The organism is Halogeometricum pallidum JCM 14848 (assembly GCF_000337095.1).
GTDB lineage: Archaea > Halobacteriota > Halobacteria > Halobacteriales > Haloferacaceae > Halogeometricum > Halogeometricum pallidum.
Genome location: NZ_AOIV01000038.1, coordinates 57,672 through 173,014, shown reverse-complemented (window position 1 = coordinate 173,014; position 115,343 = coordinate 57,672). Strand labels below are relative to the sequence as shown.

97 protein-coding genes and 4 pseudogenes (2 of these 101 cut by a window edge) are annotated in these 115,343 nt (G+C 65.6%); 44 read left to right on the top strand and 57 right to left on the bottom strand.

Translation table 11 applies throughout. The features are described from left to right. Positions 1-876 carry the 5' end (the start) of an LUD domain-containing protein gene (locus C474_RS15935; RefSeq protein ID WP_008388635.1) on the bottom strand. 1,362 nt of this gene lie to the left of the window's left edge, so only the first 876 of its 2,238 coding nucleotides appear in the window; the start codon lies at positions 874-876; its stop codon lies beyond the left edge, outside the window. A gap of 1 nt (position 877) precedes the next feature. Continuing rightward, complete coding sequence (locus C474_RS15930) at positions 878-1,417, bottom strand: LUD domain-containing protein (protein WP_008388632.1); 540 nt, start codon at positions 1,415-1,417, stop codon at positions 878-880. Between the two features lie 181 nt (positions 1,418-1,598). Between C474_RS15930 and rhcE the strand changes: the two genes are divergently transcribed. The 4 genes from rhcE (at position 1,599) to C474_RS15910 (ending at position 8,552) form a co-directional block, all read left to right on the top strand. Beyond that, positions 1,599-2,633 carry a 2-keto-3-deoxy-L-rhamnonate dehydrogenase gene (gene rhcE / locus C474_RS15925; protein ID WP_008388629.1) on the top strand — a complete coding sequence of 345 codons (1,035 nt, stop codon included), beginning with the start codon at positions 1,599-1,601 and terminating at the stop codon, positions 2,631-2,633. A gap of 138 nt (positions 2,634-2,771) precedes the next feature. Next, a complete protein-coding gene (rhcD, locus tag C474_RS15920; protein WP_008388627.1) occupies positions 2,772-3,977 on the top strand; it encodes an L-rhamnonate dehydratase in 1,206 nt (401 codons plus the stop codon). Between the two features lie 10 nt (positions 3,978-3,987). Beyond that, entirely contained in the window at positions 3,988-5,016 is a 1,029-nt protein-coding gene (locus C474_RS15915) for an LLM class flavin-dependent oxidoreductase (protein WP_008388625.1), read from the top strand. Between the two features lie 260 nt (positions 5,017-5,276). After that, complete coding sequence (locus C474_RS15910; RefSeq protein ID WP_008388623.1) at positions 5,277-8,552, top strand: family 78 glycoside hydrolase catalytic domain; 3,276 nt, start codon at positions 5,277-5,279, stop codon at positions 8,550-8,552. A 42-nt stretch (positions 8,553-8,594) separates the two neighbouring features. Here the strand turns inward: C474_RS15910 and C474_RS15905 are convergent, their stop codons facing one another. Further along, complete coding sequence (locus tag C474_RS15905) at positions 8,595-10,700, bottom strand: beta-glucosidase family protein (protein WP_008388622.1); 2,106 nt, start codon at positions 10,698-10,700, stop codon at positions 8,595-8,597. Between the two features lie 107 nt (positions 10,701-10,807). Here C474_RS15905 and C474_RS15900 point away from each other — a divergent pair, with 107 nt between their 5' ends. From C474_RS15900 to C474_RS15890, 3 genes and pseudogenes are all read left to right on the top strand, one after another. Beyond that, entirely contained in the window at positions 10,808-11,566 is a 759-nt protein-coding gene (locus C474_RS15900) for an IclR family transcriptional regulator (protein WP_008388620.1), read from the top strand. A gap of 64 nt (positions 11,567-11,630) precedes the next feature. Beyond that, positions 11,631-12,479 carry a 2,4-diketo-3-deoxy-L-rhamnonate hydrolase gene (gene rhcF / locus C474_RS15895; protein ID WP_008388619.1) on the top strand — a complete coding sequence of 283 codons (849 nt, stop codon included), beginning with the start codon at positions 11,631-11,633 and terminating at the stop codon, positions 12,477-12,479. 51 nt (positions 12,480-12,530) lie between these two features. Further along, positions 12,531-13,148: pseudogene (locus C474_RS15890) on the top strand (SDR family NAD(P)-dependent oxidoreductase); the annotation flags it as partial. Here C474_RS15890 and C474_RS21750 read toward each other — a convergent pair. From C474_RS21750 to C474_RS15880, 3 genes are all read right to left on the bottom strand, one after another. Continuing rightward, the gene (locus tag C474_RS21750) at positions 13,145-13,267 is read right to left on the bottom strand and encodes an SDR family oxidoreductase (protein WP_008388613.1); all 123 of its coding nucleotides are present in this window, start codon (positions 13,265-13,267) and stop codon (positions 13,145-13,147) included. The pseudogene C474_RS15890 and the gene C474_RS21750 overlap by 4 nt on opposite strands. 433 nt (positions 13,268-13,700) lie before the next feature. Then, positions 13,701-14,063 (bottom strand): DUF7344 domain-containing protein, encoded by a 363-nt coding sequence (locus C474_RS15885; protein WP_008388612.1) that lies wholly within the window; start codon positions 14,061-14,063, stop codon positions 13,701-13,703. A 444-nt stretch (positions 14,064-14,507) separates the two neighbouring features. Continuing rightward, a complete protein-coding gene (locus C474_RS15880) occupies positions 14,508-15,854 on the bottom strand; it encodes a cytochrome P450 (RefSeq protein ID WP_008388610.1) in 1,347 nt (448 codons plus the stop codon). 126 nt (positions 15,855-15,980) lie between these two features. On the opposite strand from C474_RS15880, the gene C474_RS15875 reads away from it, so the two are divergent. After that, the gene (locus tag C474_RS15875) at positions 15,981-16,631 is read left to right on the top strand and encodes a helix-turn-helix domain-containing protein (protein WP_008388608.1); all 651 of its coding nucleotides are present in this window, start codon (positions 15,981-15,983) and stop codon (positions 16,629-16,631) included. A 405-nt stretch (positions 16,632-17,036) separates the two neighbouring features. Here C474_RS15875 and C474_RS15870 read toward each other — a convergent pair whose 3' ends face one another. The 8 genes from C474_RS15870 to C474_RS15835 form a co-directional block, all read right to left on the bottom strand. Further along, the gene (locus tag C474_RS15870) at positions 17,037-17,456 is read right to left on the bottom strand and encodes a GlcG/HbpS family heme-binding protein (RefSeq protein WP_008388606.1); all 420 of its coding nucleotides are present in this window, start codon (positions 17,454-17,456) and stop codon (positions 17,037-17,039) included. An 848-nt stretch (positions 17,457-18,304) separates the two neighbouring features. Then, the gene (locus C474_RS15865; protein ID WP_008388604.1) at positions 18,305-18,535 is read right to left on the bottom strand and encodes an ATP synthase subunit B family protein; all 231 of its coding nucleotides are present in this window, start codon (positions 18,533-18,535) and stop codon (positions 18,305-18,307) included. A 95-nt stretch (positions 18,536-18,630) separates the two neighbouring features. Next, complete coding sequence (locus C474_RS15860) at positions 18,631-19,701, bottom strand: ABC transporter ATP-binding protein (RefSeq protein ID WP_008388603.1); 1,071 nt, start codon at positions 19,699-19,701, stop codon at positions 18,631-18,633. After that, positions 19,694-20,731: an ABC transporter ATP-binding protein gene (locus tag C474_RS15855; RefSeq protein ID WP_008388602.1), complete on the bottom strand. Its 1,038-nt coding sequence runs from the start codon at positions 20,729-20,731 to the stop codon at positions 19,694-19,696. Before C474_RS15855 ends, C474_RS15860 begins: the two co-directional genes overlap by 8 nt. Positions 20,732-20,787: 56 nt before the next feature. After that, positions 20,788-21,810 (bottom strand): ABC transporter permease, encoded by a 1,023-nt coding sequence (locus tag C474_RS15850; protein ID WP_008388600.1) that lies wholly within the window; start codon positions 21,808-21,810, stop codon positions 20,788-20,790. Continuing rightward, on the bottom strand, positions 21,803-22,825 hold the full coding sequence (locus tag C474_RS15845; RefSeq protein ID WP_008388598.1) for an ABC transporter permease: 1,023 nt from the start codon (positions 22,823-22,825) through the stop codon (positions 21,803-21,805). Before C474_RS15845 ends, C474_RS15850 begins: the two co-directional genes overlap by 8 nt. 59 nt (positions 22,826-22,884) lie before the next feature. Further along, the gene (locus C474_RS15840; RefSeq protein ID WP_008388596.1) at positions 22,885-24,639 is read right to left on the bottom strand and encodes an ABC transporter substrate-binding protein; all 1,755 of its coding nucleotides are present in this window, start codon (positions 24,637-24,639) and stop codon (positions 22,885-22,887) included. A gap of 262 nt (positions 24,640-24,901) precedes the next feature. Next, on the bottom strand, positions 24,902-25,126 hold the full coding sequence (locus C474_RS15835; protein ID WP_008388594.1) for a hypothetical protein: 225 nt from the start codon (positions 25,124-25,126) through the stop codon (positions 24,902-24,904). A 98-nt stretch (positions 25,127-25,224) separates the two neighbouring features. Between C474_RS15835 and C474_RS15830 the strand changes: the two genes are divergently transcribed. Beyond that, positions 25,225-26,418, top strand: coding sequence for an oligogalacturonate lyase family protein (locus C474_RS15830; protein WP_008388592.1), 1,194 nt, complete (start codon positions 25,225-25,227; stop codon positions 26,416-26,418). Positions 26,419-26,445: 27 nt separating this feature from the next. Here C474_RS15830 and C474_RS15825 read toward each other — a convergent pair whose 3' ends face one another. Continuing rightward, the gene (locus tag C474_RS15825) at positions 26,446-28,155 is read right to left on the bottom strand and encodes a right-handed parallel beta-helix repeat-containing protein (protein WP_008388590.1); all 1,710 of its coding nucleotides are present in this window, start codon (positions 28,153-28,155) and stop codon (positions 26,446-26,448) included. Positions 28,156-28,213: 58 nt separating this feature from the next. After that, positions 28,214-29,821, bottom strand: a complete 1,608-nt coding sequence (locus C474_RS15820; RefSeq protein ID WP_008388588.1) for a glycoside hydrolase family 28 protein — start codon at positions 29,819-29,821, stop codon at positions 28,214-28,216. Positions 29,822-29,949: 128 nt separating this feature from the next. On the opposite strand from C474_RS15820, the gene C474_RS15815 reads away from it, so the two are divergent. Then, on the top strand, positions 29,950-32,670 hold the full coding sequence (locus C474_RS15815; protein WP_008388586.1) for a family 78 glycoside hydrolase catalytic domain: 2,721 nt from the start codon (positions 29,950-29,952) through the stop codon (positions 32,668-32,670). 467 nt (positions 32,671-33,137) lie between these two features. Here the strand turns inward: C474_RS15815 and C474_RS15810 are convergent, their stop codons facing one another. From C474_RS15810 to C474_RS15795, 4 genes are all read right to left on the bottom strand, one after another. Continuing rightward, the gene (locus tag C474_RS15810; RefSeq protein ID WP_008388585.1) at positions 33,138-33,587 is read right to left on the bottom strand and encodes a universal stress protein; all 450 of its coding nucleotides are present in this window, start codon (positions 33,585-33,587) and stop codon (positions 33,138-33,140) included. A gap of 124 nt (positions 33,588-33,711) precedes the next feature. Continuing rightward, positions 33,712-35,532 (bottom strand): ABC transporter substrate-binding protein, encoded by a 1,821-nt coding sequence (locus C474_RS15805; RefSeq protein WP_239640440.1) that lies wholly within the window; start codon positions 35,530-35,532, stop codon positions 33,712-33,714. Between the two features lie 174 nt (positions 35,533-35,706). Then, complete coding sequence (locus C474_RS15800; RefSeq protein WP_008388582.1) at positions 35,707-36,495, bottom strand: hydroxypyruvate isomerase family protein; 789 nt, start codon at positions 36,493-36,495, stop codon at positions 35,707-35,709. Continuing rightward, the gene (locus C474_RS15795; RefSeq protein ID WP_008388580.1) at positions 36,492-37,463 is read right to left on the bottom strand and encodes a Gfo/Idh/MocA family protein; all 972 of its coding nucleotides are present in this window, start codon (positions 37,461-37,463) and stop codon (positions 36,492-36,494) included. The genes C474_RS15800 and C474_RS15795 overlap by 4 nt, the downstream gene beginning before the upstream one ends. Before the next feature lie 272 nt (positions 37,464-37,735). On the opposite strand from C474_RS15795, the gene C474_RS15790 reads away from it, so the two are divergent. After that, entirely contained in the window at positions 37,736-38,734 is a 999-nt protein-coding gene (locus C474_RS15790) for a Gfo/Idh/MocA family protein (protein ID WP_049917089.1), read from the top strand. Between the two features lie 26 nt (positions 38,735-38,760). Here C474_RS15790 and C474_RS15785 read toward each other — a convergent pair whose 3' ends face one another. The 3 genes from C474_RS15785 to C474_RS15775 all read right to left on the bottom strand — a co-directional run bounded on the left by C474_RS15785 (position 38,761) and on the right by C474_RS15775 (position 44,219). Further along, on the bottom strand, positions 38,761-39,753 hold the full coding sequence (locus tag C474_RS15785; RefSeq protein WP_008388576.1) for an SGNH/GDSL hydrolase family protein: 993 nt from the start codon (positions 39,751-39,753) through the stop codon (positions 38,761-38,763). A 69-nt stretch (positions 39,754-39,822) separates the two neighbouring features. Continuing rightward, positions 39,823-42,699: a glycosyl hydrolase 115 family protein gene (locus C474_RS15780; RefSeq protein WP_049917106.1), complete on the bottom strand. Its 2,877-nt coding sequence runs from the start codon at positions 42,697-42,699 to the stop codon at positions 39,823-39,825. Positions 42,700-42,782: 83 nt separating this feature from the next. After that, entirely contained in the window at positions 42,783-44,219 is a 1,437-nt protein-coding gene (locus C474_RS15775) for a sulfatase family protein (protein WP_152421691.1), read from the bottom strand. 780 nt (positions 44,220-44,999) lie between these two features. On the opposite strand from C474_RS15775, the gene C474_RS15770 reads away from it, so the two are divergent. Continuing rightward, positions 45,000-46,190, top strand: a complete 1,191-nt coding sequence (locus C474_RS15770; RefSeq protein ID WP_008388570.1) for an amidohydrolase family protein — start codon at positions 45,000-45,002, stop codon at positions 46,188-46,190. 16 nt (positions 46,191-46,206) lie between these two features. Here the strand turns inward: C474_RS15770 and bglX are convergent, their stop codons facing one another. Then, a complete protein-coding gene (gene bglX, locus C474_RS15765) occupies positions 46,207-48,435 on the bottom strand; it encodes a beta-glucosidase BglX (protein ID WP_008388568.1) in 2,229 nt (742 codons plus the stop codon). Between the two features lie 357 nt (positions 48,436-48,792). Between bglX and C474_RS15760 the strand changes: the two genes are divergently transcribed. The 6 genes from C474_RS15760 (at position 48,793) to C474_RS22410 (ending at position 54,206) form a co-directional block, all read left to right on the top strand. Beyond that, complete coding sequence (locus tag C474_RS15760; RefSeq protein WP_008388567.1) at positions 48,793-51,483, top strand: heavy metal translocating P-type ATPase; 2,691 nt, start codon at positions 48,793-48,795, stop codon at positions 51,481-51,483. A 308-nt stretch (positions 51,484-51,791) separates the two neighbouring features. Continuing rightward, positions 51,792-52,391: a winged helix-turn-helix transcriptional regulator gene (locus tag C474_RS15755; RefSeq protein WP_008388565.1), complete on the top strand. Its 600-nt coding sequence runs from the start codon at positions 51,792-51,794 to the stop codon at positions 52,389-52,391. Positions 52,392-52,664: 273 nt separating this feature from the next. Further along, the gene (locus C474_RS15750) at positions 52,665-53,015 is read left to right on the top strand and encodes a four-helix bundle copper-binding protein (RefSeq protein WP_008388564.1); all 351 of its coding nucleotides are present in this window, start codon (positions 52,665-52,667) and stop codon (positions 53,013-53,015) included. A gap of 171 nt (positions 53,016-53,186) precedes the next feature. Continuing rightward, positions 53,187-53,600, top strand: a complete 414-nt coding sequence (locus C474_RS15745) for a winged helix-turn-helix domain-containing protein (RefSeq protein WP_008388562.1) — start codon at positions 53,187-53,189, stop codon at positions 53,598-53,600. Positions 53,601-53,717: 117 nt separating this feature from the next. Beyond that, the gene (locus C474_RS21745; protein ID WP_083862077.1) at positions 53,718-53,855 is read left to right on the top strand and encodes a DUF7560 family zinc ribbon protein; all 138 of its coding nucleotides are present in this window, start codon (positions 53,718-53,720) and stop codon (positions 53,853-53,855) included. Positions 53,856-54,032: 177 nt separating this feature from the next. Next, entirely contained in the window at positions 54,033-54,206 is a 174-nt protein-coding gene (locus C474_RS22410) for a hypothetical protein (RefSeq protein ID WP_160166846.1), read from the top strand. A 246-nt stretch (positions 54,207-54,452) separates the two neighbouring features. Here C474_RS22410 and C474_RS15740 read toward each other — a convergent pair whose 3' ends face one another. Beyond that, entirely contained in the window at positions 54,453-54,923 is a 471-nt protein-coding gene (locus tag C474_RS15740) for a pyridoxamine 5'-phosphate oxidase family protein (RefSeq protein ID WP_008388558.1), read from the bottom strand. A gap of 95 nt (positions 54,924-55,018) precedes the next feature. Next, on the bottom strand, positions 55,019-55,657 hold the full coding sequence (locus C474_RS15735) for a DNA-binding protein (RefSeq protein ID WP_008388557.1): 639 nt from the start codon (positions 55,655-55,657) through the stop codon (positions 55,019-55,021). A gap of 371 nt (positions 55,658-56,028) precedes the next feature. Here C474_RS15735 and C474_RS15730 point away from each other — a divergent pair, with 371 nt between their 5' ends. Continuing rightward, entirely contained in the window at positions 56,029-57,489 is a 1,461-nt protein-coding gene (locus C474_RS15730; RefSeq protein ID WP_152421690.1) for a PH domain-containing protein, read from the top strand. Beyond that, on the top strand, positions 57,486-58,412 hold the full coding sequence (locus C474_RS15725; protein WP_008388552.1) for a PH domain-containing protein: 927 nt from the start codon (positions 57,486-57,488) through the stop codon (positions 58,410-58,412). Before C474_RS15730 ends, C474_RS15725 begins: the two co-directional genes overlap by 4 nt. 248 nt (positions 58,413-58,660) lie before the next feature. Here C474_RS15725 and C474_RS15720 read toward each other — a convergent pair whose 3' ends face one another. Both C474_RS15720 and C474_RS15715 read right to left on the bottom strand, forming a co-directional pair. Then, entirely contained in the window at positions 58,661-59,677 is a 1,017-nt protein-coding gene (locus tag C474_RS15720) for a DHH family phosphoesterase (RefSeq protein ID WP_008388550.1), read from the bottom strand. Between the two features lie 338 nt (positions 59,678-60,015). After that, positions 60,016-60,399: a hypothetical protein gene (locus C474_RS15715; protein ID WP_008388548.1), complete on the bottom strand. Its 384-nt coding sequence runs from the start codon at positions 60,397-60,399 to the stop codon at positions 60,016-60,018. Positions 60,400-60,526: 127 nt separating this feature from the next. Here C474_RS15715 and C474_RS21740 point away from each other — a divergent pair. After that, positions 60,527-61,198 (top strand): annotated as a pseudogene (locus C474_RS21740) (potassium channel family protein); the annotation flags it as partial. 47 nt (positions 61,199-61,245) lie between these two features. Here C474_RS21740 and C474_RS15705 read toward each other — a convergent pair. Both C474_RS15705 and tbsP read right to left on the bottom strand, forming a co-directional pair. Then, entirely contained in the window at positions 61,246-61,989 is a 744-nt protein-coding gene (locus tag C474_RS15705; RefSeq protein WP_008388544.1) for a TrkA C-terminal domain-containing protein, read from the bottom strand. Between the two features lie 99 nt (positions 61,990-62,088). After that, complete coding sequence (gene tbsP / locus C474_RS15700) at positions 62,089-62,919, bottom strand: transcriptional regulator TbsP (RefSeq protein ID WP_008388542.1); 831 nt, start codon at positions 62,917-62,919, stop codon at positions 62,089-62,091. Positions 62,920-63,079: 160 nt separating this feature from the next. Here tbsP and C474_RS15695 point away from each other — a divergent pair. Beyond that, positions 63,080-63,518: pseudogene (locus C474_RS15695) on the top strand (ABC transporter substrate-binding protein); the annotation flags it as partial. Here C474_RS15695 and C474_RS22940 read toward each other — a convergent pair. Beyond that, positions 63,502-63,750 (bottom strand): hypothetical protein, encoded by a 249-nt coding sequence (locus C474_RS22940; protein WP_049917087.1) that lies wholly within the window; start codon positions 63,748-63,750, stop codon positions 63,502-63,504. The pseudogene C474_RS15695 and the gene C474_RS22940 sit on opposite strands and share 17 nt — an antisense overlap. A 91-nt stretch (positions 63,751-63,841) precedes the next feature. On the opposite strand from C474_RS22940, the pseudogene C474_RS23615 reads away from it, so the two are divergent. Further along, a pseudogene (locus C474_RS23615) lies at positions 63,842-63,925 on the top strand (3-keto-5-aminohexanoate cleavage protein); the annotation flags it as partial. Positions 63,926-64,123: 198 nt separating this feature from the next. Here C474_RS23615 and C474_RS15685 read toward each other — a convergent pair. The 5 genes from C474_RS15685 to C474_RS15665 all read right to left on the bottom strand — a co-directional run bounded on the left by C474_RS15685 (position 64,124) and on the right by C474_RS15665 (position 69,031). Next, on the bottom strand, positions 64,124-65,032 hold the full coding sequence (locus C474_RS15685; RefSeq protein ID WP_008388538.1) for an AEC family transporter: 909 nt from the start codon (positions 65,030-65,032) through the stop codon (positions 64,124-64,126). Positions 65,033-65,252: 220 nt separating this feature from the next. Next, on the bottom strand, positions 65,253-66,449 hold the full coding sequence (locus C474_RS15680) for an iron-containing alcohol dehydrogenase family protein (protein WP_008388535.1): 1,197 nt from the start codon (positions 66,447-66,449) through the stop codon (positions 65,253-65,255). Positions 66,450-67,018: 569 nt separating this feature from the next. Next, on the bottom strand, positions 67,019-68,101 hold the full coding sequence (locus tag C474_RS15675) for a cupin domain-containing protein (protein WP_008388533.1): 1,083 nt from the start codon (positions 68,099-68,101) through the stop codon (positions 67,019-67,021). A 59-nt stretch (positions 68,102-68,160) separates the two neighbouring features. Further along, positions 68,161-68,349, bottom strand: a complete 189-nt coding sequence (locus C474_RS15670; RefSeq protein WP_008388530.1) for a hypothetical protein — start codon at positions 68,347-68,349, stop codon at positions 68,161-68,163. Between the two features lie 58 nt (positions 68,350-68,407). Further along, positions 68,408-69,031 carry an MBL fold metallo-hydrolase gene (locus C474_RS15665; protein WP_008388527.1) on the bottom strand — a complete coding sequence of 208 codons (624 nt, stop codon included), beginning with the start codon at positions 69,029-69,031 and terminating at the stop codon, positions 68,408-68,410. A gap of 83 nt (positions 69,032-69,114) precedes the next feature. Here C474_RS15665 and C474_RS15660 point away from each other — a divergent pair, with 83 nt between their 5' ends. Further along, positions 69,115-70,569: an SLC13 family permease gene (locus tag C474_RS15660; protein WP_008388526.1), complete on the top strand. Its 1,455-nt coding sequence runs from the start codon at positions 69,115-69,117 to the stop codon at positions 70,567-70,569. A 42-nt stretch (positions 70,570-70,611) separates the two neighbouring features. Here C474_RS15660 and C474_RS15655 read toward each other — a convergent pair whose 3' ends face one another. Next, positions 70,612-72,186, bottom strand: coding sequence for a class I adenylate-forming enzyme family protein (locus tag C474_RS15655; RefSeq protein WP_008388525.1), 1,575 nt, complete (start codon positions 72,184-72,186; stop codon positions 70,612-70,614). Between the two features lie 118 nt (positions 72,187-72,304). On the opposite strand from C474_RS15655, the gene C474_RS15650 reads away from it, so the two are divergent. After that, on the top strand, positions 72,305-72,634 hold the full coding sequence (locus tag C474_RS15650; protein WP_008388524.1) for a UbiA prenyltransferase family protein: 330 nt from the start codon (positions 72,305-72,307) through the stop codon (positions 72,632-72,634). Here the strand turns inward: C474_RS15650 and C474_RS15645 are convergent. From C474_RS15645 to C474_RS15620, 6 genes are all read right to left on the bottom strand, one after another. After that, a complete protein-coding gene (locus C474_RS15645) occupies positions 72,621-73,388 on the bottom strand; it encodes an IclR family transcriptional regulator (protein WP_008388523.1) in 768 nt (255 codons plus the stop codon). The two genes, C474_RS15650 and C474_RS15645, sit on opposite strands and share 14 nt — an antisense overlap. Positions 73,389-73,805: 417 nt before the next feature. After that, positions 73,806-74,903 (bottom strand): Gfo/Idh/MocA family protein, encoded by a 1,098-nt coding sequence (locus tag C474_RS15640; protein ID WP_049917086.1) that lies wholly within the window; start codon positions 74,901-74,903, stop codon positions 73,806-73,808. Between the two features lie 95 nt (positions 74,904-74,998). Beyond that, a complete protein-coding gene (locus tag C474_RS15635) occupies positions 74,999-75,733 on the bottom strand; it encodes a sugar phosphate isomerase/epimerase family protein (RefSeq protein WP_049917085.1) in 735 nt (244 codons plus the stop codon). Between the two features lie 123 nt (positions 75,734-75,856). Beyond that, entirely contained in the window at positions 75,857-76,840 is a 984-nt protein-coding gene (locus C474_RS15630) for an aldo/keto reductase (protein WP_049917084.1), read from the bottom strand. 99 nt (positions 76,841-76,939) lie between these two features. Beyond that, positions 76,940-78,151, bottom strand: coding sequence for an AGE family epimerase/isomerase (locus C474_RS15625; protein ID WP_008388518.1), 1,212 nt, complete (start codon positions 78,149-78,151; stop codon positions 76,940-76,942). A 426-nt stretch (positions 78,152-78,577) separates the two neighbouring features. Further along, positions 78,578-80,074 carry a glycosyltransferase gene (locus tag C474_RS15620; protein WP_008388517.1) on the bottom strand — a complete coding sequence of 499 codons (1,497 nt, stop codon included), beginning with the start codon at positions 80,072-80,074 and terminating at the stop codon, positions 78,578-78,580. Positions 80,075-80,217: 143 nt separating this feature from the next. Here C474_RS15620 and C474_RS15615 point away from each other — a divergent pair, with 143 nt between their 5' ends. After that, on the top strand, positions 80,218-80,526 hold the full coding sequence (locus tag C474_RS15615) for a DUF5789 family protein (protein ID WP_008388516.1): 309 nt from the start codon (positions 80,218-80,220) through the stop codon (positions 80,524-80,526). A 60-nt stretch (positions 80,527-80,586) separates the two neighbouring features. On the opposite strand, the gene C474_RS15610 is transcribed toward C474_RS15615, so the two are convergent. After that, positions 80,587-80,850 carry a hypothetical protein gene (locus tag C474_RS15610; RefSeq protein ID WP_008388515.1) on the bottom strand — a complete coding sequence of 88 codons (264 nt, stop codon included), beginning with the start codon at positions 80,848-80,850 and terminating at the stop codon, positions 80,587-80,589. Between the two features lie 260 nt (positions 80,851-81,110). On the opposite strand from C474_RS15610, the gene C474_RS15605 reads away from it, so the two are divergent. The 3 genes from C474_RS15605 (at position 81,111) to C474_RS15595 (ending at position 83,222) form a co-directional block, all read left to right on the top strand. After that, complete coding sequence (locus tag C474_RS15605) at positions 81,111-82,283, top strand: lycopene cyclase domain-containing protein (RefSeq protein WP_008388514.1); 1,173 nt, start codon at positions 81,111-81,113, stop codon at positions 82,281-82,283. A 90-nt stretch (positions 82,284-82,373) separates the two neighbouring features. Beyond that, a complete protein-coding gene (locus C474_RS15600; protein ID WP_008388513.1) occupies positions 82,374-82,724 on the top strand; it encodes a hypothetical protein in 351 nt (116 codons plus the stop codon). 87 nt (positions 82,725-82,811) lie between these two features. Then, positions 82,812-83,222: a hypothetical protein gene (locus C474_RS15595; protein ID WP_008388510.1), complete on the top strand. Its 411-nt coding sequence runs from the start codon at positions 82,812-82,814 to the stop codon at positions 83,220-83,222. A 347-nt stretch (positions 83,223-83,569) separates the two neighbouring features. Here C474_RS15595 and C474_RS15590 read toward each other — a convergent pair whose 3' ends face one another. Together C474_RS15590 and C474_RS15585 are read right to left on the bottom strand one after the other, a co-directional pair. After that, positions 83,570-84,838: an RNA-guided endonuclease InsQ/TnpB family protein gene (locus C474_RS15590; protein WP_049917083.1), complete on the bottom strand. Its 1,269-nt coding sequence runs from the start codon at positions 84,836-84,838 to the stop codon at positions 83,570-83,572. 176 nt (positions 84,839-85,014) lie between these two features. Then, positions 85,015-85,410, bottom strand: a complete 396-nt coding sequence (locus tag C474_RS15585; protein ID WP_008388506.1) for a DUF7383 domain-containing protein — start codon at positions 85,408-85,410, stop codon at positions 85,015-85,017. 313 nt (positions 85,411-85,723) lie between these two features. On the opposite strand from C474_RS15585, the gene C474_RS15575 reads away from it, so the two are divergent. Then, positions 85,724-87,034 carry a phosphoribosylglycinamide synthetase C domain-containing protein gene (locus C474_RS15575; RefSeq protein WP_008388503.1) on the top strand — a complete coding sequence of 437 codons (1,311 nt, stop codon included), beginning with the start codon at positions 85,724-85,726 and terminating at the stop codon, positions 87,032-87,034. A gap of 42 nt (positions 87,035-87,076) precedes the next feature. Further along, a complete protein-coding gene (locus C474_RS15570; protein WP_008388501.1) occupies positions 87,077-87,838 on the top strand; it encodes a proteasome assembly chaperone family protein in 762 nt (253 codons plus the stop codon). Positions 87,839-88,052: 214 nt separating this feature from the next. Here the strand turns inward: C474_RS15570 and C474_RS15565 are convergent, their stop codons facing one another. The 3 genes from C474_RS15565 to C474_RS15555 form a co-directional block, all read right to left on the bottom strand. Continuing rightward, positions 88,053-90,338, bottom strand: coding sequence for an NADP-dependent malic enzyme (locus tag C474_RS15565; protein ID WP_239640442.1), 2,286 nt, complete (start codon positions 90,336-90,338; stop codon positions 88,053-88,055). Between the two features lie 239 nt (positions 90,339-90,577). Next, a complete protein-coding gene (locus C474_RS15560) occupies positions 90,578-91,366 on the bottom strand; it encodes a GNAT family N-acetyltransferase (RefSeq protein WP_008388495.1) in 789 nt (262 codons plus the stop codon). A 4-nt stretch (positions 91,367-91,370) separates the two neighbouring features. Next, the gene (locus tag C474_RS15555; protein ID WP_083862078.1) at positions 91,371-91,760 is read right to left on the bottom strand and encodes a DUF7130 family rubredoxin-like protein; all 390 of its coding nucleotides are present in this window, start codon (positions 91,758-91,760) and stop codon (positions 91,371-91,373) included. A 468-nt stretch (positions 91,761-92,228) separates the two neighbouring features. On the opposite strand from C474_RS15555, the gene lpdA reads away from it, so the two are divergent. The 5 genes from lpdA (at position 92,229) to C474_RS15525 (ending at position 99,048) form a co-directional block, all read left to right on the top strand. Next, positions 92,229-93,650, top strand: coding sequence for a dihydrolipoyl dehydrogenase (gene lpdA / locus C474_RS15550; protein ID WP_008388491.1), 1,422 nt, complete (start codon positions 92,229-92,231; stop codon positions 93,648-93,650). A gap of 93 nt (positions 93,651-93,743) precedes the next feature. Next, complete coding sequence (locus C474_RS23610) at positions 93,744-95,939, top strand: thiamine pyrophosphate-dependent enzyme (protein WP_008388490.1); 2,196 nt, start codon at positions 93,744-93,746, stop codon at positions 95,937-95,939. A gap of 78 nt (positions 95,940-96,017) precedes the next feature. Beyond that, positions 96,018-97,664, top strand: a complete 1,647-nt coding sequence (locus C474_RS15535; RefSeq protein WP_008388487.1) for a dihydrolipoamide acetyltransferase family protein — start codon at positions 96,018-96,020, stop codon at positions 97,662-97,664. A 150-nt stretch (positions 97,665-97,814) separates the two neighbouring features. Beyond that, the gene (locus tag C474_RS15530; protein WP_008388485.1) at positions 97,815-98,708 is read left to right on the top strand and encodes a sulfurtransferase; all 894 of its coding nucleotides are present in this window, start codon (positions 97,815-97,817) and stop codon (positions 98,706-98,708) included. A 58-nt stretch (positions 98,709-98,766) separates the two neighbouring features. Then, positions 98,767-99,048, top strand: coding sequence for a DUF6684 family protein (locus C474_RS15525; RefSeq protein WP_008388483.1), 282 nt, complete (start codon positions 98,767-98,769; stop codon positions 99,046-99,048). A gap of 80 nt (positions 99,049-99,128) precedes the next feature. Here the strand turns inward: C474_RS15525 and C474_RS15520 are convergent, their stop codons facing one another. Together C474_RS15520 and C474_RS15515 are read right to left on the bottom strand one after the other, a co-directional pair. Then, on the bottom strand, positions 99,129-99,488 hold the full coding sequence (locus tag C474_RS15520; protein WP_008388481.1) for a DUF7837 family putative zinc-binding protein: 360 nt from the start codon (positions 99,486-99,488) through the stop codon (positions 99,129-99,131). Positions 99,489-99,630: 142 nt separating this feature from the next. Beyond that, positions 99,631-100,119: a hypothetical protein gene (locus C474_RS15515; protein WP_204366098.1), complete on the bottom strand. Its 489-nt coding sequence runs from the start codon at positions 100,117-100,119 to the stop codon at positions 99,631-99,633. 191 nt (positions 100,120-100,310) lie between these two features. Between C474_RS15515 and C474_RS15510 the strand changes: the two genes are divergently transcribed. Together C474_RS15510 and C474_RS15505 are read left to right on the top strand one after the other, a co-directional pair. After that, a complete protein-coding gene (locus C474_RS15510) occupies positions 100,311-101,024 on the top strand; it encodes a helix-turn-helix domain-containing protein (RefSeq protein WP_008388477.1) in 714 nt (237 codons plus the stop codon). A gap of 109 nt (positions 101,025-101,133) precedes the next feature. After that, positions 101,134-101,424: a DUF7553 family protein gene (locus C474_RS15505; RefSeq protein ID WP_008388474.1), complete on the top strand. Its 291-nt coding sequence runs from the start codon at positions 101,134-101,136 to the stop codon at positions 101,422-101,424. Positions 101,425-101,456: 32 nt separating this feature from the next. On the opposite strand, the gene C474_RS15500 is transcribed toward C474_RS15505, so the two are convergent. The 3 genes from C474_RS15500 to C474_RS15490 all read right to left on the bottom strand — a co-directional run bounded on the left by C474_RS15500 (position 101,457) and on the right by C474_RS15490 (position 104,201). Continuing rightward, positions 101,457-102,326, bottom strand: coding sequence for a winged helix-turn-helix domain-containing protein (locus C474_RS15500; protein ID WP_008388473.1), 870 nt, complete (start codon positions 102,324-102,326; stop codon positions 101,457-101,459). 99 nt (positions 102,327-102,425) lie between these two features. Further along, entirely contained in the window at positions 102,426-102,986 is a 561-nt protein-coding gene (locus tag C474_RS15495; protein WP_008388471.1) for a type 1 glutamine amidotransferase domain-containing protein, read from the bottom strand. Positions 102,987-103,436: 450 nt separating this feature from the next. Further along, positions 103,437-104,201, bottom strand: coding sequence for an IclR family transcriptional regulator (locus C474_RS15490; protein ID WP_008388470.1), 765 nt, complete (start codon positions 104,199-104,201; stop codon positions 103,437-103,439). A gap of 288 nt (positions 104,202-104,489) precedes the next feature. On the opposite strand from C474_RS15490, the gene C474_RS15485 reads away from it, so the two are divergent. Both C474_RS15485 and C474_RS15480 read left to right on the top strand, forming a co-directional pair. Then, positions 104,490-105,467, top strand: a complete 978-nt coding sequence (locus tag C474_RS15485) for a TIGR03557 family F420-dependent LLM class oxidoreductase (protein WP_008388467.1) — start codon at positions 104,490-104,492, stop codon at positions 105,465-105,467. Between the two features lie 69 nt (positions 105,468-105,536). Further along, the gene (locus tag C474_RS15480; RefSeq protein WP_049917100.1) at positions 105,537-107,276 is read left to right on the top strand and encodes a thiamine pyrophosphate-binding protein; all 1,740 of its coding nucleotides are present in this window, start codon (positions 105,537-105,539) and stop codon (positions 107,274-107,276) included. A gap of 121 nt (positions 107,277-107,397) precedes the next feature. Here the strand turns inward: C474_RS15480 and iolM are convergent, their stop codons facing one another. The 3 genes from iolM to C474_RS15465 form a co-directional block, all read right to left on the bottom strand. After that, positions 107,398-108,552 carry a scyllo-inosose 3-dehydrogenase gene (iolM, locus tag C474_RS15475; RefSeq protein ID WP_008388463.1) on the bottom strand — a complete coding sequence of 385 codons (1,155 nt, stop codon included), beginning with the start codon at positions 108,550-108,552 and terminating at the stop codon, positions 107,398-107,400. Between the two features lie 107 nt (positions 108,553-108,659). Next, positions 108,660-109,460 (bottom strand): aldo/keto reductase, encoded by an 801-nt coding sequence (locus tag C474_RS15470; RefSeq protein ID WP_008388462.1) that lies wholly within the window; start codon positions 109,458-109,460, stop codon positions 108,660-108,662. A 78-nt stretch (positions 109,461-109,538) separates the two neighbouring features. Beyond that, complete coding sequence (locus tag C474_RS15465) at positions 109,539-110,324, bottom strand: SDR family NAD(P)-dependent oxidoreductase (RefSeq protein ID WP_008388460.1); 786 nt, start codon at positions 110,322-110,324, stop codon at positions 109,539-109,541. A 110-nt stretch (positions 110,325-110,434) separates the two neighbouring features. Here C474_RS15465 and C474_RS15460 point away from each other — a divergent pair, with 110 nt between their 5' ends. From C474_RS15460 to C474_RS15445, 4 genes are all read left to right on the top strand, one after another. After that, positions 110,435-111,934, top strand: coding sequence for a CoA-acylating methylmalonate-semialdehyde dehydrogenase (locus C474_RS15460; protein ID WP_049917080.1), 1,500 nt, complete (start codon positions 110,435-110,437; stop codon positions 111,932-111,934). A 222-nt stretch (positions 111,935-112,156) separates the two neighbouring features. Further along, positions 112,157-113,392: a mandelate racemase/muconate lactonizing enzyme family protein gene (locus tag C474_RS15455; protein WP_008388457.1), complete on the top strand. Its 1,236-nt coding sequence runs from the start codon at positions 112,157-112,159 to the stop codon at positions 113,390-113,392. 114 nt (positions 113,393-113,506) lie between these two features. Beyond that, positions 113,507-114,946: an extracellular solute-binding protein gene (locus C474_RS15450; protein ID WP_083862076.1), complete on the top strand. Its 1,440-nt coding sequence runs from the start codon at positions 113,507-113,509 to the stop codon at positions 114,944-114,946. Between the two features lie 90 nt (positions 114,947-115,036). Beyond that, on the top strand, positions 115,037-115,343 hold the beginning of the coding sequence (locus tag C474_RS15445; protein ID WP_008388451.1) for a carbohydrate ABC transporter permease. Its footprint extends 638 nt past the window's final position; 307 of the gene's 945 nt are visible here — the first part of the coding sequence; the start codon lies at positions 115,037-115,039; its stop codon lies off the right edge, out of view.

Sequence of the window (115,343 nt, the reverse complement as noted above, 5' to 3'; positions counted from 1 at the left end):
CGCCCGGTCGGCGTCGAACTCGGAGAGCGGTGTCGTCTCGTCGCCGAAGTCGACGACGGGCGTGTCGACGGGCGGCGTCAAGAGCGAGACGTACGAGGTGATGTCCTGCCCGGTGCCCGAGCGACCGATGAGTTCGATGAAGGGACGGAGGTCCTCGACGGTCGGAATCACCTTCTCGACGCCGGCGACGGTTATCTGCGTGTCCGTCGCGGCGACGGTCTTGCGGGCGTTCCCCTCGCTGGTCACGAGCGCCATCGTCCCCGTGTCGGCCGTGAGGAAGTTCGCGCCGGTGATTCCCACCTCCGCGTCGGTTATCTGCTCGCCCAACTTCTCGCGCGCGAAGTAGGTGAGGTCCTCCGCCGTCTCCAGCGGTTCCTCGGGGTCGAACCGCGCCTCGAACAGTTCCGCGATGGCCTCGCGCGATTTGTGGATGGCGGGCGCGACGATGTGCGAGGGGGCCTCCTCGGCGAGTTGGAGCACCCACTCGCCCAGATCCGTCTCGACCACGTCGACGCCGTCGGCTTCGAGCGCGTCGTTCAGGTCCAGTTCCTCGGTCGTCATCGACTTCGATTTGACCGCACGCTCGGCCCCGCGGTCGGCGACGACCGACCTGACGTACTCGTTTGCGTCCGCGGCGTCGTCGGCGACGTACACCGTCCCGCCGTTCGCCTCGACCGCCTCGCGCAACTGGTCTACCAGTTCGGGGAGGCGCGCGATGGCGTCCTCCTTGATGGCCCGGGCTTCGTCTTTCAGTTCCTCGTAGTTCTCCAGGTCGGCGACCGACCGGTACCGCCCCTCGTTGAACGCGCGGGTGTTCTCCGCCACCGCGGCGCCCTCGGTCCGCATCAGTCTGCGCAGGTCGTCGGCCTTCGACATCTCACTCCCCCTCCGCGGATTCGCCTTCCGTGAGGACGACCACGTGTACCTCGCGCGGACCGTGCGCGCCCTTCACCAACGCGCCCATGTCGGCCGTGGAACTGGGCCCCGTCGCGATGACCGCGCTCCCGCCCGTCTCGCGGAACTCGGCCCCGAATGCGTCGACGGCGGATTCCATGTCCGCCTCGACGTCTTCGGCGCGCACGACGACGACGTGGCGTTCGACGAACAGGCTCACCAGTTCGCTCGCGCGGTCGGTGACGGTCAGCACGAGCGATCCGTAGTCGGCGATGCCGAGGCTCGCGCCCGTCACGCCGGTCTTCGCCGTTCGGAGCGTCGCGGGCGCCGGGTCGACCTCGACCGAGGTTTCGGTCAGGGACAACGCGGGGTCGTCGAACGTTTCTTCGAGGGCGACGCCGACGGCGTGGGGTTGGACGACCCCTTCGAGGTGGTCTCGGAATCCGTCTCCGTCGACGTAGCTCACCGTCGCGTCCAATTCGTTCAGCGCGGATTCGAACCGTGAGAGCGTGGCTGCGGACATCGGTACGCCAACGCAGGCGCCACGCGACTATTTAGTTTGGGTTGCGGCATCCGCCGTCGTCGCCGGCCGACGACGCGCAGAAGAGGCGAGTTTCCCGACGGTATCCGACCTACCCAAAATTATTAGCCTACGTACCTGTATGGCTTTACTGAGTCGAGTAAGCCGAACTCTACCAGCAACTATGAAAGCAATCGTTCAGACCGGGCCCCGTTCCGTGGAGACACAGGAGCGAGAGGCCCCCTCCCCGGCGGCAGACGAACTGCTCGTGAAAGTACACACGGCCGGCCTCTGCGGCAGCGACGCCCACGCCTACAAGTACGACGGCGGCTACGAGTGGATTCCCATCCCGCGCGTGATGGGTCACGAGTACTCCGGCGAAGTCGTCGAAATCGGGACCAACGTCGAGGGTTTCGCCGAGGGACAGAAGGTCGTCGAGGAACCGATACACGACTGCGGCCACTGCTTCCAGTGTAAGAACGGACAGCCGAACGTCTGTCAGAACTTCTCTATCACGGGGATGCACCGCGACGGCGCCTACACCGAGTACGTCACCGTCGAACCTCAGCACGTCCACGCGGTGCCCGATGCCGTCCCGCTCAACCACGCGGCTATCACCGAACCGACCAGCATCGCCACCCGCGCCGTCCTCAGTCGGTCGAACGTGACGCCCGGTGACAGCGTCCTCGTGGAGGGCCCGGGACCCATCGGCGTCCTCGTCGCCGCCGTCGCGGACTCCCTCGGCGCGAACGTCGTCGTTTCGGGACTCGAACAGGACACGATGTATCGGCTTCCGCTCGTCGAGCAGTTGGGCATCGAGACGGTGAACGTGCAGTCGGAGACGGGCCTCGACGACTACGTCGACTCGCTCACCGATGGCGTCGGCTTCGACGTGGTGTTCGACGCGACGGGGCACCACACGGGCGTCGGGACGGCGACGGAAGTCACGCGGAAGGGCGGACAGGTCGTCGTCGTCGGCATCCCCAACGACACCAGCGAGGTCAACCTCACTCCCGTCGTCCGCGGCGAGATATCCGTTGACACCTCCTACGGGTCGACGTGGACGAACTTCGAGCAGGCGCTCCGTCTGATGGAACGCGGCGAGATAGCCGTCGACCAGATACTCGACACCTCCTACAGCGTCGACGACCCGGCGTCCGCCTTCGAGGCGTTCCTCGGCTCCGAGACCTGTAAGCCGGTGTTCCAGTTCGACTACTGAGCGTCCGTCTCGTCGTTCAACCTCGCCGCCACCGACTCTCTCCGCCCGACCAGACGCTTCTCCGCCGCGCCGTCGTTCGGTCTCCGACGGAAAACACTATACGTTCCCCAGTGGACGTGCGAGTACACCGAACGAACCATGGAGATAACAGACGTTTCAGCGACGAAAGTCAGCAACGAGTCGTGGGGAGAGTTCATCGAGTTTCCCCTCGTCACGATCATGTCGAAGTACGACGAGTACCGCAACGTCGACGGCGAAAACCCGCAGGCTCGGCGGAAGTGGATGGGTCCGGTGGGGGACGTCGTCGTCGAAATTGAGACCGACGCGGGCATCACCGGCATCGGCGTCGGAAACTGGGGCACCGGCGCCATCGCCACCGTCGTCGAGGAGACGCTCTCGAAGATCGTACTTGGGGAGGACCCGATGCGGCGCGAACACCTCTGGGAGCAGATGTACCGCGCGACCCTGCCCTTCGGACGGAAAGGCGTCGCCGTCATGGCGATCAGCGCCGTCGATCAGGCGCTGTGGGATATCGCCGGGAAAGAGGCCGGCAAACCCGTCTACGAACTGCTCGGCGGTCCGACCGAGACGGAGATTCCCGCCTACGCGTCGAACCTCCATCCCGTCGACATGGAGACGTTGGAGCGCGAGGCCATCGAGTACGCCGAGGCGGGCTTCGACACCATGAAGCTGCGCTTCCTGCACGGCCCCGAGGACGGCCGCTCCGGGATGGAGAAGAACGAGGAGATAGTCAGAACCGTCCGGGACGCCGTCGGGGACGACATCGACATCGCGGGCGACGCGTACATGGGGTGGTCGGTCAAGTACGCCAAGAAGATGACCCAACGCCTCGCGAAGTACGACATGGCGTGGGTCGAAGAGCCGGTCATCGCCGACGACATCAGGGGCTACGCCGAGGTCCGAGAGGCCGCGCCGATGCCGATATCCGGCGGCGAACACGAGTTCACGCGCTGGGGACACGAGGAACTGCTCGAACGAGAGGCCGTGGATATCCTCCAACCCGACGTTGGCCGCGTCGGCGGGATAACGGAGCTTCAGAAGGTCGCGGACATGGCGGAAGTCCACGACGTACCGGTGATTCCTCACGCCGGGACGAATCCGACGCTGCACGCCATCGCGGGGCACACGAACATGCCGATGGCCGAGTACTTCCCGACGCCCGAGTGGTTCCAAGAGCAACAGGAGGAGAAAGAGTCGACGTACGCCGACGCCATCTTCCAGAACCCGCCTTCTCCCGAGGGCGGCTCTATTCCGCTGCCCGACGAACCCGGCCTCAGCACGCAGTTGAACCGCGAAGCGCTCGAACACTTCGCCGTGGAGTGATTACCTCACCATGACCGACATCAGCTTCGAGTACAACGTCCCCGTGTTCGCGGGCGCGCCCGAGTCGGGCACCGACCCGGTCCACCGCGACACGCCGCAGTACGAGTCGCTCGACTGGGAGACGACGAAGATGGGCGTCGAGACGGCCGAAGAACTCGGATTCGACGCCGTGTGGGCGCCCGACCACCTCATGCTCGGCCGCGACAGCGCCGAGTACGAGGTGTGGACGCTCCTCTCTGCCATCGCGGGCTTCACCGAGGACGTGAACCTCGGGTCGCTCGTGCTCTGTAACGACTACCGCAACCCCGCCCTCGTCGCCAAGATGGCCGCCACCCTGGACGTGATTTCGGGGGGCAGGCTCGAACTCGGCCTCGGCGCCGGGTGGCACGAACCCGAGTACGACGCCTACGGCTGGGAGTACCGCGGCGGCTTCGAGCGCCTGATGCGCCTCGACGAGTCCATCCGCCTGATGAAGCGCATGTGGGACGCCGGGAGCGACGGCGCGAGTTTCGACGGCGACCACTACCGAATAGACGGCGCCACCTGCGCGCCGCCGCCCGTACAGGACCCCCATCCGCCCGTCCTCGTCGGCGGGCAGGGGGAGGAGGTGACGCTGAAACTCGTCGCCAAACACGCCGACGTGTGGAACACGGACGTCTTCAACGGCGACGTGGAGACGTTGGAGCACAAAATCGGCGTCATCGAGGACCACTGCGAGACGGTGGGCCGTGACCCCGACGACATCGAGTACTCGTGGGACGGCCACGTCGTCTGCACGCGCGACGAGGACAAGCGCGACGAACTGCTCGACCTGATGCTCCCCATCCAGTTCGAAGAAGAGTACCAGGACCAAGCGCCCATCGAGACCATCGAGGACGCCCGCGAGTACTTCGTCGTGGGGACGCCCGAGGAGTGCGCCGAGGCCATCGAGCGCCGCATCGACGTCGGCGTGACGAAGTTCCAGGGCTGGTTCGTCGACTTCCCGGAGACGGACGGGATGGAACTGTTCGCAGACGAAGTGATGCCGCAGTTCCAGTAAGTCCCGGCTGCCAAACTCGGTCGCTTTTCCTTCGATGTTGTTTTCAGTTACTCCGCGACTCTCTTTCTCGATAGTGCGTTCGCGACGGACAGTATCGGGTACGCCGCACGCGGCGGAGCGCTCGGTCGTTGGTCCGAACCCCCTCGTAGCCCCCAGAATCGGTTCAAGAGTCCGTAGTGCGCTATCTCTCGGTGACCTTCTCGTCATCCGCCACCACGGATGGCGGAAGCTTTAGTTCAGCCGCCGCGGAGGTATCTCACGTGGTCCTACACGACAGAACGGAGCGGCGGTACCTCCCGACTGACCTTCGCGTCGAGTACGAGGAATCGCCGGAGAACGTCGACCCGACCGAGACGCCGCGATTCTCCTGGCGGGGTGAGACCGACCGACGAGGAGAAAGACAGCGCGCCTACCGGATGGTCGTCGGTCGCGACCGCTCGGCCGTCGAAGCGGGCCGAGGCGACACGTGGGACTCCGGCCGCGTCGACGACGGGCGGGCGACGAACGTCGCCTACGAGGGGCCGCAGTTGGACTCCGATCGGACGTACCACTGGTCGGTGAAGCTCTGGACGGAGACGGGTGAGACCGGGTGGGCGGAACCCGCTCAGTTCTCGACGGCCCTCGAACCCGAGGACTGGCGCGGCGCGTGGATCAGTCACCAACCCGAAGGGGGAGACTCGAACGGGTGGCGGAGCCGGTGGCGCGACGGAGCGTGGGACGGCGAAGAGTGGGTACAGGTCGACCTCGGAGAACGCCGTTCAATAGATACCGTCGACCTTCACCCCGCCGAGCCCGTCGATATCGTGCGAACGCCGGACGACACCGTCGTGACGATGTCGTGGCGGGAGAATCCGCTCGCCGGGTTCGGGTTCCCCGACGGCTACCGCATCGAGGTGAGTGACTCGCCCGACTTCGAGAACGTAACGGTCGCCAGCGACCCGGCGGACTCGAAAAGCGTGGTCACCCAAGGCGAGGGGAGAAACGCGGGGAACGAGACGGTGTCCTCGGCGACGCACGACCACCTCGACATCGAAGGTCGATACGTCCGGGTAACCGCGACGGACCTCTTCAGCCTCAGCCCGCTGACCGAGTCCCCGTTTCGGGACGCTCCCCCGGAGCGCAAGGTCCAGTCCGAGAACGCCTGGCAGTGCTTCGCACTCGCGGGACTCACAGTTCGGGACGCGAACGGGAGCGACGTCGCGCGCGACGGCACCGTCGAGACGTCGTCGACCGTCGAATCCGACACGTGGGGCCGAAGACACCTCGTGAACGGCCACACGCGTTCGAAAACCGCGTCTTCGTCCCCGCTCCTCCGAACGGAGTTCACGTTCGACAAACCGGTTCGGTCCGCGCGCATCCACGTCGCGGCGGTCGGTTACGTCGAACTCCGCGTGAACGGCGAGAAGGTCAGCGACGGCGTGCTCGACCCCGCCTGGACCGACTACGAACGGCGGGTGCTCTACTCCAGCCACGACGTCACCGACCGACTCACCGAGGGCGAGAACGCCCTCGGTCTGTGGCTCGGACGCGGGTGGTTCTCGAAGACGCACGCCTACTGGGTGAACGACGGTTCCCCGCGCGGTCGCGCAACGCTCTCAGTCAAATTCGAAGACGGGACCGAGCGACGTCTCGCCACCGACGGCAGTTGGCGGGCCACCGCGAGCCCGGTCCGGGAAAACGACATCTACGACGGCGAGCGCTACGACGCGCGGCACGAACCCAACGGATGGGCCGCGCCCGGGTTCGACGACGCCTCTTGGGACGGCGCGGCGGTGGTCGACGCGCCCGGCGGGACGCTGCGTCCGGAGCGCATCCAATCGATGGGGGTCGTCGGCACGTTCGAGGTGGAGGAGGTTCACGACCACCCGGAGGGTCCGATTCTCGACTTCGGGCAGAACCTCACAGGCTGGCTCGAACTCACCGTTCGCGATCCTGACGCGGGCGACGAGGTGAGGGTCAGGCACGCCGAGGCGCTCACCGAGGACGGCGACCTCTCGACGACGGACCTCCGTACCGCCGACGCGACGGACACCTACGTCGCCCGCGGCGACGACGCGGAGACGTACGAACTGCGGTTCACCTATCACGGCTTCCGATACGCGCAGGTGAGCGGCTACCCCGGCGACCTCGACTCCGCGGACGTGACGGCGAAAGCCGTCCACACGGCGATGGACCGCCGCGGGGAGTTCGCCTGTTCGAACGACGACCTGAACCAGCTACAACACAACTCGGTGTGGGGCCTCCGGAGCAACACGCACTCGATTCCGGAGGACTGCCCGCAACGGGACGAGCGGTTCGGGTGGACCGGCGACGCGCACATCTCGACGCGGTCGCTCCTGTTCAACTTCGACGCCGTCCGCTTCGACGAGAAGTGGGCGCGCGACCACGACGATGCGGCGTCGCCGATGGGCTACGTCCCCGACGTCATCCCGAACAAGAACCAGGAGGACCCCGCCGACCCCACGTGGTCGATAACGCGCGTGATGATTCCGTGGTATCTCTACCTTCACGACGGGAACGATCGACTCCTCCGGGAGCAGTACGAGGGGATGCGCGACTACCTCGACTACTGGTACGACGTGAGCGAGGACGGCATCGTCCCGACCGACTACGGGAAGTTCGGCGACTGGCTCACGTTCGAGAACGCCGACGGCCGGCGCGGCCTCCCGCACGACCTGTACAACACGGCGTTCTGCTACCAAGTCACGGATACGTTCGCCAAGGTCGCCGAGGCGGTCGGCAACGGGGCGGACGCGGAGAACTACCGCGAACGCGCCGAGCACATCAGAGACCGGTTCAACGACCGCTTCTTCGACGCGGAGAAGAACGTCTACGGCCCGGGGACGCAGTCGTCGTACGCCGTTCCGCTGTTCCTCGGGATGGTCCCCGAGTCGGCCGTCGACGCCGTCGCGTCGAACCTCGCGGAGAAGGTGCGCTCGGACGGGCGAAAGCTGAAGACCGGCTTCCTCGGAACGCGGCCGCTGATACACACGCTCGCGGAGCACGGATACGAGAACCTGGCCTACGACGTGGTGAGCCAACCCGAACAGCCCGGGTGGGTGTACATGGCGCGCAACGGCGCGACGACGATGTGGGAGCGGTGGAACTCCGACGAGAGCGTCGGGTCGGGGATGAACTCGCTGAACCACTCGCCGTACACGCACGTCTCGGAGTTCTTCTACGAGGTGCTGGCGGGTATCAAACTGGGCGACGAACCCGTCACCGACCACGTGACCGTCGACCCGGCGCTGATCGACGACTTAGAGTGGGTCTCCGCGAGCGTCGACACGTCGGCCGGCGAGTTGGCCGTCGAATGGGGGCGCGAGGAGGACGGAAGCTACGAACTCGACGTGAAGGTGCCGTGGAACGGCCGCGCGACGGTTCGGCTACCGGACGCCGCGGGCGCGTCGGTGACGGAGTCCGGTACCGACATCGCGGACGCCACCCCTGAGGGCGTCTCCGCTGTCGAACGGGACGGCGACGACGTGGTTCTCGACGTCGGCGCCGGATCGTACGCGTTCTCGATCACCCGATAGTCGGGCGGCCGACGACCGATTCGTCGGCTTTCCCGTTTCGCCCTACTGCGAGACGTTCGTCTCCGTCCGAACGTCCCGCGAGGAGCGACCGAGTTCCACGGTGTACTCGCCCTCGTCGGTCGTCCAGCCCCCGTCCTCGTCGTACCGCTGGAACGCGAGTTCGTTCAGCGAGACGCTCACCGTCGTCGACTCCCCCGCGGCGAGTTCGACGGCGGCGTAGCCCGCGAGTTCGCGCCGCGGTCGGTCGATGCCGTCGACGGCCGGCGCCGCGACGTACGCCTGCACGACTTCGCGGCCGTCCCGTTCGGAGACGTTCTCCACCCCGACTTCGACCGTCGACTCGTCGGCCATCGACGCGTCGCCGTACGCGAACTCAGCGTAGGAGCGGCCGTGACCGAACGGGTACGTCGGGTCGGACTCCGCGGCGTCGAAGTGGCGGTAGCCGACGAAGACGTCCTCGTCGTAGCGCGCCTCGTAGTCGACGCCGGGGAACCGCTCTTCGGTGTTCGCCGGGTACGACCCTTCGGGTGCGAACGTCACCGGGAGACGGCCCGCGGCGTCGACGTCGCCGTACAGCACCGACGCGACGGCGTCCCCGTCGGCCTGTCCGGGATACCAGGCGACCGCGACGGCGGCGACGTCCTCCCGCCACGGCATCTCGACGGGGCCGCCGGACTGCACGAGGACGACCGTCCGGTCGTTCGCCTCGGCGACGGCCGCGACCAGTTCGTCCTGCTCGCCGGGTAGACGGAGGCTCTCGCGGTCCTCGGCCTCGGAGTTCGCGTCCCGGACGACGACGACGGCGACGTCCGCCTCGGCGGCGCGTTCGACGGCCTCGTCGAGACTCGGTTCGTCGTCTCCGGTCTCGGGTTCCTCCTCCGACTCGTGGTCGAAGAACGACGGCGTCCGAATCTTCGCCACCCCCTGCGCGTACTCGACGGTGCCCTCCGAGCGCGCTCGAATCCCGTCGAGCGTCGGCGTCTCGTGCGCCGATTCGACTTCCGAGGACCCGCCGCCGCCGAGCATCGCGTCTTCGGCGCCTGGACCGAGGATGGCCACGTCCGCGTTGGCGTCGAGCGGGAGGACGCCGTCGTTCTCCAAGAGGACGGTCGCCCGCGCGGCGATGGTCTCCGCGAGCGAACGGTGCTCCGGCGTGTCGACGGCGCCTTCGTCCCGTTCACCGTCGAACAGTCCGATGCGCTCCATCTGCCGCAGGATTCTCGCCACCATGTCGTCGAGCCGCGATTCCGGTACGTCTCCCGATTCGACGGCCTCTTCGAGCGACGCGGCGAACAGTCCGGCCTTCGCGTCGGGGCCCGGAAGCGCCTCCCCGTCGGCGTCCTCGAACAGGTCGGTGTCGGGGTCCATCTGGAAGGCGTCTTTCAACTCCTCGAACGTGATACCCGGCATCTCCAAATCGAGACCGGCGTTCGCCGACCCGGCGACGCTGTTCGTCCCGAACCAATCGGAGACGACGTAGCCGTCGAAGCCCCACTCGCCTTTGAGCACGTCGGTGAGCAGGCGGCGGTGGTCGCTCATGTATGTTCCGTTGACGCGGTTGTACGAGGTCATCACCGACCCGGCGCCGGCCTCGACGGCCGCCCGGAAGCCGGGGAGGTAGAGTTCTCGGAGCGCTCGTTCGCTCGTCTCGGCGCTGACGCGCAGTCGCTTCGTCTCCTGATTGTTGGCGACGTAGTGCTTCGGCGTCGCGATGACGTCCTCAGACTGGACGCCCTTGACGACGGCCGCGGCCAAATCCGCCGTCAGAACGGGGTCTTCGGAGTAGTACTCGAAGTTTCGCCCGCAGTGGGGGACGCGAATCAGGTTCAGGCCGGGACCGAGTATCGAGTGCTGACCCCGCGCCTTCGCCTCCCGACCCATCGCGACGCCCTGTCGCTCGGCGAGTTCGAGGTTGAACGTTGCGGCGAGGGCGATAGACGCCGGAAACGCCGTCGCGGACTGCCCGGGAACGCGGACTCCGAGCGGTCCGTCGACCAGTTTCAACTCGGGGATGTCTAGTCGCTCGACGCCCGGCAGATATCCCGTCGCGGTCCGTTCGGGGTCCACGGCGCCGTGAACCAGACTCACTTTCTCCTCGCGCGTGAGCGCGTCGGCCAACTCTTCCACGCGTCCGCCGGGATCTGTCATGGTTACTTCGATTTCGAGTACCTTCCCGATTAATATTCTGGTAACGCTCGGGCTTCAGCGTCCGACGATGGCGGAAAGCTTTTACCGAAACGATAGCGATAGAGAGTATGGCAGGCACGGCACCAATCAAGGCGGTCAAAGTTTCCTTCGAGCTCATCGAACTCCTGCGGGAGCTCGACGGTGCGGGCGTCTCGGAGGTCGCACAGCGACTCGACAAGCCGACGAGCACCGTGCACGACCACCTCCGGACGCTCGAACAGGAGGAGTATCTCATCAAGGAGGGCGATACCTACCACGTGAGCACGCGCTTTCTCGAGTTGGGCGACCAGGCGCGCTCCCGCAAGAAGGTGTTCAAGATAGCCCGTCCCGAGATAAACCAACTCGCGCAGACCTCCGGCGAGCACGCGAACCTGATGATCGAAGAGCACGGGATGGGGGTCTTCCTCTATCGCTCCCGCGGTCCGGACGCCGTCCAGTTAGACACGCACGCGGGGATGCGCGTCCCCCTCCAGACGACGGCGCTCGGCAAGACCATCATGGCCAACCGACCGCGCGACGAGGTGGAGGCGATACTCGACCGGCACGGCCTGCCACCAGTGACCGACAGCACGATAACCGACAGGGACGAACTGTTCGACGTTCTCGAGGAAGTCCGAGCACGCGGCTACGCCTACGACGACGAAGAGCGCGTCAAGGGGATGCGCTGCGTCGCCGCGCCGATAACCGACGAGAACGGATACGCCATCGCGGCCCTCAGCGTCTCCGGACCCAAGAGCCGGATGCGCGAACAGCGCTTCACCGAGGAGGTGCCCGAACAGATTCTCCGGAGCGCCAACGTCGTCGAGGTGAACCTCACCTACTCCTGACGTGGCGACGCGCACCGAATCGGGAGCACAACAGTTAGGTACCGTCCCGTGTCACTCACGCACGATGCAACTCGTCCGATACACGAACGGCGGCGCGCCGCAGTGGGGCGTCCGCCGCGACGACGACATCGTACCGCTGACCGGACTCCGCGAGGACGTCTCCTACGAGCAACTCACCAGCCCCGGCTTCCTCCGAGTCGTCGAGGACGCGGTCGACGCCGCGGAAGACCAGGCGATTCCCGCGTCGGACGCGAAACTACTCGCCCCCGTTCCGCGACCGGGGAAAATCGTCTGCGTCGGTCTCAACTACCACGACCACGCTGAAGAGCAGAACGAGGAGGTACCCGAGCGACCGCTCCTGTTCGGAAAGTCGGACACGTCGGTGACGAACCCGGGCGACCCCATCGTCCACCCCGCCGACGTCGAACAGGTGGACTACGAGGTGGAACTCGGCGTCGTCATCGGCCGGACGGCCAAGGACGTCTCCGCCGAGGAGGCTTCGGAGTACATCGCCGGCTACACCGCCGTCAACGACGTGAGCGGACGCGACGCCCAGTTCGAAGACGAGCAGTTCTTCCGCGGGAAGAGCTACGACACGTTCGCCCCCATGGGGCCGACGCTCGTTCCCGAAAGCGACGTGAACCCCAACGAACTCGACGTCGCCTGCCGGGTCAACGGCGAGACGAAACAGGAGTCGAACACGGAGGAGTTCATCTTCGACGTGGGAGAGGTCGTCGAGTACATCAGCGGTATTACCACGCTGCGGCCGGGCGACGTCATCTCGACGGGGACGCCGGGCGGCGTCGGCATCTTCCGCGACCCGCCGGAACTGCTCGAACCCGGCGACACCGTCGAAATCGAAATCGAGGGCATCGGAACGCTGCGAAACCCCGTCGTCGCGGACCGGGAGTAACGGGACGAGTGGTCCACTCATCTATTTGTAGCCGCTCCCGACAGTAGTGGTATGACGACGCGGACAGACGACCGTCTGAGTGACAGGCACGTCGCCGTGACCGGCGGCGCTCGGGGTGTCGGACGCGGCATCGCAGTCCGCTGTGCCCGCGCCGGCGCGGACGTGACCGTCTTCGATACGAAACCGGACGTCGCCGAGGAGACCGCCTCACTCGTCCGCGAAACGGGGTCCCAAGCCGCGGTATACGAGGTGGACGTGACCGACGAGTCGGCCGTCGAAGCCGCGGTCCGGTCGGCGACGGACGAGCGCGGGCCGATACACGGCCTCGTGAACAACGCGGGTATCCAGCGAGCGGTTCCCCTGTTGGAGACGAGCGAGGTGGTGTGGGATGGGCACTTCGAGGTGAACGCCAAGGGGACCTTCCTCGTCTCAAAGGTCGTCGCCGCTTCGATGGTCGACGCCGGAACCGCCGACACCGTCGTCAATATCTCGTCGGTGGGCGCCGAGCGTCCGTTCCGCAGGCAGGGAGCCTACGGTGCCTCGAAGGCCGTCGTGTTGGCGTTCACGACTGTGTTGGCGAAAGATCTGAGCGATCACGACATCACCGTCAACGCCGTCAAACCGGGGACCGTCGAGACGCCGATGGTCGAACAGTGGCTCGAGTTTCACCCACTGAGATAGCCGCCGTCCACGGCGATGGACTCGCCCGTCATCCACTCGCCCTCCTCGGAGAGGAGGAGAACGATGACGTGTCCGATCTCTCTGGGTCGGCCCATCCGGTCGAGCACGTGGTCGTTGAGGGCGCCGGCGAGGACGTCCTCGCGAGTCGTTCGCGACTGCGCGGCGTGTTCGCGGGTTCACCTCGGAATAGCCTATCCGATATTGTCGGACACGCCCGGACGAACATTCTGGCGAAGAAGTCGTCTCGAAGGCGAAGCGCGAGTTCATTACATATCTATACCTGTAACCTTACTCCAATTCTGCGCTCCGCCGGGCCGGTCTTGCCGGATGTCTTCGGATGCAGTCAGACGCGAGGTCCGCGGATTTGCGGGAAAACGGGGCCCCTCTCTACGAACAGAGCCTCGCTCGGCGTAGTTTCTACAACGGGTGCAGGTATCTCTCTCGCCGTCACACCTATATTTTCCGTTTGAAATCACAAAAACAGAAATATAGATGTGAAGTCTCGATTACCAGACTCAACTCGGAACGACCTCTACTATTTCACTCTGCTCTCCCCGACTGCCGAAGGTAGTCTACGGCTTCCGCGAACCGTTCCCCCGGGACGACGACAGACTCCCGCGAGCGGACCTTGAGGACGGCCTGCGCGCAGAGGGCGGGCAGATGGTTGTTGTAGAGCGATAGACAGACTTCCCGCGCCGTCTCTTCGCAGACCACGGAGGCGGGCACGCCGGTCTCGACCGCCGTGACCCGTCGAGCGAGCGCACTCAATTCCAGCGACTCGCTGGCCGCGTCGACGGCGGAAACGACGAGGCGACGCCGTCGATTCCGGAGGTACGGCGCCAGAGAGCGGTTCCGGCCGTCCCCGGAGAGGGGCGCGACTGCCGTCCGTCGCTGGTTAGTCATACTCCCTCCTGTCATCGCCCGCTCGTCGACCCGAATATCCACCCGAACGGCGGAAGGCTACTGTCGAATGGCCGCGGTTCGGAGTTCGATTGAAACGGACGTCTTTCCGGATCGATTCCCGGAACTGCCGTCTCGTGTCGTCGTCGAACATATGCCGAAAGCGTCACCCTGGTTCCGCTAAAGTGGTCTGCTTTCATTGTAAACGTCTTCCGAGAAAACACCGTAGCGAAGCATCTGTAGCGCTATTCGAGAGGCGGGTTCGAGCAGTTGGAACGGTACGGTGAACTCTGTCATCCGAACCGGAGAGGCGTGTCACCTCCATGACGTTCGGAGCAGACATCTCATCTTTACATTCGAACCGAACGAGATAGATTTAGACTGCCCCGATTCTCCCTCAACGGCTGCTCACTCTCGCGACGTTCGTTCGACCGGAACCGCGTTCCTTCAGCGTCGACGAACCGTCATCGGAATCTCCTCTTTCGGGCGGGCGGTGACCGTCGCCATCAGGTCCAGCGTCGCTCCCGGCGTGAGTTCGAGGTGGTAGCGCTGGTAGATCGTCGCGAGGAGGAGGCGCGCTTCGAGCATGGCGAATCGGTCCCCGATACAGCGGCGCGGTCCCGCGGCGAACGGGAAGTACGCCAGTCGCGGGAGCGACTGCTCGAAGTCGTCGGTCCAGCGTTCGGGTTCGAAGGCGAGGGGGTCGTCGTACCACCGGGCGTCGCGGTGGACGACCCACTGGTGCATCCGCACCGTCGCGCCCGGCGGAATCTCGTAGCCGCCGACGACGTCCGGCTTCACGGGTTCGCGCACGATTCCCGGCACCGGCGGGTACAGGCGCATCGACTCTTTGACCACCTGCTCCGTGTACGTCAACTCCGGGAGGTCCGTCATCTCCGGCGTCCGGCCGTCCAGTACCTCGTCCAACTCCGCGATCAGTTTGGCCTCGGCCCCGGGGTGGCGGGCGAGGGCGTAGGCGGTGAACGTCAGCGACAGGGCGGTCGTTTCGTGCCCGGCCAGGAGGAGCGTCACCACCTCATCGCGTATCTGCTCCGTCGAGAGCCTCTCTCCTTCGTCGTCCGTCACGTCGATGAGCATCGAGATGACGTCCCGCTCTCCGGGGTTCGCGCGCCGTTCCTCGATGAGTTCGTAGACCACCTCGTCGAGTCGCGCTCTGGCCTCGCGAATCCGTCGTCGCGAGGGCGTCGGAACCGCCTGCGGCAGGACGTAGTTCGAGAGGCTCTCGGAGGCCGCCATGAACTCCTCCAACGCCGACCCGATGTCGTCGACGTGATCGTTGATGTCGACGCCGAACAGGGCTCTCGCGACTATCTTCAGCGTCACCGTCATCATATCCTCGTGAACGGGGCGCGTCTGCCCGTCCTCCCACGTCGCCAGCATCTCCTCGGTGGCGTCCGTCATCATCTCCGCGTACTCTTGAATGCGGTCCGGGTGGAACGCGGGTTGGATGAGGTGTCGGTTGCGGCGCCAGACGGCGCCCTCGCTGTTCAGGATGCCGTTGCCCGTGATGGGTCCGAGCGTCCGCTGGAAGGCGTCGCCCTTGACGTAGTTTTGGTTGTTCTGCACGAGGACGTGCTCGATATCGTCGGGATGATTGAGCTGATAGACCGGACCGTCCAGTTCCTTCCACCCGACCACGTCGCCGTACTCCGCGGCGTTGTCGGTCATGAACTCGAACGGGCGGCGGACGGACGCGAGGTAGTTGCCCACGATGGGGAGTCCGTCGGGTCCCGGTGGCATCTCGTCGGTCATCGGCGGAACGTCACTGCTCATAGCCTCTCCTTCGGTCCCGCTCCGCCTGCTTCTGACGCCGAGCATGCTAGGTGTATTTATCACCTCCCGGTTAATCCCCGACGCGGCGGGCGGAGGGCGGTTCGACCTCGCGTCCCGCCGATTCCCATGAGATACGCGACGGTGAAACTGACGTGGCCCGCGGGACTGCTTCGTCCCCTCGAAGCGAACTTTGCGCGAGAAGAGGCCGTACGGGTTGAAGCGATACTGTACGTGAACCCCGGGCCCGAGGGGGAGTACGTCGAACTCCTGGAACTCCGCGGCGACTTGGAACGGGCGTCCGCGGTACTGGCGTCGTCGCCCGACGTTCTGGAGTACGACGTGACCGGGTCGGACGGTCACGGCGTCGCCTACGTGCAGTGCCGAACGTCGACGCTGGTTGGCGACCTGCTGGCGGTCCTCCACGACAACGAAATCGTCGTCGACTGGCCGATGCATCTCACCGACGAGGGGGGACGGGGACTCGAAGTGACGGTACTCGGGACCAATCGGGCGATTCAGCGCGCGGTAGCCGACCTACCCGCTGGTGTCGAATTCACGCTCGAACGCCTCGGAGAGTACGACGCCGGCGGACTCGGTGACGTCCTGACCGACCGCCAATCGGAGGTACTCGAACTCGCCGTCGCGGAGGGGTACTACGACGTTCCCCGCCGGACAACGCACCGCGAACTCGCCGAGACCCTCGGCGTCGCGGCGGGAACCGTCAGCGAACACCTCCAACGAATCGAGTCAAAAATAATCAAATCGAGGATCAGATAATCCGAATATATTCTCGAAATTCCGTAATGAAGGTGTATTATCCCAAATAGAAGTATAGAGTAGGTAGATGGGTTATAAATAATGCGTCAACCGGTGGATAAAAAATCGAATCCGAGCCCTGACCTACCGCCTGATAACTCTCGCACGATATGAGCCACTGCCCGTTGTTCGCATCCGGAGCTCCTGCCGAGCGTTCACCTGTCTTCGGTTAGTTCCGTTCGGCACGGCGTTTCTCTGCCCCTCCAATTGCGTCACAAGTCTATACCTGTAATGCGTATCCTTCCGGTCGGTGTCGAACCGTACCCGAAGATAGTTCCCCGCTCTGCATCTTCGGGTCCCACAAACGAACGGCGCGGACTCGACGGCCCGACGAAGCCGCCGCATCCGCTACTTACCGCTCGATTCTCAGCCCTGAATACGCTCGAACTCGTCGACGCCGGCTTGCGCGACTTCCATGTCCTGTTCGACCTCGCCGCCGCTGACGCCGATGGTACCGATAATCTCACCGTCGACGGTGAGCGGGTAGCCGCCGCCGAAGATCACGATACGGTTCTCGTCGGTCGTTTGCAGACCGTACAGTGAGTTGCCGGGTTCGCTGGGTTCGGCGAGTTGGTCCGTGCTCGTCTCCAGTGCCGCGGCCGTGTACGCCTTGTTGCGCGAGATGCTCACCGAAGCGAGCCACGCCCCGTCCATTCGGTGCTGGGCGATGAGATTGCCCTCATCGGTCGCGACGGTGACGACCATCGGTTGTTCGATCTCTTCGGCTTTTTGCTCCGCGGCGTCGATTATCTTCGTTGCGGTTTCGAGGCTAAGTTCTTCTGCCATCAACGGTCTCCGCTTCGAAGACGGGCCACAAATAGATTACCCCGATGACCCGCCTCTCGATTCAGGTGGGGTGACGAAACTCCGCCGACTGTCTTTCAGTTTCGAAATTGATAGCACTATACGGAACCGTAACCGCCGCTTCGGCGTCTGGTGTAGCGCCTCGCTTCCGGTGCGTCTTCGCTTCGGACGGAATCGTCGCCTTTCGAACTTGGTCGGGGCAGTTACGTCCCCGCCGTGTTCTCTCGTCGCTCGAAGCGAATCTTCCGACACTACCGGAAATACCGCGGTAGTTTCCCTGTTTTCGTAGGCGGATGTGAGCTTTCCTGTCTGAGAGTCGCGTGAGTGAGGGCACTCTATCGCAGTATCACGTACGCTGACGACTCGTATCGACCGTACTCGTGCTCTCTCTGTCGGTGGCTGTCCCACCGTTCGAGTTCTCATTCGGCCGCAGTCGACAGCCTCGAGATTTCCCTCTTGAACCTCCCTTCGGATTGCACTGGGACCGATTCGAATCGGAGTAGCGAGCGCACAGACTGACACCTGATTCCGACGATACCGGAAATACGGCTATCGCGCCCGATGTGACCCGACTACCTGCACGATGGCCCCCTCTTGTGACGGTGGGTCGGTAACGTACTCTGTGACTGTACCGGCGTCCCGAACAGACGACGAGTCCTCTCCCACGTCTTCGAATCGGAACGTCGGCGAACGGTCGTCGTCAACGTCGGTTCCGAGGCATTCGCACCTGAACCAACCGACGTGGGGTGAGGGGAGTTGGCTGGACGAGTCCCTGAAATCACCGTGCTCGGTGCCTGCTTTGAGTAACGCGTCGCCGTACCGAAATTGGTTCAGACGCCGAAGCGGTACCAGACGAGGTAGCCGACGTATCCGACGAGGACGCCGACGAACAGGCTCGCCCCCCAGACGCCCGCGATTCCGGCGATGGGGCCGGTGAAGACGAACATCCCGAGGACGAACAGGACGACTGCGAGGGCGATGCAGGTCCAAAACAGCGTGCTCTTCGGAACGGATAACCCCGTCTGATCGGACTCCGCGTGTGACGATGTCGCGTTCGACATGTTATGACGTGTGCTCTCCCACTACATACGTGTTGCGCCATTCGGCGAGCAGTAGATAGGGACAGCCGAAGAGACGGCCGAACGACCAGCCGAAGTCAGTCGTGCAGTTCCGGGCTGTTCCAGTACTCGTGGGTCTCGTCGGCGCGGAAGCACCGACAGAGGTGTCCGTCGGAACCGGTCGTTATCTCGTTCGGGTGTTCCCGCTGGCAGACCTCTCGGGCCTCCGGACACCGCGGGTGGAAGTTACAGCCGTCCGGGAGGTCCGTCGGGTCGGGAACGTCTATCTTCCGGATGGGGAACTCCCCATCGTCGCGGTCGTCGAAGAGATTGGGCGTCGCCCAGCGGAGCGCCTTCGTGTAGGGGTGTTTCGGGTTCTCGATGATCTCCTCGACCCCTCCGATTTCGACGATTTCGCCGAGGTACATCACGGCGATGCGGCCGCCGGACTTCTCGGCGATGTAGCGGGCGTTCGAGAGGTCGTGGCTGATGAACAGATACGAGGTGTCGAAGATATCCTGCAGTTCCAACATCAGATCCATCATCTCGACGCGCAGCGATACGTCGAGTGCGCTTATCGCCTCGTCCGCGAGGATGAGGTCGGGGTTGAGAAGCATCGCGCGGACCAGGACCGCCCGCTGTTTCTCTCCGCCGGAGAGTTGGTGCGGGTAGCGGTTGAGGAAGTCGCCGGGCGGGGTCATTCCCACACGCTCGAACATCGCGTAAATCCGCTCTTCGCGGCGTTCGCGGCTCATATCGGGGTTCCACTTCTTTAGCGGCAGCGACAGCGACGTGATGATGCGCTGGTTCGGGTTGAGCGCACTCCCGGGGTCTTGGTGGATGATCTGGAGGGCGTGTCTGATCTCCGAGAACGGTATCGAGGCGTTATTGCCGCTGCTCTTCGCCTCCCACACGTCCTGACCGCGGTACTTCACGGACCCGCTGGTCGGTTTCTGCACGCCGATTGCGGTCTTTCCGAGCGTCGACTTCCCGCATCCGCTCTCGCCGATGAGCGTCACTATCTCGCGTTCGGCGATATCCAAGGAGACGCCGTCGACGGCTCTGACCGGGTTCGAGTCGTCGAGGAAGCTCAACATCCCGTTGCTGTTGTTGAACTCGACAGAGACGTCCTCCATCGAGACGACCGGACCGGATCCGGAACTACTCATGGACCGCTCCCTCCTGCTTCGAGTCGCCCCGGAGCGGAACGGCTTCTCTCGCCTTCTCGTGGTAGAAGCACGCCGACTCGTGCGTTCCGTTGACCGTCGCCATCGGCGGTTCGGAACTCCGACAGTGTTCGTCGGCGATGGGACACCGGGGGTGATACGAGCAGCCCTCGATTCGGTCGACGGGGTCGGGTTTCGACCCCGCGATGGCGTGCATCTCGTCGACGGGGACGTTCAGATCCGGTGTCGCGGCGAGCAACGCACGCGTGTACGGGTGCGAGGAGTTGTAGAGCAACTCGTCGACCGTCCCGTTCTCGATGATTCCGAAGGCGTACATGACGGTGAGACGGTCCGCGAGTTTCGTCAGCAGGGGGAGGTCGTGCGTGATGAACACGATGGTGAGGTCGTGCTCCTCCTGTAAATCGTCGAGCAGAGCGACGATGGAACGCTGCATCAGCAGGTCCAGCGCGGCGGTCGGTTCGTCCATCACGAGCACCTCCGGTTCGAGGATAAGGCTGAGCGCGATGAGCGCGCGCTGTTTCATTCCTCCGCTCAGTTCGTGAGGGTAGGCGTCCATGACTCTGTCGGGGTCGAGATAGACGCTTTCGAGCAGTTCGCGGGCGCGTTCGAGACCGGCCGGGATGTCGCGGTTGTGGTCCTGAAGCGTCTCCCTGAAGTGCGCTCGGACTCGCATCACGGGGTTGAGCGAACTCATCGCCCCTTGGAACACCATCGCGACCTCCTCCCAGCGGAACCGTTTGAGCTCCGACTCCGAGAGCTCCAGCACCGAGATGGGGTCGCCATCCTGCGGGTAGTACGTCACCTCACCCGAACAGACGCCGGGTTCGACGACGGCGTTGAGAAGCGAGGAGGAGAGCATGGATTTGCCGCTCCCGCTCTCGCCGACGATACCGAGCGTCTCTTCCCGGTGGATGTTCAGATCCACGTCTCTGACGACGCGAGACGCGCCGCGGTTCAACTCGAACGACACGTCCAGATTCCGGATCTCGAATATTTCGTCTCGAACGCTCATTGTTCACCTACTGCGTGCATTCGGATGCTCGTTGATAGTAGTATCGTCATCTGTTCTCACACGTCTCCGTCGCCTTGGCCTTGATCCATCGCGCTGTTATCGCTGGTCGTCGACGCGTGCCGCGCGCGCAACCGCACGTTGAACACGCTGTCCATGCCCTGCGAGAACAGCACGAGTCCGAACGACATCAGGAAGATGGTCACCATCGGGAAGATGAGCCAGTGCAGCATCTGCGGGCGGTTCAGCGCGCCGCCCTTGTACGCGAGGTTCATCAGCACGCCCCAGTTGAACGTCGTGAAGGGGAGGATGCCCAGGAAGTACAACCCGACCGACTCGAAGATGATGCGCCGGGAGGCGAGTGCGGAGTTGATGGTGATGTATGGCATCAACTGACCCAAGAGGTCGCGTCGCAGGATGGTCCCCGTCGAGAGCCCCATTATTCGAGAGGCCTCGACGTAGGATTCTTGCCGGATACTGAGAACCTGCGAACGGACCGTCCGCGCGAGCCCCGGCCAGTTGTCGAGGCCGAGGAGAACGCCGACGACGTAGGGGTTCTTCGGCGCAAAGATGGCCATGAGGACGATGACGAGCGGCAGACCGGGGATTGTGATGACGATGTCGGTGACGGACATGAGCACCGTGTCGACGACCGTCCCGCGCATGAAGCCCGAGAGGAGGCCGACCAGCGCCGCGACGCCGATACTGACGACGGCGCCGGCGAATATCATCTTGAACATCGCGGGCGTCGCGTGGATGAGTTGGGCGCCGATTGGCTGTCCGAACGTATCGGTCCCGAGGATGTAGTTCAGGTTCTGGAACGGTGGTGCGAGTATCGGCGCGTCGCCGCTGGTCGGGCGGTCGACGAGGACGACGCCCGCCGTCCCCGCGAGGAAGAACCCGAACAGAATCAGCGTCCCGACGACGGCGCGCCAGTCGGTCAGCGCGACGCGGGCGGGAGCAACGAGCGTGAGGTCGGCGGTACGTCGGACCCGTTCTCCCATCGGCGTGGGTTCGTGCTCTACGGACGAGTCGAACAGCTCTTCGAGGTCGACTTTGTCATCGGATTCTTGATCATTCATTGTCTGCTCCTGCGGAGATACGCGGGTCGATGAACCCGTACGTGAGGTCGGCGATGAATATCGCCACGACGGTGACGGTAGTGAAGATTATCAGCGACCCCATCAACAGCGGGTAGTCTTGCGTCTGAATGGCGTTGTACATCAGCAGTCCGACGCCGGGATAGGAGAATATCTGCTCGACGATGACGGCGCTGCTGAAGACGCCGGCGATACCGATCATGAACTGCGTGTACATGGGAAGAATGGCGTTGCGGCCGACGTACTGGGTCGCGATTCGAGAGCCGCGGAGGCCCCGCAGTTTGGCGACCCGAAGGTAGTCCTCGCCGAGCACTCGAACCGAGTTACCGCGCATCGTGAGCGCGCCGCCGAGTCCGAGCATGCTCATCGAGAATATCGGCAGCACGGCGTGCATGACGATGCTGCGCATGAACGGGACGTTGAAGCCGGCGGTCACGCTTGAGGAGACGCGACCCCCGTAGGGGAACCACGACATCTGGATGGCGAAGAAGTAGATAAGAAGAATGCCGACGATGTAGTACGGCACGGAGTTGAGACCGATGAGGACGACGGAACTCACGGAGTCGAAGCGGGACTTCTCCTTGAACGCCATCACCGCCCCGATGAGGACGCTGAGCGAGTAACCGACGACCATCGCGTAGACGCTGATGAACATCGACCACGGAATCCGCTCGAAGATGAGCGTGGTGACGGGTTTGTTCTCGTAGATGGACGTGCCGAGGTCTTGTTCGAGGATGATACTGCTGAAGTACTGGTAGAACTGGACGTACAGCGGTTGGTCGGGTTGAACGTTCGTGTACAACGCGACGAGTCGGTTCAGCCGTTCGATGTTGACCGTGCTCCCGCCGGCCGCCGCCTGTTGGGAGAGGATGACGTTCTTGAGCGATTCGGTCGGACTTCCGGGCATCGCGTGGTAGAGCACGAACGAGAGTGCTATCGTCGCGACGAGAGTCAGAATCGCCTGCCCGAATCGCTTTGCTAGGTAGTTTGTGGCCATGTTTTGAATTATCTTCTGTGTGGTGCCCTAAAACTGTTTCTGGAGTGGTTCGTGACTCGCTACTTCTGCGTTACCCACCCGCGCATCCAGGCGTGCTGTCCCGGGTTGTTGGCGTCTATCTTGTGCTCGCCCGTCCCGTCGGGGAAGCTGAAGTTCGCCTCGTCGCCCCAGTAGCCGCTGTTCTCCTGCATGTAGACGATGGCCGGCAGGTCGTAGTTGAACCACTGGACGAGCGTCTTGGTCCGGTCTTTGACCTGTTCTTTCGACGTCGACGCCGGGAGGTCGTTCATCAGCTTCGCCGGCTGAATCGACTGTCCGTTCCCGGACACCGACTTCGCGCCGACTTGGTTCGGAATCGTCGTCTCGAACGGGACTCCAGTGGGCCCCGTTTCCCCGCCGCTGGATGGGTCGCCCGCGAGGACGCCGTAGAAGTCGTTCGAGTAGTACGCGGTGGGGTGCCACAGCGCTTTCGCGACGTGCCAGACCCACCCGAGGTCGAAGTTCCACTCCTGGAGCTTCGTGTAGTAGTTGTCACCGACGGCGTTCAGGTTCGTCTCGATGCCGAACTGGTTCAGTTGGTCGCTGAGGTACTTGCTCGGTTGCGCCTGCCCGATGTTGTCGCGCGTGAGGATGTCGAGACTGACCGCGCTTCCCTCGGAACTCGTCCACGTGCCGCCCTGCTTCGAGTAGCCGGCCTGTTCCATGTACTGCGCCGCCGCCTCGGTGTCCGCGTTGACGGGGTATTTGATGAGTTGGTCCACGAACTCCTGTCCGAGGTACTCCTCGTGGATGGACGAGCGCAGTCCCGTCTGCACCTGCGTCGGTTCGGCGACGTACGCCGCCTGTACGGCGGCCGCCGTGATTGCTTCGAGGTCGATGGCGCTGATGAGCGCGCGGCGGACGCTCCGGTTCGCGAGGTGCTCGTTCTTCCAGTTGAGGATGAACTTTTGCGTTCTGAACCAGTTCAGCTTGAACTGGTTCTTGATGTTCTCGGGATAGCGCTGCGGTTCGGTGATGTACCCGAACACGGCCATATCGAGTTTGTCGCTCGTGGCCAGCGAGTCCGTGTTGTCGCCGACCGGGACGATGCGCGTCTGTTCGATGTCGGTTCGGTCGGCGTACGGGTGGTCCTCGTACTTCTGTGTGATCGTCTCCGCGGAGTTGAACTGCGTTATCTCGTACAGACCGTTCCCGAGACCCTCGTCGACGAACTGCTGTGTCGAGATGGTCATCTTCAGGAGCTCCTGCGTCACCGCGTCTCGCTCGTCGGAGCCCGAGGCCTCCTCGTACCGAGTGAGATACTCCTCGAAGATCCATCGCGGCGTATTGACCGCCGTGCCGACGAGGCTCGCTTTCATCAGCGACGGCGTCACCGCGTTCTTGAACGTCCGCTTGATCGTCCGCTCGTCGACCAGTTCGTGACCCGCGTAGTTCGACGACTCGGGGTCCTGCAGTCGGTCTATCTCGCTCCCGATGTAGTAGTCCTTCGCCTTGACCGCCTTACCGTTCCAGTACGTCCATCCGGTCGGAAACGTCAGCGTCATCTCCTTGCCCTCTATCGAGATGTCCTCTAGGAAGTCCGAGGCGATGGTCCCGTCGGAGTACGCCGTCGCCACCGGCGTCCAGAAGTACGTGCTGAAGGTGTGACCGAAGTTCGCCAGGTTCCACTTGTTGAACTGGATCTGCGTCGGCTGTCGCCCGCCGACGAAGTCCAGGCGCTCTTCGGATCCGCCGCCTCCTGAATCCCCGGAGGTGCCGGAACCGGAGCCGGTGCCGCCTCCGGACTGCCCGCCGCCGGAGCCGTCGCCACCCATACACCCTGCCAGTCCTGCTGATACGACGCCGGCACCGGCACCCAAGAAGGCGCGCCGGTCCCAACGTTCACTGTCGTTGCTCATGGCCTCTATGCGTGAGTGTGTTACTGATTGTATATATATCTATTGTTCACCGCGGGTGGTCGCACGACGAAAAGCGCCGTCCGCGGCCGCCGAACGGAGCAGGAACGCACCGAAACGCGGGAGAGACCGTCCGTCTCCGTCGGCCGTTCTTCGAGAACGGTACCCGCTGTCCCTTCGCTCAGGTTTGGCGTCGCGTACAGACGACTAACAGCGTGCTGGAAACCGCGAATATGAACAGGAACGTCACTATCTGGACGACCGAAATGACGTACGTCGCGGTGCCGGACTCGACGTACTGGAGTGCGACCGCCAGCACGACCAGCGCCAGCACCGAGACCATCGCGAGAAGGCGAAACTGGTTCCGGAAATCGCACAGGACGTCGACGAATCGAGCGTCGGTCATAGCGACCTTTCGCAACCGGTGCTTATCAAACGTACGACGGGTCGCGTCTCTCGGTCGACGGAGCGGATTTATTACGCGCTGTCGGGTACGGATACTCGATGCACGACGACGACCTCGTTCAGGGACCCGACGCCGGTCGAGAACTCCCCACCGAGTGGCGGACGTACGACGACCCCGACACGGGCGCGCGGGTCCGTCAGCTCACCGACTGCGAGGAGGGCGACAGCTGGCACCTCTACTTCACGGAACCGAGTTGGTACGACGACGGTCGACGGCTCCTGTTCCGGTCGACGCGCGGCGGGAACGGCATCGACCTCTACTCGGTCGACCTCGAAACCGGCGGAATACGCCAGTTGACCGACCTCCCGTCCCCCCTCTCGGGCATCACGTGTCACCCCGGGGCCGGCGTCGCCGCTTTCTGGGTCGAGAACCGCCTCGTCGCGTTCGACCTCGACCGGGAGACGCTCGCACCGCTGTACCGCCTTCCGGACGGCTACGGCGGGAGTCACGCGGCGATAACTGCCGACGGCGAGCGTGTCGTCGCGGCCATCTCCGAGCGCGTCGACCTCGAACGCGACGACGAGGACCGAGAGCGGTGGATGGAGGCCCGCATGAACGCGGAGGCCAACTCGAAGGTGATCTCGGTTCCCATCTCGGGCGGCGATCCGACCGTCCACGTCGACGAGAATCGATGGCTCAACCACGTCAACGCCTCCCCGACGCGCCCCGAACTGGTCACTTACTGCGAGGAGGGTATCTGGGAGCGGGTCGACCGGGTGTGGGGTCTCGATCTGGAGTCGGGCGACACGTGGCGAATCCGGCCCACCGAGGAGGGCGAAGCGGTCGGTCACGAGTACTGGTTGGCCGACGGCGAGTACGTGGGCTACCACGGGTGGCGCGGCGACCGGGACGACCCCGACGCGTTCTTCGGGCAGGTGCGGTACGACAACGAGGACCGACGAGAGGCGCCCGCGCCCGACGTCTACACGCACTTTCACAGCAACACACGCGACCTCGTCGTCGGCGACGGGACCCACCGCGGCGTCCCGTACGACCTCCTCTGGCGCTGGGACGAGGAGGCGGGAACCTACGAGACGCCGCGCATGCTGGCTACCCACGGGTGGCAGAGCGACGCCGACGCCCACCCGCACTCGCGGCTCAGTCCGGACGGCGACAGCGTCGTCTTCGACAGCACCCGCGGAGGTGCCGGGTCGGAGATATACCTCGCGGCGATTCCGGACAACTTCTCCGACCTCCCGCGGTACGACGGGCCCGGTCTACGAGTGGACTGACGGCCCGTCGTTCGCGTTGGCGGTACTTCACTCCATCTGGAAATCCTCCCAGTCGTCCTCGAACTGCCGACGGTCGAGGTTCGCCTGCGGTCGGTCGACGACGTAATCGAGCGTCAGTTCCGCGCCGGGGTCGGTCCGCCACTCGACCACGAGATCCCACTGGTCCCCGGTCCACTCGAAGTACGACTCCCACGCGAACGCCGCGTCGGGGCCCTCGTACGCCTTCGCCCGAAGTTCCAGGGTCGCGTCCTTGTGTGGACTGACACCTTCGACGCGGGCCGCCGGCGACGCTCCGGGTGAGAGCGTCGTCGTACCGCTGGCCTCGCCGTCGCCGACGTTGCCGGCGACGACCGAACTCGACGAGGAGACGGCGATGGGCGAGACGGTGCCGCCCTTCCGCACGTCGTTGTCGACGTACTGGTTGCCGAACGCCGTCGGCCCCGTCTCCCGTATCCCGTGCGTCTGCGTTCGCTCCCCCTCGGGACGGTCGTCGAGCATCCGGACGTTCGAGACGGTGATGCCCTCGGTGGGGAGCGTGTAGTCGAATTGGCCCTCGGGGTAGCCGTGCACCCGTATCGCCTCGCCCTCACAGTTCTTGATGACGCCGCCGGAGATGCTGACGTTGAACGACGCGGACGCGAAGATACCGGAGTCCTTCGCGCCGACGATGTTCACCTCACCGATGGAGGCGTTGCGCGCCGTGAGAAGCATGATTCCCTTCATTCCGCCGCGGCTGACGACCTGCCCCACGGAGACGTTGTTGCAGAAGTTCGCTAAGCGGAACGTCGGGTAGCCCGCCGGACCGCCGGGACTTCGCCCGATGACGCTGTTTATCGTTGCGTCTGTCGTCTGGTTGAGCAACACCGCACACCCTCCGATATCCGTGGCGAGGACGCGGTCCACCTGCAACCGGTCGACGCCGTACGTCTCGACGGCGTGGTGACCGCCGTTTTCGAGGTAGACCGACTCGATGCGAACGTCCTCGCAGCGCTTCGGCGTGCCGATGTCGTAGCCGTTGTCGATTCGGACGCCGTCGTTGGTGTCCGCGTCCTCGTCGTACAGGACGGTCACGTCGCCGATTCGAACGTTCGAACAGCGCTGGAACCGCAGCGCCATCCACGGCCCCCCCTCGACGGTCAACTGCGGCACCTCGACGTGCTCGGCGTCGGTGGCAGTCACCGCGATGGCGTTCGAGTATTCCCCGGACTCGTACTCGAAGGAGAGGGGAGCGGCCACGTCCAGCACCGTGTGACTCGGGAGTTCGATGCTACGGAACTCGCCGTCGTTGTACGGGACCGACCCCGGGGAGACGATTGAGACGGTCTCTTTCCAGTCGCGGTCGTCGGTGAGGCCGTCGACTGCGGCCTGCGCGGCGGTCAACACGTCCTCGCCGCTGGCGATCCGGTCGTCCGGCCCGTCGGCGTGGAAGACGCCCTCTTCGTCCTTCCAGACGACCACGTCTGCTGCTCGCGCGGGCGTGTGGACGTGGTCGACGTCGATGGAGCCGAGGTTGTCGAGGCTGTGACCGCCGGCGTCCACGTCGCGGTTCCACGGCCGACCGGACGGCCCGTCGTCCATCTGCTTCGGTTCCGTCCCCGCCGTCGCATCGGCGCGTCCGGTCGCCGCCGCACCGGTTCCGGCCGCCCCGAACAGTGCGAGCGCCGTCCGTCGCGTGAGGCTCAGTTCGTCGTCGTCGCTTCCGCTGTCTGTCTCGGTATCGCGCTGTCTCGTCGTCACAGATCGTAATCATATTCATCGAACATATAATTTCCTCCCGAACGTCGTCCCCGGTGATTCAGCGCGGCGGGAGGTTTCCGCTCGTCCGGAAATCGGCGTCCCCCTCGACGGTGGACGTCGCGTCGGCGAGGTCGTTGCCGGCGAACAGGCGGGCGTCGGTGACGCCCGTCGCGGCGAGGAACGTCCCGGTTCCGTCCCGTGCGCGGCAGTCCCGAACGCTCACCGACGCCGCGTCGTGCAGGTCGACCGCCGCCGCCTTCGACTCGCGGTGAGCCTGTCGCCCCGCGAAGCCGTCGACGCGCAGGCCCTCGACGCCGACGCACCGGAGGCCGTTCTCGTAGTAGTCGGGCACGTCGCCCTCCCACTCGACCGAGATGTCCCGGAGGTCGACGTCTCGGGCGTTCTCGACGTGGACCCCCGCGATATCCCGTTTCTGTATCGGCGGGACGGCCGACGTGGGTTGGAGGTCGAAGTTCCCGCCGACGGCGCCGGCGTGTTCTCCGCCCCGGACGCTGATGTCGACGCCGTCGAACGTCATCCCCCGCACGTCGGCGCTCTCGTGGGCGTAGACGAGCGCTCCGTTCTCGCTCCGCGCGAGGATGTTCGAGAAGCGGACGTTCCGGACGGGGCCGACGCTCGTCGACTCGTCTCTCGGGACTGAGGTCACGTAGATGGGCTCTCCCTTCCCCCACCACGGACCGGGGAGGAGGTGCGTCTCCACGACGATGTTCGAGAACAGCACGTCCTCCAACGCGCCGCCGTCGCGGTGCTGGATTCCGAGTCCGCGGTTCGACTCGGTGACGACGCAGTTCTCGAACGTGCAGTTCCGCACGTCCCGTGCGGTCTCGGAGCCGAACTTGATGGCGCAAGCGCTGGACGTGAGCGTGCAGTTCGTCACGGTCACGCCCTCCGTCGGCCGGTCGCTTTCCGCGCGCGTCCCGACCGTGATGGCGTCGTCGCAGGCCCGTATCGTGCAGTCGGAGACGTGCACGTTCCGTGAGTTCATCACCGACACGCCGTCGCAGTTCGGTATCCTGAGGTGGTTGTCGATGTCCACGCCGACGATATCTACCTCGTCGGTATCGTGGACGCTCACCGTCCAAGCCGGCATATCTCGGAGCGTGACTCCTCGGACGAGGACGTTCTCACAGTCCTCGAACAGGAACATCGGGCCGGGGCGGAAGTCGGGCTTCGCCACCGGCCACTCGTCGGTGCCCGCCGAACGGTCGAGGTACGACTCGCCCTGCCGCGCGCGGTGCGCGCCGTTCGAGACCAGCGGGTGCGTCCCGCTCTCGTCGGAGTGGCCGCGGATGGGCGTGTCCATCAGCATGAACTCGGTCCCCCGTCCGTCGAACGTCCCCCGCCCCTCGATGGCGACGTTCTCGACGCCGTCGGCGACGAGGAACGGCCGTTCGCCGTCCGGTCCGATTCGGTCGTCGTCGTACGCCTCCTCGCCGAACGCGGCGAACACCGTCGCCCCGGCGACGAGTTCGAGCGTGACGTGGCTTCTGAGGTGTATCGTCCCGACGACGAACTCCCCGGCGGGGACCGAGACCGTCCCTCCTCCCCCGTCGGCGCAGGCGTCTATCGCGCGCTGAAACGCGTCCGTGTCCGTCTCGGCGCCGTCGTCGTACTCCCGAACCGAGACGGTCGAGTGAGCGTCCATAGCGCGTGTCTCGGAAGCGTTTCGGATAGCTATTGCGGTGCTTTTCTCCGTCCGAACGTCCGATCGATATCCACCCTTCCCGCGCGGATGACGTACGTTTATCACGCGGACTGTCCAATCGACGACGTATGACGGCAGACGACAGTCCGACCGGTCTGAGGACCGAGTACGCGTCGGACCCGCTCGGTATCGACGAGACCAACCCGTGCCTCCGGTGGCGAGTCGAGACGGACAGGCGGGAAGCGAGACAGACGGCGTTTCGCGTCCTCGTCGCGTCGACGAGAGAGCGACTCGACGCCGACGAGGGAGACGTGTGGGACACCGGGAAGCGAACGACGACTCGGCCGGCCGTCGAGTACGACGGCGCTCCCCTGACGTCCGAGGAGCGATACCACTGGAAGGTTCGCGTGTGGGACGAGACGGGGGCCGCGAGCGAGTGGAGCGACCCGGCGACCTGGGAGATGGGTCCTCTCGGTACGGACGACTGGGAGGCGTCGTGGATTCGACGGCCCGAAGACGGGGAATTCGAGCGAGGACGCTTCTCCTACTTCCGCAGGGAGATAGCGCTCGACGCCGCCGTCGAACGCGCCCGCGTCCACGTCTCCGCCAGTCACCAGTGCGCGCTCTCGGTCAACGGGAGCGTGGTCGACCGCGGGCAGTCGTTCGCGTACCCCGATTACCAGTACTACAAGACCGTCGACGTGACGGAGGCGTTGAACGCGGGCGGGAACGCTCTCGGCGTCCTGCACACGTGGAACGGCGAGGGACAGGGCCGACCCGAGGCCGAACCCGGACTGATACTCCGACTCGTCGCCGAACTCGCCGACGGAAGCCGACGGGTCGTCGTGACGGACGGGTCGTGGCGGGCGCGCGAAGGTCCGTGGGTCGACGCCCCCCTCCGCAACGGCGAGATAGCGGAACCGGTCGAGGTCGTCGACCAGCGCCGCCGACCCGACGGGTGGAGTCGACCGGAGTTCGACGACGCCTCGTGGGACGCCGTCGAAGTCCTCGGCGAGCACCCGACCGACCCCTGGGAGCGACTGGTCGCGCAGAACCGACGAATCGAGCGGCACGCCGTCGTTCCCGACTCCGTGGAGCGTCTCGACACCGACGCGTTGGTGTTCGACTTCGGGCGCGTCTACGCCGGCGTCCCCGTCGTCCGCTTCGAGTCGGGCGTCGACGGCCGGCGCGTCGAGATGCGGGCCGGTTATCGCCGCGAATCCGACGGGTCGGTCTCGGAGGACGACGGAACGCAGTGGACGGATATGCGCTATGCGTGCGTTCAGCGCGACGGCGAACAGACGTTCCGCCCGTTCCACTACCTCGGATTCCGATACCTCCAAGTGGACGACCCGGGCGAGGACCTCTCGCTCGACCAGGTGAAAGTGGTCGCCCGCCACAACGAGGTTCCCGACCCGCAGGCGGCGACGTTCGAGTCCTCGGACGAGACGGTGGACGAGGTGTTCGAACTGGCGCGGCACTCGGCGCTGTACGGCTCACAGGAGCAGTTCGTCGACACGCCCACGCGGGAGAAGGGGCAGTTCCTGATGGACGCGCTCAACATCTCCCGGGTGACGACGCGCGCCTTCGGCGAACGTCGGTTGAGCAGGCAGGCCATCGAGGAGTTCGTCCAATCGCACTACCGCTACTGGGCGGAGAGCGGGCGGCTGAACGCGGTGTACCCGAACGGCGACGGGAAACGAGACATCCCCGATTTCACCGAGTCGTTTCCGGAGTGGGTGTGGCGGTACTACCTCGTCTCGGACGACCGAACCGTACTGGAGACCGCGTACCCCGTCGTCCGCGCCGTCGCCGACTACGTCGTCCGTCACGTCGACGCCGAGACGGGCCTCGTGACGAACCTGAGCGGCGGCGAGGGGGGACCGTACGAGGAGGGTATCGTGGACTGGCCCGCAGAGATGCGCTACGGCTACGACCGCGAGTGGCCCGCCCGAACGACGGTCAACCTGCTCGGCGTGAACACCCTCCGGCGGGCCGAGCGCATCGGCGCGGAACTCGGCCGCCCGGACCCGGAACTGGCGTACTTCCGCCGCCGGCGCGAGGAGTTGGAATCGGCCGTCGTCGACCGCCTCTACGACGGAGACCTGTTCGTCGACGGCTGCGACGCCGAGGGCACGAGCGAGCACGCCTCCCAGCACGCGAACGCTCTCGCTCTCGCGTTCGGAGTCGTGCCCGAGAAAGCAGTCGGCCGCGTGGCGGACTACGTCGCCGACGTCGGGATGCGTATGGGACCGATGATGGTACCGTGGCTCCTGCAGGCGTTCGAGGCGAGCGACCGGCCCGCGGCGATGGTCGACCTCCTCACGAACGCCGAGGACGACGGGTGGGCGAACATCCTCGCGCGGGGTGGAACGTTCACGTGGGAGACGTGGCACTGTCGCGACGGGGACCTGCCGGACCGCGAACGGCGGAACCGGAGCGAATCGCACGCGATGGGCGCGACCGTCCTCGCGTACGTCCAGCGCGTTCTGCTCGGCGTCGAGTTCGACGACGCGGCCGTCGGGCAGTTTCGGATCCGACCGCCGACCGACGGCCTTCGATCGGCGACCGGTCGCGTGCCGACGGAGTACGGTCCGCTGGAGGTGGCGTGGGAACGCACCGACGGAGCGTTCTCGATCTCGTTGACGGTTCCGTGGAACGCTGAGGCGACCGTCTCGCTGCCCGTTCCCGCTGAAACGACCGCCTCCGTCGACGGCGAACTCCTCGTGACCGCCGACGGGTGCACCGACGCGGACGTCGCCGGCGTCGCCGGCGTCGATTTCGACCGCACTGACGGCGAACTCGCGGTCGACGTGACGGCGGGGACGTTCCGGTTCTCCGTCGAGTGAGGGGCAACGTCCGCCGGCACGCTTCCGGTATCGTCGGACGGCAATCGAACTCGAATATCGCGTCCGGAAACCGTCTATCTCGTTCCGCTCACCTCCGTTTTCGACTGAACGACTTCGCCGATGTGTCCGATGATGCCGGATGCGCTCCCCGACCTTCGACGTTCGATCCGACGTAACAATTACGAAACTAACTTTGTAACGGTCGAGTCGCGAAGCGCTGAACCCCCGTCCGTCCGGATTCGACAAAGTGGGCGACTGACGCCGCAAAAATGCTGGAATAGCTCTCGCGACGAAGCATACGCCGAAAGTCGATCAGCCGACGAAACGACTACTCGAACGGGCGATTCCGACTATATCGGACGGGGCGTCCGACGAAGCCGGATGCGTAGTGCCGAAGCGCGGTACCTCGGTGCGTGGCTTCGACAGCGGAGGTGACGCCGTGCGCCAATCGACGCGCGACGGACGTATCAAGCGGTGGCTATCGTCACGAACCCGTCGAAGTTGAGGATAACTCTCTGCGCGAAGTCGCCGAACAGCGCCTTCCCCGTGGGCGAGCGCTGTCGGCCGAGGATGAACGCGTGGTCGCAACCCTCCTCGTCTCCCACGTCGACGACCGCCTGAGCCCGTTTGTCGTCGCTGACGACCCTGACTCGGATGTCGTACTCCACGTCGTACTCCGAGAGCACGTCGTCCACCGCGTCGCGAACGCTCTTCTCCGCCGTGGCGAACACGTCGTAGCTCACGTCCTCCACCGACTTGATGGATTCGAGCGTCTCGACGTCGGCCTCGTACTCCTCGTCGGTGAGCGTCACCAGAAAGAGGAGGTCGGCGTCCGCCCCGGACGCGTGCTCGCCGGCCTCGTGCAGGAGTTCGCGGTACTCTTCGGACTCCTCGACGACGACTAATCCTCGCTTCATATACGAGTAGCACACCCCTCGAGCCGACATAAATCCACCGACGGAACGCGAGGGGGACGGCGTGCGCGCGGCTATCACGGCCGCTTGAGGCGGCTTTCGGTCGTCGCCGGTTCGTATCTGCGCGTTACTTCTGTCCGACCCACCCGTGGAGCCACGCCACGCGCCCGGGTTTCGTGCGCGACATCAGCGATTTGTCCTCGGGCATCTGGAAGGTGAAGTCGCGCGAGTCCCCCCAGTAACCGCTGTTCTCCTGCACGTAGACGAGTGCCGGCAGGTCGTAGTTGAACCACTGCACCAGCGTTCGGGTCATCTCTTGCATCTCGTCTCCCGTCTGAGCGACGGGGAGGTCGTCCATCAGCTTCGCCGGCTGAATCGACTGCCCGTTCCCGGACACCGTCTCGGCGCCGACCCGGTTCGGAATCGTCGTCTCGAACGGGATACCGGTCGGTCCGGTGTCGCCGCCGTTCGAGGGGTCGCCGACCTCGACGCCGTAGAAGTTGTTCGAGTAGTACGCGGTGGGATGCCACAGCGCCCTCGCGACGTGCCATATCCACGCGATGTCGAACTCGTACTCCTGGAGTTTGGCGTAGTAGTCCAGTCCGATGGACTGCACCTCGGTGCCGATGCCGAAGGCGCTCAGTTGGTCGGAGAACACCTTCGTCGCCTGCGTCTGCGCGCTCTTGGAGTCGGCGATGATCGTGAAGCTGAACGACGAACCGCCCTCGTCGACCCACTCGCCGCCGGACTTCGAGTATCCCGCCGCCCGCATGTACTCCGCCGCCGCCTCCGCGTCGCCCTCGACGGGATACTGGATGAGTTTGTCCGTGAATCCCTCCCCGAGATACCGCTCGTGGATCGACGAGCGCAACCCGGTCTGCACCTGCGTCGGCGACCCGACGATTCCCGCTTGGTTGGCGGCGGCGACGATGGACGGCAGGTCGACCGCGCAGGCCACCGCGCGTCGGACGTTCCGTTTCGACAGGTGTTCGTTCTTATAGTTGAACGTGAATTTTTGCGTCCGGAACCACTCCAGTTCGTACTGGTTCTGGAGGTTGTCGGGGTATCGCTGCCGTTTCTCCTCCGTGATGTAGTCGCCGAACGCCAGGTCCACCTCGTTTTGCACGATGAACGACTCGGGGTCGGCGGTGTCCCACGGAATGACCCGCGTCTGTTCGACGTCGGTTCGGTCGGCGTACGGGTGGTCCTCGAACTTCTCGAGGATGCCCTCCGAGGAATTGAACCGGACGAGCCGATACAGGGAGTTCCCGAGACCCTCCTCGACGAGTTGCTTCGCCGAGATTGTCATCCCGAGGAGGTCCTCAGTGACCGCATCTCGCTCTTCCGCTGTCGAGGCCTCTCGGTACCGTTCGAGGTAGTCGTTGTATATCCACCGCGGCGTGTTGACGACGAACCCGGCGATGCTGGCGCGCATCAGTTCGGGCGTCGTCGACTTCTTGAACCTCCGTTCGAGCGTATAGTCGTCGACCAACTCGTGGCTCTCGTACGCCGAGGCTTCGGGGTCCTGAAGCCGAGTGATCTCCAGTTGCACGAGCAGGTCCTCCGCGGTCACGTCGTCCCCACTCCACCACGTGCGGTCCTCGGGGAACGTGATGGTCAGCGTCTTACCGTCCGTCGTCAACTCCTCGGCGAGGTCCGGTCTGACGGCGCCGTCGGAGTGTCCGGACGCGACGATATCGTGCGTCATGACGCCCCACGAGTTGGCGTAGTTGGCCGCGTTGAAGCTGTTGAACTGAATCTGCGTCAACTGGCGGGCGTCCATGATCGTCAGCGTCTTCTCTCCCTCGGAACCCCCGGCGGTACCGCCGCCTGCCGTCGCGTCGCCGTTCGTTCCCTCGCCGGAACATCCGGCGAGTCCGGTGGCGAGCGCTCCACCCGCCGCTCCGATCATTCGACGACGTGTAAGACGATTGCTATCACTGGTCATACGAGTGGACGTTGCGCAACATCAGATATAATTCTTATGTATGTGCTCCGGACTCTTCGCGCGCCGAATCATGCTTCGTCGGCCGGCCGTTCTGATGAAGTCTCCCTGGCGGTTGGCGGACTCGCGCGCTGACTCCCCTTTGTACTCGAAGTCCGCTCTCCCCGAAAGGTCGGATCAGGGAACGAGATCGAGTACGCTCTCGACCGTCTCCGCGGCGTCGGTCGACGGCGAATACTCGAGGCCGACGTAGCCGTCGTATCCCGCCTCGTCCAGTGCCTCGAAGATCCGTGCGTAGTTGAGTTCACCCGTTCCGGGTTCGTGTCGTCCCGGTACGTCGGCGACGTGAACGTAGCCGACGAACTCGGCGTGGTCGGTGAGGTTTTCGATGACGTTGCCTTCGGTTATCTGCTGGTGATAGACGTCGAAGAGAACCGAAACGGCGGGGCTGTCCACCGCGTCGACTATCTCGTAGGCCTCATAGGAGGAGTCGAGGTAGTACCCGGGGTGGTCGACCGGGTTGTTGAGCGGTTCGACGACGAGGTCGATGCCCGCCGCCTCCGCGGCGGGTGCGGCGTCCCGGAGAACGTTGACGATGGCCCGGTGTTCGGCGCCGGGCGGCAGGTCGTCCCGCTCGGGGCCGACCGTGACCACGAGGGCGTCGACTCCGACCGCCTCACCGAGTTCGACCGAGCGTTCGAGGTCGGCGACCCCTTCGTCGTGTCGTGAGGGGTCGGTGAGGCCGGGTCCCTTTCCCTGCGTGTTGGCCGCGACACCGACGCACGTCGAAGCCGACACGACGACGCCGTGCTCGGCGCAGCGGTCGCGGAGGGCTTCGGGGTCAACGTCCTCGATGCCCCAGAACTCGACCGCTTCGAGTCCGAGGTCGGCGACTTCCGCGACGGCGTCGACCGGGTCGTCGACTCCGAGGACGATGTTCGCGTTCGCGCTGACGGTGAAACTCATTCGGTCACCCGCTGCGGTTCGCCCGTCTCCAGGGCGCGCTCGACCGCCAGCGTCGTCTCGAACGTCTTGCGCGCGTCGTCGTACGGCGACCGCAGGAGCGACTCGTCCCGCGTCTCGACCGCCTCGATGAACGCCTCTATCTCGGTCCCGTACGTGTCGCCGTCGCCCTCGAACTCTATCTCCTCGCCGTCGACGGTGCCGACGAGGCTGTCGGCGCCGATGTCGAGTTCGAGCGAGAAGCCCTCGCCCGTCAGACTGAGACCGTGCGAGAACCGCGCGGAGGTCGAGGTGGCCGAGACGTGACTGACCGCGCCCGTTTCGTGCCGCATCGACGCCGAGGTGGAGTCCTCGAAGTCGAGTTCCTCGTCGTACACCTCCTTGCCACCGACGGCCGACACGGACTCGACGTCCCCGGCGAAGTACCGGACCACGTCGTAGGTGTGGGTCGCCTGCTCGACGATCTGTCCTCCCGAGAGGGCTTTCTTCCGCCACCAGTGGTCCGCCTCGCCCGGGATGCCGCACCACCAGTGCCCGTCGACGAGCGCGACGGTCCGGTCGCCGATCAGTTCCTTCGCTCGCTGGACCGAGTCGGCGTACCGTACCATGTGCCCCACCTGTGCGAAGCGGTCGGACGCGGCGATGGCCTCGGCGTTCTCGCGAACGGTGTCGCCGTCGAGTGCGAGCGGCTTCTCCACGAACAGGTCGGTCCCGTGCTCGACTGCGAGCCGCTCTTGGTCCTCGTGTGCGAACGGTGGAATCCCGACGACGACGGCGTCGAACGTCGCCTCATCGTACATCTCGCGGTGGTCGGTGAACGCCGCCGCGCCGTGCGTCTCGGCGGCGGCCGTCGCCCGTTCGTCGTCGATGTCGCAGACTGCAACGACGTCCGCTCGCTCGTTCGATTCGAGATTGTCGAGATGGATGGAGGCGATGCCCCCCGCGCCGATAAACGCCAGTTCAACGGTCATGAACTACCGTTATCCGTTCACGTGTTATCAATGTACTGTATCGTACGCCTCGACGCGTGTCGATTCGAGACCTCTGACGTCCGCCCCGGACCCCGTCGACCGGGCCCAATCCGCCATCACGGGAGGGGCTTTCGCAGGACCGCGAGACCGTTCCGTCGGTTCCTCTCATCTCTATTCGAGGCTCTGCCGGGTCGGAGTTACGCGTTCCCCGAGGCGCCCCACCGTCGTCCGAAGGAAAACCTCATTACGTCGCGCGAGAGCGGCTATAAGAGATGTTTCGAACTGGTATCATCGGGATGGGCGGTATCGGACGCCACCTCGCGGAGGAGGTTCGCTCACATCCCCGGGGCGCCATCGGCGCCGTCGTCGACGTGAACGAAGAGAACCTGGCGGCGGCGGGCGAGGCGTTCGACCTCGACGAGTCGGCGCTCTACACCGACGAGGCGGAGATGTACGCCGAGAAATCCCTCGACGCCGTCGTCGTCGCCACGCCACCGGGGTTCCACTTCGACCAGATCCGCGCGGCGTTCGACCGCGACTTGCACGTCCTCTGTGAGAAACCGGTCGTCCTCGACTCGGCGGAGGCGCGAGAGGTGGTCCGCTGGGTCCGCGAGGAGGGGCACGTACTGATGGCCGGCTATCAGCGCCACCTCGATCCGGGGTTCGTCGCCGCACGCGACCGCTGGGCGGAGGGGGACCTCGACCCGACGTTCGCGACCGGGTCGCTCACGCAGGACTGGCGGCACCACTACGAGGCGGGGACGAACTGGCGGATGGACCCGGATATCGGCGGCGGCGGCCACCTGTTCAGCGTCGGCACGCACGTCGTCGAGTCGGTCCTCTGGATGACCGGCCTGACGCCCGTCTCCGTCACCGCCGAGATGTCGTTCCACGACGACGGGCGTCGCGTCGACGAGCAGTCCGCGATGACCGTCCGGTTCGACAACGGCGCCATCGCCAGTTTCGGCGACTCGGGTGTCGTCCCCCGAACGATGGAGCACATCCACGTCTGGGACGAGGAGGGAGCGGTGTACCTCGAGGGCGAGGACTGGGGAACCCGCGAACTCTCCGTCATCAACGCGGACGGTGACCGGCGGACGCCCGACCTGAGCGACGCCGAGGCGCGGACGAAGTTCGAGGCGTTCGTCGACGCGGTCGAGTCCGGAACGGAACCCCCGGCGACGGCCGAGGACGCCCTCCGCGTGACGGCACTGCTCGAAGCGGCCTATGAATCCGCACGTACCGGGTCGCGGGTCGACGTGGACCTCTGAGCGGGCGACGCGGTAACGGCCTCACCTCACTCGACGCCGAAGTGACGCGCCAACCCGTCCGCTATCTGGCCCATCCCCCGGTCCGAGGGGTGCACGAGGTCCGTGGTCAGTCCCTCCGCACCCAAGAGGTCGGTCCCCTCCACCGGCGTGACGTTACCCGGCGCGTCGGCCGCAATCTCGCGAAGCGCCCGCCGGTAGGCCCCCGGCGTCGACGCCATCTCGTCCTCGCCGTGTTCGGCGACGAGGTCGGCGGAGAAGGGAAACAGCGTGATGGCTGCGACGGCGGCATCCGGGGCGCCCTCGGCGACCGTCTCGACGAAGTAGCGCGCGCGTTCGCGGAACGTCTCGGTCGAGAACCCGGCTGCGAGCATGTTCACCGACAGCGCGAGCGTCGCCACGTCGTAGTCGAGGCCCGCGGCGTAGTCGGCGAGTTCCGGTTCGCAGAACGCCGACCCCGGACAGCCGAGGTTGACCACGTCGGCGTCGAGCGACTCCGCGAGGCGCCACGGGTACGAGAGATTGACGCCGGTGGCGTTGCTCCCGAACGTTATCGAGGTTCCGTACGCCAGGTAGCGCCGCTCCGGGAGTTCGGAGGGCTCCGGCGGCCGCCGCCCGCCGTCGATACCGTGGAGGACGACCGACCCGCCCCACAGCGCCAATCGACAGACCGCGGGCGAGAACGCGAACGCCTCGGGGTCCAACTGGGCCGGTCGCTCCGGCGTCTCGAACGTGAACGTCTCGGGTTCCGTGCCGAGTCGTCGGTGCTCGGAGTCCATGAACGGCCCCCAGAACGGGACGACGTCGCAGGCGCCGTCGGGCGAGGAGAGCGTCACGTCGACCGACCCCTCGGTCGGGACGAACCGAATCTCCGCGCCCGCCGGCCGGTACATCACGTCCCGCGCCTTCTCGTTCAGCGACCGCCGGACGGACTCCGGAACCCGCTGTATCCTCTGCCCGTCGACCCCGTCGACGGCGCGTACCTCGCCGACGTTGTGGAGGCTGACATCGTCGTACTCCATGCCACTACTGGCGCAAAGCGAGGTGAAACCTCTTCCGGTGACGCCACGTCCCCGCCCTCCCGCCGAGGCTCACTCGGACCCCGGGACTGCGGTCTCGCGGGGCCCGAGATACGTCTCGCGCTCGCCGTCAGCGTACACGGCGATTCTGTCGACGACGAGACCGGGGTCCAGCGCCCACATCCGGAGCGTGTGGCCGCCCGCCGATTCGACCGCGTGCGTCGTCGTCCCGAGTGCGGCGCCGCGCAGGACGTTCTCCTGCCACTCCGGGTCGTGTTCGCCGCCGTCGGGGTCGACGGAGACGGTCCGACGGGGGCCGTCGCCGAGGGCGACGGCGTACCGGAGGTCCCGGTCCCCGCTCAGGGCTTGGGTGGGAAGACAGTGCACCTCGACGGTCGTAACCCCCGTCGTCGTCAGTTCGAGGTCGTACTCCAGGCGGGGGGCGTCGTCCGCCTCCGGGTCGTGGATCTCGAAGCGCGCCGGCGCGACGCGCACCGTCCTCCCGGCGAGGCGGCCGGGGGCGTCGCCGGGCACCCAGCGTCCGGGGACGCCGTCCGCCTTTCGACTGTAGCGCTCCGCCTCGATACCGACCGCGCCGTCGACTTCGAGGAAGTCCGCGTCTCCCTCCCGCGGCGACCCGGCCGTCGCGGCGACCGCTTCGACGCGGACGGAGTACTCGGCGCCTGCCCCGGAAACCGTCACGGTACCGCTCGCTTGCGGTCCGGTCGCGCGGTCCCAGTCGACCCCGACCCGCAGGCGGCGTTCGTCCTCGACGGTGCCCGCGCGTTCGCTCACCTCGATCCACGCCGCGTTCGCCGTCGCCGTCCACTCGAAAGGGGTCGCGCCGCGGTTGAACACGTCAACGAAGCGCTCCCGGTCGACCCCGGCGCGGAACGCCGGCAGCGACGGGGCCACTTCTCCCCCGTCGCCCGCGTCGAGCGGTTCACGCCGTCCCTCGATTGCGACGCCGAGTTCGGCCGACTTTCCCGGTTCGAGGCGGGCGACGTCCGGCGGGTCGAAGACGGGGAGGTCGCGCGGCGAACCGGACTGGATCCGGTTCCACTTCCCGTCGCGGAGCGCCTCGTTGTAGTACCTCGTCTCCGCTCGAATCCGCTCGTGGGCGTCCAGCGCGGCGTCGGCGTATCGGTTCGCGCTCGCCCGTCCTTGCTCGGCGTGGAGTCGGCTTCGCGCCGCGTGGAGGAACGTCTCGGACATCGCCGCGGCGCACCGCAACTGATACAGCACCAACTGATAGAAACTCGCCCGACGCGACGACGAGAGGGACTCGAACACCGCCTCGGCCCGTTCGACCAGTTCGTCGAAGGCGTCGAGTCGCCGGCGGGCCTCGTCGCCTTCACCGGTGAAACTGAACTCCGGGTCGCCGGTCGGCGTGTCCGGGTACACCGTCGACCACCCCATGTGCTCGGGTTTCCGAGCGAGGCACAGCCGGTCGTACTCACCCAGGAGGTCGGCCACCTCGTCGGCGTGCGCGTCGCCGAACTCCCGCGCCGCCCAGTCGACCAGCCACTCCGAGGGCGACTCGCGCCCGCCGAGGTCCACGTCCCACGCGAGGTCGAGGAAGAACTCGGTCTCCGTCTCGGCCGGCTTGAGGTCGCCGACGTTGACGACCCAGCACTCCCGGGCGCCGGCCTCGTACGCCCGTCTCATCTCCGTCGAGACGACGCCGAGAGGCACGCTCGACAGCCAGAGGTAGTCGTGGGGGCGGCCCCAGTAGGAGAGGTGGTAGTAGACGCCCGACCCGCCCGACCGCGCCCTGTCCGCCTCGGTCGGAAGTTCGCGGAGATAGCCGTGGCTGTCGTCCGGCCACAGCAGACACACGTCGTCGGGGACGGAGAGACCGCTCCGATAGAGGTCCAACACCTCCTTGTACGGACAGAACACCTGCGGGACCGTCTCGACCGGTCGGTCGTGGGCGGCGTTCAGCAGGTGCCGCTGGTCGTCGAGGACGCGCTGAAGTAGTTCGCGGGTCTCGGCCGCCGTCTCGCCGCCTGGCATCCCGGAGTCGTGAATCCCGCGCATTCCCAGCGTGAAGACGTTCTCGAACGCGGCGACCGACTCGACCCGCTCTCTCCAGTACGCCCGAATCCGATCTCGGTTGGTCGCGTAGTTCCACTCCCCGAAGGATTCCTCCCATTCCTCGACGTTGTTGCGGTGCATCGGCTCGCAGTGGGAGGTTCCCACCGCGATGGCGTACTTATCCGCGAGTTCGGCGTGTTCGGGGTAGCGATAGAACGCCTTCGTGCCCGGATGCATGGCGGGCCAGACGGTGTTCGCCTTCAGTCTGAGGAGCAACTCGAACAGTCGGGCGTACGTCTTCGGCCCGATTCCGGGACGGTCGGCGGCGTCTTCGGGCGCGAACGTCTCGGAAGCCCACGGTCGCAGACCGAAGTCCTCGTCGTTGAGGAAGAAGCCGCGGTACGCGACCGACGGCGGGCCGTAACGGTACGTACCGGGTTCGACGACGAGCGTTTCGCGACGCTCGGTCGGCACGTCGGCCCACCAGTACCACGGCGAGACGCCGATTCGCCTCGACAGTTCGTAGACGCCGAAAGCGGTCCCGCGACGGTCGCTGCCGGCGACGAGGACGGCCGAGTCGACCGTCGGGAGGGGGTTCTCCACCGTCCGCACGAAGAAGCTCTCGCGGTCCTTCGAGAGACGTTCGGCGTCCGCGCCGAGTCTGCAGCGTTCCACGCAGGTGTCGACTCCCTTGGAGGACCCGAGAGTTCCGACGATGACGGCGGTACCGGAGAGTTCGTCGAGCGAACCAGTGAGGCCCGGGCGCTCGCCGGTCACTCGCTCCACGTCCTCGGCGAAGTCCCCGGACGCGACGCGGACGACTTCGGCGTCGTCCCCGTCGACGTAGATATCCGCTGTCGCACCGTCGTGGACGAGGGGAATCCCGCCCGGGACGGTGTCGTGGGTTATCATGACCGTCGACTCGGAGGCCCGGGGACAAAACTCCTCGCCTCGACCCGTCTCCTCCCTCACTCCCGTCTCGTTCACGTCCCCGTTCACTCGCTCCCGTCGAGCGCATCCGCCGGCGACGCCGGGTACGGCTCACGTACCAGCCGTCCCATATCTATCTCCTGAGCGGGCGCGTGCCGTAGCGTTCCGTTCTCGACGAACGCGGTCTGTCCCTCCGCGGTCAGTTTCTCCACGAGCGCCGACCGGAGTTCCGCGGTCTTCTCGGGGTGATCGCCCGCGCACTCGTCCACCTCGTTGGGGTCCGCTGAGAGGTCGAACAGTTGCTCGCGGCCGCCGTTCCGCATGAAGACGTACTTCCGGTCGCCCTCCCGAACCATCGCCGTGAAGTTCGGCGGCAATCGTGGGGTCCGATGGTAGCCGAACAGGCGCTCTCGGGGGTCGTCGTCCCCCCGGAGCATTCCGAGCACGTTGACGCCGTCGCGCAGTTCCGGGCTCCCGGCGGCCGTCGTGGCGATGCCGAAGAGGTCGGTCAACGAGACGAGTTCTTCGCATCGCTCCCCGCCCGGCAGTTCTGCCGGCCAACTCACGAGGAAAGGGACGCGACAGGAGGACTCGAAGAAGGATGTCTTCTCCCACCCGCGGTGGTCGCCGAGCATCTCGCCGTGATCGGAGAAAAAACAGATCACGGTGTCATCGGCGTCTTCCCGCGCCTCCACCGCGTCGAGGAGACGCCCGATGTGCCGGTCGACTTCCGAAACCATCCCGTAGTAGTGCGCTTTGACGACGCGAGCGGTCGTGTGGTCGATACCGTTCTCACGGGTGGTCCAGAAGTGGTGGTTCTGAGCGGGTATCTTTTCGTCCATGTGGTCGACGGCCAGGTCGCCCTCGACGGGATTCGAGAGGCGGTCCGGGTCGTACATCCGATCGAACGGCGGCGACGGGGCGAACGGCGGGTGCGGCGGTTCGTACGACACGAGCCCGAAGAACGGTTTCTCGCCCTCTTCCTCGATGAGTTCGACCGCGCGGTCGGTCGTCCACGCTTCGTAGTTCGACTCCCGCGGCAACGCGTTCCGCTGCGGGAGGTGAATCATCGCCCCCTCTCGGGCGGTCGTTTTCACCTCGTGACCGGTGCCGGCGCGGTACGCCTCAGCGCTGAGACGGGTGTCGTACCCGAGGTCGATGTCGCGCGGGTGCGCGTGGTACTTCCCGACCAGGAACGTCCGGTACCCTCGTTCGCCCATGCGTCGCGCGAGGAAGGGACCGCAGCGGTCTTCGAGATGCGCGGCGTCGCGCTTGTCGTTACCGAAGCAGCCCGTCGTGAGCGCGTCGCATCCCGTTCGTATCGTGTGCCTCGCGGGGATGCAGATGGGCGTCGTCGAGTACGCGTTCGTGAACGAGACGCCGCGGGCGACGAGACGGTCGATGTTCGGCGTGTGGATTCGACCGTTGCCCAGCGCGTGAATCGTATCGAACCGCTGTTGGTCCGTCATCACGAACAGGACGTTAGGGCTGGCGAGAGGCATCGTCGCCGCTTCGACGACGGACGACATAAATCCCCATCAGGCGAGGGGCTGGGTCCCGGGTCGAAGGCGATTCTCGTCTCTTTTCTGCGGTGACTTCCGAGCGTCGCACGGTTCGCTCGACGCGCCCGACCTTCGATAAATCGGTCACGGGTTCCGAAGATACCGGATGGGTGACGCGGCCTGCGACACCACTGGAGCGACCGAACGGGCACGAAGGGGGACTCTAACCCGCGCTGAATCGGCACACTGCCGCTTGGCACTCCTGATCGAATCTGTCCGCTCCAGACGGACGTACTGCTCCGGCGCTGGTGGTACCTTTTGTTCACCACTCAATTTTTCACTCGAGTCTCGATATCATTACAGTGATAGAGGTGTCATAGAAGGTCGATTCGATTCTCGGTGCTTACGGGTCGTTAGATAGAGGGAGACAGCTATCCGATATTGTCGGGTGACTACTGCCGAGAGATGAGTTCTTTAACGTCGGAATACGCGACTAAATTCAAGAGCTAAGTCCAATATAATCACTAAATTTCCATATGTACAATTTCCTTCGCACAGAAGATCCCAGTTCTTAGATCTATAGTCCTCTACAGGCGAATATAATTTCTAAAATTCCTTATATATACACAAATAGCGCAGAAACAACCCAATACGAAGCTAAATAACGAGGCCCGCGGCCTGACTTTCGATTCGTCACGTCTCCCGTCGGAGCAGTCGACCGGTTGGCCCGGACCCGTTTCGAACCGAAACACATTGTATCTCCTCCCGTGACCGATGCGTATGCACGTCATTCGCAACGCGACGCTCCACACGGCCACCGACCGCGGGACGGTCGAGGGCGATTTGCTCCTCGAAGGCGGGAAGATAGCCGCCGTCGGCGAGGTCGACGCCCCCGAGGGAGCGGCCGAGGTGGACGTCGACGGCGCGCCGGTCACTCCTGGACTCGTCGACGCGCACAGTCACGCCGGGATGGCCGAGTGGGGCGAACCGGAGGACGGCGACTACAACGAGGGGACCGACCCCGTCACGCCGCACGTCAACGCCCTCGACGGCTTCCACCCACGGGACGAGGAACTGAAACACGCCTTCCAGAACGGCGTCACCAGCGTCTCCGCGCGGATGGGGTCGGGGAACGTCATCGGCGGTGTCATCTGCTCGATGAAGACCTACGGGGACGTGGCCGACCGGATGCTCATCCGCGAGGACGGGATGAAGGCCGCGATGGGCGAGAACCCGAAGCGGTTCCACGGCGAACGGAAGGACCGCCAACCCGCCACCCGACCGGGCGTCGCGGCGACGCTCAGACAGGCGCTGATGGACGCCGAGGACTACGTCGAAAAGCGCGCGAAAGCCGAGGACGAGGACGACCCGTTCGACCGCGACCTCGGGATGGAGAATCTCGCGCGCGTCGTGGAGGGTGAGTTACCCCTGCGCGTCCACGCACACCGCGCCGACGATATCGTGACCGTCTTCCGCATCGCCGAGGAGTTCGGCATCGACGACCTTTCCATCGAACACGCGACGGAGGGACACCTCGTCGCCGAGGAGTTCGCCGAACGCGGCGTCCCCGCCGTCTGCGGTCCGTCGCTGTACTCCGGCGCGAAGTACGAACTCCGGAACATCACGTTCGAGACGCCCGGCATCCTCCACGAGGCTGGCGTCAAAATCGCCATCCAGACGGACGCTCCCGTCCTTCCGCAGCGACATCTCGACGTCTGCGTCGGCCTCGCAGTCCGGGAGGGACTACCCGAGAACGCCGCCCTCGACGTCGTCACGCGTAACCCCGCGGAGATTCTCGGCATCGAGGACCGCGTCGGGACCTTAGCGGAGGGGACGGACGCCGACGTCGTCGTCTGGGACGGCCCGTTCTACCAGTTCGATACGAGTGCTCAGCACGTCTTCGTCGACGGCGAACACGTCTTCGACCGCGCGGAGGACAGCGTCGACCCGCGCGAAGAGTGGCAGTGGTGAACGACCTTTAGACGCCTCACCCGACCAGTTCGAACGTCTCGACTGCGGTGATGTCGTCGGCCGCGTGGCCGACCTGCACCTCGAACTCGCCGGGTTCTGCGGCGTACTCTTCGTCGGCCGTCCAGAACCCGAGGTCGGCCGTCGTCAACTCGAAAGAGACGGTCGCCGATTCGCCGGCGTCGAGGTCGACGTTCTCGAAGCGGACCAACTCCCTGACCGGCCGTGCGCGACTCCCGACCACGTCTCTGACGTACACCTGAACGACTTCGGTCCCGGTCCGGTCGCCGGCGTTCTCGACGGTCACGTCGACGGCGAGTCGCTCTTCGGCCGTAATCGTCGCTGCATCGAGGGTCACGTCGGTGTACGCGAACGTGGTGTAGCTCTCGCCGTGGCCGAAAGCGTACAGCGGTTCGTTCGGGACGTCGAGATACCGTGACGTGTACTTCTCACTGGGATTTTCCGGCGGCTTCGTCAGGTCCGCGCCGGCGTCCTCGGCCGGTCGCCCGGTTCGCAGACGGTTGTAGTAGACGGGTATCTGCCCTTCGGTGACGGGGAACGTCATCGGTAGCCGACCCGAGGGATTGTGTTCGCCGAGGAGTACGTCGGCGATAGCGGGACCGGCTTCGACGCCGGGGAACCAGGCTTCGAGAATCGCGGGGACGTGCTCGGCCTCCCAGTCTATCGCTAACGGCCGCCCGTTGAACAGGACGGCGGCCACGGGCGTCCCCGTCTCGACGAGCGCTTCGAGCAGTGCGCGCTGGTCGCCGGGCAAGTCGAGGTGAGCGCGACTCGCCGCCTCGCCGCTCTGGCCGTAGCGCTCGCCGACAGCGACGACGGCGACGTCTGCGGACGTGACCGCCCGGACCGCCGCCTCCAGTTGCTCGTCGCTGACCGAGCCGTCCCGGTCGCAACCTTCGGCGTACGTCAGGTTCTCGACGCGGTCCGTGAGCGTCGTCCTGAGCGTCGTCACGTCCGCCGGGTCGCCGACGGCGTGCCAGGCACCCAGCATATCCGTTGCACTGTCCGCGAGTCCGCCGACGAGTGCGACGTCTCCGCCGTCGTCCAGCGGCAACAGGTCGTCGTCGTTCTTCAACAGGACTTGGGACTCGCGGGCGACCTCTCGAGCGGCCTCGCGGTGGTCGTCGGCGAGGATTCGCCGGGAGCGACGCTCCTCGTCGAAGTACCGGTAGGGGTCCTCGAACAGTCCCATGGCACCTTTGACGGTCAGCAGGCGTCGGACGGCCCGGTCGACGAGCGACTCCTCGACGACGCCGTCCTCGACCAACCCGACCAGTTCGGTCGCGTAGGAACCGCTGACCATGTCGACGTCGGAACCGGCCTCGATACACGCTCGCGCCGCGTCGCGTAGGTCCCCGGCGACGCCGTGCTCGACGAGTTCGCCGAACGAGTCCCAGTCGGATACGACGAGCCCCTCGAAGCCGAGTTCGCCGCGCAGGAGGTCCGTGACGAGCGTCTCGTTACTGCTGGCCGGGATGCGTTCGTAGAGGTTGAAGCCGTTCATCACGCTGCCGACGCCCGCCTCCAGACAGGCCTCGAACGGCGGGAGGTGAATCTCACGGAGAGCCGTCTCGGAGAGGTCGACCGTGTTGTACTCGCGACCGGCCTCGACGGCGCCGTAGCCGACGAAGTGCTTCGCGCACGCGAGAATGGTGTCGTCCGCGGTGAGGTCATCCCCCTGGAACCCCCGAATGCGCGCCTTCGAGAACTCTCCGGCGAGGTACGGGTCCTCGCCCGCCGCCTCCATGACACGGCCCCAGCGCGGGTCGCGGCTGACGTCGGCCGACGGCGCGAACGTCCACTGGACCCCGCTGGCGGCGGCCTCGGTCGCCGCGACGTGCGCCGATCGCTCTGCCATCTCCGGGTTCCACGAGGCCGCCTCGCCGAGCGGAATCGGGAAGATCGTCCGGTGCCCGTGGATGACGTCCAGCGCCAGCGCCAGCGGGACCCCGTGGTCCGACTCCTCGACCGCGAGTTTCTGGAACCGGCGCGCCTCTTCGAGGTCAGCAACGTTGAGAACCGAGCCGATATCGCCGTCCAGGATCCCCCGCTCGACGTCCATGTCGTCGACGGCAGTTCCAGTCGCGAAGTCGGCGTTCAGCTGATTCAGTTGCCCCACCTTCTGTTCGAGCGTTAGCTCGGAGAGCAGCGTCTCGACTCGCGTTTCGACCTCGGCTCGCCGCTCGGGCGGGACCTGGTCGAGCAACGACCGCGTCTGCGCTTCCATGTGCGATAGGTATTCTACGCCTTCATAAACCACCGGCTCCGCCGAAACTCCGACGCGCGATCGGTCCCAGACACTGACACGAGTGGACTGCTCTGACGGCTTCACTATCGCTTCGGATGCCGGTTCCCGGCCGTGTCTGACTGAAGGAACTTCCCCACTCGAGAGGCCGAGAGCGGCGACGGCCATCGTCGCCGACGAACGGCGTGAAACGTGTGTTGGTTTCGACGCGTCACGGGAACCAGAGATGCGACTCCGGTGGTCTCCGCCGCGGAGCTTTCGATTCGAACGTTTGTCTCCAGACATAACCGAACTTTCGAAAGGGAAACCCGGTTGAATAGCGGGCCCGTATCTAGTACCATGAGTCAGCGCAAGAGCCGCATCGACGTGCAAGGGATGAGTTGTGCGAACTGTTCGCAGACGGTGTCCGGCGCCGTCGAGGAACTCGACGGGGTGACCGAGGCGAACGTGAACTTCGCCACCGACGAGGGGACCGTCGAGTACGACCCCGACGTCGTCTCGCTGGGGGACATCTACGCGGCCGTCGAAGAGGCCGGCTACGACCCCGTGGCGGAGACGACGACAGTGGCCATCACCGACATGTCCTGTGCGAACTGCTCGGAGACGGTGCAGGGAGCGCTCGAACGGACGCCGGGCGTCGTCTCCGCGGACGTGAACTTCGCCACCGACGAGGCGCAGGTGACGTACAACCCCGCGGAGGCGACGCTGTCGGACCTCTACGACGCCATCGAGGAGTCCGGCTACTCGCCCGTCCGCGAGGACGGCGACGACGGAGAGTCTTCAGAAGACAAACGCGACGCCGCCCGACAGGCCGAAATCCGAAAACAGCTCCGGCTGACGCTGTTCGGCGCGGCGCTCTCCGCGCCGCTCCTGTTTTTCCTCGTCGAGAAACTGCTCCTCGGCGGGGACGTGCTCCCGGACGAGGTGTTCGGCGTCGCGTTCGGTTGGGTGGAGTTCGCTCTGGCGACGCCCGTTCAGATCGTCCTCGGGCGGCCGTTCTACCGCAACTCGTACAAGGCGCTCGTGAAGAACCGCACGGCGAACATGGACGTACTCATCGCGCTGGGTTCCTCCACCGCGTACGTCTACTCCGCCGTCGTCCTGCTGGGACTGCTGGCGAGCGAGGGGCTGTACTTCGACACCGCCGCGCTCATCCTCGTGTTCATCACGCTCGGTAACTACCTCGAAGCCCGCTCGAAGGGGCAGGCGGGAGAGGCCCTCCGGGCGCTGCTGGAGATGGAGGCGGACACGGCGACGGTCGTCGACGACGACGGCACCGAACGCGACGTCCCCGTTGAGGACGTGGCGGTCGGCGACCGCATGAAGGTCCGACCCGGCGAGCAGATTCCGACCGACGGCGTCGTCGTCGACGGACAGAGCGCCGTCGACGAGTCGATGGTCACCGGCGAGTCTGTCCCCGTCGAGAAGGGCGAGGGCGACGAAGTCGTCGGCTCGACCATCAACGAGAACGGCGTGCTCGTCGTGGAGGCGACGAAGGTGGGGAAGGACACCGCCCTCCAACAGATCGTGCAGACGGTCAAGGAGGCGCAGTCGCGTCAGCCCGAGATTCAGAACCTCGCGGACCGCATCTCGGCGTATTTCGTCCCCGCGGTCATCTTGAACGCCCTGTTCTGGGGCGCCGTCTGGTACGTCTTCCCGCAGGCGCTCGCCGGATTCGTCGGGTCGCTCCCGCTGTGGGGACTCGTCGGCGGCGGCCCCGCGGCGCTGTCGGCGTTCGAGTTCGCCGTCGTCGTGTTCGCCTCGTCCGTCCTCATCGCGTGCCCCTGTGCGCTCGGACTGGCGACGCCCGCGGCGACGATGGTCGGCACTACCATCGGCGCGCAGAACGGCGTGCTGTTCAAGGGCGGCGACGTGCTCGAACGCGCGAAGGACGTGGATACGGTCGTCTTCGACAAGACGGGTACCCTCACGAAGGGCAAGATGAGCCTCACCGACGTGGTGGCGTTCGGCGACGACGCGTCCGCACTCGCCGACGGCGGCGAGCGAACCGATGGTTCGCGAGCCTCGTCGGACGCGAGGTCCGACGGCGGCGCGGTGGCGACGCACGAACGCGCGGCGACCGACGAGGACGAACTGCTCCGACTCGCGGCCGCCGCGGAGTCCGGCAGCGAACACCCCCTCGCTCGCGCCATCGTCGACGGCGCCGAGGAGCGAGGCATCGACGTGCCGGACGCCACCGGATTCGAGAACGTCCCCGGTCACGGCGTCCGCGCCACCGTCGAGGGCGACGAGGTGCTCGTCGGTAACCGGAAGTTGCTCCGCGATAACGACATCGACCCCTCGCCTGCGACCGAGACGATGGAGCGACTGGAAACAGAGGGGAAGACGGCGATGCTCGTCGGGCGCAAGCGCGGTTCGGAGCGGAGCGAGAACCGCGGTGCGGGCGGCGGAACGTCGCGAGCGGGCGAACTGCTCGGCGTCGTCGCCGACGCGGACACGGTAAAAGAGAGCGCGAAAGAGGCCGTCGCGGCCCTTCGCGAACGCGGCACCGAGGTGATGATGCTCACCGGCGACAACGAGCGCACGGCCCGCGCCGTCGCCGAGTCCGTCGGCATCGACCCCGAGAACGTCCGCGCCGAAGTGCTGCCCGCGGACAAATCCGACGCCGTCGAGGCGATTCAGCGCGACGGCAGCAGGGCGATGATGGTCGGCGACGGCGTCAACGACGCGCCCGCCCTCGCCGTCGCCTACGTCGGGTGCGCCATCGGAAGCGGAACCGACGTGGCCATCGAGGCGGCCGACGTGACGCTGATGCGCGACGACCCCCTCGACGTCGTCAAGGCCGTCCGCGTCTCCGAGGGGACGCTTCAGAAAATAAAGCAGAACCTCTTCTGGGCGCTCGGTTACAACGCGGCGATGATTCCGCTGGCCTCGCTCGGACTGCTCCAGCCCGTCCTCGCGGCCGGCGCGATGGCGATCTCCTCGGTGTCGGTGCTCACGAACAGTCTGCTGTTCCGCCAGTACACGCCCGACCACGACTACGAACTGCTCGGGTTCCTCCGGCGGTAGACTTTCCGCTTCCGCCCCGAGCGAATCCGTACAATCGCGGCTCGTTTTGAGACGGTTCACGCGCATATAGCGGCGTCAGATTCGTACGCCGGCGTTCTTCCGCAGTGGCAACTGCGCGGGGGGAGCGAACTGGGAACGAACGCTCGCGGACGCCACGTTCTAACCGGGGCAACTCGGCGGAGTGGCCCGCGAACTGGACTTACGACAGTACCCGGTTGGCCGATGAGAGACCGGTTCGAGCGTTCAACTGAAACGGGCACGGCCGACCTGCCAGAAGCCAAAACAGGCTACGAATCGAATCGTGGTCCATGACCGAGTTGGACGAGACGGACGTCGACATTCTGCGGCTCCTCATGGAGGACTCCCGCCGGTCGTTCCGCGGTATCGCAGAGGAGGTCAATCGCTCGCCGCCGACCGTCTCCAACCGCGTCGAACGGCTCCGCGAACTCGGCATCATCCGACGTTTCACCCTCGAACTGGACCGCACGCTGCTCTCGGGCGCCGACGAGACGCTGGTCATCGTCGAGGCGTACCCGAGGGACGCGGAGGAGGTGCTGTCCCGACTGGAGTCCGAGGACGGTGTCGAACACGTGTTCCGGACCGTCGAATCGCGTATTATCGCCAAGACGACGCGCTCCCCGTCGGAGATACAGGCGCTGCTCCGAACGGCTCTGGAGGGACTGGAGGTCAGAGACTATCGGGTCGAGTCGGTGCTCGACTCCTCTTGGCAGCCGCAACTCGAAGCGAGAGATTTCGACGTGAAGTGTTCGGTCTGCGGGAACACCGTCTCCGGCGAGGGCGAGACGGTGGAAGTCGAGTCGGGGGACCTCTACCACGTCTGCTGTGCGTCGTGCGCGGAGAAGATAAGCGCCCAGTACGAGTCGCTCGCCGGGTCGACCGACGAGTGAGTCTGTTTCGACTTCCGCTGTACGACGAACGTCAGTATCGATGCGCTATCTCCGCTTCTCGCCTATTCCTTTCGGTCCGTTTTCCGTTCGAAAGCGAACGCGGCCCGACACCGGCGGTTCGTTCGACCGAATAGCCGCTCGGATGGCGTTGTCACACCCGATTCGGCGGATCTCGTTCAAATGACCCGTGAGCGCCGGGTTCACACAGCGAACAGCGGATTAACAATCGAAGCCACAAGGGAAGAAAAGTAGCCGCCCGATAGTACATGTGCAATGTCCCTTTCAGAGACCGTCTCCGAAATCGACCACCTGAGCGAGGAACAGCGCGAATGTATCGAGAACTGCACGCGGGCCACCGAGGTCTGCGAGTGGTGCGCCGACGAGTGCCTCGGCAGCGAGGAGATGGAGGAGTGCGCCCGTCTCTGCCGCGACGTGGCCGACATCGCGTCGCTGCACGCTCGACTGATGGCCCGCGACTCCGACTACAGCGGCCACCTCGCCGAGGCGTGTGCCGAAGCGTGCGAGGACTGCGCCGACGAGTGTGAGAGCCACGACGCCGACCACTGCCAGCAGTGCGCGGAGGTCCTCCGCGACTGCGCCGAGACGTGCCGTAGCATGGCCTGATTGGCGGCGTACGCGCACTCGATTCGCGTCGATCCCCATTTTTCCGCTCGTCCGAACCGCCCACGTCGGTGCCCGATACGCGACGCTCGCAGCGCTCGGAGCCGCTAGTATATAAACCACCCCAGATATCTGCGGTGCAGACTGGTTGTCGTTCCCCGCATCGTATAGCGTATGAGTCAGTCGACGATGGCCCCGATGGGAGTCCGCCACCGCGAACACAGCGACGAGAACCGTACGGTTTCGGACGCCTCCGAGGTCGAGAGCTTCTTCGACGTGCTCGACGACGGCGACTGCCGCGCCATCCTCCGAGCGACCAGCGAGGAAGCGCTGTCCGCGGGCGAACTCTCCGAGGAATGTGATATCCCCCTGTCGACGACGTACCGGAAACTGGAGTCGCTCACCGAGGCCGGACTCCTCGAAGAGAGCCTCCGCCTCCGCCGGTCCGGCAAGCACACCAGCGAGTACCGCCGCCGCGTCGACGACATCGTGGTGTCGATGGACGCCGCGGGCGACTTCTCGCTCTCGGTCACTCGCCGCGAACGCGCCGAGCGGTCGACCTACTCGTCGGTGGCGGGCGGGCGGTGACTCCCTCGAAGCGTCCGCTCTCGGACGTTCGATTCGACCGCACTCGGACATCCGGGCGGGACAGCCATCGATTCCCGGAGCCAAACCGTCTATATGAGTGAGTGTGAAACAGCAACCATGAGCGAGTTCGTCTTCACCTGTCCGGAGTGCGGTCAGCGAATCGAGATCAACGGACCGATGCGGGAGGCGACGCTGACGCACGGATGCCCCGTCTGCGGAGCGTCGGTCGATTCACAGCACTTCGCTTCTTGTTAACAGGTGTCGGTACTACCGTTCCTTTCTCCGAATCCCATCACAAAAACAGCCGCTCAGAACAGCGTCTGTAGTTAGCGCCGTTGGTAGAGGGAGAGAAGAGTATTAATGAACACTCCTTGAACGGAGAGTACTCCAAAGATGCCGGCCTCAACTTCAACTGATCGATCCAGCCCGGCAGTGTATCTCGCCATAGCGCTCATCTTCGCCGCTGGTGCACTCTCGCTCGCTTGGTTGCAAGTGGAGAACGTGATCAATCCTGCAGCGTCACAGATAGTCAATCTGGGTATTGGTGCCGTCCTCCTCATCGGCATTTTACGAGCGGCGGAGCTGTACGTCGGACGACGAGAGTGAACTCTCCGTCGATTGACGAATCAAGTTATCACGGCGCTGTATCGTTTCCGTTCGAATGTCAAGCCACCGTCGTGTGGCGTGAATCCCTGTCAGGAGAACTCCGAGCAGTTCGCGCTCGCAGGCTCCGTTTCGTAGTGACCGCTCGACGACTGACCGTTCGCTACAGGTGTTCTACAACTCGTTCGGCGCAAGGAAACACCTATATACTCAGAACTTGCCTTTGCTCCGGGTTTCTGACCGCTTTCGTCACTCGACCGCGTTTCGGTCTATCTCCGTTCGTCGTCCGCTCAGTTCGTCCGGGTTGAGCGTGTACAGTTGGATGTTGAGGTCCTTCTTCGACTGTCCCCATATCTCGAACAACGGCCGTTTCGCGTTCCCGTACTGTTCGATGTGTTCGACGGTCAGGTCCGAGGGCGATATCTCTTCGAGGGCGCCGGTGCCGACGACGCTTCGGTACGTCGACGTCGGATTCGACTCGCTCTCTTCGTACACGACGATGCGCGCCTGTGGAGACGACGAGAGGAACTGCCGCTTCTCGCTTTCGGGCGTCGAGACGAGTCGAACGAAGAACGTCCGGGCGTCGGCGTTGTACCCGTAGGAGATGGGGATAGAGTAGGGCTCGTTGGACCGGGCGAGCGAGAGAACGCCCGTCTCGTGACGACCGAGGAACTCGTCGACTTCCGAGTCCGACATCTCGGTTTCCTGGGCGAGTGACATTGCGTACTGGTGCGAGGTGACCACTCGACTTAAAGTATGTCCACCGCGCGGGCGGGGCAATCGACCGATTTCACCGGACGGCGGCGCCGGGTCCCCTACGCGCTCCCTTCGAGCACGTCCTCCAGGATCTTCCGCTGGGCGGTGACGAGGTGTTCGGTGAACGTCGACTGGGTGATGTCGAGTTCGGCGGCTATCTCGGTGGCGTTGGCTCGCTTCGGCCGCTCGAAGTAGCCCATCCGATACGCCGCCTCCAACACCTCGCGCTGTCTGTCGGTGAGTTTCCCCCGATTGACGAACACCCGTTCCTCGGGCGGCCCTTCGAGGGGCGGGTGGAGGAGACGCTGGACGTCCACGTCCTCGAAGCGGTCGCCGAGTTCGCCCATCACCTCCTGTAACTGTCCGAAGTCCGCCGCGTGGAAGACGAGCGTCAGGTCACCGTCGTCGGCGACGTACCGGTGGACCGGGCAGCCGAACTGACCGAGGCACTCACAGGGGCAGGTCACGTCCCCCTCGTGGACGGTCCGGAACACCGTCGCCGTTCCGTAGGAGAAGACGGCGTCCTCGCCGTCGTCGTCCCCCGGGACCAGAAACTCGGTGACGCTCCCCACCGCCCCCGGCAACGCAACGCTCGTGGACGCCTGGTCGATGGCCCCCGTCGCGGACTCGGAGCGCCGAGCGATGGGACAGCCATCCGGGTCGGTGAACTTCACGGTCGCTCGTATTCCGGACGCCATGTATCGTACGCACCGTCCGTCCGGCGCACCTTCATGCTAGCGGTGGCTGTCGTCGGAGGGGCGTTTCGGACCGGCCGCCGCATCGGCTGTGGTGCGACGAAGAGTGACTCCTTCGACGCAGTATCTTCCATGGCCGTGCTGCGTTCGCAGCTCCCGCCGACTTTTGCAGATTAAAGAAGGAATTAAAAAATTTCGGTATATCTAACTAACCTGATACACCGAAGCAGCCGCCAAGCGAGAATCACTTAATGCTATGATAAGGGCGTTTCAAACGTCAGTTGGGTCATCTGACCGATACCCCTCCATCCCTCAAATACGGAAACTGTCTCTTCCACATAACATTTATATAGTGAGTAATTGATAGTTCGGCTGTGAATTCGAATCCTAATTGGTCCTCCACCGCGTTCGTGTTCGCCCTCGTCCTCTGTTCCGTCTCCGCCGGAACGGTTGCGGCGGGCGGTGCGGCCGGCGACGCCGATTCGACCTCCACGGCGACGGCTGTCGCAACAGAGACGGTCCAGGCGAATCGAACCACCGAGACGAAGGCGACACCGGCGTCAACGTCGACCCCTTCACCCGATTCGACGGCGACCGAGACGCCGAACGCGTCGTCGACGCCGACCGAATCCGCGCCGCCCGCCGACACCACGGTGTTCGTCGTCTCCGACCTCGACGCCTCCGATAACCTCCGCGCGGGCGACGGCATCCAGGTGAACGCGACGGTGACGAACCGCGCATCGGCGAACGGCACCGAGACGCTTCGGTACTCTCTCGACGGGACCACCGTTGCCTCCCGGACGGTGACGCTCGGCGCGGGTGAGTCGCGGACGGTCGGGTTCGCCGTCCCGTTCTCCGACGTCGAGTCGGCGCTCGGCGCGACGACTTCGGGCACGTACGTTCACGGCGTCCGGAACGAGTCGGGCGCCGGGGCGGCCGCACGCCTCCGCGTCACGCCCGATATCGACTTCTCGGTCGAACGCTTCGACGCGCCGACCGAAGTTTCTCACAACGAGTCGTACATCGTCCTCGCGACGGTCCGAAACCCCGGCGACGTCACCATCACCCGAGACGTCGTCTACGCCTTCGCCGGCGAACCCGTCGCCGAACGGGCCGTCACCGTCTCCGGCGGCGACGACCGGCAGGTCGCCTTCGAGGTGACGCTCGCCGACGTGGAACGCGCCGTCGGCCCCGTCGGCAACGAGACGACATACGACCACGGCGTCCGCACCGGCGACTCGCGCGCCGGCGGCGCCGTCCGCGTCGTCCGCGGACCCAGCGCGGACGCTTCGGCCCTCGCGGTCGAGTCCTTCGAGGCGCCCGACGACGTGCGCCCCGGCGACGACTACCGCGTCAATCTCACGGTTCGGAACGTCGACAGCGCCGACTTCGAGGGGCAACTCGGCTACCGCGTCGACGGCGCCGTCGTCGCCACCGAGTGGACCCGCGTCCCCATCGGCGAACGACGGACCGTCAGCTTCCGCGTGGCCTACGACGACGTGACCGACGCGGCGGTTCCGCTCTCCTCGCGGCGAGTCGAACACGGGGTGTACGTCGGCAGCGAGGCCGTCGAGACCCGTCCGATGACGGTCCACGTCCCGTCCGAACCCGAGACGACGACGCCGGAGCCCCCGACGTTCACCGCCAGCGAGACCCCGAGCGAACCGACGGCGACGCCCGCCGCGGACACGTCGGACGACGGCGACGCCGACTGTCGGCGCGGCTTCTTCACCGCCTGCGGCGGCGCGGCGCTGGGCGAAACCTCGCTCACGTTGGTCGGCATCTTCCTCTCCGGGCTTGGAATCGTCTTCCAACTCTCGCAGGGGCGACGATGACCCGAGGACTCCCCGCCGCGTGGAGCGCGCTGTTCGGCGCGCCGTTCCTCGCGCTCGGAACCTACGTCTACGAGTTCCAGTCGCAGTACCCGCTGGTGGCGAACCAGCCGACTGCGCCGCCGCTAGCCGGCGTCACGCTGGCGCTGTTCGGTCTGTTCGTCGTCGTGCTCGGCGTCTACGTGCAGTTCGCCAGCACGCCCGACGAACCGACGATGCGGGAGAACGAGTTCGTCGTGGACGACCGCGACCCCGCCCAGCGGAGCGCATTGTTGCAGACGTTCGTCTCGGTTCCGTTCCTCGCGGCCGGACTGGACCTGCTGTACTTCACCGACCACCCGCTGGTGTACCCGACGCTCGCCCTCGCGATGGGACTATATCTGTTCTCGACGGGCATCCACCGCTACTGGCGGAACACGCTCACGACGTACGTGGTCACGAACCGACGGGTGCTGCAGGAGTACCGGTTCGTCGCCCTCTCGCGAACCGAGGTTCCGCTCGAGAAGGTCCGCGCCGTCGAAGAGCGGCAGTCGGTCGTCGACACGCTGTTCGGCCTCGGAAACGTCCACGTCCGGGCGGGGGCGAGCGGAAACCTGAGCGTGACGGTCCGCTCCGTCTACGACTCCGCCGAGTTCGCCGACGAGATACGCGACGAGATAGACCACACCGTCAACGGCGCCGACCGCGACGCCGACCGACTCGACGACGCGTTCGTCGAGGCGACGCCGGTCGACTCGGCGTCCGACGACGACGACCCGGTCCTCGACGTGGACGGCTCCGTCGAACCGCTGTCGTCGACCGATGTCGACTCCGCCCTCGCCGGCGGGTCCACCGACGTACCGCTCTCCGACGCCGAACCGTGGAGCGACGGCGGCACCGTCGAACCGCTCTCGGAGTTCGACGAGGACGCGACGGACGCGTCGTAGCGCTCCCGTTTTCGACCGACGAACGTCCTTCTTCGCCGCTCACGCGACGTTCGACTGCTCCACCCCCGAACGCTTCACCGCTGATGTCGTGGATACTTCCTGGCTCGAACCGGTCGCCCTCGCTCACGGCGACGTTCCACCCGCAGAGGTGCGCGAGCACGCTGTGAACGTTTGTCGAACGGTCTCGAATCGACGATTCCAGAAATCGAGATATCGCTCTGTTCCGCTCTCGCTCCGGATTCGTCGTCTCAGTCGCCCGAAGGCGAGAGTTTGAGGCTGTCGGCCAGTCGGTCGATGACGACGTTCTCGACGATGTCGACGAAGCGTTCGTCGTCGGTTCGGTAGCCGGCGAAGATGCCGAGCGGAATCTCGCCGCCGCCCATCTCGCGGTGGCCGCCGGCGCTCCCGACGTCGTCGAACGCCTCCTTGAGAGCGTTGCCGATGTGGATGCGCGAGTCGGTCGTCCGCGCGCTCAGTTCGATGGCGTCCTCGACGATGCCGAAGACGACGGCCGTCTCGACGCCTTCGAGCGTCGCGAGGTAATCCGCCGCCTGCGGCAGGGCGTCGCGTTCGTCCGTCCGGCCGACGTGCGAGAGCAGGACGGACCCGCGGACGATGCGGTTGTCGATGGAGTCGGAGATGGCGTCTATCGTCGCACCGCTCACCGAGGGCGTCGACAGCGTCCGAAGCAGGTCTCGGTCGGCGTGATTGTGGAGCGCACCCGCGGCGTCGTACTCGGCGGTCGTTGCCCCGCGCAGGAAACCGAGCGTCTCGCGACGGATGGCGAACAGCAGTCCGGTCGCCAGCGTCTCCTCGACGGTCACGTCCAACTCGCGGACGTACTCGGCCAGTATCGTCGCCGTCGCGCCGATGTCCTCCCGGTGGTCGACGAACCGCCCCTCGACGTCGTCGACGCTGTGGTGGTCGATGACGATATCGACGGGCGTCCCCTCGGGGAGTTCGTTGTTCACCCCCGGCAACGAGTGGTCGACGAACGCGAGCAACGAACCGGCGTCGCGTTCGCCCAGCGAGTCGGGCGTGAACAGTTCGAGCTCCATATCCAGGAGGTTGATGAACGCGCGGTTCTGCTGGTGTGAGATGCTCCCGCCGTAGAGGATCTGGCGTTCGTCTATCCCCGCTTCGGCGGCGATACGCCCCAGTGCGAGCGTGCTCGCCAGGCAGTCCGGGTCCGGGTTGTTGTGGCAGACGACGGTGAGTTCCTCGGCGCCGGCGAGCAACTCGAAGAGTTCTCGCGCTTTCGTCATCCTGTGAACGTAGGTGGTCGAGGTACAAGCGTCTATCTGCTTTCGGGGGTGCGATGGTCGATGACGCATCCGCCGGGCCGCGACCGTAGCCCCCGCTCGGGTCGTCGAATCGAAAGGTGAGTCCGGGGGGACTCGAACCGGCGCCGCTTTCGGCCCCGGTGCGGGAACGCGGTGGGATGGGGGGAGAAGCGCCCCCGCACCACAGCTTTCGCGGACCAGTTGATAAATGTATGTTTTTATTACTGTCACAGAATAATTATAGTTCCGGCCGGTGCGCCACCCTCCGATTCTACCGGTCCGACGCGTCCGCGTTCGCTCCGTCGTCTCCCTCCGCACTCTCAGTCCGAGTCGGCGGACGTTTCGGCGACCCGCGGGGACCGGAACAAGTGTCCGAGAAACACCCAGTGAAGCGAGTCACTTCCGTCGGGTAGCGTCTCCTCGTAGACGTGGTAGAGGTACGGTCCGTGGGGGCAGTCGGGGCAGTTCTCGCCGCAGGGTTCCCGTTTGACAACCTCCGTGTACTCCGGCCCCTCTTCGACCGAGAGCACCTCCTCGCCGGGGGCCGCCTCTATCTGTTCGGAGACGGGCCGGTGCCGCGTCCGGATTCGGTCCTGCGCGTAGTGGACGACTTCCCGGAGTTCCTGGAGGCCGAGTTCGTCGATTCGGTCTCGAAGCGACGGGGGGAGGCGGTACTCCGTCCCGTCGGACGCATCGTCGGTCATGCTCTGCTGATGGGTGGTCCACATATTTAAATTTCCCTTGTTTTCTATGGATAACGCAGAATACGGCAAGTTGATTTCTCTACGAGCAACCAAAAGCGATATGACTCTTGATTAAGAAGACACGTTCATGTACGTCATCGTCGTCGGTGCGGGGGACATCGGAACGCCCCTCATCGAAATCGCCACCCGGTCGGGCAACGAGGTGGTCGTCGTCGAATCCTCCCCCGAGAAGGCGGAGTTCGTCGCCGCCGAGTACGACTGTCTCGTCATCAACGACGACGCGACCGTCAAAGAGACGCTCTCGGAGGCGGGCGCCCATCGGGCGGACGCCGTCATCTCCACGACCGACGAAGACGCGACGAACGTGATGATCTGTCTGCTCGGGCAGGAGCTGGAGATTTCGTCCATCGTCTCCGTCGTCCACAACCCCGAACACCGGGCGCTGTTCGAGCGAATCGGGGCGAACACCATAGAGAATCCTTCCAGCCTCATCGCCGAGTACCTCTATCGGGCGGTCAAGCGACCCTCCATTGTGGATTTCATGCGGGTCGGAGAGGAAGCGGAGGTGTTCGAGATACGCGTCGCCGAATCCGCGCCCGTCGCCGGACGGCGACTCGACGACGCCGGCGACGAACTGCTCCCCGAGGACGTCCTCGTCGTCGCCATCGAACGGGAAGGCGAGTCCAACCCCATCACGCCGCGGGGGGCGACGGAGGTTCAGCCGGGCGACCTGTTGACCGTCTACTCCGCGCGCGGCGCGACGCCGGAGGTGACGGACTTGTTCGGCCACTACGAGGACCGCGCGAAGGCGTTCGCGGGCGGCGGCGTCCGCTCCCGTCTTTCCCCTCAGTCGCCGCCGAACGCCTCGATGGTCTCCTCGGGTAGGTCGCCGCGCGCGAACAACGTTACCAGGTCGTCGGCTCGTATCTCGGTGTCGCCGCGCGGCGTGAGTATCTCCTCGTCGCGTTCGACGGAGACGACGAGCACCTCCGGGTCGACGTAGCCGCGTTCGTTCGCCTCGCTGAGCGTCGTCCCGTCCACCTTCGCTCCGGATGCGACGCTCACCTCCACTACCTCGGCGCCGCCGGACAGCGACATGAAGTCGGCGATGGACTGCCGCCCCCGCCGCCCCTCGGGTCCGAACGCGTGGTAGGGCCGGTGCTCCTCGTGCTGTAACAGGTGTTCGTCCTCTATCGTCAATCCCATCTCCGCTACGCTCCGGGTGACTCGCGAGAGCTCTTGGGCGTCCTCGCCCACCGTCGTGACGTGGATGTTGGCGGTCCCGCACATGAGTTGTCGGACGTTGACGACGCCGGGTACGTCGGCTATCTGCTTGGCCAGCCGCTCCCGTTCGTCTATCCCGGCCGTCCCCACGACGAGGTTCGTCAGGCGGCCCTCCGCGCGTTCGTAGTCGACGTGCGCGTGGTAGCCGCGGATGACGCCGTCCGCTTCCAGTTGGTTGATTCGGTTCCGAATCGTCCCGGCGGAGACGTGCGCCTCCTCGGCCACCATGGGCGCGGAGGTGTTCCGAGCGTCCCGCACGAGGTGGTAGAGAATCCGCTTGTCGACGTCGTCCAATCGGTCGACCATACTGTGTACTGGTCGTCCACGGTGATAAACGCCACAGAATTCGGTTCAATCGGCGGACAGTCGATACGGCGATTTTCGAGTGGTCCTCGACGGCGGGAGCTAGCTTCCCGCGCTCTGCGCGATGCTCGCCAACTGCGCCCCGCTGGCCTCTTTCAGCCGCTCGTCGCCGAGTTTCAGACGGAGGCGCGGTCGACCGACGTCGATGGGAACCTTCTCGGTGACGATGAGGCCCTGCTCTTCGAGTTTGCCCTTCTTCCGCGAGAACGTCGCCTTCGAGGCGAGACCGATCTCCTCGGCCCACCGCGAAACGTCGTAAAACAGCTCCCCGTTTCGGGCGGCGACGAGCAGGCTGATGGCGACTTCGTCCGGACCGTCGCTGTCGCCTCGGGCCGTCTGGAGGTTCGAGAGCAGTTCGGTGAAGTCGGTTCTGCACTCCGGACCGAGGCGGTCCGCGATGGTCGTCTCGACCCGACTGAGTCCCGGCGTGCGGAGCGCGTAGTCGTCGCTCTCCTCGAACAGCGCCTCGTACTCTTCGTACACCGCGCCGACGAACTCCTCGTCGTCGGTCCGGAGACCCGCCAGCAGCGAATCCGCGCTCACCACCGTCGTCACGACGGACTCGGACGCCATCAGGTTCGGTTTGTATCCGTCCGTATCGTCGAGGACGCGGAGTTCCAGCGTCTCCGACTCGACGAGGTCGGCCGTCCGACTGGCGACGAGAAAGTCGTTCATCACCTCGCGCAGGACGGCCTTCTCGCCCAGTACGCGGACCGTCGGTGTCAGACCCGCGAGCATGCTGAGCGACTCGACCGCCCGTTCGAGCGTCTCGGCGGTCGGGTTGACGAGATACAGCGACTCCTCCGTCGTCTCGAACGCCCACTCGAAGACTTCGCTCATCTCGTCTGTCAGCAGCTCTGCTGGGTGGTTCATACTTTATTTCAAGCCGGGGCTACATTTAGCTCTGGCGAATTCACGGGCTAAAAAATCTGTACGACCCTCATAATTACCTCTCCGGTCCCGTCTCTCTGTAGTATGTCTGTACCTCTCGCGCTTCGAACCATTCCGTCGCTGACCGCGGTACGCCTTCAACCCGGCGGGGATGCCGCCGGAGTCGTTTACCCCTACCACATCGGCGATGGCACCCAATCGAACCACTGGAACGACCTGCAGGTCGGGGACGCGTTGGCGAAGAACGTCACCACCGACGCGCAGGCGGGCGGCGGCACCATCGATTACGAGACGCTCCTCGAAATCGGCCCCGACGCTATCGCGGTCCGCATCCGGGGTGAGATAACGGACGAGTACTTCCGGGAGAACGTCGTCTCGCACATGGAGGGCCACGACGTGGCGAGTCAACTCCGCGCCGTGAAAGAGGGCCGCGTCGTCTACGGCGGACTGACCTACCAGGGTCCTACCATCCACCTCTTTCAACTTGAACGGGCCGCACAGGGGCTTTACCCCGACGCGTTCGGCGACGAACCGCTGTTCGACCGGGGCGCGTGAACGATATCGTCACCGGCGACTTCTGACCCCCCGTCCCGACCGCCTGACCAGCGAGAACACTCGCGGATTGGTGACCGACCTGTACGACGAGATGCGGCGCGCGGAATCAAGCCCGAACCGGAGGTGTTCAACGACGGCCGTCTCAACGAGGTGCACGGCCTCCTCGAACGCCGCGACTTCGCGGCGCCCGTCTCCGCCACGCCTTATCTTCGGCCCGGGCACGCTCACCCGAGTGATTCCACAGAACTTCTTGGACATCGTCGAAAACCTGACGCCGGGGGATGTTTAGCACGCTCGGCTTCGGTCAACACCAACTCCCTTTCACGACGAGGAGGGTACTTTCGGCGGTCACGTTCGCGTCGCATTTGATGACAACGTCTACTTCAGACGCGGCGAGTTAGCCGAGGCGAACGCTCAGTTGGTGGTCGCTTGATTTCTCGTCTCATCAAACGGAATTATCCAACTGATATGTTTGATACCAAATGGTTTTGCTAGCTTTGATGTATTTTACGTATTTGATCATACCATTTCCTTTGCAGTCTTTTCTGTCCCTTTCGGCTCTCCTGCTCCGTCGTCGCTGCCTGGGGGACTCTCTCTGGACGTGCCGTCGCCCAGAGGGATGCACACGGCCTCACCCGACAAACTGGAGGACGACGAAGATGGTCCCGACCGAGGCGACGGTGGTGGCGAAGACGTTGGCGGAGGCGAGATCCGCGTCGCCGCCGAGTTCCGTGGCGTAGATGAACGTGGAGATGGCCGTCGGCATGGCGAGCATGAGGACGCCGGCGCGGGTAGTCGAGAGGTCCGCCGAGAGCACCGAGAAGGCGAGGAGCGCCGTCGCGGGCATGAGCAGCATCTTCAGGGCGACGACCGACCCTACCGTCGGGAGGTCGACGGCGCCCGTGTCGAGCGATAGCGACGCTCCCACGGCCAGCAACGCGGCCGGAAGCGCGAGTTGCGACAGCGCGCCGAGGCCGTTCGAGACGACACCCGGAACGGAGACGTTCAGCGCGGAGCAGAGAAAGCCGAGGACCAGGGCGCCGATGACCGGGTTCGCGAGGAACTCTCGAAGTTCTTCGGTGAGGTCTGCCTCCGCCTCGTTGACGAGGGCGAGAACCGCGACGGTCGCCGGTATCTGCGTCAGACCGCCGACGCCGAGGATGACGCTCGCCTTCGCGGTGGCGACGCCGCCGAACGCCGCCGCGGTTATCGGCAGGCCGAGGAAGCCGAAGTTGCAGTGGTACGACTGGACGACGGCGACGCTCCGGGTCGCGGGGGAGGACGTCCGGCGGTGGACGACCCACCCGAACGCGCCGACGACGAGGAGCACCAGCCAGAACCCGGCGATCAGACGCGGTTCGAGCACGTCCCCGAGCGACTGGGTGGACGTGGAGGTGAAGACCAGCGCCGGGAGCGCGAGGTAGAAGGCGAACCGCGTGAGTACGTCCGCCCGCGACTCGGTCAGGAGTCCGAGGCGTCGCCCGCCGATACCCGCGAGCAGGAGGACGAGAAGGTAGAGTAGGTTCGAGACGACGTCCATGCGCCCACGTCGGCCGGCGGACGGTTTGGTCTTACGTTCCGCGGCAACCGCGACGCGACTTCGACCGGCGTCTCAGCCGCTCTCGGCGTCTATCTTGACCATCGACCGTGATGGTAGCCGAAAAAAGCGCCCGAATAGCAAAGACGGAAAAACTCGTTTGGAGAGACGAGCTGTGAAAACCGATACGGGAGGAGAGCGGCGGGTCTTCGCCGACCGCGTCTCAGTGGGCGTCCCGAAGCACGGCGGCCACCTCGTCCGCCGTCGGGTCGAGTCCGTCCGGGGCGTTGGCGAGAAAGGAGTCGTTCACGATATCCTCCGCCACCGCGTCGAACTCAGAGGGGTCCGGGCCGTCCACGTCGCGCAGACCCGACGGGAGCGATAGCGCGTCCCGAACCCGTTCGACGGCGTCGACCACCGCGGCGGCGGGGTCTGCCGCTCGCCCGACGCCCAGCGACTCCGCCAGCAGTTCGCGGCGGCCGTCGACTTTCTCGAACAGGTAGCGCAGGACGTGCGGGACCACGACGGCGTGCGCGGCGCCCTGTTGCACGTCGTACGTGCGCGTGAGGCCGTGCCCGAACGCGTGGATGATAGAGAGCGTCACGCCGTCGGGACGGGAGACGCCGTACTGGACGAGCATCGTCCCCTCGACGACCGGGGCCAGCGTCTCCGGGTCCGGGTCGCTCTCGCCGAGTCGGCGCAGGCCGGGTTCGAGCAGTCCGAGTCCGCGCGACGCCGTCGCGTCGGTCACGGGAGTCGCATTCGAGGCGTACAGCGTCTCGATACCCTTGTCGAAGCCGTTCATCGCCGACGCCGCGAGAACGTTCTTCGGCGTCGTCGCGAACAGTTCGGGGTCGTAAACGACGGCTCTGGGGGTCAGCTTCGGGTCCGCGACGCCGCCGCTCGCGGGTTCGTCGACCGGCCCCGTCTCGGGCGAGGCGGTCACGCCCGCGACGTTCGACATCTCCGCGCCGGCCAGCGTCGTCGGCACCGCAACCACGGGTAGGAGGTCGCCCGACGGGACGGTGACGGTTCCTGACTCGACGAGTTCTTCGCCCACCTCCTCGGGCGGTCGCTCCACCGCCGAGAGGAGGCTGACCATCTTCGCCACGTCGAGACTGCTTCCGCCGCCGAGGCCGACGACGGCGTCGGCGTCGCGTTCCCGCGCGGCCGCCAGTCCGTCGTAGGCGGTTCCGAGTCGCTTCTCCGGCGTCGTCTCCGCGAACACGCCCGCCAGTCGGTCGCCCAGACCCTCCGTCACGGGGTCCATCACCGCGGGCGTCTCCCCCACCGTCGACCCGCAGACGACGAGGGCGCGTTCGAGACCCTGTTCCTCCAACTCGGCCGCGAGGTCGGCGGCCGCGCCGCGCCGCGAGCGAATGACGGGCGCGTCGAACTCGAACCGGTAGCCGTCGCTCATCTCTCCGTTCCTCTCGTCCGGTAGTCCCGCTTTGCGGGCGGTCCGGCGGTCGCTCCGGACTCGACCCGACTCCGCGGCCGGTCACGCGTTCGCGGCGGTGTCGTCGTCACGACCGTCGGTTCGGACCGCAAACGGGTATGGTTTTCCGGACGCCGACGACCCCCGGTAACACGATGTGACCTCCCTCCGCGTCGTCGGGTCGCGCGGCGCTCTCTCGACTGAACGAGGGCGACCGGTTTCGTCTCCGAACGAGTCCCACTCGCCACCCGATATTCGTCGTTTCGCCGGGGGCAGCCGCTCTTCGACTCGTCTCTCTGTAGAACTACCCGCTCTGACTCCGGATACGAAGGAAACGACGATAGGCACTCCCGACCGTTTCCGGGTCGCGTCCCTCCGAGAACGGATGTTACAGTCCGTCTCTCCCCGTACTCGGAGCGCGGGCGTCGACCCCGCTGACGGAGCTGTTCGACCGGGGGTCCTGCGCGAGCACACCTCGTTTCGAACGTTCAGAGCGCTGGTTCGCGCGCCAGTTCGGCCTGTGACCGGTCGGTGCGGTTCGACCGGTCCGATTACGACGACGGCTCCGCCTCGGCGTAGAAGTTGAACGCCTCCAGCACCGGGCGGTCGGTCATCCCGAGCAGAACGGCTTCGTCGTCGGGCTCGTGGTGGTGCGTCGCGTCCGGCGGCACCACGAAGATGTCCCACTGGCCCCACTCCAGGGCCTCGCTGTCGACGTGCGTCGCCCCCTCGCCCTCGATGACGAAGTACACCTCCGTCGCGTTGTGGAAGTGGGGGTCGGTCGTCTCCTGTAGCAACTGCGCGCGGAACGACATCGTCGGGAACAGCGGCTCCTTCCCCGTCGCGGGGTTGACGTACGCGAGGCTGTAGCCGTCGTTCCGGTCCGGGTCGTCGTTGTCCGCTCGTTGCCGCAGCGTCTCCTCCATCTCGTCCCATCCGAAGCGGTACGGCGGCGTGGCTTCGCACTTGCCCTCGAACGGCCCCGGAATCTCCCCGTCCGACTTCTCGTCGGCGGGGCGGCCGCGGCCGTACTGGGAGTCCCAGTAGCCCTGCGTCTTCGTCACCGGTTGGCGTTCGAGTTCGTGGTTCTCGAACACCTGCTGTTTGTTCATCGAATCGAGGAACAGGGGGAGGTCGAGCACGTCCAACCACGCGGCCGTCTCGTCGGAGTCGTTGACGTGGTCGTGCCACTCCCACTGCGGCGTCGTGATGAGGTCGTTGTTCTCCATCGGGAACTCCTCGCCGGCGACCACCGTCTTCATGTCCTCGTTGCCGTCGATGGTGAAGCGGAGCGCGTTCGCCGAGTGCCGGTGGGCGGGAGCCGTCTCGCCCGGCGACACCGTCTGGACGCCGACGTAGATGGTGTTGGAGATGGCGTTGCCGAGGCTCCTGTTGATGGGGACGGCGACGCGTCGCTGGAAGCCCGGCGGCAACTCGGCGATGGGCACGTCCGCCTCGATGCCGTCGATGGCCTCCTGAATCTCCGCCCAATGCCAGATGCCCGGTTCGGGGTCGTCGATGACGTTCCCGAAGTCGTCCTCGACCTCCCACAGCGGTCGGAGGCCGTGCTGTTCGAGGATACCTCGGGTGTCGGAACTCAGTTCGAGGAGTTCCTCCGGCTCCTTCTGTGCCATGTTCTATCGTTACGTCAGGGCAGATATAAGTGTGGTGGATGTGGACACCCGACGGTCGGTCACGCCTCGGTCGGCGCCCGGGCCTGCGCGTCGAATATCTCCTCGGAGGCGAAGACGGACCGGCAGTCCTCACAGACCATCTGCCGCTGGATGGCGTACTCCCACAGTTTCCCGTCGCAGTTCGGGCAGTCGAAGTGCGCCCGCGCGAACGGACTCTCCTCGGCGTACGGGTTCTCGAACTCGGCCATAGCAGTAGGATTGCGATGGCACCCTCAAAAGCGTGTTGTCCGTCGTCCGAGTCGGGTCTCAGGGCTTTCCCGCGAAGTCGACGAAGGAGGACAGCTTTTCGCCCGCGTCCTCGGTCACGTTCGACCCGTGGAACAGGAGTCCGACGTCGAAGTCGTACGCCGCGAGGCGTTCGAGGTTCTCCTCGGCCGACGCGAGGTCCTCGGTGAACACCGCCGGCGGCAGCACGAAGTACCCCTCCGTGATGCCGCGGACGTCGGAGCCGAACACCGCGTCGCCGAGGACGGCGAGCGACCGCGACTCGTCGACGAGGGCGTGGTGGTCGGAGGTGTGACCGGGGACGTGAACCGCCGTGAACGGTCCGATTTCCGATCCGTCCCCGTACCGTTCGTCCGGTCGGAACTCCTCACAGCGCGTCTGCTGTGGGACCCACGTCTCCGCGTCGTATCGCTCCGCCAACGACGCGAATCCGCCCATGTGGTCGGCGTCGCCGTGCGTGAGGACGAGACGCTCCGGTTCCGTGCCGACCTCCTCGACCCGTTCGGCGACGGTGCCGGTGGTGTCCTCGAACCCCGCGTCCACGAGCGTCGGCGTCTCCCGGTCGAAGAGGAAGACCCGATAGCGGCCGCCGTTCCGTTCGGCGACGGTCAGGTCGTACGCGCCGTCCGCGACTTCGGTGATCATGTCGGACGAACGTCTCGCGAGCGCCAAAGGAGTTGTGACGGATGACCAATCGTTATATCGCTCGGTCGAAAACCGACGGGCGAATGGCAGACATCTCCGCCCTCGCTGCCCGCCTCCGTACGGCCGACGCCTCGTGGCTCTCGGTCCCCGCGGGCGTCGGCCTCGCCGGTCTCGTCGCCGCGTACGCGCCGATTCCCTCGGACACGGCCGCGATGCTCGCCATCACCGCGTTCTGCGTCTGCCTCTGGGTCGGGACGCCCGTCCCGCCGTGGCTCACCGGACTGGTGGGAATCGGTCTCGTCGGCGCGCGGTTCTCGACGGAACTCGCCCTCGTCGGGTTCGGGTCGGCGGCGACGTGGCTCGTCGTCCTCGGCATCCTCATCGGCGAGGCGACCCGTCACAGCGGACTCTCGACCCTCGTGGAACGGCGCGTCTTCGGACGGATGCCCGCGCACGCCCGGTCTGACCCGACGACCGCGTACCGCTATCTGCTCGGGGCGTTCTCGGTCGTCGCGTTGGCGTTCGTCGTGTTGGTCCCCTCGGCGCTCGTTCGGGTTCTCATCCTCGGACCGATTCTGGTGTCCGCGGGCGAGTGTTTCTCCGAGCGACGGCCCCGGGTCGGACTGTTCTTGGGGCCCCTGTTCGTGACGTTCTACGGCGCCGCCGGCGTCCTCACGGGGTCGCTCGGGAACATCATCGTCGCGGGCATCGTCGACTCGACGACCGGCGTCTCTCTCGGGTGGGTCGAGTGGCTGACGTGGCTCGCGCCCGTGATGTCGCTCGCCCGGTCGGCCGTCGTCGTCGCCGTCGCGTACGTCCTCTACCGCCCCCGCGACTCCGGGACAGTGACCGTCGGAGCGAGTCTCGCGGACGTGGACGCGGCGGATACGGTTGCGGGCGCGGTCGACGGCGACGAAGAGGCCGTCAACGCGGGCAATGCGCGGCGGATGGTCGCCTTCCTCTCCGTCGGCGTCGCCATCTGGGCGACCGACGCGATACACGGACTCCACCCCGTCTACGGCGCCCTCGTGGTCGTCGTCCTCGTCTTTCTCCCCCGGGTCGGCGTCGTCGACGTCGACGCCGTTGCCGACGCCGACTTCTCCGTCGTGTTCTTCTTGGGGGCCGTCTTCGCCATCGCGGAGGGACTCCAGCGGACCGACTTCACCGTCTTCGCCGCCGACCGCATCCTCTCGGTGGTCCCCGGCGGCGCGTCGCTCCCCGTCGTCCTCGCGGCCGTCGCCGTCGCGACGCTGGCGCTCATGTTCGTGATGGAGGGAATGGCGGTCGCAAGCGTTCTCACGCCGGTCTTCATCTCGTTCGCGGAGGGAGCGGGCGTCCCGATTCTCCCGGTCGCCATGATCGAGAGCGTCGTCCTCCTGTCGTACTTCTTCCCCTACCAGTCGGCCGTCCTCGTCGCCATCATCGGACTCGGGGCGGTGGAAACCCGCGAACTGGTCCGGACGGCCACCATCTGTTCGCTCCTCACGCTGTTCGTGCTGCTCCCGATCCAGATTCTCGTCTTCGCGTTCTTCTTCTGACCGGCGGCGAACGGAGGCGGAGGGAGCGTCTCGACTCTCGTGCTACTCGCTCGTCTGGTCGGCTATCGCGCCGCGCTTTATCTTCCCGGTGCTCGTCCGCGGGAGGTCCTCCGTCCGAATCGTGTACTGCCGGGGGCGTTTGTAGTTCGCGAGGTCGGTCCGCTCGCGGCAGAACTCGTCCAGTTCTTCCTCGGTGACGTTGCCCTCCGTGACGACGACGGCGTTGACGACGCGGCCCCAGTGGTCGTCGTCGACGCCGAAGACGTACGCCTCCGAGACGGTCGAGTGGGCTTCGAGGGCCTGTTCGACCTCGACGGGGTAGACGTTCTCGCCGCCGCTGACGAACATGTTGTCCACCCGGTCGACGATGTAGAGATAGCCCTCCTCGTCGATGCGCGCCACGTCGCGCGTCCGGAGCCACGTTCCGGAGGACGCACCGTCCTCCGGCGTCCCGCTCTCGAAATAGGATTTCGCCTCCGCCTCGGGGTTGTCGATGTAGCCGTCCGAACACCCCGGACTGCGGGCGATTATCTCACCCTCCTCGCCGGCGTCGACCGTCGCCCCGGGGTCGGGATGCTCCGTTATCGGCGCGGGTTCGACGACACGAATCTCGTAGGTGTGCGCTTCTTTTCCGATGGTACCCGGCCGTTCGCGCTGGTCTTCGGGGAGCGCGAACGTGAGGTTCGGCCCCGCCTCGGTCATCCCGTAGGTGTTGTACACCCGGTCGGTGACGTGCTCGCTCATCCGCTCGACGAGGCGTTCGCTGACGACCGACCCGCCGGTCCGGACGTACTCCAGCGAACTCGTGTCTCGCTCCAACGACTGCTGGGCGTCGACGACGGCGTTCAACTGCGTCGGCACGGCCAACAGACCCGTCGCCTCCCGTTCCTCGATCTGTTCGAGCAGGCCCGCCGGGTCGAACTCCGAGTGGAGGACCACGGTAGCGCCGGCGACGAAGTGCGGGTAGATCCAGGCGTCCGAGGAGACCATGTGATACCACGGCGTCGCGACGATGCCGGCGTCGGTCCGGTCGATACCGTGCTCCATCACGCCCTGAATCGCGCCGTACCACAACTGCTCGCTGTCGAACGGCACCGCCTTCGGCTGACTCGTCGTTCCGCTGGTGAAGAAGATAGCGCACTCCCCGCCGGCCGGCAGTGCCTCGTCGAGCGTCGGGTCCGCGTCCGACAGCACCGTCTCGTAGGACTCGACACCCGCCGCGTCGACGTCGGCGTCGCCGACGTGCACGGCCGCCTCGAAGTCGCGGCGCGCCAGCACCTCCTCGGCCGTCTCCCTGTTTGCGTCGTCGAAGACGAACCCCGTCGCGTCCACCGACTCGCACATACGGACGAACTCCTCGGCCTCCCCCCGGAACGGGAGTTGAGCGGTCGCGGCGCCGCGCTTGTGGCCCGTCACCATCGCTTCGATGGCCGCCGGGGAGTTGCCGCCGAGCACCGCGCAGCGTCCGCCCCCCAGTCGCGTCCGAAGCGCGTTCGCGAGGCGGGTGCTCCGGTCGTCGAGTTCCGCGTACGTGAACGTCCGTCCGTCGTCGTCGACGAGCGCCGTCTCGCCCCCGTGACACCGGACGGTCCGCCGGAAAGCGTCGAGGAATCTCATGCTGTAGGTCAGTACGAAGGCCTCATCGATAGTTATTAATCCTTATGGTAGCGGGAACGGACCGCACTCCCGGCGTGCGAACGGGTGAAACTTAACCGCTCGACGGCGCCGTCCCGGTATGGACGCGGCACCGACGACCGGACTGCGCGCCCTGGCGACGCGGGTGAAGCCGCCGTTCATGGCGCCCGCCGTCGGGACGGCGCTGTTCGGTGCGCTCCTCGCGCCCTCCGCCTCGCCGGCCGCCCTCTGTCTCCACCTCGTCTGCGTCGCCTCGGCGCTGTACATCGTCCATCCGACGGGTGCGAACGTCTCGCTGGACCGACCGGACCGCTCGTTCGACCGACAAGTCGGCAAGCGGACGGTGCCCGTCGTCCTCGGGAACGCCCGCGCCGCCGCGGTTCTCTGCGTTCGGGCGCCGCCCCGTGAGGAGACGGTCAGCGGTAGGTGAGACTCAGTTGCACATCGTTGGCGGCGGCGGAGAGTCGGTCCGCCAGTTCCCCCTCGCAGCGCTCGCGCGGGAGTCGATGGGCCGGTCCCGCGACGGCGAGCGACCCAACGACCGACCCCTCCAAGATGAGGGGGACGGCGACGGCGTGGACGCCGCTCAGGTCCTCGCCGAAGTTGAGCGCGTAGCCGCGTTCGCGGGCCTCCGCCAGTTCCTCGTCCAACTGCTCCCGGTCGGTGACCGTCGCCTCCGTCTGGGACGGGAGACCGTGCCGCGCCAGAATCTCGTCCACCTCCTCCTCCGGTAGGTGCGCGAGAATCGCCTTCCCGCCGGAGTTCGAGTGCATGTACTTCCAAGAGCCGATGAGGGAGTTGATGTTGATGTCCAACCCTTCCGAGCGCCCGTCGAGGTAGATGACGCGCCCGTTCTCGTGCGCCATCAGCCACGCCGTCTCTCCCGTGTCGTCGGCGACGTCCCGCAGGACTGGCAGCGCGGCGTCGTACACCGCGCGCCGGGCCCGGACGTGGTGGCCGTAGTTGAAAAACTCCAACCCGAGATGGTACTCCCCGTCGCGCTTTACGACGAATCCCCGGTCGCGCATCGTCGACAGATGCCCGTGGACGGTGCTCTTCGCGCGACCCGTCGCCGACGCCAACTCCGTCACGCCCGCGCCGTCCGCCTCTCGGATGTGTTCTACGAGGTCGAACAGCGTCTCATCAGACTTGATTCCGCCGCCTTCGGGGGTTTCCGACGCCATGTCTCCCACAGCGTCCGGGAGGCTACTAACGCTTGCGCCGGGCAACCTCCCGATTCGAACCTTCGGCTGGCGTCGCTCGCACCCACGATTCGATGCCTCGACCGACCGTCGTCACAGGAGGATCGCTGCCGGTGTCGGTACCGGGAGCGAACGGTATCTCGTCGCCGGTTAGTACGTTCCTCCTCATCGAACGAATTTGGGATACGCGACCGAAGCGTTACGCCCATAGTCTCGTAATCTGACTGCATTAGCGGAGCAAAATCGCGTTTCGGGCTCCGATGAAGCGCTCGTTCCGGAGAAACAATCGAATCGACGGGTCGTTCGACGCTTTTCGTTCGATGTTGTCGAATCACTTCGGCGCTGTCGTCGCTTCTGTACTCCCGCGCGGAGGTGGTGACGGGGGCGTTTCCCACGCGCCTACTCGTCGGGGACCTCGGGGGTGAGTTTGCCCGACTCGACGAGCGCTTCGAGCGGGTTGTCGTCCAAGTCGAAGGGGAGGTCGACGCGGCCGCGGGTGCGAACGGACTCGTAGCCGGCGAACAGTATCTCGGCGGTGGTGAGCCCGCGCCGGCCGCTCAGAACCGGTTCACGCTCCTCGTCGAGGGCATCGGCGACTTCGCCGACCGCGCGGTCGTGGAAGTGCGACCCGAACCGACTCTCCTCTTGACCGCTGTGGTGGAGCGTCTCGGACCCCACGTCCACCTCCGTTCGCTCGCCGCCGCGTTCCAGTTCGAGCATCGGTCCGTCCTCGACGTCGATGCGAATCGCTCCCTCGCTCCCCCGGATGAGGAACGCTGCGCCGACGAGGTCCGCGCCCGGCCCCGTCGAGGCGACGCCGTAGACGCCGTTCTCGTAGCGCCACTGCGCCCACATCTGGTTCTCCTGATGCGAGCCGAACCGTACGTCCTCCTCGCGGTAGTCGAGACCCGCGAGGACCCAATCGGCCGTGTACTCGTCGTTGAACATGCACGCGAGGTCGACGGAGTGCGCGCCAGTGTCGTAGAAGTCACCCCAGCCGATCTCTATCCGTTCGAGCGACCCGATTTCGCCCTCCTCGATGAGGCGCTTGGCCTCCGTGAACGGCTTGCCGAAGCGACGCTGACGGTTGAACGTTAACTGCACGTCGCGGCGCCAGCACTCCTGCACCATCGTCCGGGCGTCCTCCCAGGTGTCGGCCATCGGCTTCTCGCAGTGAATTGCGTCTACGACGCCGCTTCGGGCGCACGTGATGACGACGGGACGGTGGATGGCCGGCGGAACGCAGACGCTCACCACATCCGGTTCGAGATCTGCGAGCATCTCCTCGTAGTCGACGTAGACGTTCTCCTCCTCGAGGTCGAAGTGGTTCCCGAACGCCCTGCCGTTCTCCTCGATGATGTCGGCGGCGCCGACCAACTCGAACCGGTCGTCGGTCGCGTACGCCTCAGTGTGCCGGTAGCCCATGGCGAACCCCTCGACCGTTGGGTTGCTCGGGTCCGGGCCGGTGCCGATGACAGCGACAGTATAGGTGCTCATCTATCTACTACGGTGTGCGGGAACGACCGACATAGCGGTTTCGCCTTACGAGCCGGTCGTCGGCGGGTCTCCGCCCCCGCGCCCTCCTTCCGCACTCACCAGTACGTCCGGACGACGTCGGCGGCGTGCGTCAGGGTCTCGTAGCTGTCCGGACCCTCTTCGGCCTCGTAGACGAGCCAATCGAACCCGTGGTCGCGGACGCTGTCGACGGCGGCCTCGATGTCCAAATCGCCCTCTCCGACGACGGCGGCCTCGCCCGCGTCGCCGTCGTAGTCCTTCAGGTGGACAAGACGTACCCGTTCGGCGTGTTCATCGAGGTAGGCGAGAGGGTCGTAGCCGGCGGCGCCGGCCCACCCGAGGTCCAGTTCGAGTCCCACGTCGTCGTCCGTCGCCGCCAACAGGTGTGAGAGCGCGGGTTCGCCGTCGAGTTCGACGAACTCTTGGTCGTGGTTGTGGTAGTGCAGCGAGAGGTCGTGCGCCGCGAGGTCGGACGCGACCGCGTTCAGGCGTTCGGCGGCTGCCTCCACCGACTCGACGGACTCGAACTCCTCGGGTTCCAACCACGGTACGACGATATCCTCGCAGCCGAGTTCGCGGTAGGTCTCCGCCGTCTCGTCGAGGTCTTCCTCCAGCGTTTCGAGGCCGACGTGCGCCGCCGCGAGTTCGAGATCGGCCGACGCCAACGCCTCGCCCACCTCGTCGGCGTCGGCGTCGTCGAGGCCGGCGAGTTCGACGCCCTCGAACCCGGTCTCGCCGACGCGTTCGATGACCGTCGGCAGGGAGTCCTCGACCGCGTGGAGACTGTACAGTTGGAACCCAATCGATGTCATGGCGCGGAATTCTCCTCTCACCGGCATAAGTGTCCGTGAACGACCAAGGGTTGCCCCCTTCTCCGCCGAATGACCGTGATGGAAGTTCCGTGCGCGAAGGCAGTCTGTGGGAGGGAGCAGTCCTCAGTCGTCTCCGTCCCGGGCGTTCGATATCCGGTCGAACTGCTCGGCGGAGAGTTCGATTTCCACCGCGCCGAGGTTGTCCGACAGTTGGTCGACGGTCCGCGCGCCGACGATGGGGACGCAGGTGAACTCCGACTGCTGAATCAGCCACCGCAGGGCCACCTGTGCGGGCGTCGCGTCGAGTTCGTCGGCCGTCTCCCGAATCGCATCGAGGACGCGCCACCCGGCCTCCGAGACGTACCACTCGGAGAACTCCTCGGTGAGTTGCCCGCGCGACCCGTCCGGCGACTTCACCTCGCTCGACCCGTCGCCGATGCGTTCGTACTTGCCGGTGAGAAAGCCGCCCGCCAGCGGGGAGTACGGGCACACCGCGAGGTCCTGGTCGGCGCACACGTCGAGGTAGTCGGCCACCTCCTCGTGGTGGGCCGCGTGAAACATCGGTTGCGTCACGTCGAAGCGTTCGAGTCCCTCCGTATCGGACGTCCACAGCGCCTTCGTCAGCTTCCACGCCGCCATCGAGGAGGCGCCGAGGGCGTTGACCTTCCCCTCCTCGACGAGGTTCGTCAGCGTCCGGAGCGTCGTCTCGATGGGCGTCTCGTCGTCCCAGCGGTGGATGTAGTAGAGGTCGAGGTAGTCCGTTCCGAGACGCTCTAACGTCCCCTCTATCTCCGCGCGGATGTTCTTCCGCGAGAGGTTCTCCTGAAACCGGCTCTGCTGGGACCAGTACACCTTCGAGGCGACGACGTAGTCCTCGCGGTTCTTGTCCGAGAGCCAATCCCCGATCCACTCCTCGCTCTTGCCGTCGCCGTAGCCGTTCGCCGTGTCGATGAAGTTGCCGCCCGCCTCGTCGAAGGCGTCCAGCAGGTCGTGCGCGTCGCTTCGGTTCGTCTCCGTCACTCCGTCGGATTCCATCCCGAAGCGCCACGTCCCGAGACAGAGCGGCGACACCTTGAGTCCGGTCGAACCGAGTGTGCGGTAGTCCATACCGCGTGCCACTCTCTCGGAGTGCATAACGTTCGGGATTGCGGTCACGGTACCCGGTACCCGGAAAGCGCTCCAACGTCGGCGCGGCGGAAGGCCGGACTACGCCGGGTCCACCGCCCCCATCGACTCCAGTACCTCGTAGCAGGCGTTGACGTGGTGATAGCCGCTCTTGACCTTCGGCGTCTCGTCGATGCTCGGATGGATATCGCCGTCCGGCGTAAGGCGTTCGTAGCGGATGCCGAGCGAGTGGTTCGTCGCGTGTTCGTGCAGGTACGCCGCGATTCGTTCGTACCACTCCCAGTAGCGCTCCTCGCCCGTCGCGTCGGCGAGTCGGGCGGCCGCGCCGAGGCCCTCTTCGAGCGCCCACGTGTACTTCGCCTCGACGATGGGCGACCCGTCGCGGTCGATAGTGTAGTAGAACCCGCCCCGTTCGTCGTCCCAGCCGTCGGCGACCGAGGCGTCGAAGAATCGCTCCGCGCGGTCGAGGTACCACTCGTCCTCGTGGTGGGCGTCGAGGCGGACGAGCAGTTTCGCCCACTCCAGCATGTGACCCGGTTGGTAGCCCCACGGGCGGAACAGGTCCGCCTTCTTCTCGCGGTTGTACTCCCAGTCGACCGCCCACTCCGAGGTGAAGTGCTCGCAGAGGAGGCCGTCGGCCTCGTCCGGTTTGTCCCGTGCGATGGTCGCCGCGACGGTGACCGCCCTGTCGAGGTACCGTTCTTCGCCGGTCGCCTCGTAGGCGGCGAGCAACGCCTCCGTCGCGTGCATGTTCGCGTTCTGCCCGCGGTAGTTGGGTTCGGCTGGGTCCCACTCCTCGGTTCGGTTGCTGGCGAAGGCGCCGTGCTCCGCCTCCCAGAAGTGTTCGTCGAGGATGTCGTACGTCTCCTCGATGCGACCCTCGACGTCGCCGATGCCGGCGCGCGTCGCGGTGGCGTACGCGAGGAGAACGAAGGCGTGGCCGTACGTCGCCCGCGTGTCGTCCGTCGCCTCGCGGCCCTCGAACAGCCAGCTATACCCGCCGCGTTCCTCGTCGTACGCGACGTTTCGGAGGTACGAGAGGCCGTGCTCGGCCGCCGGTTCGCACCACACCGGTCCGTCGAGCAGTTTGCCGACGCTGAACGCGAAGACGAACCGGGCGGTCGGGACGAGATGTTTCGTGCGCGAGTCGTAAATTGCGCCGTCGCGGTCGCTCACTTGCGCGACGTAGCCGCCGAAGTGCGTGTCCACCGACCGCTCTCGGTGGAACCGAAGCGCGCCGATGGCGTCGCGCCGGAGCCATTCGGGCGACCGGGACGGGATCGGATGCGTCATACTCGGCCTCTCTCCTGCACGGTGGAAAAAGCCACCGAGTCGTCTCATCTCCGCATCCGCGGCTGTTACGTCGGACTGGCTTGGACGAGCGTCACCGCAAACACGAGCGCGAGGACGGGTTTCGAAAGTCCGTTCGAACTCGCTCTCAGCCGTCTCTCGTACTTCTTGGCCCGCGGACCTATTCAGATTACAGCGGTAGTCCTGTAACACTCGCTCGGAGGACAACGCGAACGAAAGCGGAACGTCCATATCTATCTCTCTCGTGCCGTTATTCGGACTTGTATCTCTATCCTGTCTTCGAGATGATGCCTAAATTTCCGAAAAAACAACTATTACTGGTGAATAATGCGGTGAACGATATCGAATAGTCGGAATACATCTCTATCATTGCCCGGAACGGATTTCCCCGGTACCAAAAAGGAGTCGTCAGCGGACGTCTCGCTGCGACCGACCCGATAGTCGCCCGGGCGAGTCGGGGTCGGAGGGTCGACGGAACACCGGCGCCCCGGCGGTTCCGGTGTCGTGGTAGCCGCGCGTGCGCAGTGCGAACACGAGGTCGGTGATCGAACACCACTCGTGGCTCAACAGCGGTTCCCCGTCTCTCGTCACCTTCGCGCCCGCCTCGTTCAACTCGTCGAGCGCGATGCTGTCCGGTTCGGTCCGGTCGATGGCCCGTCCGACGGCGGACCGCCGCGACCCCGCCTTTCGGTGGACATCGGCGTACTGGTCGACCTTCTCGTCGACGCGCCACGCCATGTCACTGAGCGTCTTCTGGCCGGCGCGTTCCGGGCTTCGGACCTCCCGGACGTGGTCGATGAGTCGCTGGTTCGCGGCGACCGCGTCGTCCCAGTGTTCGACGACCCACCGCGCTCGGTTCCCGAGTTCCTCGACCGGGACGACGAGCGGCGAGTCGTCGGGGACGCAGTCCTGGACCCACGGTTCGTCGCGAACGATGAGCACCTGACCGCTCGCCGCCTGCTCGAACCACGTCCGCGCGAGGGTGTCGTACTCGGTCGCGCAGATGGCGATATCACCCTTCCGGAGCATCCGCTCGTACTCCTCCCAGGAGGCCCTCGGGTACGCCTCCACCCACGGGTAGTCGGTGTACGATTCGGGAATGTCGTCCATGCTGGTGAAGACGGTCTTGATGCCGTATTCCCGGTGGAGGTCCTCGGCTATCTCGATGAGCAGTTCGGGGTGCTTCTTCTTCCATCCGGAACCCGCGATGTGGAGCCAACCCGGTTCCTTCGCGTACCGCTCTTCGAACCGACTGAAGTCGATCGGACTCTCGGTCATCACCGCGTCGTCGAGAGCGTCCTCGATGACCGTCTCCAAGAGGAACTCCCGGCCGAACACCGGGAGTTCGGTCGCGTCGAGGCCGGCTTTGAACCAACAGCCGTCGGCGAGGACGGCGTGGGCGACTTCCAGTTTCCGGTGGTAGCTGTCGCGGTAGCCGTCGGTCGCGTACTTGAACGGCAGCATCAGGTCGTGCACGTTCACGATGACGTCGAACGGCTTCGGTTCCTCCGCCCGGTGACCCGACAGCAGGAGGAGCCACTTCAGGAGGTCCTCGCGACCCTGGCGCAGTTGGTCGACCACGACGTCGACGTACCCCAGTTCCTCGTAGATGCGCTTCCGTATCACGCGCAGTTGGTCCTCGGTGTATCCGCTCTCGGTGAAGACGTACTCGCTGTCGGTTCCCTCCATGAAGGAGTCGGCTTCGAGAAGCGTAACCCGGTCGCGGTCGGCGAGGACGTCCTCGCGTTCGTAGTTCGCCGTTCCCCGGTGCGGGAGCAACCAGTAGACGTGGATGTTCGGGTCCTGACGCAACCATTCTCGGACCCACGTCACGGCGTCGTTCAGCGTCGCGTTCGCGCTGGCGTCGCGCGGTCGGTACAGTTCCGGAACGATGAGGACTCGCATCAGTGGGGCACCTTCGAACGGCTACGACGCACTCTCGCATGACTTCGTCGGCCGGTGTCCCGTCGCCTCATTTCCTCGCAAGCGACCGTAACGTCGGCACGCGCCGGCAGAAGCTCTATCTCTTCCCCCACCGATTCCGTCGCATGGCTCCCGACGAAAGCCGCGAGCAAGGCGTCGAGTTCGGTCCGCTCGGCGACGAACTGGCCGACGACGAATATCCGATGAGTAAAGAGGAACTGCTGGAACGCTACGGTGACCGAGAACTCGAACTCGAAAACGGCTCCCAGACGCTTCGGGAGGTGCTCGACCCGCCGGGGGAGACGACGTTCGACTCGGCCGACGATGTGAAACAGAGCGTCATGAGCATGGTGAGCGACGAGGCTATCGGTCGAAAGAAGTACTCCGACAGAGGCGGGCAGGGCGACGACGGGGGAAGCGCCGAGTCGGCGTAACTCCGGAATCGGCCCCTCGTCTCGCGGTCCCCCAGAAAAAGACCCGTCGCCCGAAGGCCGTCAGGACGCTATCTCGTCCAGTATCTTCTCAGCCTGTTCGACGGCTTTCTCCTCGCCGACGCTCTTTTTGACGAGGACGCTCTGAACCGCCCAGTCGTCCCCCTGTTTCCCCATCCGTACTTCAGCCCCCTCAGAAACGGACTCCGCGGCGTTCTGCGCCCAGTCGGGGGTTCGGATGTCGTCGAAGTCGTCCGGGTCGCGGAACCGGACGTGATAGTAGTCGTCTCCCGCTTCGACCGTCTCGACGTTCGGTTCGTTCGTCACGGGGACACCTCCGCGCGGGACCCCCGTGAAAAGTGTGGCTTCGAGAGAAAGCCGATAGTCGGGTCAGTCCGGATTCCGCCTGTGTTACTTTCGAATGACAGTATTGACGTTACAAGTGTACGCGTGTAAGAACTCTCACGAACGGAGATATTTCTCCGTGCGTCCGTCCGGTCGATTCGTATCGAAATCCGCCGACGCCTTCGGACTTCGCACCGGCGACTAGCCCGTAGGTTCTTGTGGCCAGCACCGATACCACGCGTATGGGCATCTCTCGACACGGTCATGGAGCGCTCGCCGCCGGTCGGGCCCTCGGGTCGCAGGTCCATCCCGTGTTCATGCTCCCGCCGGTCGCCGCCGCCGCGTTCGGCGCGATACTCGCCGCGGACGTGCACCCGGTCGTGCTTCTCGCTCACCTCCTCGCCATCTTCTTCAGCGTCTACACGGCGCACGTCAAGGACGGGTACGTCGACTTTCACCTCCGCGGCGAGGACGACGACCACCCGCTGACGGCGGGCGGGTGTCGCATGGCCCTCGTCGCCGCCGGCGCCGGATTCGCGGTCTGTCTCGCGGTCCTGTGGTTCTTCGCCGGCCCCCTCGCCGCCCTCGTCACGCTTCCCGCGTGGGTCATCGGCGTCCTTCACGCGCCGCAGTTGGACACGAACCCCGTGACGACGACGGCGGGGTACCCCCTCGGTATCGCCATCGCCCTGTTCGGCGGCTACTACGTCCAGACACTCGCCATTGCGGCGGCACCGCTCGCGTTCGCCGGCGTGTTCTTCGTCCTCCTCTGCGGCGTGAAGGTCATCGACGACTCGACGGACTACGCGTACGACCGCTCCATCGACAAACGGACTGTGGCCGTCGTCCTCGGCCGCCGGCGGGCGCGGCGGTTCGCACACTCCCTCGTCGGCGTCGCCCTCGTGGCTACGCTCTGGTTCACCGTGGACGGCCTGTTCCCGCCGTCGGCCGTCGTGGCCGCGGCCCTGTTCGGCGTCGTCGCCGCGATCAGCCTCAACGCTGATCCAGAACTCGCGACGATGTTACTCGTGCGCGGCGCGTACGTCTTCCTCGCCGTCCTCGTCGTCGGCGTCTGGTTCGCCCCACTGACCGACGCTCCGCTCCCCGACATCGGCGTTCTCGGGCCGTACACGTACCTCGCGACCGAAGTCGCGTTCGGTGCGGCCGCGCTGACGCTCCTCGCCCGCGCGGGTCGGAGCGCCCTGTGGTCCGCGGCCCGGACGATAGCCGTCCTCTACCCCGTCGCGTACCTCTGGGACTGGTACACGCTCGAAGTCGGCGTCTTCGAGATTCAGCTCCGGACCGGCGTCGAACTGTTCGGAATCCCGCTCGAAGAGCACCTGTTCATGCTCGTCGTCCCCGCGTTCGTCCTCGGCCTTCACGAGACACTCGGCCGGGCGGCGCAGGACGACTGACGAGCCATCGCCGAAACGACGCTCCTGCGCCGCTCGTCCCGGCGTACGCAGCCGCTGCGTTCATATTCTCACGTCGCGTTCCTTCCCCCCATGAACTCACAGCTAACGACGCTCCGAGAACTCGAACAGGGGCAGTTCGTCCGCCTGACCCTCGACAACGGAGCGGATATCGAAGGGCGGGCGGCGCAGAGCGGCGAGTCGAACGACGAGTGCTTCCGACTCGAACTCTCGACCGACCGGGGGGAATCGTACGACCGCTGCCAGGTCCGAACGCGCGTCATCGACGGCGCGTGGACGCCGATAACCGTCCGCGGCTACCGCTCCGGCGACGACGACTGGGTGGAGCTAGGTGCCGTCGCGAACGTCGCCCCTCTCGAACGGCGCCGGCAGATGGGCCCGGACGACACCGGGACGCGGCCGCGAACCGGCTCCGACGCCTGAGCGGGTCGGACGCCGGTCGACCGACCATCGACCGCGTCCGTGACCTGCCGGCCGGCTTATGTTCCCCGCGACAGTACCTCGAAATCAATGGCGAACGACACCGACGACGGCGCTTGGCAGCGGACGACGGACCACGACCGAATTCGATCACTGGCGGCCGAAGGCGGCGCCGCCCCGGCGCGAGCGTCGGGTCCGTCCGACGAACTGGTGCTCTCGACCGACGGGGACGCCGAGTCAGTCGAGTGGGAGCGCTTCTTCGAGCGGTTCGACGCCGAGGACCGACTCCTCCAGTACCGCCGGAGCGGTCCCGACGACGAACCGGTCCTGCGGGTCGTCGACCGCGACTACGTCGCCGACGCCGAGGAGGCGGCCAAGCGGGAGCGTCCGTCGAACGAGGACGAAGATACGGTCGCCACCGGCGACACCGGTGACTCCGAACCGGTCGCGTACGACGGCCCGGGGCAGGATGACGCCGACGACGCCGGCAGGCAGAGCTAACTCCTCGCCCGACGACCGTCGACCCTTCGGCGTCTGCTCGGGCGGGAGTTAGAACCCGAGCACGCGCTCGTCTTCCACGTCGGGTACGCGATATACGGCCTGACGCTCGGAACGTGGCTGGCTTCGAGAGAACGGTTGGGCGAGGTGTGCGAGTAGCCGTCCCGCTCGAAGGCTTTTCCTACTATCCTAACTGACGGGACTCCCCCCTCCGGACCGAAACCGAGGGCGAATGCCTATCGTCCCAACGACGGCGTCCAAGAACGGTGTACGCTTACTTTGACATCCTCCCCGCGCTAAAGGGCGAGGATTCCCGACCGCCGTTGGGATATTGTGGTTTACGACGTAACCTATTCTCGCGGTGCGAAGCATCCGCTCTCTGAATCGAACAGGTACACCGATGGCTGTGCCAACCAACCGTTACTCCTATCTCCCCCATCACAGGCGAGACTCGGAGATACTTTCTGTCGAATGTTCTCCGCACCGTTCACGTCCGCGTTCGCCACCGTACCGCACTCATCGCACACGTACAACCCGCGTTCAACACGGTTGGCGTCACGCTTCCGGCCACAGCACGAACACGACTTCGACGTGTCCCGCTCAGATACTTGTTCGACCGTGATGCCTTCCATCTCAGCCTTGTACTCAAGCATCGAAGTGAAGCGGTCGAACGCCCATGAGTGCAAGTCAAGGTTGCCGTGCCGACCCCAGTTCTTTGACTCATCGTTCTCCTCGTCCTCACGGATACCAGAGAGGTCGCCCACCACAATCGTTCCAACGCCTTCGTCAACACACCGCTGGACGATGTGTTTCGAGAGGGTGTGGAAGTAGTGGGTACGGCGAGCCGACTTCTTCTGGTTCAACCGTGTGGCCTGCTCGGAGTCCGAATCATCACAGCGAGCAATCCGTTTGCTGAAGTAGTAGTCGTCTTGCTTCAGACAGTTCAACGGGTACAGTTCGCTGTGGCCGTCTTCGTAGGCGAGCGCGACGAAGTTGTTGATGCCAAGGTCAACACCCACAGCATTCTCACCGGGAGCTTCTGACACCTCGATTTCGACCTTGCAGACAACGTGCAATTCCCACTCGTCACCAGTCCAGACTGCCCGTACTTGTTGGACGCTCTCTACAGTTGAGAGGTCAACGTCGGGTTGGGTCTGGTATTTGCAGAGGATGAAGTCCGACCAGTATTCTTTGAGGTTGGAGCCTTTGCTGAGTCGGATTCGCTCGTACTTGGTGTCGAGTTTGAAGCCAGCGGCTTTGAACGTGACCGTTGAACGCGGGTGTTCGTCGTTGTGTTTGCGGTACTTCGGTGGGTTCGCTCTCGTGTCTCTGTTACGTCGTTTGCCGTGCCAGCCGTTGAACGCTTCAGCGAGTTCTTGAAGGACTCGCTGACTTGACTGAGAATGCAGGTCATCATAGCGTTCGTGCGACTTGAGGTACGTGGTGAGTTCGTTGTGGCCGGGAATGTGCTCGACTTCTGACCACTCGCGGTCGCAGACCCACCGTCCGACGTTCCAAAGTATCGAGGCTGAAAACCCGAGCGAATCAAGGTCATCAGACACCTGTTGCTGGTTCCTGATGGACGCAATGTAGGTGCGGGTGACAACCTGTTTCGCAATACGTAACCTATGTCATCAAACAAATAAGAAGGTATGGATTCGAGCGTGGAATATCCGAGTCTGCCATCGGTGGTGGATGTGTAGGAGTTGTCAGATTCATCCCCGCCCTAAAGGACGGGGCTTTCTCCTCGATTCTCCGTAAACATAGTACGCGTTTGAACGTCAGCGACGCACAGTCACCCGACTGGTTCCTTCCAGTGGACGACGACGTTCCCGACCGCGAACGAGTCGTCCTCCGAGGCGTCTCGTCGGATTCGCAGCGTGTTCTCCCCCTTCCGGAGTTCGCCCCCGGAGACGGCGTCCATCCAGTACTGCCACCCCTCCGCCGGCGGCACGTCGAATCCGGTAAGCGGTTCGCCGTTGAGGAGTATCTCGTGGCCGTACGTCCCGACCTTGTACGCCTGCAGTTCCACGTAGGCATCCGTCGTCGCGTCTACCGGAACGGTAAACTCGTGCTCCGAGGTTCGATCGCCCGCGAACGTGGCCCACGGGACGTCGAGTCCGTCCCCGTCCGGACCCAACTGTTCGAGAATCGGTAGCAGCGCGTAGTTGGCACGGTATCGGTCGGCCATGTGTCTACCTCGGAAGGCACGCACAAAGCGCTTCCGAGACGGAAGGGACCAGTCGTCCGAACGAGACCGGAAGACGGAAACTGGAACGCCGGCCGTCAGGACTCGTTAGAGTGAAACGAAACCAGCGTTGAGTTTAGTCGCTCTGCGCGTCGCTCGACGCGCGGTCGAATCGCCGTCGGACGACTTCCGAAGGACGCCGTGCGTCTCCGCCTCGCGGAACGGTTCGGCACCGGAACGGTGTTCCCCTTCCGGCGTTCGCGTCTGACCGGACGGACCACCCCAAACCATATAGCTGGCCGTCCTGGGGAGTCGCATGGACGGCAAACGCTTCCTCTTCGTCTCTGCGGACGCCGCGCTGATCACCGACCTCGCCTGGCAGGTCCACCGCGAGGGTCACGACGTGAAGTACTATATCGAGTCCGAGAGCGACCGAGAGATAGGCGACGGTTTCGTCCCCAAGACGGACGACTGGCGTGCCGAAATCGACTGGGCGGACGTCGTCGTCTTCGACGACGTCTGGGTCGGGTCGGACGTCGGGACGGGCCAACTCGCGGCCGAACTCCGCGAACGGGGGAAGGCCGTCGTCGGCGGTACGCCGAACACTGACCGACTGGAGGAAGACCGCGGCTACGCGATGGACGTGCTCGAAGCGCACGGCGTCGAGACCATCGAGCACCGCGTGTTCCACGATTTCGACGAGGCGATAGCGTACGTCCGGGACCGCCGCGAGCCCTACGTCATCAAACCCCTCGGAGAGGTCCAGAACGTGAAACGACTGCTGTACGTCGGCAGCGAGGACGACGGCAGCGACGTGGTCGACGTGCTCGAAGCGTACAAGAAGGCGTGGGGGCACCGTATGACGGGCTTCCAACTCCAGCGGAAGGTCGAAGGGGTGGAAGTCGCCGTCTGCGGGTTCTTCGACGGAGAACGGTTCGTCGACCGCGTGAACTTCAACTTCGAGCACAAGCGACTGTTCCCCGGAAACATCGGCCCCTCGACGGGCGAGATGGGAACCTCGATGTTCTGGGCCGGTCGGAACCGCCTGTTCGAGGAGACGCTGGGCAAACTCGAAGGATGGCTCGCCGAGGAGGGCTACGTCGGCAGCATCGACCTCAACTGCATCGTCAACGACCGCGGCATCTACCCGTTGGAGTTCACCCCCCGGTTCGGTTATCCGACCATCGCGCTCCAAGAGGAGTCGTTCGAGTCCTCGACCGGTCAGTTCTTCTACGACCTCGCGCACGGCAACGACCCCGAGTTGGAGGTCCACCGCGGCTACCAGATAGGCGTCCGAATCGTCCTCCCGCCCTTCCCCTTCACCGACGAGAAAACGTACGACGAGAACTCCCGGAACGCCGCCGTCGTGTTCGAGACGGAGAACAGGGCGGGTATCCACCTCGAAGACGCGAAGCAGGTCGACGGCCAGTGGCGCGTCGCCGGCGAGAGCGGTATGCCCCTCGTCGTGACCGGTAAGGGCGAGACGATGCAGGAGGCCCGCGAACAGGCGTACGACCGCATCGACGACATCGTCATCCCGAACGTCTACTACCGCGACGACATCGGCGAGCGGTGGATCGAGGGCGACGGCGACCGCCTCCTGGCGTGGGGGTATCTCGGACCCTGAGACCGGAATCGGTTTAGTCGCTCCGAGGGCTATCTCTGGGTGATGTCAACAACACTCTCGTTCGAGTTCGGCGTGCCAGACGACGCGAACGTCGGGTCCCGGTTAGTCGTCGGGACAGCGTTCCCGGGTATGGTGGGTCTGAGCGCGGTGGATTATCTCGTCGCGCACTCGGCGTCGACGCAGGTCGGACAGGTCACCGCGCGCGGCCTCACGGATATCACGCCGTTCACCGATGGCACGCCGCGATACCCGATGCGACTGTACGACGTCCCCGACTTCGATATGACCGTGCTCGTGAGCGAGTTGTTTCTCCCCGTGGGTGTCGGCGAACCGTTCAGCGACGCCCTCGTGGCGTTCGCGAACGAGCGGGAAATCGAGGAGATAACCGTCGTCTACGGCGTCCCGTTCCCGCACGGCCCCGAGGAGCACGCGGTGTTCTACGTCGCCACCGAGGAGTACCGCGCTAGGCACCTCGACGGGACGGATATCCCGCCGCTGGGCGGTGGGTTTTTCGATGGCTTCCTCGGCGAACTCATGGTCCGCGGCCTCGGCGCGGAGGCGCCGCCCGTCGGCGCACTCGTGACGCCGGCGCACCCGCCGGGTCCCGACTTGGACGCCGCGCTCCTCGTCCTCGACGCCGTCGAGAAACTGTACGGCGTCGCCATCGACGAGGCCGAACTCAGGCAACGTGCGGAGGAACTCCGGCGCCAGTACCAAGAACTCGCAGAGCGGATGCAGACGCTCGAAGACGGCGAACACCCGCTCTCGAGTCGAGACTATCCCGAGGACCGGATGTTCATGTAGCGCCGCCGCGGCGGAACGCTCAAGCGTGCCCCAATGTCGGTATCCCCCGTACACGACATCGTCTTCGCGGAGGGCGAGAGCGTCACGCTCCGTCCGTCGACCGAATCCGCGCGGGTCGAATCGTTTCGAACTGTGCATTCTTCGAAAAAAATCCCATCGTTTTCGATATCCGTTACAGAGCTACCGGCGTAAGGGGGCGCGCGCCGCACGGTTCTTACTCTTCCTGTGCATCCACCACCGCGACGGCCGCGAGGTTGACGATGTCGTTCACCTCGTCGCCGCGTTGGATGACGTGGACGGGTTTGTCCATACCGACGAGCATCGGACCGACGGCTTCGGCATCACCCAGTCGCTGGAGCAGTTTGTAGGCGACGTTCCCCGCTTCGAGGTTCGGGAACACGAGGACGTTCGCGGGGTCGTCCAGTTCGGAGAACTCGTACGTCTCGGTGAGGATATCCTCGACGACGGCGGTGTCGGCCTGCATCTCTCCGTCCACGGGGAAGTCCACGTCCGAGTTCGAACGGAGCATCCGGGCCGCGTCGCGCGGTTTGCGCGTCCCCTCGTTGTCGACGCTGCCGAAGTCGGAGTACGAGAGGAACGCGACGCGGGGGTCGACGTTGAACCGCCGGGCCAAATCTGCGGTGTGCTGTGCCACCTCCGCGAGGACGTCGGCGCTCGGGTCGCGGTTCACCGTCGCGTCGGCGCAGAACACCACGCGGTCGGGGAACGCGAGCATGTAGACGCCGGCGGCGTAGTTCGCGTCCGGCTTGGTCCCGATGACCTGTAGCGGCGGCCGAAGCGCCGTCGGGTAGTGGTGCGTCAGACCCGTCAGCATCGCGTCGGCGTCGCCGGCGTCGACCATCACGCTGGCGAGGTAGTCGGGGTCGGTGCTCACAAGTTCGCTCGCCTCGCGCCGCGTCAGCCCCTTCCGTCGGCGCTTCTGATACAGTCGGTCGGCGTACTCTTCCATCGCGTCTGCGCTCGGGTCGACGACGCGCGGGGCGAAGTCGAGGCCGCGGGTGGCGACCACCGACTCGATGCGGTCCCTGTCGCCGATGAGGAGGGGCTCGGCGATGCTCTCCGTCTGCATCCGGGCGGCGGCCCGGATCATCTTCTCGTCGTCGCCCTCCGCGAGGACGACCCGTTTCGGGTCGCTCTGCGCCTTGTTGAGCACGACGCGGAGCATCTCCAGAGACTTCCCGACGCGCGCCTCCAGACGCTCGCGGTACGTCTCCAAGTCTATCTCCTGCCGGGCGACGCCGCTCTCCATCGCCGCCCGCGCGACGGCGGCGGAGACGTCGAACAGCACCCGCGTGTCCAGCGGTTTCGGGATGACGTAGTCGGGGCCGAACTGCAGCGGTTGGTCGCCGTACGCCTTGACGACGGCGTCGGGGACGTCCTTGCGTGCGAGTTCGGCGAGAGCCTCCGCGGCGGCGACCTTCATCTCCTCGTTTATCTCGGTGGCGCGAGCGTCGAGGGCGCCGCGGAAGATGAACGGGAAGCCGAGCACGTTGTTCACCTGATTCGGGTAGTCCGAGCGCCCCGTCGCCATGACGACCGTATCGTCGCGGGCCTCCTTGGCCGCCTCGTAGCCGATTTCGGGGTCGGGGTTAGCCATCGCGAAGAGGACGGGGTTCTCGGCCATCGACGCCACCATCTCCTGCGAGACGATGCCGCCCGCCGAGAGGCCGACGAACACGTCCGCACCCGCCATCGCCTCTTCGAGCGTATCGAAGTCGACGTCGCGCGCGAATTCGCTGTTCTGCACGTTCAACTCGCCCGCTTCGCGCCGCTCTTCGGTGAGGACGCCGTCGATGTCGCACATGACGATGTTCTCGGGTCGGACGCCCAGAGAGACGTAGAAGCGCGCCGTCGCCGTCGCCGCCGCGCCCGCGCCGGCGAACGTCACGTGCACGTCCTCCATCGCCTTGCCGACCACGTCCAGGGCGTTGAGGAGGGCGGCGCCGGAGATGATGGCGGTGCCGTGCTGGTCGTCGTGGAACACGGGGATGTCCATCTCATCGCGCAGGCGCGACTCTATCTCGAAACACTCCGGCGCCTTGATGTCCTCCAAGTTGATGCCGCCGAACGTGGGTTCCATNTCCATCTCATCGCGCAGGCGCGACTCTATCTCGAAACACTCCGGCGCCTTGATGTCCTCCAAGTTGATGCCGCCGAACGTGGGTTCCATCGCGCTGACGATGTTCACGAACTCGTCGACGTTCTCGGGTTCTAACTCGATGTCGAACACGTCGATGTCCGCGAAGCGCTTGAACAGCACGCCCTTCCCCTCCATGACCGGCTTCGACGCCTGCGCGCCGATGTCGCCCAGACCCAAGACGGCCGACCCGTCGGAGACGACGCCCACGAGGTTCCCTTTTGCCGTGTACTCGTAGGCCTTGTCCGGGTCCTCGTCGATGTCGCGGCACGGCGCCGCCACGCCCGGCGAGTACGCTAAGGAGAGGTCTCGCTGCGTGTTCGTCGGTTTCGTCGTCGAAATCTCGATTTTACCCGGCGGCTCTTCNCGCCACGCCCGGCGAGTACGCTAAGGAGAGGTCTCGCTGCGTGTTCGTCGGTTTCGTCGTCGAAATCTCGATTTTACCCGGCGGCTCTTCCCTGTGGTACTCCCGCGCGTCGTCGTCGAGTGACATGGACGGATACCGTCACCCGCACCGCATAAAGATAGCTGACCGGCGGACGCGGACCCGGTTGAAGAGCGGTTCGGGGTCCCCGTCCGGATTACAGATAGGAGCCGTCGTAATCCTCGTCGGGGTTGTGCGTATTACCGCACTCGCCGCACCGTATCCGCTCCATGCTGTCCATCGAGGCGTTCAGCGACTCGCAGTTCAGACAGTAGTAACCGTACCGCTCCGACTGGTCGGAATCGGTGTAGGACGCGACGAAGTAACCCTCGGAGGCCGGGACCAGGTCGTCGTCGTCGCGGCCCAGGTACAGTTCTTCGCCGTCGTCCCCGGTGACGCTGTCGGGGTAGTCGGGGACGGATTCGTTGCCGGCGGACTCCTCGTCGGCTTCCTCGTCGTCCGTCTCGGCACCCTCCTCGTAGACGTACTCGACCATGTCCTCACCGCCGATTTCTCGCTGTCGCTCGTCGACTTTCCCGTAACCGTACCGTTCGAAGAACGCGCCCGCGTTCGTGTTGGCCGAGAGCGCGATGGCCCGGTTCGTCTCGACGCCGCGTTCCTCGAACTCCTCGCTGATGCGCTCGAACAGCGCCGTTCCGACGCCCTGACCGCGTCGCTCGGGGTCAACGTGAATCCACTGGAGGGCGGTCTCGTCGTCGTCGAACGTCGCGCTCGCCGCTCCGACCACTGTGCCCTCGATTTCGACGACGACCACGATGGCGTCCTCGCGCGGGTTCAAGAGCGTCTCGTCGAGATACTCCGACTCCAGTATCGCGTCTATCTCTCTGGGGCTCAGCGCGTACGAGGTGGTCATCGAACTCTCGACGAGTTCGCGGACGCGGTCCTCGTCGCCGGATTCGTACTCGCGGACGGTGTGTTCGCTCATCTGTTCAGTCCTCCCGCCACTTGTAAACTTCCTCGGAGCCACAGTCCGGACACTCCGTCGGCAGGCCGTCCTCGAGTTGGCCCATCTCGCCGCAGTCGTTGCAGCGCCACATGATGTACCCCTCGCCGAACTCCTGTCCGGGGTTCTCCTCCTGTTCGGAGCCGTGGATGTCGGCCTCGTTCGTCTTCGCGGACTGCTCGCCCTCGACGGCCGGGTGGTCGATGTCGGCGTAGCCGTCCTCGTCGACCGACTCGATGTCGTCGATGATGGACACCTCGAACCCCTCGCTCGTCATGTCGGACACCACGCCGAGTTCGTTCCCCTCGTGGTCGTAGACGACCTTTCCGGGGTTGATTCCGGCCGCGTTCTCCGACGCACTCGTGCTTTCTGTCATGAGCGACGGTTCGGACAGGGAACGGTTCATTCTGGCGGCCGAAATAATCGAAATATGTCATATTTTTGCTCGCGAATCGTCTCCCCGGACGCGAGAACGACGACCTCACAGGACGACGGCACTCCGATTCCACCGGTAGACAGCAGGTAGACCGGCCGAAAAGCGATTTCGGCGAGCGAGCGCCGTTCGATCGTTTTCCCTCCCGACTGGCGGTGCCGACGAGACGAATACCATAACTGAATTGGTTATTCTCCGTACCGGCCCATTTCTTTATCATCCCTGTGAGAGATTCACCCACCACAGGCGAAGGCGCGCGTCGACGGACTGGCGACCCGGAAGCCTCGAAAGAACCCGAAGCGGGGTCGAAACGTCGCCCGGCGCGTCTGGACCCGGTCTGCGAGAGGGGCCGAGAGCGTTTCGGTCCGCGGGCGCACCGTTCACCGACCGACTGCAGTCGATTCACACGCTATGTCCGACCAACAGACACCGAACGAAACGGAACTGCTCGTCGTCGGCGCCGGTCCGGGTGGGTACGTCGCCGCCATCCGCGCCGGTCAACTCGGACTCGACGTGACCCTCGTCGAGAAGGAGGCCGTCGGCGGGACCTGTCTCAACTACGGCTGTATTCCCTCGAAAGCGCTCATCTCCGCCGCGGACACCGCGCACGACGCGTCGACCGGTGCGGACCGCGGCGTCCGCGCCGACCCGGAGGTACACCTCGAAGACACCGTCGAGTGGAAGGACGGCGTCGTCGACAGACTCACCGGCGGCGTCGAGCAACTCTGCGAGGCGGCGGGCGCCACCGTCGTCGAGGGCGTCGCCGAGTTCGTCGACGAGACGACGGCGACCGTCCGCACCGACAACGGGGAGGACGAACTGTCGTTCGAGCACGCCGTCGTGGCGACGGGGAGTCGCCCCGTCGAACTGCCCGGGTTCGCGTTCGAGGACGACCCGATTCTCGACTCCCGGCAGGCGCTGGCCCTCGACGAGGCCCCCGATTCGCTCCTCGTCGTCGGCGGCGGCTACATCGGGATGGAACTGGCGGGCGTCTACGCGAAAGTCGGCACCGACGTGACCGTCGTGGAGATGCTCGACGAGGTGCTCCCGGGATACGGCGACGACGCGAGCGAACTCGTCCGCGAACGGGCGGCGGAGTTCGGCGTCGACTTCCGCTTCGGCGAACAGGCCGACGAGTGGACCGAGGCGGACGACGGCGACGGCGTCCGGGTGACGACGGTCACCGAGGACGGCGAGGCGAGCGAGTACGACGCCGACCGCGTTCTCGTCGTCGTCGGGCGCGAACCCGTCGCCGACACGGCGAACCTCGACGCCCTCGGCGTCGAGACGAACGAGGACGGATTCGTGGAGACGGACGGTCGGGGCCGGACCGCCGTCGACAACGTGTTCGCCGTCGGCGACGTGGCCGGCGAACCGATGGTCGCCCACAAGGGGATGCGCGAGGGCGAAGTCGTCGCGGAGGTGATAGCCGGCGAACCCGCCGCCCTCGACTACCAAGCCATCCCGACCGTCGTGTTCACCGACCCCGAGATAGCGACGGTGGGCATGACCGAGGCCGACGCCGAGGAGGCGGGCTACGACACCGTCGTCGGCGAGATGCCCCTCCGCGCGAACGGCCGCGCTCTCACGCTGAACGAGGAGGAGGGGTTCGTCCGCGTCGTCGCCGACGACGACGAAGGCTACCTCCTCGGCGCGCAGATAGTGGCCCCGGAGGCCTCGGAACTGATCGCCGAGTTCGGTCTCGCCCTCGAACTGGGCGCGACGCTCGAAGACGTCTCCTCGACTATCCACACCCATCCGACGCTCTCGGAGGCGGCGAAGGAGGCGGCCGCAAACGCTTCGGGCCGCGCGATTCACACTCAAAACGACTGACCGACAACACCATGTCACACACCGTCGCAGACGCGCGCACGCGGCGAATCGCCAGCGAACCACCCGCCGGACGACGGCAGCGCACACGCAGCCATGTCTGACGAGGAGACCGAAACGTGGTCCGAACCGGGTCAACCGAGCGACTTCCGTCAACTGCTCGACGACGACGGCGAACTCCTCGAGGACGCGGACCCGCCGGACCTCTCGGACGAGGAACTCGTCGGCTTCTACCGGACGATGACGGCCACGCGAACGCTCGAAGAGAAGATGCTCAACATGCAACGGAGCGGGGAGGCCAGCCTCGTCGCGCGGTCGCTCGGCGAGGAGGCGACGGCCCTCGGCGCCGCCGCGGCCCTCGACGAGGACGACTGGGTGTTCTACACCTACCGGCAGAACTCCGCGCTCCTGCACTGGGACGTGCCGATGGCCAAACTCATCCTCGGCGTCACGGGACAGGCCCCCGAGACGGTCGAGGAGGGACTGGGCGACTGGGAGTCGCCGGTGAACTTCTCGCCCGACTACACCCCCGTCGGCGTCAACGTGACGAACGCCGCCGGATCGGCGATGACCGACAAGTTCCGAGACCGGGACAACGTCTCCCTGGCGTTCATCGGCGACGGGTCGACCAGCGAGGGGTCGTTCCACGACGGCATGAACTTCGCGGGCGTGTTCGAGGCGCCCGTCGTCGTCGTCGTCCAGAACAACCAGTGGGCCATCTCCGAACCGTCGAAGCGACAGACCGGCGCGGAGACGTTCGCCAAGAAGGCGGAGGCCTACGGCGTCCCGCACGAACGCGTCGACGGCAACGACGTGCTCGCCGTCCACGAGGCCGCACAGGAGGCCGTCGAACGCGCCCGCGAGGGCGGCGGCGCGACGCTCATCGAGTGCGTCACCTACCGGATGGGTAACCACAACACCTCCGACAACGCGAGTCTCTACCGCGAGGAGGAGGAACTGAAAGAAGAGTGGGCAGACCGCGACCCAATCGAGCGCTTCTCCTCGTACCTCGACGGCGAGGGCCTCCTCGACGACGACGACCGCGAGGAGATTCAAGCGGAAATCGACGAGGAGGTGGACGACGCCGTCGGGACGGCCCGGGACGTGCCCGATTCGGACCCCATGCGGATGTTCGACCACCACCTCCACGGCACCTCGTGGCGCGAGACCCACCAGCGGACGGAGTTCCAGCGAGAACGCGACGGGGAGAACCCCTTCACCGACTTCACCGGCGACGAGTTCGACACCGAGCAGTGGGCCGACGAGGGACCCTCCCTCGGCGTCGACGCCTCGCCCCTCGACCCCGACGAGGCCGACACCGAGACGATGAACATCGTGAGCGCCGTGAACCGGACGCTCCATCAGGAGATGGACCGCGACGACTCCACGCGCATCCTCGGCTACGACATCGGACCGCTGGGCGGCGTCTTCCGCGCGACCGACGGGCTGCTCGACGAGTTCGGCGACGGGCGGGTGATAGACACGCCGCTCTCGGAGAACGGGATACTCGGCACCGCCGCGGGCATGGCGATGCGCGACGACCGGCCCATCCCCGAAATCGAGTTCATGGGCTTTTTCTACCCCGCTTTCGGCCAGTTCATGTACGCCGTCGCGAAGATGTACAAGCGGACCGGGGGCGACGTGGAGATGCCGATGACGATTCGGATGCCGTACGGCGGCGGCATCAAGGCGCTGGAGTACCACCAGGAGTCGACGGAGACGTTCGAGATTCACGCCCCGGGCGTCCGCGTCGTCTGCCCGTCGACGCCGTACCAGACGAAGGGACTCCTCGCGTCGAGCATCCGCTGCGACGACCCGGTGGTGTTCATGGAACCGAAGCGCATCTACCGCGGCACCGAGGGCGAGGTGCCGACGGAGGAGTACACCCTCCCCTTGGACGAGGCCAGGGTCGTCAACGAGGGCGAGGACGTGACCGTCCTGACGTGGGGGGCGATGCTGCCGCACGCGAAGCAGGCCGCCGAGAGCGTCGACGCCGACGCGGAGGTCATCGACCTCGTCACGCTCTCGCCCCTGGACGTGGAGACGATTCTGGAGTCGGTGAAGAAGACGGGTCGGTGCGTCGTCGTCCAAGAGAGCAGGCGGACGCTCGGCCTCGGGTCGGAGCTGTCGGCCCTGCTGAACGAGTACGCGCTCGACCGCCTGAAGGCGCCGGTCAAGCGCGCCTCGGGGTACGACGTGCACTTCCCGTCGAACGACATCGAAGACGACTACCTGACGGACGCCGCGCGCGCCGAACACGCCATCGAGGCGGTGATGAGCTATGAGTTCTGAGAGCCACAGAGACGCCACGGCGACCCGAGACGAATCGCCCGCCCGAACGGACACTGCGGACGCTCCGCGGGGTGCGCGATGACCCGCTACGAGTTCGAACTCCCCGACCCCGGCGAGGGGCTGACGGAGGCCGAAATCGTCGAGTGGCACGTCGGGTCCGGCGACGAAGTCGCGGAGGACGACGTGCTCTGCGAGGTGGAGACGGACAAGGCCGTCACCGACGTCCCCTCGCCGTGTCCCGGCACCATCGAGGAACTGAAGGCCGACGCCGGCGACACCGTGCAGGTCGGGTCCGTCCTCGTCGTCATGGAGACGGACTCGCCGCCCAGCGGTGCGGCCGAAGAGGAGGCGGCCGAGGAAGCGGAGGAAGAGGCCGAGGAGGCCGAAGAAACCGAAGGAGACGAAGCGGAGAACGAGGACGACGCGGCCGACGAGGAGGAATCCGAATCCGACGACGAAGCCGACGGAGCGGACGAGGAAACCGAGACCGAGGACGACTCCGAGGAGTCCGAAGAGGAGACGGACGAATCCGAGGACGCCGAGGAGGAGACGGACGAATCCGAGGACGCCGAGGAGGAAGGTGAGAAAAAGGAAACGGAGAAATCCGAGGAAGCCGAAGCGGACGACGAAGGGCCGAGGAGCAGCGATGACGGCGAACAGGTCGTCCAGCGGTCGGAGGCAGACGCCCAGAGCGACCAGGAGGCCGACGCCGAGTCGGAGGGCGAAGAGTCCCAATCGCCGTCGACGGACGAGGGCCGCGTGTTCGCCGCGCCGCGGACGCGAGCGTACGCCCGCGAGGAGGGCGTCGACGTCTCCGACATCGACGGCTCGGGTCCGAACGGCCGCGTCCTGCGGGAGGACATCGAGGCGCGCCTCTCGGGGTCCGACCGGAGCGCCGACGAGACCTCGGAGGCGTCCGCGTCCGAGGCCGCCGGGGGCGAGGGGGACGCGTCGGGCGGCGCGGCGAACGCCATCTCCCACCCGACCACCGAGATAGAACCCGTTCCGATAGACGAGGACGAGGAGCGCTCCGAGCGGCGGGAACTGTCGGGTCTGCGCGGGCAGGTCGCCGAGAACATGACCCGTTCGGCGTCGATAATCCCGCAGTTGACCTCGGGCTTTCGGGCCGACGCCTCGGAACTCATCGAACTGAAAGAGCGGCTGGACGGGGCGCACGACGTGCACGTGACCTACACGCCCATCCTCCTGAAGGCCGTCGTCCCCGCGCTGAAGGAGTTCCCGATGGTGAACGGCAGCGTCGACGACACGACGGGCGAAATCGTCGAGAAACACTACTACAACGTCGGCTTCGCCACCGACACCGAGGACGGTCTGATGGTCCCGGTCATCGAGGACATCGACCGGAAGTCCATCGTCGAGGTCGCCCGCGAGATGAACGACCTCGCCGAACGGGCCCGCGACCGGTCCATCAGCGGCGAGGAGATGCGGGGCGGCACGTTCACCGTCACCAACCTCGCCACGCACGGCGAGCACCGGACGTTCGGCACGCCCGTCATCAACCACCCCGAGGCGGCCATCATGGGCATCGGTCGCATCCGGAAGGAACCGGTCGCCACGGCCGACGACGAGGTGGAAGTGCGCCCGCAGATAGATTTCTACCTCTCGTACGACCACCGCCTCGTGGACGGCGTGAAGGCCAACGAGTTCATGGAGTACGTCATCGAGGGGGTCGAGGACAACGACGTGCTCCTCGGCCGCCTGTAGGCGGTCGAACCGCGTTCCCGCTGTTCCGTCCTCTCCGTCTTCCCACTCAGAGTCGACGCCTGTCGTTCGACTCCGACACTCTCCGGGTCCGACAACTCACCGACGGCGGCCCAATGATTGAGGTGCGTGGCGGGCCGAACTCGGTATCGTATGAGTTCCACCGCGCACGATAGCGACGCCATCGTCTCGCCGGAGTGGGTCGAAGACCATCTCGACGAGTTCGGGAGCGACGACCCCGAGTACCGCCTCGTGGAGGCCGACATCGACTACGACGAGTCCTACGCGGAGTCGCACATCCCCAACGCCGTCGGCTTCCGGTGGGGGTCGCACCTTCAGGACTCCATCCAGCGCGATATCCTCCACAAAGAGGAGTTCGCGGAGATAATGGGCGAGGCCGGCATCTCCGAGGATTCCACCGTCGTGCTGTACGGCGACGAGTCGAACCAGTGGGCCGCCTACACCTACTGGCAGTTCAAGTACTACGGCCACGACGACGTGAAACTGCTCGACGGGGGTCGACCGTACTGGATGGAAAACGACTTCCCGACCAGCGAAGAGAAACCCGACTTCCCGTCGCAGGAGTACGACGCCAGCGGCCCGTTCGACGGCCTCCGCATCTACCGGGAGGGCGTCGAGGACGCCCTCGAACTCGACGTTCCCCTCGTCGACGTGCGGAGCGGCGAGGAGTACCGCGGCGAGAAAATAGCGCCCGAAGGAAGCCCCGAGACGGCCCAGCGCGCGGGCCACATCCCCGGCGCAGAGAACATCACGTGGAGCGAGAACCTCGCTGACGACGGCCGGTTCAAAGACCCCGAGGAACTCCGCGACCTGTACGCCGAACACGGCATCGAGGGCGACAGTCAGGTCGTGACGTACTGCCGCATCGGCGAGCGCTCGTCCATCACGTGGTTCTCCCTGCGCGAACTGCTGGGCTGGGAGGACGTGCGCAACTACGACGGGTCGTGGACCGAGTGGGGCAACCTCATCCGCTCGCCCATCGAAGTCGAGACGGACGACCCGTCGTCGCGCGCGAGCAAGGGATAGTCCCCCGAACCCCCGTTCGGGCGACAGTACTATCTGCGTCGGAGCGGTTCTATCCGGTATGAGTCCGTCGCTCACGTCCATCGCCGGGTTCGACTACGAGACGCTCCTCGACATCACCGTCAACCTCGTCCCGATGGGTATCCTCCTCTTCTTCGTCGGCGTGAACCTCGTGTTCACCCCGTATCCGTACGACCCGTTCGCGATGAATCTCACGCACATGCTCACGCTCATTCCCCTGGTCTTCCTCGGACTGCTGACGATCGTCTCCGCGAGAGCCATCTCGTCCAGTGGAGACGAGTCGGGGGACAACGAGGCGGTGCCCGAATCCGATAAACTGTAACGTAACGGACCGAGTCGCCCCCCCCCCTCTCCTTCCGCTATCCTCCGTCACCTGCTTCGTCTCACCCTCGCCGGTCCCGGTCAGTCGTCTCCGGCGTCCCCGCGTCTGAATCCGACAGTGGTAACGCCGGTGCAGCGGTCGCACTGCGCGCTGACCATGCCGTCGGGGCGTCGGTCGGTCACCACCGAGCGCTCGGGGACGATGAGCGTGACCGGCGCACCGCAGGTCGCACAGGGCGCGCACACGGAGCGTCCGCGGGAGGCGCGGATGCCGCCGTCCGGAGGGTCGAACGACGCCGGGTCGACGACTTCCCCGCAGGCGGGACACTCGACGAGGGTGAGGTCTCCGCCGTCGGACTCGAACCGCACGACGGCATCCGAAGCGGACAGCGACGCCCGGCAGTTCGGACAGACGCCGTCGGACGACGCGCCGGGTCGCATCGGTCAGCACCGACCCGTCGTTCCCGGCGCGTTCTCCCGCCCGACGCGGACCGGGGCACGACTGTTCATACTCGTTCGTCCGACGGCGGTACCTAAAACCGTTCAGGCCGGATACGCAACCCCTTGACAGGGAAACCCGAACTCAGTCGGTGCCGTCGTCGCGTTCGCGCGACCCGAACCAGACGCCGACGGTGAGGCCGTATATCAGGTGTCCCGCGTGGAACACGGCCGACTCGTCCGTCTCCAGTTCCATCGCCACGAGATACTTCAGGACGACGTGTTCGCCGAACAGGGAGAGCGCGATGCCGTACAGCGACCCGAGAACCAACCCGACGGTCTCCGGTTCGTCGCTTCGAGTCCCGCGGCGGTTCCAGCCGAGTCCGAAGCCGACGCCGCCGCCGATGCCGTAGGCGAGGTGCAGCAGTAGCGACGAGACGGCGTAGTCCTCGGAGTCGCCGCCGAACCACCGACTCAGGAAATCCGACGTAGGAGGAAGCGACCGGGCGGTCGGTTCGCGGAAGGCCGTCATCACGACCGTCGCCACGAATCCCGCAATGACGCCGGTCGTCAGCGCCGACGTGCGGTCCGATTCGTTTTCGCCGTCCGAACGCGTCGGTCCTAGAAGTAGCATGGGCACTCGTCGGGAGTAGGGGGACTTCGATAAGCGTGACGGCCCCGAAGCGTCGAAAATCGGGTCGAGAAGTCGACGTTCGTCCGCGTACACCGAACTCTTCGGGAGGAGGCCCGAAGCGTACATAAACGGCTTCGCATAGAAAGCAGGCCGGCTATACGCGACCGGCCACCGGACTAACACGACCTGCAATGCCCAGCACCCCCTCCGACGCCGCGACGGCGGCGAAATCGGCCGAGTCGCGTGCAGTCGTCACCGCGGCGACGATTCCCGCGGAATCGTTCGCGCTCTCGGAGACGTTCGCGCGCGTTCCCGAGGCCGCCTTCCGGTGTGAGACGACCGTCGAATGCGGCGGGTCGGTGCTGCCGCTCCTCCGGGTGCGAACCTCCCGCCCCGCCGAAGTGGACGCGGCGCTTCGCGCCGACCCGACGACGGAGGACGTGACCTTGCTCGCGGATTGCGGCGACGAACGGCTGTACCGAGTCTCGTGGAGCGAGCGCGTTCGACTCCCGATCAGACTGCTCACGGCCGAGGGGGCGACGATACTCGACCTCACCGCGAACGCGTTGCAGTGGACGGTCCGACTGCTGTTCCCGTCGCGCCGCGCGCTCGGACGGACCGTCTCGCTCTGCGAGGAGCACGACGTGCCGGTGGAACTGCGGAGCATCAAGCGGGTAGGGGACGGCGCGTCGGGGCGGTACGGACTGACGAACATCCAGTACGACTCGCTCCGAACGGCGTGCGAGCGAGGGTACTACAAAGTGCCGCGCGTGGCGAAGCTCGACGACTTGGCCGAGGAGGCGGGCGTCTCCCATCAAGCGTACTCCGAGCGGCTCCGACGGGCGACCGAGCAACTCGTCGCCGAGACGCTCCTGAACGCGGCGCCGACGGACGGGGCGCTCTGAGCGGGCGCCGACACGCCGACGCACCGCACGGCGCTTCGCGTAGACGGGTCCCCGACGCCTTGCACTCGCCGCCGACAGTCACATTTGCCCCTGCCGCCAACGACCGCACGTGATCGACGAACTCGACACCGCACGAAACGAGATACAGGCCGCCGCGGCGAACTCCGAGGGAACGGTGAACGAGCAGCTTTCGTCGCTCGACGAGGGCATTATGGAACTCGGCGGCGGCGACAAGACGACGGACGCGCACGTCCACGTGGACCGCGTCGCCGAACTGGAGGAGAAACTCGACGACCTCGAATCGGAGACCGAAGGCGAGACGCGACGACACATCGAGAACGCGACGGCGGCGCTCCGAAGCCTGCGGGAGCGACAGGACGCCGAGGACGACGTCTCCTAGTTTCCGAGGGACGTTGCGCGACGGGTCGGTCGTCAGTTCTCGGTCGACTCTCCGTCGTCCCAGAACCGCTCGTCGCGGTCGTATCGCCACCGTTCGCCCTCACGTCGGGCGCCCGGGACCGACTCCAGCGCGTCGGCCAGTCGGTCGGCGTCGACGCTCGAACCGGTCTCCGCCTCCGCGCGTTCGGCGAGTTCGGCCGTAGTCACGCCTTCGGCGTCAACTAACGCCTCGAACGCCGCCGCGAACGCCGTCGCCTCGGCGTCGTTCGCCGCCTCGCGTTCGAGAGCGTGCTTCGCGCTCCCGAATCGGTCGTCGTCGTTGAGGACGCTCCGTCCGTCGCTCCCCTCGTTAGTGACGTTCGCCGTCTCGTCGGCGTCGTCCGACGACAGTTCGTCCTCGTCGTACCGCCACTCGCCGCCCTCGCTCGAGGGCGGGACGATGCCAGGGAGGGCGCCGAACGGGTCCACGAGTTCGCTCCACCATTGTTCGCCGTCGTCGTACTCGGCGTCGGTCTCGCTGTACGCGGCGTCGATTATCTCGTCGGCCGTCGCCGAACCCCAGTTGCGGAGGAAGGCGACGGCGCGCGCGAGGGCGTCCTCGACGTCGGGACGGCGGTCGACCTCCTCGATGGCCCGTTCGACCGCCGCGGGGACGTCCGGACGCGACGCCTCGTCGCCGCTCTCCGTTCGGAGCAGTCGTCGACCGCTCGGAGTGAGTTCGTAGCCGTTACCGTCCGCCTCGGCGACGAGACCGCCCTCTACGAGGTTCGAGAGCCGCTCCTCGACCGTCTCGGTCGAGAGGTCTTCGCGCACCGCCGTCCGTACCTCGGTCGGGGTCGCCGGACCGTCGTCTCTGAGCGCTACGAGGACCGCCAGGTCGGAGGTGTCGAGGTCGGTCGTCATACGCGAACCACCGGGCCCGCGGTCCCTAAACGTTCTCGCGGAAAAGCGGTCGGCCGGTCGAAGAGGAGAGTCGTCGGACCGTCGGACGTGGCCGAATCGTTACGCCGCGTCCGCGAACTCCTCGACGATGGTCTCGCAGAACGCCGAGAGGTCGTCGGGCTTGCGGCTCGTCACGACGCGCTGGTCGATGACGACTTCCTCGTCGACCCACTCGCCGCCGGCGTTACGGATGTCGGTCCGGAGGCTGGGGTAGGAGGTGAGCGTCAGACCGTCGACGACGCCCGCCTCGACCAGCGTCCACGGCCCGTGACAGATGACGCCGACCGGCTTGTCGTTCGCGACGTGCTCTTCGATGAACGTCGTCGCCTCGTCCTCGAGGCGAATCCGGTCCGCCCCGACGGTGCCGCCCGGGATGACCAGCGCGTCGAAGTCGCCGGCCGAGACGTCCTCGAACGTCTCGTCGACCTGGACGGTCTCACCCTCTTCGAGGTCGTTGTTGACCAGTTCCGCGTCGCCGGTCTCGGGTCCGACGACCGTGACGTCGGCGCCGGCGTCGGTGACGGCCCCTCTGGGCTCCGTGAACTCCACTTCCTCTGACCCCGCGGAAGCAACGAAGATAGCGACCGATACGTCGTCGAGCTGCTGGCTAGTGTCGCTCATGCGAATTAATTTAAGAAACGTGAGAATGATAAGAATTGGGGCAGCACCGGCAGCGTACGGATAATTGGGTTCGGAGCGGGTGATGTCACACGTCCGAGGTATGGATGGCCAGCCGTCAACCAGCGCATATAGACTCAAGTGGACGAATTTAAATTCATATATACGAATTATAAAATCATAAAATCATATGTGGTGACAAACCCTGGAGAAAAGAGAATCATTCGTTTTATATTCTGAGAGTCTAACTACTTTATCCATACATAGATATGTATCTGCTGTATCTGTGATTTTGTCTGCCGTTGTTCCCGGTGGATAGGCCACCGTAACGGAGACACCGGTACGAAGGAGGCCCCAATCACGACCAATATTAGAACTGTAATGATTTCCGGCGGACAACGTTTGGTCCGTTCGTTTCCTCCGAACGGAGTCGGGAGCATTCGCGTTCGGGGCTCAGGAGAACTGGGCGTTTATCTGGATGACGTTCGCCGACCGCGTCACCAGATTCGGCAGGCGCTCTTCGTACATCTCCCCCTCGAAGCGACTCGCGGGTCCCGACACGCTGAGCGCACCGACGACTTCGCCCTTCATGACGACTGGCGCCGCGACGCATCGAAGGCCCTCTATCTTCTCCTCGCGGTCGAAGGCGTACCCCCGCTGTCTGATCTCCGCCAACTCCTCGAAGAGCGCCTCGCGCGTGGTGATGGTGGAGGGAGTGGACTCGGGGAGGCCGTGTTTGTCGACGATTTCGTCGACCCGCTCTTCGGGCATGTACGCGAGCATCGCCTTCCCGAGGGAGATGCAGTGAAGGTACTCGCGGTTCCCGACCGACGAGGCCGTCTGGACCGCGTTCTCCCCCTCCGTCTTGTAGATGTACACCGCCCGCCCGTGCTCTTCGGTCGCGAACTGCGCCAGTTCGCCGCACTCGGCCGCCAGGTCGTCCAGTTCCTCCGTGACCACGTCGTATATCCGGAGTCGACCCCGAACGGTCTCGGCCAGGTCCAAATAACGGAGGCTCAGGCGGTAGATGCCGTCCTCGTTCACGACGTACTCGTTCTCCGTGAGCGTCGCCATGTGGCCGTGGACCGTTCCCTTCGACCGGTCGACCGCCTCGGCTATCTCCGTGACGCCGGCGCGCTCTCGTTCCTGAAGGAACTCGATGATATCCAGCGTCGTCTGCACCGCGTCCACCGTCCGCCGCGTCTGGTCCGTGGGCATAGCTACTCTCAGGCACTATTGGTACAAAACTGTTCGGCGGTTACGAACGCCCGAGCCCGTTCGGTTCATACGAACGACCCCGGCGCGGACTCGGGACGAGTCGGACTCTCCGTCCGTTGCTCGAGTCGGTCACTTAAGAACGACTTCCGCCGCCGCCCGGTCCGAGACGGCGCGCTAACCCGCTCGTTCGTTTCCGCCGAACGGCCCGATTCGGGCCGAAGAGGGCGGAACGACGTCCTCACGAGTGGGGAAACTACTATACGGCGGTCCGTCGAACACCGAGTCAGAATGGTCAGTATCGACTACATGGCCCACCAGGAACAGTACAGCCCCTCGGAGTTACTGAAGTACTCCGAACTCGCCGCGGCGAACGGCTACGACTTCGTCTGGACGTCGGATCACTTCCACCCGTGGTTCCACACGGACGCGGAGGCGGGGTTCGCGTGGTCGTGGCTCGGTGCGGCCGCCGAGCGACTCGACGTCCCCATCGGCACCTGCGTGACGCCCGCCGGGGAGCACTACCATCCCGCGCTGATGGCGCAGGCGTTCGCCACGCTCCAGGAGATGCACGACGAACGCGTGGTGCTCGGCCTCTCGACGGGCGAGGCGATGAACGAGAAACCGCTCGGACACGAGTGGCCCGAGTACTCGGTCCGGCGCGACCGCCTGGAGGAGACGCTCGAAATCGTCCGCGGCCTCTGGGAGGAGGAGGAGTTCTACAGTTACGAGGGCGAGCACTTCGACGTGGACGACGCGCACCTCTACACGATGCCCGAGGAGCGACCGGAGGTGCAGATAGCCGCCAACGGTCCGAGCACGGCGTCGCTGACCGGGATATACGGCGACGGCTTCATCACGGTCAAGAAGGGGGAGGAGTACTCAGAGCGGATGTACCCCGCGATTCGCCGGTACGCCGAGGAGGCCGGCCGCGACCCCGACGACATCGAGACGACGCTCCTCGTCATCGCCTCCTACGACGAGGATTACGAGCGCGCGGTGGAGTCGACCCGCCCGTGGTGGGCGACGACGCAGAACGTGTTCGACCGCGCGATGGCGAATCCGAAGGAAATAGAGAAGGAGGGGGAGAAAGCGACCGAAGCGGAGGTCGAGGAGAAGTTCCTCATCGCCGACGACCCGGTCGACATCGCGGCGCGCCTAGAGGAGTTCGCCGAGATGGGGTTCGACCGCATCGCCCTCGGCAACACCAGCCCCGAACCCGAGCGGTTGTTCGAGGTGATGGGCGACGAGGTGATTCCGTCGCTGTGAGCGTTCTCGTCCGCGGGCGTTGGCAACGGGGGAATGTTTAACAAACGGGTCCCCGTCTATCGGAACGAGATGCCCAGACTGAACGGTGGCGAGATTATCGCCAACTACCTAGAGAAGGAGGGCGTCGAGTATCTGGTGGGTATCCCGGGCCACGGGAGCACGAACCTGCTCGACGCGTTCAACGACTCGGACGTGGAGGTCATTCAACCGCGACACGAACAGGGCGCGACACACCTCGCGGACGGCTACGCCCGGGCGAGCGGGGACCCGATGGCCGTCTTCACCTCCATCGGACCCGGGGCGACGAACACGGTGACCGGCGCGGCGACGGCGTACGTCGACTCGATTCCGATGATCATCTTCACCGGCGCCCCGCAGACCCACGAGTACGGCGAGGGAATCCTCCAGGAGATAGAGCGACAGAAGCCCGGAGACTTCCCGAGCGTGATGGAACCGGTGACCAAGCGGAGTTTCAAGGTGGACGACGTGGAGCGACTGCCGCGCGTCCTCCGACGCGCGTTCCAGATAGCGCTCTCGGGCCGTCCCGGCCCCGTCCACGTCGACGTGCCGATGGACGTGCAGGGCGCCGCCGCCGACGTGGAACTCCCGGAACCGACGCAGAGTCGCCCGCACAGTCGCCCCGGCGGGGACCCGCGGACCGTCTCCGACGCCGCCGAACTCCTCGCGGAGGCCGAACGCCCCGTCATCGTTCCCGGCGGCGGCACGATGCTCGCCGAAGCGTGGGACGAGGTGCGTGACCTCGCGGAGTACCTGCAGGCGCCCGTCATCCCGACGTTCCAGTCGAAGGGCATCATCCCCGAGGACCACGACCTGTTCGTCGGCTACGCCGGATGGATCGGTTCCACCGCCGGCAACGAACTCGCGTCGAACGCCGACGTGATTCTCGCCGTGGGCTGTCGGTTCACGGATCTGCACACCTCGTCGTTCGAGGAGGGCGTCAGCTTCGAGATTCCGCCGAGCAAGCTGATACACGTCGACATCGACCCGCAGGAGATAGGCAAGAACTACCCGGTGGAAGTCGGCATCCAGGGCGACGCGCGCGTCGTCACCCGGCAGATAACCGAAGAGATAGAGGAGCACATCGACCCCGTCTCCACCGAGGACAACGTCTACTACGAGGAGATACAGGAGCGGTGGGACGAGTGGCAGGAGATGGTCGACGAACGCTGGGAGGACGACAGCGTGCCGATGAGCATCTCGCGGGCCGTGGCCAGTCTCAGGGACGTGCTTCCCCGGAACGGCGTCGTCGTCACCAGCGCGGGCCAACCCCAGGAGACGGTGAACCCCGAATTCCCGGTGTACGAACCGCGCACGAACATCTCCTGCGGCGGGTTCTCCACGATGGGCTTCGGCGTCTCCGCCGCCATCGGCGCGAAACTCGCCAAGCCGGACGCGCCCGTCGTCGACGTGGAGGGCGACGGCAGTTTCACTATGTGCAGCCAAGAGGTCGCCTGTGCGGTCCAACACGATATCGACGTGACCTACCTCGTCGTCAACAACCACGGCTGGAAGTCCATCCGCAACCTGCAGGTGAGCAAGTACGGCTGGGACCGCGTCCTCGACACCGAGTTCGACCCGGAGACGGACGTGGACTTCATGGCGATGGCCGACTCCTACAACGTGGGCTACGCCGAACGCGTCGTGAAACCCGAGAATCTCGATTCCGCTCTCGAAGAGGCCATCGCGTACGACGGCCCGGCCATCGTCGAGGCGGTGGTCGAACCCGACAACGAGGACTCGGGGGCCATCATCACCGGCGAGTGGGACCTCGCCGACCTCGAAACGTAGACGGTCAGTCGTCGTCCACTCTTCCATTCACTCTCCGGTCGTCCGCTCACACGCGTTTCTCAGTCGGCCGTTTTCGCAAAAATAGCGTCGTCGAGCCGTCAGAACCGCGTCGGCGTTCTGCTCACATCTCGACGAGGACCTTCCCGTCGACCCGTTCGGCCGCCCGCCTCACCGCCTCGTCCGCGTCTTCGAGGTCGAACGTCGACGTGACGATGGGGAGGTTGTCGATGTGCCCCGCAGCCATCAGCCGAATCGTCCGCGGGTACACCTGCTGGCCGGTGTGACCCTCCGCGCCGTACAACTGGGCGCTGTTCCCCTGGTATTTCCGGAGGGCGAGGTCCGGGTCCGACCCCGCGTTGCTGATGTGGACGACGTTCGCCCCCTCGGCGAGGGTCTCCTGGATGACGGGGTACGTCGCGGCGACCGCACCGCTCGTCTCGACGTGTACGTCGGCGCCCGCCCCGTCGGTGACGTCGGCCATCGTCTCGACGGGGTCGACCTCGATGGGGTCGTAGACGTGCTCGAAACCGAGGTTCCGGGCGATTTCGCGGCGTTCGTCGGACGGTTCGAACGCGATGACCTTGCCCGCGCCGGCCGCCCGCGAGACGTTCATCCCCGTGAGGCCGATGGGACCGGCGCCGTGGTAGACGTGGTAGTCGCCCGGGACGATATCGTCGGCCCGCGTGAACAGACCGTGATAGGAGATCGTACTCGGTTCGATGGTGGCGGCCGCGCGAAACAGTCGGTCCTCGTCGTCGTACTGCTCGGCCAACTCGGAGACGTCCCAGACGAGTTTCTCGGGGACGGCGACGAACTCGGCGAACGCGCCGTCCATCGTGAACCCCACCTGCTCGAAGTTCTCGCAGTGGCCGCGGAACCCCTGCCGGCACATCTGACAGCGACCGCAGTAGTCTGTCACCTCCGCGGTCACGGGGTCGCCCTCCTCGAACAGGTTCGCGTCGCGTCCCGTCTCGACGACTTCGCCGGAGAACTCGTGACCGGTCACGGTGGGAAGCTTCGTGTACGCCGAGTAGTGCATGTAGCCCTCGCCGTCGGTCTCGAGCATCGATACGTCGCTGCCGCAGACGCCGGCGTAGCGGACGCGAACCAGCACCTCGTCGTCGGCGGGTTCGGGCCGTTCGCGTTCCTCGACGGCGAGTTCGGGGTGCTGCCACGTCTGACTGCTGTTCATCGCCAGTCGACGTTCGCGTTCGTCGTCGCTCAGGTCGTAGTCGGGACGCGGATTCCACCCCGCGTCGAGCACGAGTGCGCGCATGAGCGAATCGAACCGCGGGAGAATATTAAGTGTGGGTGATGTGCTCATCCGCCGCAACGGAGGCGGTGCGGTCGGTCGCTCCGACCGGACGGGTCAGTCGCGTCGACCTACCACGACATCCACGAGGGGTCTTCGCACCGGTGTCGCCGGGTGATGGCGTCGATGCGCTTGACGTCCTCGTCGTCGAGTTCGAGGTCCCGCGCGGTGAGGTTGTCGCGGAGGTGGTCGACGGAACTCGTCCGCGGTATCGCGGTGACCCCCTTCGACAGCGCCCACGCGAGGCTGACGGCCGGCGGCGAGGCGTCGTGCTTCTCGGCTATCTCGACGATGGCGTCCTCCTCGAACACCTCGCCCTGCGCCAACGGCGAGTAGGCGACGAGGTCGGTGTCGCTCCCGTAGAGATACTGGCGCATCTCCTCCTGCGGGAGGAGCGGATGCATCTCCACCTGATTGGCCTCGATGGGGACGTCCACCAGGTCGCGGGCGAGCGACACGTCGTCGATGGTGTAGTTGCTCACGCCGAGGTTCGAGACGTCGCCCGACGCCACGAACTCCTCGAGGACGGGCAGCACCGTCTCGATGTCGTCCTGTCCCTTCGGCCAGTGGTGGTACAGCAGGTCGATGCGGTCGAGTCTCAGTCGCTCGAAGCTCTCTTCGACCGCGGTCCGCACGTACTCCTCGGTCTTCTCCGGTTCCTCGAAGTGCGCCACCTTGGTCGCCACGAACAGGTCCTCGCGGTCGACGTCCGAGGCGGCGATGGCCTCGCCGACCGTCTCCTCGTTCTCGTAGAGGCGGGCGGTGTCGAGATGTCGGTAGCCGGCGTCGATGGCGGCCTCGATGGTGTCCGCCCCCTCGTCGCCTTTCAGGCTGTACGTCCCGAGTCCGAGTCGCGTGTCGTCGTCGAACACGCTCCCATCTATCGGCGCGTCGGATAAAGTCGTGACGCCCGCAGTGGCGAGAAAAAGGCGGCGCGGCCCGGTCGGCGTTCAGAACGTCTGCCAGCCGCCGTCGACGTACACCATCTCGCCGGTGACGTAGTCGGCCTGCTCGCTGGCGAGAAACAGCGTCGTCGGGGCGATGTCCTCGGGGTAGCCGGGCCTGTCGAGCGGAATTGGCTTCGTCAACCCGTCCGCGGCGACGGTCTCCTCTTTCTGCTCCGCGCCCGCGCCGAACTCCGTCGCGATGTGCCCCGGCGCGACGGCGTTGACGCGGACGTCGTAGTCGGCCAGTTCGAGGGCGGCGCCGCGCGTTATCATCCGTATCGCTCCCTTCGTGGAGTCGTAGGGAATCTGGTCCGCCTGCGCGTGCGTCGCGCTGATCGAGGCGGTGTTGACGATGGCGCCGCCCTCGCCTCTATCGCGCATGTCCGCCGCCGCCGCCCGCGTCCCGAAGAAGACGCCGTTCGTGTTGATGCCGTGGATTCGCTCGAACGCCTCCCGGTCGACGGAGAAGATGTCTCCGCGGGTGAACCACCCCGCGTTGTTGACCATCACGTCCACGCCGCCGAACTCGCGGGCGGCCTCGACGACCGATTCGAGTTGGGCGGGGTCAGAGACGTCCGTCTCGACGTACTCGGCCGCGCCGCCCGACGCCTCGATCTCCTCGTGAGTCGGTCGCTCCGCGCCCTCGTCTTTCGGTTCGGCGTCGACGTCGGCGTTCAACACCGTCGCGCCCGCTTCGCCGAAATCGAGGGCGATAGCTCGTCCGATGCCGGAACTGCCGCCGGTGACGATAACCGTCTCGTCGCTAAAATCGAAGCTCGCTCGTCCCATACGTGCACCTACGAGGGGTCCCACAAAAATCGCTCGGAGGCACCTGTGAGGACGACTCAGCCTTCGGGCAGCGGAACAACTATGTAGCTCCATTCTGTCGTTGAGGGTGTATGACGAGCAAGCAAGAGCAGTCGCCAGAAGCGACTGCGGTACCAGACACGGTGGAGAACTACGTCGGCGGGGAGTGGCTCTCGGTCGAGGGCGACGGACAGGCGGTGACGAATCCGGCGACGAACGAGTCGATAGCCGAGGTGCCGTACTCGGACGAGGCGACGGTCGACGAGGCGGTTCGGACCGCCGCGGAGGCGTTCCCCGAGTGGCGGCGCACCTCGCCGGTCGACCGAGTGCAGTACCTGTTCGACCTGAAGTACGAACTGGAGGACAGACAGGAGGACATCGCGCAGGCGCTCAGCCGAGAACACGGGAAGACGCTCGGCGAGGCGCGCGGGGAGATTCGCCGCGGCATCGAGAACGTCGAAGTCGCCGCGGGCATCCCGAACATGCTTCGGGAGGGCAGCGGGAACGTCGAGGGTATCGCCACCCGCATGGACGAACACGCGGTGCGGGAACCGCTCGGCGTGTTCGCCGCCATCACTCCGTTCAACTTCCCGGCGATGATTCCCCTGTGGTTCCTGCCGTACGCCGTCGCCACGGGGAACACCTTCGTCCTCAAGCCGAGCGAGAAGGTCCCGCTGAGTTCCCAACTCATCTACGAGGCCGTCGACGCCGTCGATTTCCCCGACGGCGTGGTCAATCTCGTCAACGGGTCGGCGGACACGGTGAACGCCCTCCTCGAACACGAGGAAATCGAGGGCGTCTCGTTCGTCGGCAGCTCCCCCGTTGCCCGACACATCTACGAGACGGCCGCCGAACACGGCAAGCGCGTGCAGGCGCAGGGCGGCGCGAAGAACTACGCCGTCGTCACGCCGGACGCCGTTCTCGACGAGGCCGTCCCGAACATCATCGGCTCCGTCTACGGCAACGCGGGGCAGCGCTGTCTCGCCAACGACGTGGTCATCGGCGTCGACGACGCGTACGAGGACCTGCGCGAGAAACTCCTCGACGCCGTCGACGACCTGACCGTCGGCAGCGGTCTGGACGAGGACACCGACGTGGGACCCCTCATCACGGGCGAATCTAAGGACCGAGTGGTCGAGATGGTCGAAGACGCCGTCGACGAGGGCGCCGAACTCGTCGTCGACGGCCGCGACTTCGAACACGAGGAGTACCCCGACGGCCACTTCCTCGGACCCACGCTGTTGGAGGGCGTGACGACGGAGATGGACATCACGCAGACGGAGATTTTCGGCCCCGTGCTCTGCCTGGCGGACGCCGCGGACCTCGACGACGCCGTCGAGATGGTCAACAGCACGCAGTACGGCAACGCGTCGTCGCTGTACACGGAGAACGGCGCTGAGGCGCGCAAGTACCGCCACGAGGTGGAGGCGGGCAACATCGGCATCAACGTCGGCGTCTGCGCGCCGATGGGCTTTTTCCACTTCGGCGGCCGCAAGGAGTCGTTCTTCGGTGACCTGCACGCGCAGGGCGAGGACGCCGTGAACTTCTACACCGACAAGACGGTGCTCATCGAGCGGTGGTACAGCAACTAAACGGGTCGTCGGTCGTTAGTCACTTCTTCCACTCAACCCGTTTCGCGGCGCGGCGGTCGCCACCATCGGAAACTATAACAGGCGAACTACTGAAACGATAGATGATGCGCTTCGGTGACGACGCCGGCGTCGTTCGGCACTCGAACCGACGCCCGTCCGTAACCGGGCGAGACGGGGGCGACGCGGACGGCCGCGACCCCGACCAGACAGGAGACCACTGATATGTACGAAGACTTCGCTTCGACGCTGGCAGCGACGATGTGGGCCGACTTCGACGAGACGCCGCGCCGCGCGGACGGACCGCCGGCCGAGATAACCGACCTCGACACCGTCGTGATAGACGGCAATTTCCCGTGGACCATCGTGACCGTCGAGACGGACGAAGGCGTGACGGGCATCGGGGAGTGTTACCCCTCGCCCGGCGTCCACGAGATAATCACCGACTACCTGAAACCGGTTCTGGTCGGCGAGAACCCCACCGACGTGGAGCGGTTGTACAACCTCATGCGCGAGAGCCTCTCCGGGCGCGGGTCGCAGGCCGGCGTCGGAACCATCGCCATCAGCGGCGTCGAGATAGCGCTGTGGGACGCCGCGGGGAAACTGCTCGACCAACCCGTCTATCAACTGCTCGGCGGGAAGATGCGCGAGGAGGTGACCGTCTACGCGGACTGCCACGCCGGCGAGGGGATGGTCGAGTCCGCCGACGAGGGACAGGCGACGGAGACGTACGAACCCGAGGCGTACGCGACGGCGGCGCGGGCCGCCGTCGAGGACGGCTTCGACGTGGTGAAGTTCGACCTCGACGTGCCCTCCGGCCGGGAGTTCGACACGCTCTCGCGGCACTTCGACCCGCCCGAGATCGAACACAAGCGCCGGGTCGTCGAGGCCGTCACCGGGGAGGTGGGCGACGACGCGCAGGTCGCCGTCGACCTCCACTGGAACTTCAGCCCCGAGACGGCCGAACGCCTCTGCCGCGCCTTGGAACCGTACGACCTCGCGTGGATAGAGGACCCGCTTCCGCCGGAGAACACCGACGCGATGCGCGAACTCAAGCGGCGGTCGAACGCCACCATCCTGACCGGCGAGAACCGCTACGGCCGTCACGGCTTCCGCGACCTGATAGAGGATCAAGCCGTCGACTTCCTCGCGCCCGACGTGCCCAAGACGGGCGGCATCGCGGAGACGAAGAAGATAGCCGACATGGCCGAGGCGTACTACCAAGCGCTCGTCCCGCACAACATCGGCAGCCCCGTCGCCACGGCCGCCACCGCCCACGTCGGCGCGACGGTGCCGAACTTCGTCGCCCTGGAGTACCACGCCCGCGAGGTGCCGTGGTGGGAGGACCTCCTCGCCCGCGAGGACCCGTTCATCGAGGACGGTCGCATCCGGATACCCGACGGTCCGGGACTCGGCATCGAACTCGACTGGGACGTCGTCGAAGCGCACCGGAAAGGGTAGTCGGCGCACCGTCTATCGGACTCTAGAGATGGTCTCTTCCCGTCCGGCGACCGGAAACTATCCGAATTCCGACCAAAGTCATGATTTATTACCCCCGACCGTTATGATACCGGTATGCCATGGAGTAGCACCGACGCTATCCAACAAGAGAGCGAAGAGAACGCTGGTCGTACCGGACATTCGAGAGACACCGAGAACTCCGGCGACGCCGTAAGTCGCCGACGCTATCTCGCGGGAGCGGGCGCGGTGGGCGGAGCGGTGTTCGCCGGTTGTCTCGGCGGCAACGGCGGTGGAGGCGGTGGGTCGACCGGCGGGGGGTCAAACGCGACGGCCGAGAAGCTGTCAGTCGCCGCCGTTGAGGGGTCCGGTCGCCTGTTCAAACGCCTCATGGAGGAGTACGTCGTCGATGATACGGGCATCGACGTCAGTGTCCAACTGTTCCCGTACGCCAACCTCTTCGAGAAAACCAACAGCATCCTCTCGACGCAGAGCGACGCGTACGACATCATGTTCATGGACGATCCGTGGTTCCCACAGTTCGCCCCGAACGTGGACCCCCTCTTGCAGTGGCTCCCGGGTGACCTGCCGAAGGACCAACTCATCGGCAACGTCGTCGACATCGCAACCTGGCCGACGCCGAACGCGCCGACGGTCCCGTCCGCGGAGGGGATGGAACAGAAGATCCGCGGACAGGTCATCGTCGGCAACACGCAGTTGTACGCCTACAATCAGGCCTACTACGACCAGATCGGTGCGAAGGCCCCCGAGACGTGGAGCGACGTCTACGAGGCCGGTCGAAAGATAACCGACCAAGTGGACGGCGCGAACGGCTACATCATCCGCGGCAAGCGAGGGAATCCGGCGATGGCCAACTTCTTCTCGCTGGGCAATGCGATTGGCGGGAAGATGTTCGACGAGAACTGGCGGTATCAGTGGACGAGCGACGCCGGAACCAAGGCAGTGGAATTCTGGTCCCGAAAACTGCGAGAGATCAGCCCCGACGGCGTGACTTCGTTCGACAGCGACGCGGTGCTCACCGGACTCGGCGACGGATCGGCCGCCCAAGCGCCGGCGTGGCCGTCCGCCGCGTCGCTCCTGTTGGATCCCGATGAGTCGAAAGAGGCGAACAACATCACGTTTACCCCGATTCCGAAGGGCCACACCGGCGCGAAGCGCCAAGCACCCACGCAGGGCAACTGGATCATGGGGATCAACAGCCACGTCGACGACTCGAAAAAGAAGGCCGCCGGCGAGGTCATCCAGTCGGCCATCTCCGCCGAGGCACAATCGAAGTACGTGGAACTCGGGGGCGTCCCGTTTCGTCACGACACGTTCGAGAACCACATGGACGCACAGTCGTGGTTCCCGGCGCTGTACGAGAGCCTCCAGAACGCGCAGTGGCGGCCGCGGACGCCGCTGTACTCCGAGTTCGGTGTCAACCACGGCCAACTCCTCAACACCGCGCTGGCCGGCGAACTCTCACCGAGCGAGATGACCCAGAAAGCGAAGCAACAGATCGAATCGACGCTAGAGAACGCGGGCTACTACGACTGACTCGACCGATGAACACAGTGATCAACCTAGAGACGACGAGTTCGGTCCCACGAAGTCGGGGTCGGACGCTCGAATCACCCGGGAGAGACCATGGCGACTGAGACCGATCAGGAGGCCAGAGCGTCCGCGATTGGACAGCTTCGCACCGACCAGTCGACGGGTGAGCGGGTCCTGCTGTGGGTGGACGACCACCTCAAGTGGCTGATGACGCTCCCCGCCGTCCTCATCCTCTTCTCGCTGACGTTCTACCCGCTCCTCAGGGCTCTGCAGATTTCGACGCTGCAGTACCTCCCCACAGGGACGACGTTCGTCGGTATCGAGAACTACGCGAACCTACTTGACAGCGAGGCGTTCCTCAACTCGCTCGTCGTCACGGCCAAGTTCGTCGGTGTTTCCG

What these genes read in the sequence shown, in the direction of transcription:
- C474_RS15930 (WP_008388632.1), bottom strand. Translation starts at nt 1,417, where the DNA reads ATGTCCGCAGCCACGCTCTCACGGTTCGAATCCGCGCTGAACGAATTG.
- rhcE (WP_008388629.1), top strand. Translation starts at nt 1,599, where the DNA reads ATGAAAGCAATCGTTCAGACCGGGCCCCGTTCCGTGGAGACACAGGAG.
- rhcD (WP_008388627.1), top strand. Translation starts at nt 2,772, where the DNA reads ATGGAGATAACAGACGTTTCAGCGACGAAAGTCAGCAACGAGTCGTGG.
- C474_RS15915 (WP_008388625.1), top strand. Translation starts at nt 3,988, where the DNA reads ATGACCGACATCAGCTTCGAGTACAACGTCCCCGTGTTCGCGGGCGCG.
- C474_RS15905 (WP_008388622.1), bottom strand. Translation starts at nt 10,700, where the DNA reads ATGACAGATCCCGGCGGACGCGTGGAAGAGTTGGCCGACGCGCTCACG.
- C474_RS15900 (WP_008388620.1), top strand. Translation starts at nt 10,808, where the DNA reads ATGGCAGGCACGGCACCAATCAAGGCGGTCAAAGTTTCCTTCGAGCTC.
- rhcF (WP_008388619.1), top strand. Translation starts at nt 11,631, where the DNA reads ATGCAACTCGTCCGATACACGAACGGCGGCGCGCCGCAGTGGGGCGTC.
- C474_RS15885 (WP_008388612.1), bottom strand. Translation starts at nt 14,063, where the DNA reads ATGACTAACCAGCGACGGACGGCAGTCGCGCCCCTCTCCGGGGACGGC.
- C474_RS15880 (WP_008388610.1), bottom strand. Translation starts at nt 15,854, where the DNA reads ATGAGCAGTGACGTTCCGCCGATGACCGACGAGATGCCACCGGGACCC.
- C474_RS15875 (WP_008388608.1), top strand. Translation starts at nt 15,981, where the DNA reads ATGAGATACGCGACGGTGAAACTGACGTGGCCCGCGGGACTGCTTCGT.
- C474_RS15870 (WP_008388606.1), bottom strand. Translation starts at nt 17,456, where the DNA reads ATGGCAGAAGAACTTAGCCTCGAAACCGCAACGAAGATAATCGACGCC.
- C474_RS15865 (WP_008388604.1), bottom strand. Translation starts at nt 18,535, where the DNA reads ATGTCGAACGCGACATCGTCACACGCGGAGTCCGATCAGACGGGGTTA.
- C474_RS15860 (WP_008388603.1), bottom strand. Translation starts at nt 19,701, where the DNA reads ATGAGTAGTTCCGGATCCGGTCCGGTCGTCTCGATGGAGGACGTCTCT.
- C474_RS15855 (WP_008388602.1), bottom strand. Translation starts at nt 20,731, where the DNA reads ATGAGCGTTCGAGACGAAATATTCGAGATCCGGAATCTGGACGTGTCG.
- C474_RS15850 (WP_008388600.1), bottom strand. Translation starts at nt 21,810, where the DNA reads ATGAATGATCAAGAATCCGATGACAAAGTCGACCTCGAAGAGCTGTTC.
- C474_RS15845 (WP_008388598.1), bottom strand. Translation starts at nt 22,825, where the DNA reads ATGGCCACAAACTACCTAGCAAAGCGATTCGGGCAGGCGATTCTGACT.
- C474_RS15840 (WP_008388596.1), bottom strand. Translation starts at nt 24,639, where the DNA reads ATGGGTGGCGACGGCTCCGGCGGCGGGCAGTCCGGAGGCGGCACCGGC.
- C474_RS15835 (WP_008388594.1), bottom strand. Translation starts at nt 25,126, where the DNA reads ATGACCGACGCTCGATTCGTCGACGTCCTGTGCGATTTCCGGAACCAG.
- C474_RS15830 (WP_008388592.1), top strand. Translation starts at nt 25,225, where the DNA reads ATGCACGACGACGACCTCGTTCAGGGACCCGACGCCGGTCGAGAACTC.
- C474_RS15820 (WP_008388588.1), bottom strand. Translation starts at nt 29,821, where the DNA reads ATGGACGCTCACTCGACCGTCTCGGTTCGGGAGTACGACGACGGCGCC.
- C474_RS15815 (WP_008388586.1), top strand. Translation starts at nt 29,950, where the DNA reads ATGACGGCAGACGACAGTCCGACCGGTCTGAGGACCGAGTACGCGTCG.
- C474_RS15810 (WP_008388585.1), bottom strand. Translation starts at nt 33,587, where the DNA reads ATGAAGCGAGGATTAGTCGTCGTCGAGGAGTCCGAAGAGTACCGCGAA.
- C474_RS15805 (WP_239640440.1), bottom strand. Translation starts at nt 35,532, where the DNA reads ATGACCAGTGATAGCAATCGTCTTACACGTCGTCGAATGATCGGAGCG.
- C474_RS15800 (WP_008388582.1), bottom strand. Translation starts at nt 36,495, where the DNA reads ATGAGTTTCACCGTCAGCGCGAACGCGAACATCGTCCTCGGAGTCGAC.
- C474_RS15795 (WP_008388580.1), bottom strand. Translation starts at nt 37,463, where the DNA reads ATGACCGTTGAACTGGCGTTTATCGGCGCGGGGGGCATCGCCTCCATC.
- C474_RS15790 (WP_049917089.1), top strand. Translation starts at nt 37,736, where the DNA reads ATGTTTCGAACTGGTATCATCGGGATGGGCGGTATCGGACGCCACCTC.
- C474_RS15785 (WP_008388576.1), bottom strand. Translation starts at nt 39,753, where the DNA reads ATGGAGTACGACGATGTCAGCCTCCACAACGTCGGCGAGGTACGCGCC.
- C474_RS15780 (WP_049917106.1), bottom strand. Translation starts at nt 42,699, where the DNA reads ATGATAACCCACGACACCGTCCCGGGCGGGATTCCCCTCGTCCACGAC.
- C474_RS15775 (WP_152421691.1), bottom strand. Translation starts at nt 44,219, where the DNA reads ATGCCTCTCGCCAGCCCTAACGTCCTGTTCGTGATGACGGACCAACAG.
- C474_RS15770 (WP_008388570.1), top strand. Translation starts at nt 45,000, where the DNA reads ATGCACGTCATTCGCAACGCGACGCTCCACACGGCCACCGACCGCGGG.
- bglX (WP_008388568.1), bottom strand. Translation starts at nt 48,435, where the DNA reads ATGGAAGCGCAGACGCGGTCGTTGCTCGACCAGGTCCCGCCCGAGCGG.
- C474_RS15760 (WP_008388567.1), top strand. Translation starts at nt 48,793, where the DNA reads ATGAGTCAGCGCAAGAGCCGCATCGACGTGCAAGGGATGAGTTGTGCG.
- C474_RS15755 (WP_008388565.1), top strand. Translation starts at nt 51,792, where the DNA reads ATGACCGAGTTGGACGAGACGGACGTCGACATTCTGCGGCTCCTCATG.
- C474_RS15750 (WP_008388564.1), top strand. Translation starts at nt 52,665, where the DNA reads ATGTCCCTTTCAGAGACCGTCTCCGAAATCGACCACCTGAGCGAGGAA.
- C474_RS15745 (WP_008388562.1), top strand. Translation starts at nt 53,187, where the DNA reads ATGAGTCAGTCGACGATGGCCCCGATGGGAGTCCGCCACCGCGAACAC.
- C474_RS21745 (WP_083862077.1), top strand. Translation starts at nt 53,718, where the DNA reads ATGAGCGAGTTCGTCTTCACCTGTCCGGAGTGCGGTCAGCGAATCGAG.
- C474_RS15740 (WP_008388558.1), bottom strand. Translation starts at nt 54,923, where the DNA reads ATGTCACTCGCCCAGGAAACCGAGATGTCGGACTCGGAAGTCGACGAG.
- C474_RS15735 (WP_008388557.1), bottom strand. Translation starts at nt 55,657, where the DNA reads ATGGCGTCCGGAATACGAGCGACCGTGAAGTTCACCGACCCGGATGGC.
- C474_RS15725 (WP_008388552.1), top strand. Translation starts at nt 57,486, where the DNA reads ATGACCCGAGGACTCCCCGCCGCGTGGAGCGCGCTGTTCGGCGCGCCG.
- C474_RS15720 (WP_008388550.1), bottom strand. Translation starts at nt 59,677, where the DNA reads ATGACGAAAGCGCGAGAACTCTTCGAGTTGCTCGCCGGCGCCGAGGAA.
- C474_RS15715 (WP_008388548.1), bottom strand. Translation starts at nt 60,399, where the DNA reads ATGACCGACGATGCGTCCGACGGGACGGAGTACCGCCTCCCCCCGTCG.
- C474_RS15705 (WP_008388544.1), bottom strand. Translation starts at nt 61,989, where the DNA reads ATGGTCGACCGATTGGACGACGTCGACAAGCGGATTCTCTACCACCTC.
- tbsP (WP_008388542.1), bottom strand. Translation starts at nt 62,919, where the DNA reads ATGAACCACCCAGCAGAGCTGCTGACAGACGAGATGAGCGAAGTCTTC.
- C474_RS22940 (WP_049917087.1), bottom strand. Translation starts at nt 63,750, where the DNA reads ATGTCCAAGAAGTTCTGTGGAATCACTCGGGTGAGCGTGCCCGGGCCG.
- C474_RS15685 (WP_008388538.1), bottom strand. Translation starts at nt 65,032, where the DNA reads ATGGACGTCGTCTCGAACCTACTCTACCTTCTCGTCCTCCTGCTCGCG.
- C474_RS15680 (WP_008388535.1), bottom strand. Translation starts at nt 66,449, where the DNA reads ATGAGCGACGGCTACCGGTTCGAGTTCGACGCGCCCGTCATTCGCTCG.
- C474_RS15675 (WP_008388533.1), bottom strand. Translation starts at nt 68,101, where the DNA reads ATGGCACAGAAGGAGCCGGAGGAACTCCTCGAACTGAGTTCCGACACC.
- C474_RS15670 (WP_008388530.1), bottom strand. Translation starts at nt 68,349, where the DNA reads ATGGCCGAGTTCGAGAACCCGTACGCCGAGGAGAGTCCGTTCGCGCGG.
- C474_RS15665 (WP_008388527.1), bottom strand. Translation starts at nt 69,031, where the DNA reads ATGATCACCGAAGTCGCGGACGGCGCGTACGACCTGACCGTCGCCGAA.
- C474_RS15660 (WP_008388526.1), top strand. Translation starts at nt 69,115, where the DNA reads ATGGCAGACATCTCCGCCCTCGCTGCCCGCCTCCGTACGGCCGACGCC.
- C474_RS15655 (WP_008388525.1), bottom strand. Translation starts at nt 72,186, where the DNA reads ATGAGATTCCTCGACGCTTTCCGGCGGACCGTCCGGTGTCACGGGGGC.
- C474_RS15650 (WP_008388524.1), top strand. Translation starts at nt 72,305, where the DNA reads ATGGACGCGGCACCGACGACCGGACTGCGCGCCCTGGCGACGCGGGTG.
- C474_RS15645 (WP_008388523.1), bottom strand. Translation starts at nt 73,388, where the DNA reads ATGGCGTCGGAAACCCCCGAAGGCGGCGGAATCAAGTCTGATGAGACG.
- C474_RS15640 (WP_049917086.1), bottom strand. Translation starts at nt 74,903, where the DNA reads ATGAGCACCTATACTGTCGCTGTCATCGGCACCGGCCCGGACCCGAGC.
- C474_RS15635 (WP_049917085.1), bottom strand. Translation starts at nt 75,733, where the DNA reads ATGACATCGATTGGGTTCCAACTGTACAGTCTCCACGCGGTCGAGGAC.
- C474_RS15630 (WP_049917084.1), bottom strand. Translation starts at nt 76,840, where the DNA reads ATGGACTACCGCACACTCGGTTCGACCGGACTCAAGGTGTCGCCGCTC.
- C474_RS15625 (WP_008388518.1), bottom strand. Translation starts at nt 78,151, where the DNA reads ATGACGCATCCGATCCCGTCCCGGTCGCCCGAATGGCTCCGGCGCGAC.
- C474_RS15620 (WP_008388517.1), bottom strand. Translation starts at nt 80,074, where the DNA reads ATGCGAGTCCTCATCGTTCCGGAACTGTACCGACCGCGCGACGCCAGC.
- C474_RS15615 (WP_008388516.1), top strand. Translation starts at nt 80,218, where the DNA reads ATGGCTCCCGACGAAAGCCGCGAGCAAGGCGTCGAGTTCGGTCCGCTC.
- C474_RS15605 (WP_008388514.1), top strand. Translation starts at nt 81,111, where the DNA reads ATGGGCATCTCTCGACACGGTCATGGAGCGCTCGCCGCCGGTCGGGCC.
- C474_RS15600 (WP_008388513.1), top strand. Translation starts at nt 82,374, where the DNA reads ATGAACTCACAGCTAACGACGCTCCGAGAACTCGAACAGGGGCAGTTC.
- C474_RS15595 (WP_008388510.1), top strand. Translation starts at nt 82,812, where the DNA reads ATGGCGAACGACACCGACGACGGCGCTTGGCAGCGGACGACGGACCAC.
- C474_RS15585 (WP_008388506.1), bottom strand. Translation starts at nt 85,410, where the DNA reads ATGGCCGACCGATACCGTGCCAACTACGCGCTGCTACCGATTCTCGAA.
- C474_RS15575 (WP_008388503.1), top strand. Translation starts at nt 85,724, where the DNA reads ATGGACGGCAAACGCTTCCTCTTCGTCTCTGCGGACGCCGCGCTGATC.
- C474_RS15570 (WP_008388501.1), top strand. Translation starts at nt 87,077, where the DNA reads ATGTCAACAACACTCTCGTTCGAGTTCGGCGTGCCAGACGACGCGAAC.
- C474_RS15560 (WP_008388495.1), bottom strand. Translation starts at nt 91,366, where the DNA reads ATGAGCGAACACACCGTCCGCGAGTACGAATCCGGCGACGAGGACCGC.
- C474_RS15555 (WP_083862078.1), bottom strand. Translation starts at nt 91,760, where the DNA reads ATGACAGAAAGCACGAGTGCGTCGGAGAACGCGGCCGGAATCAACCCC.
- lpdA (WP_008388491.1), top strand. Translation starts at nt 92,229, where the DNA reads ATGTCCGACCAACAGACACCGAACGAAACGGAACTGCTCGTCGTCGGC.
- C474_RS23610 (WP_008388490.1), top strand. Translation starts at nt 93,744, where the DNA reads ATGTCTGACGAGGAGACCGAAACGTGGTCCGAACCGGGTCAACCGAGC.
- C474_RS15535 (WP_008388487.1), top strand. Translation starts at nt 96,018, where the DNA reads ATGACCCGCTACGAGTTCGAACTCCCCGACCCCGGCGAGGGGCTGACG.
- C474_RS15530 (WP_008388485.1), top strand. Translation starts at nt 97,815, where the DNA reads ATGAGTTCCACCGCGCACGATAGCGACGCCATCGTCTCGCCGGAGTGG.
- C474_RS15525 (WP_008388483.1), top strand. Translation starts at nt 98,767, where the DNA reads ATGAGTCCGTCGCTCACGTCCATCGCCGGGTTCGACTACGAGACGCTC.
- C474_RS15520 (WP_008388481.1), bottom strand. Translation starts at nt 99,488, where the DNA reads ATGCGACCCGGCGCGTCGTCCGACGGCGTCTGTCCGAACTGCCGGGCG.
- C474_RS15515 (WP_204366098.1), bottom strand. Translation starts at nt 100,119, where the DNA reads ATGCTACTTCTAGGACCGACGCGTTCGGACGGCGAAAACGAATCGGAC.
- C474_RS15510 (WP_008388477.1), top strand. Translation starts at nt 100,311, where the DNA reads ATGCCCAGCACCCCCTCCGACGCCGCGACGGCGGCGAAATCGGCCGAG.
- C474_RS15500 (WP_008388473.1), bottom strand. Translation starts at nt 102,326, where the DNA reads ATGACGACCGACCTCGACACCTCCGACCTGGCGGTCCTCGTAGCGCTC.
- C474_RS15495 (WP_008388471.1), bottom strand. Translation starts at nt 102,986, where the DNA reads ATGAGCGACACTAGCCAGCAGCTCGACGACGTATCGGTCGCTATCTTC.
- C474_RS15490 (WP_008388470.1), bottom strand. Translation starts at nt 104,201, where the DNA reads ATGCCCACGGACCAGACGCGGCGGACGGTGGACGCGGTGCAGACGACG.
- C474_RS15485 (WP_008388467.1), top strand. Translation starts at nt 104,490, where the DNA reads ATGGTCAGTATCGACTACATGGCCCACCAGGAACAGTACAGCCCCTCG.
- C474_RS15480 (WP_049917100.1), top strand. Translation starts at nt 105,537, where the DNA reads ATGCCCAGACTGAACGGTGGCGAGATTATCGCCAACTACCTAGAGAAG.
- iolM (WP_008388463.1), bottom strand. Translation starts at nt 108,552, where the DNA reads ATGCGCGCACTCGTGCTCGACGCGGGGTGGAATCCGCGTCCCGACTAC.
- C474_RS15465 (WP_008388460.1), bottom strand. Translation starts at nt 110,324, where the DNA reads ATGGGACGAGCGAGCTTCGATTTTAGCGACGAGACGGTTATCGTCACC.
- C474_RS15460 (WP_049917080.1), top strand. Translation starts at nt 110,435, where the DNA reads ATGACGAGCAAGCAAGAGCAGTCGCCAGAAGCGACTGCGGTACCAGAC.
- C474_RS15455 (WP_008388457.1), top strand. Translation starts at nt 112,157, where the DNA reads ATGTACGAAGACTTCGCTTCGACGCTGGCAGCGACGATGTGGGCCGAC.
- C474_RS15450 (WP_083862076.1), top strand. Translation starts at nt 113,507, where the DNA reads ATGCCATGGAGTAGCACCGACGCTATCCAACAAGAGAGCGAAGAGAAC.